General features: G+C 54.8%; 107 protein-coding genes and 3 tRNA genes (2 of these 110 only partly in view). 76 read left to right on the plus strand and 34 right to left on the minus strand.

Translation table 11 applies throughout. The annotated features are described in order from the left end of the window. The 6 genes from EYC82_RS02080 to ppk2 form a co-directional block, all read left to right on the plus strand. On the plus strand, positions 1-453 hold the 3' portion of the coding sequence (locus EYC82_RS02080; protein WP_279247898.1) for an FkbM family methyltransferase. Its footprint begins 348 nt before the window's first position; the window shows 453 of its 801 coding nt (coding positions 349-801); its start codon lies off the left edge, out of view; the stop codon is at positions 451-453. A gap of 75 nt (positions 454-528) precedes the next feature. Next, positions 529-1,086: a nitroreductase family protein gene (locus tag EYC82_RS02085; protein WP_279247899.1), complete on the plus strand. Its 558-nt coding sequence runs from the start codon at positions 529-531 to the stop codon at positions 1,084-1,086. Positions 1,087-1,125: 39 nt separating this feature from the next. Further along, positions 1,126-1,938: a crotonase/enoyl-CoA hydratase family protein gene (locus EYC82_RS02090; protein ID WP_279247900.1), complete on the plus strand. Its 813-nt coding sequence runs from the start codon at positions 1,126-1,128 to the stop codon at positions 1,936-1,938. 55 nt (positions 1,939-1,993) lie between these two features. After that, positions 1,994-2,926 carry a peptidyl-prolyl cis-trans isomerase gene (locus tag EYC82_RS02095; protein ID WP_279247901.1) on the plus strand — a complete coding sequence of 311 codons (933 nt, stop codon included), beginning with the start codon at positions 1,994-1,996 and terminating at the stop codon, positions 2,924-2,926. Beyond that, positions 2,923-3,924 (plus strand): HupE/UreJ family protein, encoded by a 1,002-nt coding sequence (locus EYC82_RS02100; protein ID WP_279247902.1) that lies wholly within the window; start codon positions 2,923-2,925, stop codon positions 3,922-3,924. Before EYC82_RS02095 ends, EYC82_RS02100 begins: the two co-directional genes overlap by 4 nt. Positions 3,925-3,936: 12 nt before the next feature. Next, complete coding sequence (gene ppk2, locus EYC82_RS02105; protein WP_279247903.1) at positions 3,937-4,761, plus strand: polyphosphate kinase 2; 825 nt, start codon at positions 3,937-3,939, stop codon at positions 4,759-4,761. 24 nt (positions 4,762-4,785) lie between these two features. On the opposite strand, the gene EYC82_RS02110 is transcribed toward ppk2, so the two are convergent. The 3 genes from EYC82_RS02110 to EYC82_RS02120 form a co-directional block, all read right to left on the minus strand. Next, on the minus strand, positions 4,786-5,697 hold the full coding sequence (locus EYC82_RS02110; protein ID WP_279247904.1) for a bile acid:sodium symporter family protein: 912 nt from the start codon (positions 5,695-5,697) through the stop codon (positions 4,786-4,788). Positions 5,698-5,862: 165 nt separating this feature from the next. Next, positions 5,863-7,695, minus strand: coding sequence for a carboxylesterase/lipase family protein (locus tag EYC82_RS02115; protein WP_279247905.1), 1,833 nt, complete (start codon positions 7,693-7,695; stop codon positions 5,863-5,865). A 42-nt stretch (positions 7,696-7,737) separates the two neighbouring features. After that, positions 7,738-8,526, minus strand: a complete 789-nt coding sequence (locus EYC82_RS02120) for a hypothetical protein (RefSeq protein WP_279247906.1) — start codon at positions 8,524-8,526, stop codon at positions 7,738-7,740. A gap of 192 nt (positions 8,527-8,718) precedes the next feature. On the opposite strand from EYC82_RS02120, the gene EYC82_RS02125 reads away from it, so the two are divergent. Further along, a complete protein-coding gene (locus EYC82_RS02125; RefSeq protein WP_279247907.1) occupies positions 8,719-9,489 on the plus strand; it encodes an alpha/beta fold hydrolase in 771 nt (256 codons plus the stop codon). A gap of 30 nt (positions 9,490-9,519) precedes the next feature. After that, positions 9,520-9,837 carry a DUF3301 domain-containing protein gene (locus tag EYC82_RS02130; protein WP_279247908.1) on the plus strand — a complete coding sequence of 106 codons (318 nt, stop codon included), beginning with the start codon at positions 9,520-9,522 and terminating at the stop codon, positions 9,835-9,837. A 494-nt stretch (positions 9,838-10,331) separates the two neighbouring features. Here the strand turns inward: EYC82_RS02130 and queD are convergent, their stop codons facing one another. Beyond that, the gene (gene queD, locus EYC82_RS02135) at positions 10,332-10,688 is read right to left on the minus strand and encodes a 6-carboxytetrahydropterin synthase QueD (RefSeq protein WP_279247909.1); all 357 of its coding nucleotides are present in this window, start codon (positions 10,686-10,688) and stop codon (positions 10,332-10,334) included. Positions 10,689-10,866: 178 nt separating this feature from the next. Here queD and EYC82_RS02140 point away from each other — a divergent pair. The 4 genes from EYC82_RS02140 (at position 10,867) to EYC82_RS02155 (ending at position 13,500) form a co-directional block, all read left to right on the plus strand. Then, positions 10,867-10,942 (plus strand) — tRNA-Val (locus tag EYC82_RS02140). 25 nt (positions 10,943-10,967) lie between these two features. Next, positions 10,968-11,044: transfer RNA gene (locus tag EYC82_RS02145), tRNA-Asp, on the plus strand. Positions 11,045-11,376: 332 nt separating this feature from the next. Beyond that, positions 11,377-11,595, plus strand: a complete 219-nt coding sequence (locus EYC82_RS02150; RefSeq protein ID WP_279247910.1) for a hypothetical protein — start codon at positions 11,377-11,379, stop codon at positions 11,593-11,595. A gap of 1,095 nt (positions 11,596-12,690) precedes the next feature. Continuing rightward, positions 12,691-13,500 carry an LOG family protein gene (locus EYC82_RS02155; RefSeq protein WP_279247911.1) on the plus strand — a complete coding sequence of 270 codons (810 nt, stop codon included), beginning with the start codon at positions 12,691-12,693 and terminating at the stop codon, positions 13,498-13,500. A gap of 236 nt (positions 13,501-13,736) precedes the next feature. Here EYC82_RS02155 and EYC82_RS02160 read toward each other — a convergent pair whose 3' ends face one another. Next, entirely contained in the window at positions 13,737-14,240 is a 504-nt protein-coding gene (locus tag EYC82_RS02160; protein ID WP_279247912.1) for a Rap1a/Tai family immunity protein, read from the minus strand. 340 nt (positions 14,241-14,580) lie between these two features. Between EYC82_RS02160 and EYC82_RS02165 the strand changes: the two genes are divergently transcribed. The 6 genes from EYC82_RS02165 (at position 14,581) to EYC82_RS02190 (ending at position 18,993) form a co-directional block, all read left to right on the plus strand. After that, positions 14,581-15,186 (plus strand): TetR/AcrR family transcriptional regulator, encoded by a 606-nt coding sequence (locus tag EYC82_RS02165; protein ID WP_279247913.1) that lies wholly within the window; start codon positions 14,581-14,583, stop codon positions 15,184-15,186. A 203-nt stretch (positions 15,187-15,389) separates the two neighbouring features. Next, a complete protein-coding gene (locus tag EYC82_RS02170) occupies positions 15,390-16,694 on the plus strand; it encodes a DUF5715 family protein (RefSeq protein WP_279247914.1) in 1,305 nt (434 codons plus the stop codon). 114 nt (positions 16,695-16,808) lie between these two features. Next, positions 16,809-17,303, plus strand: a complete 495-nt coding sequence (locus tag EYC82_RS02175) for a gamma-glutamylcyclotransferase family protein (protein WP_279247915.1) — start codon at positions 16,809-16,811, stop codon at positions 17,301-17,303. A 98-nt stretch (positions 17,304-17,401) separates the two neighbouring features. Continuing rightward, positions 17,402-17,623, plus strand: coding sequence for a DUF1653 domain-containing protein (locus EYC82_RS02180; RefSeq protein WP_279247916.1), 222 nt, complete (start codon positions 17,402-17,404; stop codon positions 17,621-17,623). Positions 17,624-17,989: 366 nt separating this feature from the next. Then, positions 17,990-18,481: a carboxymuconolactone decarboxylase family protein gene (locus EYC82_RS02185; RefSeq protein WP_279247917.1), complete on the plus strand. Its 492-nt coding sequence runs from the start codon at positions 17,990-17,992 to the stop codon at positions 18,479-18,481. Beyond that, positions 18,478-18,993 carry a carboxymuconolactone decarboxylase family protein gene (locus EYC82_RS02190; RefSeq protein ID WP_279247918.1) on the plus strand — a complete coding sequence of 172 codons (516 nt, stop codon included), beginning with the start codon at positions 18,478-18,480 and terminating at the stop codon, positions 18,991-18,993. The genes EYC82_RS02185 and EYC82_RS02190 overlap by 4 nt, the downstream gene beginning before the upstream one ends. Before the next feature lie 443 nt (positions 18,994-19,436). Here EYC82_RS02190 and EYC82_RS02195 read toward each other — a convergent pair whose 3' ends face one another. Beyond that, positions 19,437-19,691, minus strand: coding sequence for a DUF3144 domain-containing protein (locus EYC82_RS02195; protein ID WP_279247919.1), 255 nt, complete (start codon positions 19,689-19,691; stop codon positions 19,437-19,439). Between the two features lie 519 nt (positions 19,692-20,210). Between EYC82_RS02195 and EYC82_RS02200 the strand changes: the two genes are divergently transcribed. Both EYC82_RS02200 and EYC82_RS02205 read left to right on the plus strand, forming a co-directional pair. Further along, positions 20,211-21,830 carry a carotenoid oxygenase family protein gene (locus tag EYC82_RS02200; RefSeq protein WP_279247920.1) on the plus strand — a complete coding sequence of 540 codons (1,620 nt, stop codon included), beginning with the start codon at positions 20,211-20,213 and terminating at the stop codon, positions 21,828-21,830. 220 nt (positions 21,831-22,050) lie between these two features. Then, a complete protein-coding gene (locus EYC82_RS02205) occupies positions 22,051-22,581 on the plus strand; it encodes a fasciclin domain-containing protein (RefSeq protein ID WP_279247921.1) in 531 nt (176 codons plus the stop codon). A gap of 108 nt (positions 22,582-22,689) precedes the next feature. Here the strand turns inward: EYC82_RS02205 and EYC82_RS02210 are convergent, their stop codons facing one another. Both EYC82_RS02210 and EYC82_RS02215 read right to left on the minus strand, forming a co-directional pair. Continuing rightward, complete coding sequence (locus EYC82_RS02210; RefSeq protein WP_279247922.1) at positions 22,690-23,211, minus strand: hypothetical protein; 522 nt, start codon at positions 23,209-23,211, stop codon at positions 22,690-22,692. Positions 23,212-23,276: 65 nt separating this feature from the next. Then, positions 23,277-25,325, minus strand: coding sequence for a M13 family metallopeptidase (locus EYC82_RS02215; RefSeq protein ID WP_279247923.1), 2,049 nt, complete (start codon positions 25,323-25,325; stop codon positions 23,277-23,279). A gap of 120 nt (positions 25,326-25,445) precedes the next feature. On the opposite strand from EYC82_RS02215, the gene EYC82_RS02220 reads away from it, so the two are divergent. Both EYC82_RS02220 and EYC82_RS02225 read left to right on the plus strand, forming a co-directional pair. Further along, the gene (locus EYC82_RS02220; protein ID WP_279247924.1) at positions 25,446-25,601 is read left to right on the plus strand and encodes a hypothetical protein; all 156 of its coding nucleotides are present in this window, start codon (positions 25,446-25,448) and stop codon (positions 25,599-25,601) included. Between the two features lie 221 nt (positions 25,602-25,822). Further along, entirely contained in the window at positions 25,823-26,692 is an 870-nt protein-coding gene (locus EYC82_RS02225) for an SMP-30/gluconolactonase/LRE family protein (RefSeq protein ID WP_279247925.1), read from the plus strand. Positions 26,693-27,484: 792 nt separating this feature from the next. On the opposite strand, the gene EYC82_RS02230 is transcribed toward EYC82_RS02225, so the two are convergent. Then, the gene (locus EYC82_RS02230) at positions 27,485-27,997 is read right to left on the minus strand and encodes a hypothetical protein (RefSeq protein WP_279247926.1); all 513 of its coding nucleotides are present in this window, start codon (positions 27,995-27,997) and stop codon (positions 27,485-27,487) included. A 70-nt stretch (positions 27,998-28,067) separates the two neighbouring features. Further along, on the minus strand, positions 28,068-28,430 hold the full coding sequence (gene bamE / locus EYC82_RS02235; protein WP_279247927.1) for an outer membrane protein assembly factor BamE domain-containing protein: 363 nt from the start codon (positions 28,428-28,430) through the stop codon (positions 28,068-28,070). A 164-nt stretch (positions 28,431-28,594) separates the two neighbouring features. On the opposite strand from bamE, the gene lipA reads away from it, so the two are divergent. Beyond that, complete coding sequence (gene lipA, locus EYC82_RS02240) at positions 28,595-29,584, plus strand: lipoyl synthase (protein ID WP_279247928.1); 990 nt, start codon at positions 28,595-28,597, stop codon at positions 29,582-29,584. 29 nt (positions 29,585-29,613) lie between these two features. Beyond that, complete coding sequence (locus EYC82_RS02245) at positions 29,614-30,501, plus strand: 1-aminocyclopropane-1-carboxylate deaminase/D-cysteine desulfhydrase (RefSeq protein ID WP_279247929.1); 888 nt, start codon at positions 29,614-29,616, stop codon at positions 30,499-30,501. A 25-nt stretch (positions 30,502-30,526) separates the two neighbouring features. Here the strand turns inward: EYC82_RS02245 and EYC82_RS02250 are convergent, their stop codons facing one another. Beyond that, positions 30,527-32,605, minus strand: coding sequence for a TonB-dependent receptor (locus tag EYC82_RS02250; RefSeq protein ID WP_279247930.1), 2,079 nt, complete (start codon positions 32,603-32,605; stop codon positions 30,527-30,529). Positions 32,606-32,784: 179 nt separating this feature from the next. On the opposite strand from EYC82_RS02250, the gene EYC82_RS02255 reads away from it, so the two are divergent. Next, a complete protein-coding gene (locus tag EYC82_RS02255) occupies positions 32,785-33,477 on the plus strand; it encodes a DUF3313 family protein (RefSeq protein ID WP_279247931.1) in 693 nt (230 codons plus the stop codon). A 30-nt stretch (positions 33,478-33,507) separates the two neighbouring features. On the opposite strand, the gene EYC82_RS02260 is transcribed toward EYC82_RS02255, so the two are convergent. Continuing rightward, positions 33,508-33,936: a group II truncated hemoglobin gene (locus EYC82_RS02260; protein WP_279247932.1), complete on the minus strand. Its 429-nt coding sequence runs from the start codon at positions 33,934-33,936 to the stop codon at positions 33,508-33,510. A gap of 315 nt (positions 33,937-34,251) precedes the next feature. Between EYC82_RS02260 and EYC82_RS02265 the strand changes: the two genes are divergently transcribed. From EYC82_RS02265 to EYC82_RS02295, 7 genes are all read left to right on the plus strand, one after another. Further along, the gene (locus EYC82_RS02265; protein WP_279247933.1) at positions 34,252-35,355 is read left to right on the plus strand and encodes a phosphoribosylaminoimidazolesuccinocarboxamide synthase; all 1,104 of its coding nucleotides are present in this window, start codon (positions 34,252-34,254) and stop codon (positions 35,353-35,355) included. Between the two features lie 8 nt (positions 35,356-35,363). After that, positions 35,364-36,122, plus strand: a complete 759-nt coding sequence (locus tag EYC82_RS02270; protein ID WP_279247934.1) for a sulfite exporter TauE/SafE family protein — start codon at positions 35,364-35,366, stop codon at positions 36,120-36,122. Between the two features lie 150 nt (positions 36,123-36,272). Beyond that, the gene (locus tag EYC82_RS02275; RefSeq protein WP_279247935.1) at positions 36,273-37,079 is read left to right on the plus strand and encodes an enoyl-CoA hydratase-related protein; all 807 of its coding nucleotides are present in this window, start codon (positions 36,273-36,275) and stop codon (positions 37,077-37,079) included. A 56-nt stretch (positions 37,080-37,135) separates the two neighbouring features. After that, positions 37,136-37,561, plus strand: coding sequence for a protein tyrosine phosphatase family protein (locus EYC82_RS02280; protein ID WP_279247936.1), 426 nt, complete (start codon positions 37,136-37,138; stop codon positions 37,559-37,561). 31 nt (positions 37,562-37,592) lie between these two features. Further along, positions 37,593-38,303, plus strand: a complete 711-nt coding sequence (locus EYC82_RS02285) for an NUDIX hydrolase (protein WP_279247937.1) — start codon at positions 37,593-37,595, stop codon at positions 38,301-38,303. Beyond that, positions 38,300-38,980 (plus strand): cytochrome b/b6 domain-containing protein, encoded by a 681-nt coding sequence (locus EYC82_RS02290; RefSeq protein ID WP_279247938.1) that lies wholly within the window; start codon positions 38,300-38,302, stop codon positions 38,978-38,980. Before EYC82_RS02285 ends, EYC82_RS02290 begins: the two co-directional genes overlap by 4 nt. 70 nt (positions 38,981-39,050) lie before the next feature. After that, positions 39,051-39,449 (plus strand): GFA family protein, encoded by a 399-nt coding sequence (locus EYC82_RS02295; protein WP_279247939.1) that lies wholly within the window; start codon positions 39,051-39,053, stop codon positions 39,447-39,449. 31 nt (positions 39,450-39,480) lie between these two features. Here EYC82_RS02295 and EYC82_RS02300 read toward each other — a convergent pair whose 3' ends face one another. Further along, the gene (locus EYC82_RS02300; protein ID WP_279247940.1) at positions 39,481-40,155 is read right to left on the minus strand and encodes a c-type cytochrome; all 675 of its coding nucleotides are present in this window, start codon (positions 40,153-40,155) and stop codon (positions 39,481-39,483) included. Positions 40,156-40,178: 23 nt separating this feature from the next. On the opposite strand from EYC82_RS02300, the gene EYC82_RS02305 reads away from it, so the two are divergent. The 8 genes from EYC82_RS02305 to EYC82_RS02340 all read left to right on the plus strand — a co-directional run bounded on the left by EYC82_RS02305 (position 40,179) and on the right by EYC82_RS02340 (position 49,799). Then, positions 40,179-41,891 (plus strand): FAD-dependent oxidoreductase, encoded by a 1,713-nt coding sequence (locus EYC82_RS02305; protein WP_279247941.1) that lies wholly within the window; start codon positions 40,179-40,181, stop codon positions 41,889-41,891. Between the two features lie 396 nt (positions 41,892-42,287). Continuing rightward, a complete protein-coding gene (gene aptA / locus EYC82_RS02310) occupies positions 42,288-43,613 on the plus strand; it encodes an omega-aminotransferase AptA (RefSeq protein WP_279247942.1) in 1,326 nt (441 codons plus the stop codon). Positions 43,614-43,638: 25 nt separating this feature from the next. Further along, a complete protein-coding gene (locus EYC82_RS02315; RefSeq protein ID WP_279247943.1) occupies positions 43,639-44,607 on the plus strand; it encodes an AEC family transporter in 969 nt (322 codons plus the stop codon). A gap of 68 nt (positions 44,608-44,675) precedes the next feature. Beyond that, positions 44,676-45,332 carry a 2OG-Fe(II) oxygenase family protein gene (locus EYC82_RS02320; RefSeq protein WP_279247944.1) on the plus strand — a complete coding sequence of 219 codons (657 nt, stop codon included), beginning with the start codon at positions 44,676-44,678 and terminating at the stop codon, positions 45,330-45,332. A 365-nt stretch (positions 45,333-45,697) separates the two neighbouring features. Continuing rightward, the gene (locus tag EYC82_RS02325; RefSeq protein WP_279247945.1) at positions 45,698-46,543 is read left to right on the plus strand and encodes an SDR family NAD(P)-dependent oxidoreductase; all 846 of its coding nucleotides are present in this window, start codon (positions 45,698-45,700) and stop codon (positions 46,541-46,543) included. A 36-nt stretch (positions 46,544-46,579) separates the two neighbouring features. Continuing rightward, a complete protein-coding gene (locus tag EYC82_RS02330) occupies positions 46,580-48,511 on the plus strand; it encodes a flavin-containing monooxygenase (protein WP_279247946.1) in 1,932 nt (643 codons plus the stop codon). A 34-nt stretch (positions 48,512-48,545) separates the two neighbouring features. Next, positions 48,546-49,328, plus strand: a complete 783-nt coding sequence (locus EYC82_RS02335) for an SDR family NAD(P)-dependent oxidoreductase (protein ID WP_279247947.1) — start codon at positions 48,546-48,548, stop codon at positions 49,326-49,328. Between the two features lie 36 nt (positions 49,329-49,364). Then, positions 49,365-49,799 (plus strand): DUF1810 domain-containing protein, encoded by a 435-nt coding sequence (locus EYC82_RS02340; protein WP_279247948.1) that lies wholly within the window; start codon positions 49,365-49,367, stop codon positions 49,797-49,799. A gap of 56 nt (positions 49,800-49,855) precedes the next feature. Here EYC82_RS02340 and EYC82_RS02345 read toward each other — a convergent pair whose 3' ends face one another. After that, the gene (locus EYC82_RS02345) at positions 49,856-50,992 is read right to left on the minus strand and encodes an acyl-CoA dehydrogenase family protein (RefSeq protein ID WP_279247949.1); all 1,137 of its coding nucleotides are present in this window, start codon (positions 50,990-50,992) and stop codon (positions 49,856-49,858) included. Positions 50,993-51,217: 225 nt separating this feature from the next. Here EYC82_RS02345 and EYC82_RS02350 point away from each other — a divergent pair, with 225 nt between their 5' ends. The 4 genes from EYC82_RS02350 to EYC82_RS02365 all read left to right on the plus strand — a co-directional run bounded on the left by EYC82_RS02350 (position 51,218) and on the right by EYC82_RS02365 (position 56,431). Next, positions 51,218-52,645, plus strand: coding sequence for an aldehyde dehydrogenase family protein (locus tag EYC82_RS02350; RefSeq protein ID WP_279247950.1), 1,428 nt, complete (start codon positions 51,218-51,220; stop codon positions 52,643-52,645). Positions 52,646-52,656: 11 nt separating this feature from the next. Beyond that, entirely contained in the window at positions 52,657-54,150 is a 1,494-nt protein-coding gene (gene glpK, locus EYC82_RS02355) for a glycerol kinase GlpK (RefSeq protein WP_279247951.1), read from the plus strand. Between the two features lie 11 nt (positions 54,151-54,161). Beyond that, entirely contained in the window at positions 54,162-54,347 is a 186-nt protein-coding gene (locus EYC82_RS02360; RefSeq protein WP_279247952.1) for a hypothetical protein, read from the plus strand. Between the two features lie 593 nt (positions 54,348-54,940). Continuing rightward, positions 54,941-56,431 (plus strand): B12-binding domain-containing radical SAM protein, encoded by a 1,491-nt coding sequence (locus EYC82_RS02365; protein WP_279247953.1) that lies wholly within the window; start codon positions 54,941-54,943, stop codon positions 56,429-56,431. 4 nt (positions 56,432-56,435) lie between these two features. Here EYC82_RS02365 and pspF read toward each other — a convergent pair whose 3' ends face one another. Next, entirely contained in the window at positions 56,436-57,446 is a 1,011-nt protein-coding gene (gene pspF, locus EYC82_RS02370) for a phage shock protein operon transcriptional activator (RefSeq protein ID WP_279247954.1), read from the minus strand. Positions 57,447-57,644: 198 nt separating this feature from the next. On the opposite strand from pspF, the gene pspA reads away from it, so the two are divergent. From pspA to EYC82_RS02415, 9 genes are all read left to right on the plus strand, one after another. After that, a complete protein-coding gene (pspA, locus tag EYC82_RS02375; protein WP_279247955.1) occupies positions 57,645-58,328 on the plus strand; it encodes a phage shock protein PspA in 684 nt (227 codons plus the stop codon). A gap of 70 nt (positions 58,329-58,398) precedes the next feature. After that, the gene (gene pspB / locus EYC82_RS02380; protein ID WP_279247956.1) at positions 58,399-58,662 is read left to right on the plus strand and encodes an envelope stress response membrane protein PspB; all 264 of its coding nucleotides are present in this window, start codon (positions 58,399-58,401) and stop codon (positions 58,660-58,662) included. 3 nt (positions 58,663-58,665) lie between these two features. Further along, on the plus strand, positions 58,666-59,187 hold the full coding sequence (locus EYC82_RS02385) for a PspC domain-containing protein (protein ID WP_279247957.1): 522 nt from the start codon (positions 58,666-58,668) through the stop codon (positions 59,185-59,187). Between the two features lie 686 nt (positions 59,188-59,873). Continuing rightward, positions 59,874-62,021, plus strand: a complete 2,148-nt coding sequence (gene ppk1 / locus EYC82_RS02390) for a polyphosphate kinase 1 (RefSeq protein WP_279247958.1) — start codon at positions 59,874-59,876, stop codon at positions 62,019-62,021. 78 nt (positions 62,022-62,099) lie between these two features. Next, positions 62,100-62,468, plus strand: coding sequence for a VOC family protein (locus EYC82_RS02395; protein ID WP_279247959.1), 369 nt, complete (start codon positions 62,100-62,102; stop codon positions 62,466-62,468). Between the two features lie 78 nt (positions 62,469-62,546). Then, complete coding sequence (locus tag EYC82_RS02400; protein WP_279247960.1) at positions 62,547-63,497, plus strand: DUF808 domain-containing protein; 951 nt, start codon at positions 62,547-62,549, stop codon at positions 63,495-63,497. A gap of 118 nt (positions 63,498-63,615) precedes the next feature. After that, the gene (locus EYC82_RS02405) at positions 63,616-64,029 is read left to right on the plus strand and encodes a group II truncated hemoglobin (RefSeq protein ID WP_279247961.1); all 414 of its coding nucleotides are present in this window, start codon (positions 63,616-63,618) and stop codon (positions 64,027-64,029) included. 299 nt (positions 64,030-64,328) lie between these two features. Beyond that, positions 64,329-64,538: a hypothetical protein gene (locus EYC82_RS02410; RefSeq protein ID WP_279247962.1), complete on the plus strand. Its 210-nt coding sequence runs from the start codon at positions 64,329-64,331 to the stop codon at positions 64,536-64,538. Positions 64,539-64,643: 105 nt separating this feature from the next. Then, positions 64,644-65,366: an ABC transporter permease gene (locus EYC82_RS02415; RefSeq protein WP_279247963.1), complete on the plus strand. Its 723-nt coding sequence runs from the start codon at positions 64,644-64,646 to the stop codon at positions 65,364-65,366. A gap of 84 nt (positions 65,367-65,450) precedes the next feature. Here the strand turns inward: EYC82_RS02415 and EYC82_RS02420 are convergent, their stop codons facing one another. After that, the gene (locus EYC82_RS02420) at positions 65,451-66,326 is read right to left on the minus strand and encodes a helix-turn-helix transcriptional regulator (RefSeq protein ID WP_279247964.1); all 876 of its coding nucleotides are present in this window, start codon (positions 66,324-66,326) and stop codon (positions 65,451-65,453) included. A gap of 167 nt (positions 66,327-66,493) precedes the next feature. On the opposite strand from EYC82_RS02420, the gene EYC82_RS02425 reads away from it, so the two are divergent. Then, on the plus strand, positions 66,494-67,921 hold the full coding sequence (locus EYC82_RS02425; protein ID WP_279247965.1) for a M20/M25/M40 family metallo-hydrolase: 1,428 nt from the start codon (positions 66,494-66,496) through the stop codon (positions 67,919-67,921). Between the two features lie 11 nt (positions 67,922-67,932). Here EYC82_RS02425 and EYC82_RS02430 read toward each other — a convergent pair whose 3' ends face one another. Further along, a complete protein-coding gene (locus tag EYC82_RS02430) occupies positions 67,933-68,913 on the minus strand; it encodes a DUF1853 family protein (protein ID WP_279247966.1) in 981 nt (326 codons plus the stop codon). Between EYC82_RS02430 and EYC82_RS02435 the strand changes: the two genes are divergently transcribed. From EYC82_RS02435 to pepN, 5 genes are read left to right on the plus strand one after another with little or no spacing between them, the layout of a single operon-like run. After that, complete coding sequence (locus EYC82_RS02435; RefSeq protein WP_279247967.1) at positions 68,912-69,796, plus strand: NAD(+) kinase; 885 nt, start codon at positions 68,912-68,914, stop codon at positions 69,794-69,796. The genes EYC82_RS02430 and EYC82_RS02435 overlap by 2 nt on opposite strands. Continuing rightward, positions 69,796-70,656 (plus strand): rhomboid family intramembrane serine protease, encoded by an 861-nt coding sequence (locus EYC82_RS02440; RefSeq protein ID WP_279247968.1) that lies wholly within the window; start codon positions 69,796-69,798, stop codon positions 70,654-70,656. The genes EYC82_RS02435 and EYC82_RS02440 overlap by 1 nt, the downstream gene beginning before the upstream one ends. Positions 70,657-70,699: 43 nt before the next feature. Further along, positions 70,700-70,942 carry a DUF1315 family protein gene (locus tag EYC82_RS02445; RefSeq protein WP_279247969.1) on the plus strand — a complete coding sequence of 81 codons (243 nt, stop codon included), beginning with the start codon at positions 70,700-70,702 and terminating at the stop codon, positions 70,940-70,942. Between the two features lie 46 nt (positions 70,943-70,988). Further along, the gene (locus EYC82_RS02450; RefSeq protein WP_279247970.1) at positions 70,989-71,789 is read left to right on the plus strand and encodes a DUF2797 domain-containing protein; all 801 of its coding nucleotides are present in this window, start codon (positions 70,989-70,991) and stop codon (positions 71,787-71,789) included. Further along, positions 71,786-74,443, plus strand: coding sequence for an aminopeptidase N (gene pepN, locus EYC82_RS02455; RefSeq protein ID WP_341475047.1), 2,658 nt, complete (start codon positions 71,786-71,788; stop codon positions 74,441-74,443). The genes EYC82_RS02450 and pepN overlap by 4 nt, the downstream gene beginning before the upstream one ends. Positions 74,444-74,450: 7 nt before the next feature. On the opposite strand, the gene EYC82_RS02460 is transcribed toward pepN, so the two are convergent. From EYC82_RS02460 to EYC82_RS02510, 11 genes are all read right to left on the minus strand, one after another. Then, positions 74,451-76,133 (minus strand): BatD family protein, encoded by a 1,683-nt coding sequence (locus tag EYC82_RS02460; protein WP_279247971.1) that lies wholly within the window; start codon positions 76,131-76,133, stop codon positions 74,451-74,453. Next, positions 76,117-77,994, minus strand: coding sequence for a vWA domain-containing protein (locus EYC82_RS02465; RefSeq protein WP_279247972.1), 1,878 nt, complete (start codon positions 77,992-77,994; stop codon positions 76,117-76,119). The genes EYC82_RS02460 and EYC82_RS02465 overlap by 17 nt, the downstream gene beginning before the upstream one ends. Continuing rightward, entirely contained in the window at positions 77,991-79,034 is a 1,044-nt protein-coding gene (locus EYC82_RS02470; RefSeq protein ID WP_279247973.1) for a vWA domain-containing protein, read from the minus strand. Before EYC82_RS02470 ends, EYC82_RS02465 begins: the two co-directional genes overlap by 4 nt. Next, positions 79,031-79,507 carry a DUF4381 domain-containing protein gene (locus EYC82_RS02475; protein ID WP_279247974.1) on the minus strand — a complete coding sequence of 159 codons (477 nt, stop codon included), beginning with the start codon at positions 79,505-79,507 and terminating at the stop codon, positions 79,031-79,033. The genes EYC82_RS02470 and EYC82_RS02475 overlap by 4 nt, the downstream gene beginning before the upstream one ends. Then, positions 79,504-80,445: a DUF58 domain-containing protein gene (locus EYC82_RS02480; protein ID WP_279247975.1), complete on the minus strand. Its 942-nt coding sequence runs from the start codon at positions 80,443-80,445 to the stop codon at positions 79,504-79,506. The genes EYC82_RS02475 and EYC82_RS02480 overlap by 4 nt, the downstream gene beginning before the upstream one ends. Positions 80,446-80,458: 13 nt before the next feature. Further along, positions 80,459-81,427, minus strand: coding sequence for an AAA family ATPase (locus tag EYC82_RS02485; protein ID WP_279247976.1), 969 nt, complete (start codon positions 81,425-81,427; stop codon positions 80,459-80,461). A 320-nt stretch (positions 81,428-81,747) separates the two neighbouring features. Continuing rightward, the gene (rmf, locus tag EYC82_RS02490) at positions 81,748-81,951 is read right to left on the minus strand and encodes a ribosome modulation factor (RefSeq protein WP_279247977.1); all 204 of its coding nucleotides are present in this window, start codon (positions 81,949-81,951) and stop codon (positions 81,748-81,750) included. A 482-nt stretch (positions 81,952-82,433) separates the two neighbouring features. After that, the gene (locus tag EYC82_RS02495; RefSeq protein ID WP_279247978.1) at positions 82,434-84,104 is read right to left on the minus strand and encodes an AMP-binding protein; all 1,671 of its coding nucleotides are present in this window, start codon (positions 84,102-84,104) and stop codon (positions 82,434-82,436) included. 64 nt (positions 84,105-84,168) lie between these two features. Then, on the minus strand, positions 84,169-85,383 hold the full coding sequence (gene glcF, locus EYC82_RS02500) for a glycolate oxidase subunit GlcF (protein WP_279247979.1): 1,215 nt from the start codon (positions 85,381-85,383) through the stop codon (positions 84,169-84,171). A 9-nt stretch (positions 85,384-85,392) separates the two neighbouring features. Then, positions 85,393-86,469, minus strand: coding sequence for a glycolate oxidase subunit GlcE (gene glcE / locus EYC82_RS02505; protein ID WP_279247980.1), 1,077 nt, complete (start codon positions 86,467-86,469; stop codon positions 85,393-85,395). Continuing rightward, positions 86,462-87,895, minus strand: coding sequence for an FAD-linked oxidase C-terminal domain-containing protein (locus EYC82_RS02510; protein WP_279247981.1), 1,434 nt, complete (start codon positions 87,893-87,895; stop codon positions 86,462-86,464). Before EYC82_RS02510 ends, glcE begins: the two co-directional genes overlap by 8 nt. Positions 87,896-88,159: 264 nt before the next feature. On the opposite strand from EYC82_RS02510, the gene EYC82_RS02515 reads away from it, so the two are divergent. The 5 genes from EYC82_RS02515 (at position 88,160) to EYC82_RS02535 (ending at position 93,068) form a co-directional block, all read left to right on the plus strand. Next, on the plus strand, positions 88,160-88,339 hold the full coding sequence (locus EYC82_RS02515; protein WP_279247982.1) for a hypothetical protein: 180 nt from the start codon (positions 88,160-88,162) through the stop codon (positions 88,337-88,339). A gap of 78 nt (positions 88,340-88,417) precedes the next feature. After that, positions 88,418-88,681, plus strand: a complete 264-nt coding sequence (locus EYC82_RS02520) for a hypothetical protein (RefSeq protein ID WP_279247983.1) — start codon at positions 88,418-88,420, stop codon at positions 88,679-88,681. 276 nt (positions 88,682-88,957) lie between these two features. Further along, positions 88,958-89,833, plus strand: a complete 876-nt coding sequence (locus tag EYC82_RS02525) for an SDR family NAD(P)-dependent oxidoreductase (protein ID WP_279247984.1) — start codon at positions 88,958-88,960, stop codon at positions 89,831-89,833. A 113-nt stretch (positions 89,834-89,946) separates the two neighbouring features. Further along, positions 89,947-91,209: a cytochrome P450 gene (locus tag EYC82_RS02530; protein WP_279247985.1), complete on the plus strand. Its 1,263-nt coding sequence runs from the start codon at positions 89,947-89,949 to the stop codon at positions 91,207-91,209. Next, positions 91,206-93,068, plus strand: a complete 1,863-nt coding sequence (locus EYC82_RS02535) for a propionyl-CoA synthetase (protein WP_279247986.1) — start codon at positions 91,206-91,208, stop codon at positions 93,066-93,068. Before EYC82_RS02530 ends, EYC82_RS02535 begins: the two co-directional genes overlap by 4 nt. Before the next feature lie 19 nt (positions 93,069-93,087). Here the strand turns inward: EYC82_RS02535 and EYC82_RS02540 are convergent, their stop codons facing one another. Further along, a complete protein-coding gene (locus tag EYC82_RS02540; protein WP_279247987.1) occupies positions 93,088-93,729 on the minus strand; it encodes a hypothetical protein in 642 nt (213 codons plus the stop codon). A 171-nt stretch (positions 93,730-93,900) separates the two neighbouring features. On the opposite strand from EYC82_RS02540, the gene EYC82_RS02545 reads away from it, so the two are divergent. The 4 genes from EYC82_RS02545 to EYC82_RS02560 all read left to right on the plus strand — a co-directional run bounded on the left by EYC82_RS02545 (position 93,901) and on the right by EYC82_RS02560 (position 99,895). Next, on the plus strand, positions 93,901-95,349 hold the full coding sequence (locus EYC82_RS02545; RefSeq protein WP_279247988.1) for a lipopolysaccharide biosynthesis protein: 1,449 nt from the start codon (positions 93,901-93,903) through the stop codon (positions 95,347-95,349). 93 nt (positions 95,350-95,442) lie between these two features. Then, a complete protein-coding gene (locus tag EYC82_RS02550; protein ID WP_279247989.1) occupies positions 95,443-96,711 on the plus strand; it encodes a cytochrome P450 in 1,269 nt (422 codons plus the stop codon). A gap of 83 nt (positions 96,712-96,794) precedes the next feature. Then, on the plus strand, positions 96,795-97,166 hold the full coding sequence (locus tag EYC82_RS02555; protein ID WP_279247990.1) for a hypothetical protein: 372 nt from the start codon (positions 96,795-96,797) through the stop codon (positions 97,164-97,166). A gap of 212 nt (positions 97,167-97,378) precedes the next feature. Beyond that, positions 97,379-99,895, plus strand: coding sequence for a hypothetical protein (locus EYC82_RS02560; protein WP_279247991.1), 2,517 nt, complete (start codon positions 97,379-97,381; stop codon positions 99,893-99,895). Here EYC82_RS02560 and EYC82_RS02565 read toward each other — a convergent pair. Further along, entirely contained in the window at positions 99,889-100,113 is a 225-nt protein-coding gene (locus tag EYC82_RS02565) for a hypothetical protein (protein WP_279247992.1), read from the minus strand. The genes EYC82_RS02560 and EYC82_RS02565 overlap by 7 nt on opposite strands. Here EYC82_RS02565 and EYC82_RS02570 point away from each other — a divergent pair. Together EYC82_RS02570 and EYC82_RS02575 are read left to right on the plus strand one after the other, a co-directional pair. Next, complete coding sequence (locus tag EYC82_RS02570) at positions 100,113-100,274, plus strand: hypothetical protein (protein ID WP_279247993.1); 162 nt, start codon at positions 100,113-100,115, stop codon at positions 100,272-100,274. The genes EYC82_RS02565 and EYC82_RS02570 overlap by 1 nt on opposite strands. 112 nt (positions 100,275-100,386) lie before the next feature. Then, entirely contained in the window at positions 100,387-102,003 is a 1,617-nt protein-coding gene (locus EYC82_RS02575; RefSeq protein ID WP_279247994.1) for a thrombospondin type 3 repeat-containing protein, read from the plus strand. 255 nt (positions 102,004-102,258) lie between these two features. Here the strand turns inward: EYC82_RS02575 and EYC82_RS02580 are convergent, their stop codons facing one another. Continuing rightward, positions 102,259-104,436, minus strand: a complete 2,178-nt coding sequence (locus EYC82_RS02580) for a molybdopterin-containing oxidoreductase family protein (RefSeq protein WP_279247995.1) — start codon at positions 104,434-104,436, stop codon at positions 102,259-102,261. A gap of 245 nt (positions 104,437-104,681) precedes the next feature. Between EYC82_RS02580 and EYC82_RS02585 the strand changes: the two genes are divergently transcribed. Beyond that, positions 104,682-105,815 (plus strand): serine hydrolase domain-containing protein, encoded by a 1,134-nt coding sequence (locus EYC82_RS02585; RefSeq protein ID WP_279247996.1) that lies wholly within the window; start codon positions 104,682-104,684, stop codon positions 105,813-105,815. A 42-nt stretch (positions 105,816-105,857) separates the two neighbouring features. Here EYC82_RS02585 and EYC82_RS02590 read toward each other — a convergent pair whose 3' ends face one another. Further along, on the minus strand, positions 105,858-106,850 hold the full coding sequence (locus EYC82_RS02590) for an alpha/beta fold hydrolase (RefSeq protein WP_279247997.1): 993 nt from the start codon (positions 106,848-106,850) through the stop codon (positions 105,858-105,860). A 478-nt stretch (positions 106,851-107,328) separates the two neighbouring features. On the opposite strand from EYC82_RS02590, the gene EYC82_RS02595 reads away from it, so the two are divergent. The 4 genes from EYC82_RS02595 to EYC82_RS02610 all read left to right on the plus strand — a co-directional run bounded on the left by EYC82_RS02595 (position 107,329) and on the right by EYC82_RS02610 (position 113,158). Further along, on the plus strand, positions 107,329-108,327 hold the full coding sequence (locus EYC82_RS02595) for an NAD(P)-dependent alcohol dehydrogenase (protein ID WP_279247998.1): 999 nt from the start codon (positions 107,329-107,331) through the stop codon (positions 108,325-108,327). Between the two features lie 80 nt (positions 108,328-108,407). After that, the gene (locus EYC82_RS02600; RefSeq protein ID WP_279247999.1) at positions 108,408-109,925 is read left to right on the plus strand and encodes a flavin-containing monooxygenase; all 1,518 of its coding nucleotides are present in this window, start codon (positions 108,408-108,410) and stop codon (positions 109,923-109,925) included. Positions 109,926-110,409: 484 nt separating this feature from the next. Then, complete coding sequence (locus tag EYC82_RS02605; RefSeq protein WP_279248000.1) at positions 110,410-111,486, plus strand: CE1 family esterase; 1,077 nt, start codon at positions 110,410-110,412, stop codon at positions 111,484-111,486. Positions 111,487-111,838: 352 nt separating this feature from the next. Next, on the plus strand, positions 111,839-113,158 hold the full coding sequence (locus tag EYC82_RS02610) for a lipopolysaccharide biosynthesis protein (RefSeq protein ID WP_279248001.1): 1,320 nt from the start codon (positions 111,839-111,841) through the stop codon (positions 113,156-113,158). A 114-nt stretch (positions 113,159-113,272) separates the two neighbouring features. On the opposite strand, the gene EYC82_RS02615 is transcribed toward EYC82_RS02610, so the two are convergent. Both EYC82_RS02615 and EYC82_RS02620 read right to left on the minus strand, forming a co-directional pair. Continuing rightward, positions 113,273-113,349: transfer RNA gene (locus EYC82_RS02615), tRNA-Arg, on the minus strand. A gap of 84 nt (positions 113,350-113,433) precedes the next feature. Continuing rightward, positions 113,434-114,942, minus strand: coding sequence for a flavin-containing monooxygenase (locus EYC82_RS02620; RefSeq protein ID WP_279248002.1), 1,509 nt, complete (start codon positions 114,940-114,942; stop codon positions 113,434-113,436). A 202-nt stretch (positions 114,943-115,144) separates the two neighbouring features. Between EYC82_RS02620 and EYC82_RS02625 the strand changes: the two genes are divergently transcribed. Next, positions 115,145-115,343, plus strand: partial view of an Hsp20/alpha crystallin family protein gene (locus tag EYC82_RS02625; protein ID WP_279248003.1) — the beginning only. It continues 224 nt past the right edge of the window; the window shows 199 of its 423 coding nt (coding positions 1-199); it begins with the start codon at positions 115,145-115,147; its stop codon lies beyond the right edge, outside the window.

Raw genomic sequence — 115,343 nt, forward strand, 5'->3', positions numbered from 1 at the left:
GATGCGGATGGGGAAGGGCGCCTCTATCTCAGCGCAGACAATCTCGGGGACCACCAGGTATACGCCGGCGACGAAGAACGAACGTCGGTCCCGATCCGTCTTGTTCGGGGCGATGATGACCTCGCGCGTGCACTGTCCCGGCTGGATCTGGTGAAAGTTGATACTCAGGGGTCTGAGTTTCGGGTGATCTCCGGCTTGTCGCTCCTGTTGCAAAAATTCCGGCCCCGTATCCTCCTGGAACTGACGCCGCACTCCCTGCGCCAGGCAGGAAGCAGTGGCCGCGAGTTGGTTGAAATGCTGGCGACAGTGAAGCTGCCGATGTGGATTATCGACCATTTGTCTGGTGGATTGCACGCTACCTGCGCAGAGGATCTCGCACGCTGGTGCGACAATTGGGACACGGTGCCTGAGTCTCAAGGGTTCATGAATATTCTTGTCGGTTCCGCGCCCTGACACGGTCGCGGTCAGGTGCAACAGTGGGGGAGATTACTGTTATGATTGCGCCTCGTATGATGAGTAGAGTCTGCTATGAGTGACATTCTCCAGTTCTTGCAAGAGCGCAACTCAGCGCCGAAACTGACCGAGCCCGGCCCTGATTCTGAACAGATGGAGCAAATGTTTCGCGCAGCCTTGCGGGCACCAGATCACGCCCGGCTGCGTCCTTGGCGTTTTGTCACGATTAAAGGTGCGCGCCGCGAGGCTCTTGGTGCGCTGTTGGAAGAATGTTTGGTGAGGCGCACGCCCGACGCGGATGATGTGGCTCGTGAAAAGGCGCGCAAGGCACCCTTGCGAGCGCCGCAGCTCGTTGTTGTGGTTGCGCGAGTATCGGATCATCCCAAGGTGCCGGCCGTTGAGCAACGCTTGTCAGCCGGTTGTGCCGCGCAGGCCATTTTGCTTGCGGCGGAGGCGTCGGGCTTTGCGGGGGTCTGGCGCACCGGGGCAGCGGCCTTTGATCGCGCTGTTATGGACGGTTTGGGCCTCACAGACACCGAGGAGATTGTGGGCTTTTTGTATATTGGCTCACGAAACGGCTCGCCGAAAACACTACCTCAGCTTGACCCGGTCGATTTTGTGTCTGCTTGGTAATCATGAGATTCTTATGCGCCGCCATTTGGAGTTTGGAAAATGCCCCCCAGTTTTGAGACGTTAGCCCTCACTTTTGATGACAAGGTGGCAACCGTTTACTTGAATCGGCCTGACAAGGCCAACGCGATGAACGGGGCCATGTGGTCGGAGCTGCAAACCTGCTTTGAATGGCTAGATGAAGAGTCAGGTGTGCGCGCGGTTATTCTCGCGGGTAACGGCAAGCACTTCTGCGCAGGCCTCGATCTCGCCGTGTTTGGTGAGCTGGTGAGTAGCTCGCCGGACCCGGCGCGGCGGGCAGAGCAGCTACGGCGCAATGTATTGCGCCTGCAGACAAACCTGACTGCAATTGAGCAGTGTCGCGTGCCGGTACTGGCAGCGATTCACAATACCTGTATCGGCGGCGGCGTTGATATGACCTGCTGCGCGGATATGCGCTATGCAACCCAAGATGCCTACTTTTCGGTGAAGGAAATTGATATCGGGATGACGGCCGACGTCGGTACATTGCAGCGCTTGCCGCGACTGATACCGGATGGGGTGGTGCGTGAGCTAGCGTATACCGGGCGCAAAATGGACGCGGAAGAGGCGCAGAAGCTCGGCTTCCTGAATCGACTATTTGATAATCGAGAAGTGATGATGCGGGAGGTGACGAAAATCGCACACGCTATCGCCGCGAAATCACCTCTTGCGATCAGGGGCACCAAGGAAATGTTGCTCTACTCTCGTGATCACAGTGTGGCAGACGGTCTAAATTATATCGCTACCTGGAACGCGGGAATGATGAGTCAGATGGATTTGAAGGCAGGTCTTGATTCACAAACGAATCAAGCCCCGGGTGATTACGAAGATTAGCAATCGGTAATCGGCGCGATCACCTGCACAGAGATGATAGACCTGGAGACTAACGATGAGAATTTTGGCCCGTCTTAATCGGCCATGGCTGCACTTCATTTTGCTCGGCGTTCTGTTGTTTTACCTGCAGGGCGTTTTTTTTCCTGAACCAAAGCCGGTAGTGGGACCGCTCGGCGAGGCTCGGGAAGAGGCTCTCAGGCAGCAGTGGATGAGTAGCGTGCGAGTGCCTCCAACGCCTGAGCAATGGGAGCGTATCGTTGAGGCGGAGCTGGACAGGGATATGCTTTTTCAGCGTGCTATCGCACTGAAGCTACACCTTTACGATACGGTGGTTTACCAGCGCCTGCTGCGAAATATGCGCTTTCTCCAGATGGGAGAGGGCATGGACGAGGCTGAATTGTATCAAACCGCGCTGGATATGCGCTTGCACCTCGGTGACGAGGTCGTCAAGCGCCGCATGATCCAAGTGATGGAGCAGCTGCTGCTGGCGACGAATCCGCCGGCAGTGCCCTTGGAAAGCGAGATGAAAGCGGAGTTTGAGCAACGAAACGAGGAGCTGCGCCGACCCCCACGCCTCTCTATCGAGCACGTGTATTTCAACCGCGAGCGAGAAGGCGATGTGGAGGCAGTGATTGAAAAAATAGACGCAGAAAATCTGGCCCCTGAAGAAGCCCGTGAGATGAGTTCCCCGTTTCTACCTGGCTATAGCTTCCGTCGACAGACACCGGATCAGTTGGCACGGCATTTTGGTACTTCGTTTGTGCAAAACTTGTTGGACGCGGGTCCCGAGGCTGGGCAATGGGTGGGGCCGGTGCGGTCGACCTACGGTTTGCACTATGTATGGGTGAGCGAAATGGAGGCCGAGCGCGACGCGACGCTCGAGGAGGTGCGAACACAGCTGTTGCGAGACCTTGAGTCACGCGGCAAGGAAGATGCTCTGCGCGAGAGTATCGAAAATATGCGACAGAACTACGAGATTTTGCGATGAGAAACCTGCGAATTTTGACTCTGTTTATGGTGTGTTTGGGGGTAATGCAGGTGCAAGCACACCGATTCGCGCCCTCGCTTTTAAAGGTGAATGAAACGGCTCCGGGTCAGTATCACGTAGTCTTTAAAACGCCGGCCCAGAGCGTCAGTAATATTCCACTGGAGCCCCAGTGGCCTGAGGTATGCAACGTGATTAACGCCAGCCCGCCTCAGTTGGAAAATACAGGTGTAGTAACAAGTCTGCAGTTACAGTGCGAAACACTGGGTGAGGCTGGTTTGGTTGGTCAGACGCTTGGGGTCTCCGGGCTGGGTCCGAATCAGGCTTCGGCCATGGTGATGATTAGCCTGCTGGATGGTCGAAGCTACCAGGAGGTGCTGGATACCGATAATCCAGCGTTCCTTGTGCCGGCAGATTCCAGCGCCGGCGATGTTATGGGCGATTATGTCACCCTGGGCATGGAGCATATCTGGGAGGGCCTCGATCACCTGCTGTTTGTATTTGGGCTGTTGTTACTTGTCGGCGGAGGTAGACGCCTGTTTTGGACGATAACCGCGTTTACACTGGGCCACAGTATTACTCTTTCGTTGGTGACCCTGGGGTTCTTTGACTATCCGGTTGAACTAGTGGAGTTCGCCATCGCTCTGAGCATTTTTGTGTTGGCGGTAGAATTAACCCGGGTCAACCGGCGTGACGCCCTGTGGCGCAACCCTTGGTGGCTGGCGGGTGGCTTTGGCCTGCTGCACGGTATGGGGTTTGCCGGCGCACTGGCGGAGACGGGTTTGCCGCAGGATAACGTGCCACTGGCTTTGCTCTTTTTTAACATCGGTATCGAAATCGGTCAGATCACTTTTATACTGCTTGTACTGGCCGTTTGGTTTCTCATACGAAGGCCGCTGGCGCCCTGGCAGGAACGATTGCGTCCGGTTCCCGTTTATATTCTCGGCGCACTCTCTGCGATGTGGTGCATCGAGCGGGGACTGGCTACCCTCCTAGCATAGAGGATTTATCGTATGGGCGACAAACGAAAGAAGAAAAAGCGCACATCACCCTCGGCTACGGTTCGCAAGTCACTTGGTCGTAAGGCGTACGAAAAGGCGTTGGCAGAGCTGCATGTGGAGCTGGTTCACTTGCAGCGCTGGGTTGTTGAAAAAGGTCTCAAGGTCTGCATTGTTTTCGAGGGTCGCGACGGAGCGGGGAAGGGTGGCGTAATCAAGGCTATGACCGAGCGTGTCAGCCCTCGGGTCTTTCGAGTGGTCGCATTACCTGCACCCACAGAGCGCGAAAAAACCCAACTATTTATGCAGCGTTACATGGCGCATTTTCCTGCAGGCGGGGAAATCGTTATTTTTGATCGCAGCTGGTACAACCGTGCAGGTGTAGAGCGAGTAATGGGTTTCTGCTCGAAAGAGGAAACGGAGAAATTCCTTGAAGACGTGCCTATGATGGAACGTACCATGATCGACGCAGACATTATCCTCGTTAAATACTGGCTCGAGGTCAAGCCCGAAGAACAGCAGAAGCGTTTGGAAGACCGGGTAGAGGACGGACGTAAAACGTGGAAATTATCACAATTGGATATCGACTCTTACGATCGCTGGGATGACTACAGTCAGGCCCGGGACGAAATGTTCCAGGCCAGTGATACGCCATGGGCGCCATGGCATGTAGCTCGGGCGGAGGACAAGCGGCGGGTGCGTCTCAATGTTCTCAGTCACCTGCTGACACAAGTTTCCTATGAGAGGCTGCCTGTGGAGTCGGTCAAGCTAGGTGAGCGCAAAATTGGCGAGTACACGCCGGTTGGTTTTCCTTTCAAGTACATACCTGAGACGTTCTGACGTTTTGCCAGCTATCGAGGCGCATCAACTTGTTTTGGCGAGCACCTGTTGGTGGTAAAGTACCGGAAAAAGCGTCACGAATACGCTGATAACTCCGTATAGAAATGTGGTAAAAAGAACAGCATCACCAATGGGGTCGACAATGCCGCTCTGTGCCGGGAACACGATTGCCTTTACCGCGACGGCGAGGCTCAGATTTCGGAAGGTGGCTTCTACTACGATGGCCAGGCCATCTCTCGCCGGAATATTTGTCACAAGGGCCGCCGCTACCGACGCTAACTTTAGCGCGATGCAGAATAAGACCACAGCGCCTATGCTGATTGCGCCGTAGGCTTGTGGATTCAAGCGTCCGCTGCCGCTGGCGCCTATGGCCATCATCATCACAAGTAGCAGGCTAGCGCGTATTAGCCATTTGGAAAACCGCTCGCTGGTGATCTCAGGCATCTTTACTTTGATTACCATGCCTACGAGCAACGGAAAAATAAGAGTTAGTAAAATGTCTCTTGCGATGACCATTGTCGGCATCTCGAAGTCATCGGGCAGGTGCTCCGCCATCATTAGCTGTAGCAGCAGCGGTGCAGTGACTAGGGCGGCCACCGTGGTGATGGATGTTAGAGAAATGGAGAGAGCGATATTTCCGCGTCCGAAATGCGTCAGAATGTTCGACAGAGTGCCTCCTGGCACAGCCGCGATGAGCATAATACCTATCGCAACACCTGTCGGCACAGGTAGCAGTGCGGCTACTGCCAGAGCGATCAATGGGACCATGATCCACTGAAAGCCCAAACCGATAAACAGACTGCGAGGTCGTCGAACCTCGGAGACAAAATCTTTCGGGGCAAGGAGGGCGCCCATGCCGAGCATCGCGAGAAATAATTGGGAGGAGGCCAGCAGATACTCGTAGTCTGCATAGTCGGTAAAGAACGCGTTTAGCAAGGAACATCTCCGAGGTTTTATAACTCTATGGGCCCGTGTCAGGCTTCCTTCATGGGGTCACGACTAGTGACGCCCTGGGCGCGAGCTGTTATCGTTTTGGTGCGCGGGTGCAAAAACAACCGACTCGAGCGAATGACCGATTGATGCGTTTCATGTGCCGCTGGGTTAGCCGCGATTTTCGAGGGACCACGGTTCGAATAGACCGCATCCCAGTGCGGTGTAGCTTTCCTCGTCCCATGTATCATCGCCGGAATTCGGTAACAGGAACATTTCCACGTACAGCGAGCACCGCTCCCGTAAGTCGGTAATGCTTTTATCCCCTGCCACCCGTTCCTTAAGCATGGCAATCGTCATGGGTTCTTCCACCATGCGCAAGCCACCACCCGACGGTGTGTCCAGGAGCATGAGGTTTTTTTCGCTGAACCCCCAGGGTTGCCACAGGTGCAGGTCCCCTCTGCGTCCCTTTCCCGGTGCCCCCGTATGGGCGAACTGCGTCCAATAACTGCGCATCTGGGAGGCGAGAATATCCCGCCCGGGGATATTCTCTTCGGTGTACAGGCCAGGCACGCCGATGGCGCCCTCGAAGTTGCCGAAGACAAAAGGCACCTCCAAACCGTGGCTCGCACCCAGCAATGTGCTGAAATCGACCAACAAGTTTTTGCCTCCTTCATCCCAGTCCCAGCGATAGGCATAAACAGGCTTACCACCGCGATCGGTTATACGTGCTGCGGACTCGTCGACAGCAAGCGCCTTCCAGTTGTCACTGCCGTAGGCCGCAGTGCTGTTAAAGGCATCTAAATCCCGTATACGCGGTAGCAGACCAAAGCGTCGTTCTACAAACACCGGGTCCTGAGCCATAAAGAGCTTCACTTCATCCCGGTTGGTGCCGGTGATTAACGGGACGTTGTTGTAAAGCTCGGGGTTGTCGAAGAGGGTAAAAAGAGTTTCTTTTGGGAGCACGGTGCCATCGCGCAGACTGTTCGGAGCGAAATACATGCCAGCGCCGCCGGATAAACCCTGCAGTATCTGCAGGGCACTGCGAGAATACATGAACTCCTGCACGTCCTCATTCGTCATCAGGAGCTGCATTGCTTGCGCGGCCTTGGCATCCTGTGCCAGCCCTGCGTATTGTAATTGGCCGGAGAGCCACTCTCTGGAGCTAAGCGCGTGTCCGGGATTTTCGTCATCGGCAAAATTTTCTGCCCGCCACTGGGGGGTAGTGCTTACCATTCCGCTTTGAGATATTGCTTTATGAAATAATCCCTTGGCCATGGGGGAGGCTATAAGAGTGTAAACATTCAGGCCGCCGGCGGACTCGCCGAAAATCGTGACGTTGTCGGCAGCTCCGCCAAAGTGCCCGATATTATTCTTTACCCATTGCAGGGCGGCGATCATGTCGAGATTCCCATAGTTGCCGCTGGCATCCAGCAGATCTCTATCGGGCGTGCGCAGGGCCGGATGACTCATCCAGCCAAGCACGCCTAGTCGGTAATTAATCGTGACTACGACGACTTGGCCTTCTGCGGCCAGCAGTGCACCGGAGTAGGTGTTAGCGGTGCCGACTGAATTGCCTCCGCCGTGTATCCAGACCATGACGGGTAGCGCATCACTGTCGGACTCGCTGTGGGATCTGGGTGACCAGATATTGAGGTATAGACAGTCTTCGTTTCCGACCACCGGTCCCTCCTCCAGGGTGCCGTCCAGCGGGCCAGCGAGTTGAGTGCAGGGCTCACGAAAATTTATTGCCTCTCGGGGTGCACTCCACGGCCTTGGCGGGCGCGGCGCACGCCAGCGGAGACCATTGACGGGCGGCGCAGCGAACGGTACACCCAGCCAGGCGAACGTGTCGTGAATGTCCTGTCCACCCTTGACAGGACCGAAAGCCGTAGCCCGAAGTGCAGCGCTATCTGCACGTCGTTTAATGGACTCCTGCTCGGACGATGGCCACAACCAGATTCCGACGGCCACGATTATCACAACCACAACCCACTTTCTCACAATTTATTTACTCCGGTTTTACTATCGTTGTGGAAGAGCGATTCAGGGCTGCCCGGGCCAGTCCTCAAAACGGATAAAGGGATGAAAAGCCAGTTCGATACCCTCCTGTACGTGGCGTTCGTTCTCCAGAATATTGCGGCGACGAATGTAGCGACCCTTGGAAGATCGGCTGTCGATGGCCTCGGTTGCATCGAGGCCACCGCGACCCGAGAAGATGGGCTTTAATTCCATATCGTAGATTGCGACCTGCAGAGACGCTACGGCGGCCAGCATACTCCAGTCGAAATCTGTGCTCACACCGTCGCCAGGACCTTGCATGGTTGGTGTTCGTGTTACACCGTCCCACCGCGCGAGATGTTTGAGACCACCGCTGAAGGAGGCGTCGAACTCGACCACGTCCGTAAAAACAAAGGCGTCCAGATCGGTGTTGGCTGCCATCTCGTCACGGACGCGGTGCATAATCTGAGCGAAGGTCTTCGTGTTCATCTTGCCGCTGGTTGGATCCACCGGATTACCGAACGCGCGCACCGCAGTATTCCAATGCTGTTCGAAGGTGCGCTGGGGCAATACCTTATAGCCGTTTTCCTTGAGGTAACTGGCTATCTGAGAGTCGATACGTGGTGCCTCCTTGGCGAGATAATTACGAGAGGGTGCTCCGAGATTGACGTGGGCGATGACTACAGTTTTTATCGACGATTGTTCCAATCGCTCCTGGTCAATCGCATAGGGGAAGGTGGTCGGATTAAAGGTCGGTGCACCGCTGCAGCCAGCCACCATGTAAAGGAACACAAGCAAGCAGGGTTTCAGGCCGGAAAATACTGGATGATGCATTGTTGACTCCACTTCTGGTCGATCTCGGGATGGTAGCAAAATACCGGCCCCGGTTCACCGCCTTCCCCGTTCACGGGCACGGTGGCAAGTGCGCATCCGTGTTAATGTATTGTCCGAGTCGTTAACAAGCCTCGGAGTTACATTGTTGTGTCGCTATCATTGCACGTCAGGCACGCGGGTTCAGGACCTCCGGTGATTTTATTACACGGTCTGTTCGGTTCGGGCGCCAATCTGGGCGGCTTGTCCCGCGCTCTGCGCGAACATTTCAGCGTCTACAGCCTGGATCTTCCCAGTCACGGTCGCTCCCAGTGGCTTCAGCCCCTCACAATGTCCACGCTGACCGCTGCGGTGGAGGATGGGTTAGACCATGCGGCTTATGGATGTGCCCATGTTGTGGGTCACTCACTCGGTGGCAAGGTGGCCATGGAATTGGCCCTCTCCCGACCGGGTCAGGTGGCTTCCCTCACCGTGGCCGATATCGCACCCGTGGCTTACAGCGCGCGCCACGACGCCGTATTCGCTGCATTGGAAGCCGTGGCACAGGCTCGCTGCGTCAGCCGTGAGTCAGCCGCATCCCTGATGCGTGAGTATCTTGTGGAGGAGACGGTGGTGCAATTTCTGTTAACCAGCCTCGTGCGGACCGGTGATAGCGTGATGGCATGGCGTTTCGATTGGCGTGGTATTTCCGATGCCTATTCCTCATTTTTAGCGGCGCCAGTGGGTGGCCGGTCCTATGAGGGCCCCGTCCAGTTTATTCGCGGAGCTGAGTCCGACTATATTCGGGAGGAGCATCATCCGGCGATTGACGTCTTGTTCCCTAGGGCTAGCTTGCAGGTGATCCCCGGTGCCGGACACTGGTTGCATGCGGAGCAAGCCTCTGCGTTCAACGAGCTTGTGTTGCGGTTCCTTCAATCGGTTCAGGGAGAGGGAAATGGAAATCGAAATGGAGAGGGCGCATGTTGAACAACGCCTGCAGGCAGGAGATGGTTAGTCATGGGTGAGTTAGTTATCTTGCTTGTGTTTGGCGCTCTGTGTGTTTACTTTTTGTCTGCTTCGCGAGTGCGCGAGTTGGCGACACAAGCAGTGGGTCGTGCCAGCCGAGACGCTAATTTCCAGTGGCTGGATCAATCGGTGCATATACGACGCCTCTCGCTGAGCAGAGACGAGACTGGTCAGTGGCGGATGTGGCGGCAATATCGATTTGATTACAGCTACGACGGGCTGGAACGGCGGCAGGGCTTTGTGATTATGCTTGGCCGACGGATGCAATCGATCGTGGTGGCAGAACGCGAGCCGTTGGCGGACGATTGAGTCATACTGTCCGGCCAAATTGTGTTAAATGCTAGGCCGAGTAGAGAAATCGAGCTCTCTGGGAAGTCGCGATATGCGAGAGATAAGGTAACATCTCTTCTGCACATCATTTTTCCACAGATTCTGTGGATAACTCAGTGAATAAATTGTTCAGGTAGGTCTGGAGTCCCAAAAACGCTGTGTTTTTGGCGAATTGGTCAAAAACTAGTCAAATAATATATAGGTAATAAAAACAATAGCTTATAGGGATTTCATGAGTTTTTGATTGTAGAAAAAATGCTAAGCCTGTGAAAATGCGGCAAGCCGTATATCGTGTGAATAACATTTTCGGTGCTGCTACCGGGGGTAACCTTTTATGAGTTTATGGGAACACTTTTGCCCTGCTGGCGGTAACATCTTTTATGCAAAATCACATTCACACTGCATGCGTAGCTTCTTACAATTCGTCAAGTTTTTTTATACGTGTTACCGACGGGTTACTGCACGGTGCAATACTAGTCACCCCGGTAGATACATCCGCTGGTGCAGGTCTCACGAATCTCGACGGCACTTAGCTGTGAGAGGGAGGGTTTCAAGCGCTGCCAGATCCAGCGCGCAATATTTTCACTGGTAGGGTTCTCCAGGCCGGAAATATCGTTGAGGTAGTGGTGATCGAGCATATCGTGCAATGGCTTGAAGCTGGCTTTTACGTCCGCGAAGTCCATTACCCAACCAGTGGGTTCGGGAGCATCACCCGAGATCACAATGCGCACCTGGAAAGAGTGCCCGTGCAGGCGCGCACACTTGTGCCCCTCGGGAACGTTGGGCAGGCGGTGAGCTGCCTCAAAATGAAATTCCTTATAAATCTCCATGCTTCATACCTGGTCGAAGAGAAGGGGGTGGCGATCATAACCGGTTTACGGCCACGCCGTTGGCCCCCCGATTTTACTACTAAAAACAACAGCTTTTAATTGCCGATTTTCGGCTTAATTGTATTTCGGGGATTGACCGCGGAGGCAGAATCTCTATAATGCGCGGACTCGGCTTTGGGGGTGGTTAGCTCAGCTGGGAGAGCATCTGCCTTACAAGCAGAGGGTCGGCGGTTCGATCCCGTCACCACCCACCACTTATACCGAGAGTTTGTCTGCCGTGGACCGGTAGTTCAGTTGGTTAGAATGCCGGCCTGTCACGCCGGAGGTCGCGAGTTCGAGTCTCGTCCGGTCCGCCATATTCTGAAAAGCCTCATCCTTTGGATGGGGTTTTTTTTTGCTATTTCCGTGATGACCCCGGGGGTCTGCGAGCGGTTTGCCGATGCTGGAGGCGCTGCAGGTGCCGAAGACCCAGCAATCCGAGAACTGCCCCGCACAGTAGCGTCATCCACCCCGCAAGTTCTGGAATTAACGTTGGCGTATTCACTGCTGCACCTGTGCAGACCACTCGAGGCTTGTGATTGCGGCTACGGATATCGTGCCGCCGGGATTCAGTATATAGAGGTTTCAAAGCCGCGGATAATCGGTACTATGTTGATCAATCTAGCACTAACACAGAAGGTGTTGACTCATGTTATTCAAGCAATACATTTGTATTTTTACGATAGCTCTTGTCGCCGCGGGCTGCGGCAGTGCGGAACGCCAGGCCAACAAGTCGCAGGTCAGGGTGAATGATGAGCGCCTTTCCCTGATCGACGAGTATCAGAAGTGTGTCAAAAAAGCAGGGGATAATCAGGAAGAGGCTGACACTTGCGAAACCTTGCGCAAGTCGGCGGAAGCTTTGCAGTAGATTCTGAACATCGCATAGAAGTTTGGTAGAAGATCTCGAGAGACCGTGCGCCCCTGTCGCTTTTTACAGAGCGTGAATCACCCGGAGATCACACTGCGTGCTCCAGTAGCACCAGAGTCTGGCGTACCCATAACGCCTTAGCCATAAATCCACTGCCTCGTTCAAGAGTAACGGTGCCTCGCCCCAACGTTTCTTTTGCAGGCGCCATGCATTTTAGCACCGTGGTGATCGACGACGGCTGCTCACCCGGCGTTTGCTCAATCCCTTAGATGCAGATGCCATCGCGCAATCTCGCAGACACCAGCTCGAAGTTCAAATGTCAGGCGGCGCAGAGTCTGCCGAGGCAAAACATGGGGTAGAAAAGTATAAAAATAAAAACGTGTGCGTATCGGAAGTTAAGCGCCGCCGTCCGTGGCAGCACTTGAGGCGATTGTGTATAAATCCAAAGCGCGATGCAATAAACGAAAGTTTAATACAATGGCTTAGGGTGCGATGCAAAAGACTCCAGTCAGGCTGATCTACATACTCTTTGATCATTCGCCAATCGCTCGCAACAATGCGCTTGCTTCGGCGCCGTGCGAGGACGCTGAGGGCCAGTTTACCGCCGCCCTATTTTACAGCACGAATGGGTCACTGCTTCAGTGTTTTGCCCCATCCAGGTCACTCGCCCCGGCTCAAAAGGCAGGATAATTTGTGTAATCTGCGCGACTTGATCGAAACGGATGACGCCATGAACGCCAAGAACGAGCTCTCCTACGTGCTGTGCCTGATTATTCCTGCTCTATTGGCGGCAGCTGTTTATACTAACTTGGCGAGCTGATGCTGGCTCAGCTTCTCAATCCACATATTTATCCTGCCGTGTGGTCGCGCATTGGTTTATAGTTCGTCCTTATCGGACGGTGCCCTTGGGCGTGACAATAAGTATCCACAGACTTGCCCTGCTGCACTTTTCTTACAAGCGGATAGACCTTGTATGGAAGATGCAGGGAGGTGATCTGTTCCTACGTTCAGGCCAGTTGTCGTCGATAGGGAATTCCAACGGTGCTTCAGTGGGATCAATATCTGCGCCATGTTTTGAAGTGTGAAGGAGTGTGTATGGCTGATGAGGCAGATGCATATCGACTGGCTTTCGCGGACCACGAATTTCTTATGCGCGAGGAGTCGCGGGCTGCTCGGTTGGAGCTGGAGTACCTGAAGCCCGAGTTGGTGCAGCTGGATGAAGGGATCAGCTCTACCGTGGTGATTTTTGGCAGCGCGCGAACGCCACAGCCCGACGATGCTAGAAAACGCCTGGAGGACGCCCGTACGGCGCTTGCGGCGGATCCTGATAACGCCGAACTATTGCGCCAGGTTACGCTGGCAGAGAACATCGACAAAAACAGCATATATTATGAGGAAGCGCGAAAACTGGGGGCAATGATTACCCGGGATACACTGGAGAATGGACCTTGCGATATGGTGGTTATGACGGGCGGTGGCCCGGGTATCATGGAAGCGGCAAATCGGGGTGCGCAGGAGGCGGGCGGCAAGAGTATTGGACTCAACATTCAGTTGTCCTTTGAGCAGGAGCCCAACCCGTATGTAACGCCACATTTGTGCTTTCAGTTCCACTATTTCGCGATCCGTAAACTACACTTCCTGAAGCGGGCCCGAGCATTGGTCGCCTGCCCCGGCGGCTTTGGTACGCTCGATGAATTGTTCGATGCCCTGACGCTGGTGCAAACAGGGAGGATAGATCCATTGCCTATTTTATTGATGGGCCGGCACTTTTGGCGGCGTGCGATTGATTTCGATGCATTGGTCGAGGAGGGGGTCATTTCCCCTGAAGATATCCAGTTGATGGATGTGGTGGACACAGCGGAAGATGCCTGGCGAATTATCCGCGATTTTTATCGTTTGCCATAAGCAGCGCCGCGGTTTGCTCGACGGCGCCATGATCCCGCAGGCCTGAAATCTCGCACTACTTTTTTCTTATTATTAGCCTCTTTCGCTAACCGGTTGTTATGCTCCCCCGGCACGCGTACTGCCATTGTCGGGAATCCGAAGTCAGGATTCTGTCCGCTACACCCCTTCAGCAAAGATTCATACGACAGATGCTGCCTCGTGGTGCAGCAAGGCTGCGGCGAGCGCAATGCGATGTTCTAATGCGCCCCGTCGGCATTTTCTGCCGCACCTGCAGTTGATGTCACAGGTTCGCTTGCCTCTGCCGCTTGCTGCTCAGCAATAGCCCTAACGATCGCCTCCAGATAAAGTTCCTTATCGGTTTTTTGGTCATCTGAAGCGCTGCCGCCCGGCTTTTTGGGGCAGCGGTAAGTGCGTTGTAAATAGGCAAGAAGCAACCCGGCGCCGCTACTGTTCGTAAGTTCCGTCTTGTTGACTGATTGAAGGTATGTCGTTGCCACTTCAATCAGTTCAGACTGATTCATTCCCGGTGGAAGGCACGCAAGTGGCGTCTGGACTATAAGGTCGGCAACTCCCTGAACGTAGTAGTTACAGCGTAGCTGGCTGATGACATCGTCAGTATCCTCGCAGAATTCCAAAATTCTCTCGCCCGAGCTGTGCGGCATGGGCTTTTTGTAGGGCTCGTCGCCGGCAGCTCCGCCAGACAGAGTAAGGATAAGCAGTAGGTAGAAAATGGCTTTCATCGCGGTTTTCCAAGCTCTGTGAATAGGGGCAGTATCGCTGGCTATCAGCAGGCACAGTAAATGGTGCGCGGACATTGCATATACTGATGGAAAAGTAGCGCATGGATGCTTAGCTGTCTACAGGCACCGCCGCTCTTGCAATGGTGTCACCTTGCCCTAGGTGCAGCTAGTTTATATGTGAGTTGCCAGGGCTTGAGTCTGCAGCTGCTCTGGGGAGAATGCAGGGTATATTTTTTTAACACTGACGAGCATGCTCTTCCCGCTTTCTCACTGTCTTTAATCAAGCCGCGTGTCTTATAATAGCGTGTCCCTCTGGCCGAAGCGCACGCAGGTCTGTTCCATGCCTAAAATTGTTGATCATGATGAACGCCGTGAGAAAATTGTAGAGATTGTGGCAGAGATGCTCGCTACGATTGGTGTCGAGCGCACCACCATTCGCGAAATAGCGCGTCAGTCAGGATATTCGCGGGGATTCATTGAACACTACTTCAAGAATAAGGAAGAGCTAACGATCAATACGATTCGTTGGGTCAACGAGCGCTCACTGTCTCGAGTGGATGAGGCGTTATGCGGTCTGTCTGGTTTGGCTGCCTTGCAAACATTTGGCGAGCAGATGCTCCCTGTCACACATGAAATTCGCAACGAGTGGAAAATCCGCATGCAATTCTGGGGGGTAGCCGCTGTCTCCCACGAGCACCGTCGAGAGCAGGCCAGGCGCAGTGATGCGGCTGAAAAAAGTATTATCGACTATCTGGAACAGGCCCAGCAGGCAGGGGAGGTTGAAAAAACTATCGAGCTGTTGCCGATTGCGCACAGTTTCTTGCATCGACTCTATGGGCTGGCGTGTAACGCGACCCTTCGCCCGGGCTATTTCACGCGGCACAGACAGATGCTGGCCGTACAAGAGATGATGGCTGAGTTTGCGAGGCCCCGTAGCGCAGATTAACGACGGTCTCATGCAATACCGGCGCATAATGAGGCTTAAGCCATATGTAATGTAGGTGTATAAACCTGCAAAATTAAACCTAATAAATTCAACACGCTACTAGACTTTAGTAATAAATCACGGGAATATTGGAAGGTAAGTGAGCAAGTACGTCGAAAACAGTCGGTGGGCAGAATGAATCGGCGGCTAGAGGGGGACACGTCTTGAAAATCCTGCTGTTCAGTAAGCTTATTCTGGTGATAGTAACGGGCGCCGGCTCTGTGCAGGCTCAATCGCTCAAAGGTTCACCGACTTCCATAGAGCGCCAATACCAGGCTGCTCGGGCTTATGGCCTTGCCTTTGTGAGCAGCGCCCGAACCGTTAAACAACACGTCGGCCCGGGGCAGCTTGTCAGGGTTAGCCCGTCACGCCATCTCGAACTACACGACGTGTCTTACCCCTACGGTGTACCTGCAACGAAAACATTTCTTACTCGCCTGAGTGGCCAGTATCACAGTGCCTGTGGAGAGAAACTGGTTGTAACCAGCCTCCTGCGTCCGCGGGATCGGCAGCCGCGCAACTCCGTGGCGAAATCTGTTCATCCCACAGGTATGGCAATAGACCTGCGAGTGCCTCGATCCAGTAAGTGCCGTAGCTGGCTGGAACGCGTCTTGTTGTCGTTGGAGGGCGAGCGTGTATTGGACGTCACGCGAGAGCGTCGGCCCCCGCATTATCATGTTGCGCTTTTTGTCGAAAATTATGAGCGCCGGCTTGGTATTCAGCAGGGACGGCGCACACAAATGGCCGCTGTCCCGGCGGGTTCCCTCAAATATACCGTGCTCAGAGGCGATACGCTCTCGGATATCGCCTCTACGCTTGGCGTGAGCGTACCGCGACTGCGCGCGGCCAACAGTTTGCGAGCCAATCGAATCTATGCGGGTCAGACCCTCCATGTGCCCGTGCTCGCCAGTGCCGCGTCCATCAACGCGAAGCAATCCGCGGCCCCACAAAAGATTACCAGTCGCCAGTACACGGTCAGGCGTGGCGACAGTCTGTCGGAAATCGCCGCCGCCGCCGGGGTTAGTCGATCCCGACTAGCCGCTGCCAATGGTGTGCATGGCAGTCGTATTTACGCTGGCCAGACTTTGCGCATACCCGGTAGTGAAGATGCTATGGCAGACAGTGCACAGCGCGCTACCGCCGCGTTCTCAGGCGGGCGGCAATATACAGTGCAACGTGGCGACAGCCTTTCCGAAATTGCGTCTGCCTCTGGTGTGAGTAAAGGCAGACTCGCGGCGGCTAACGGCCTGCGTGGGTATCGTATTTATGCCGGCCAGACCCTGCAGATTCCTGTGAACGGTAACGCCCTGGCCGCACAAGGTGAAGTGACGCACAAAGTAAGCCGTGGCGACACTCTTTGGCGAATTGCGAATCTCTATGGCACCAGCGTGGCGCAGATCAGACGTGTTAATCGCGACGCGGGAGATTTTCTCAAGGTAGGTCAGGTGTTGCGTATTGTCAGCGGCTGATTGCGTGTAGCGGAAAATATCTGTTCGGTGCGCGTTTCAAGGCCCTGTTATACACCTTCTAGCTAGTCTTGTTGTTGTATGTTTGCCAGCGAATACTGGATCAAAGTAAAAAGAATGAACGCAATATTTTTCTATGGCACCCTCCTGGACACGGGCATTCGTCGTTGTGTTTTTGCTGAATCAACCGGCGATGACCAGATTATCCATGCCCGAGCGCAGGGATATGACACGATGTGCTATCCCGGTGAAACATACCCGGTTCTTGTGCCTGCCGCTGGCGCTGTTACGAGAGGACACGTGTTGCTTGACCCATCGGACGAGGCACTGGAGCGCATGGTCTTCTTTGAGGGAGGTGAGTACGAGTTGGCTGATTTACCTGTTATCAGTGCCGATGGGGAAACGATACAGGCCCGCTACAACCGGGCCAGCGATTCTGGACTGGATTTCAGCAAGCCGTGGGAGTATGAAGAGTGGCGGTTAGCAGAAAGAGATAACTTTTTTGAGGCAACCCGGCTCTACATGGAGCGCTGCTGGGGGAAGATGACGCTTGCCGAGGCCGGGGCAGTTTGGCAGGAGTTGCAGTTGCTTCGTCACGGCGTCAACGGTTAGGCGTTGAAAGCCTAGGCGAAGCCATTAAGCGGTATCGGTCGCCTGATTTTTCGCTGGCGAGAGAGCTCATCAATATTCACTGAAGCGAGCCTTACCACATGAATGACGTGAAACAGGGTGTGTACAAGCACTATAAAGGCAAGCGCTATAAGGTTTTATTTGAGGCAACGCACTCGGAGACAGGTGAGCGCGTGGTTGTTTATCAGTGTCTCTACGGAGACTATAGCCATTGGGTGAGGCCGACAGCAATGTTCATGGAGTCCGTGGATGTCGGAGGTAAATCGGTCGCTCGCTTCGAGCTTATACACCAGGAAGATTAGTGCGGGCGGTCGCAATCAGACTCGCAGTCTGCCTGCCCATTCGCTAAACGCCCTCGACCGTGGGTGAACATGCCGTAACAAAACGAAGCACCGGATTATGCACTCCTATTGTACCGCATGCCTTGTGGTTAGATCCCACGTGCAAGTAATTCGTTTCTTTCGGAATGTCAGTAATACTCAGGCTGCAGAGGCCGGCGGAGCTATCTATTAGCGACAACGTGGTTATGGGGTTACAGCAGCGCCTGAGCAACATAGGCTAAAACGTTAGGCGCGAAAACGCATGTGTAAAGTCAATAAGCCCAACAGGGTATACTGTCAAAATGCAGTGGATTGATGAGTCAGAAATAAACGGGGAGTTGGTAGAGTATGAGTTGGTTAGCCGGCGGCGACCGCCAGAGTATCATTGGACAGTTGCCGGCGCTTGCAGCGCCCGTTGGCAATCTTTATCAGGCCCTATGGTCCCAGCCTCATCTACCACCAGCAGTCCTGGAGCTATGCCGGCTTCGCTTGGCGCAATTGCACGGCAGTGAGGTCGAGTGGCGGCGTCGGGAAGTGACTCTGGCTTTCGGTGAGGCGCAGGCACTTGATCAGTGGGAAAGCAGCGAGCTGTTTGGTGGCAATTTGCGTGCGTGTCTGGCCTTCACGGAGGTGTACGCCATGGACGCTCAGGCACTGACTGATGCTCATGCAGATCTCGTCAAATCGTATTATGGAGAGGCGGGTCTGGTATTGCTCGTGGAGGCGCTGGGTATTCTGGACGGAATGACTCGGCTTTCGTTGCTATGGCAATTGCCGGTGCAGGAAAAGGAAAAGGAAAAGGAGAAGGAGAAGGAGAAGGAGAAGGAGAAGGGTTTATGAGTGGTTCCCCAAGGGCGGTTAACAGTGCAAAACGTACCGGAGATATGATGAGGGATTCTGCTCTGGGTCTGGTGCCTGAAACTTTGGACGCCTACATGGATTTAAACCGATGCATATGGGAAGCGGGCCCCCTGCGTCCTGCGGAGCTAGAAATTGCTCGTCTGCGCAACGCGCGCACCGTCAATTGCGTATTTTGTAAAAGCGTACGCTATGATCTCGCCCGCTTAGACGGACTCGATGAATCGCGGGTAGACATGATTGACGATGACTATGCGGGCAGTGATCTTAGCGAGCGCGAAAAACTTATCCTTGCGTACACGGACCAGTATCTATTCAACCCTGCCGCTATCGACGAGGCTTTAAAATCCTCACTGCTTGAGTTATTTTCGCCCGCTGAGCTTGTTCATTTGTCTTTGGCCGTTGCGCACTTCAATGGGTTTTCCCGCTGCGCGGTAGCGCTCGGCGGCATGCCTGATAAATTGCCGATTATGGAAATATCTCTACCTGACTAGGGCGACTGCGCGATGTCTCTGGTAAGGTGTTTGCAACCGCAATAGATAGCTTGGCGTGTGCTGCGCTCCTCTCGCTGAATGAAAGAGATGAAGGCGGTGTGTTGATGAGACTCCCGCATGACGCATGCATCAGCGTACTGTTATGTCGCCATCACGTCGCACATCTAGCGGTGCAGATGCCGGGCTTACGGCGCCAAATCGAACTTTCAGCGATACGCGAGGCTAGCACGCGCGTCTTTATCGAGGCACTGCGACCGCCAGCCTGTGCCGACAGTGGCACCCGGCTTAGCCTGGCGACGTTGCCTAAGGTGATTATTCTCAAGTTGGTTTAAACCCCTGCATTGCTGGGTCGATCGATATCGATGAAAACCACAGCAGCGGCCTGGATCACAGGCGCAATAAAGTGCCTCTTGTATCGAAGCAGGGGTTCATGGCGTTAAGCGTTAGGCCTGATTACGTTTCTTTATGGCTTGTATTTGCTGCAGTTCCTTTTTGTAAACGTCCACGACCCTATCCTGGTCCGCATCGGCAAGATAGCCGTCGTTGCCGGCAAGGGCGTAGGTGATGTAGACAGTAGAGGCGCACATCATGGCATGTGAGACGAGCTTTGGTTTGATGCCATCGTCTTTCAGGGTGTTGGCACATTCAATGAACTTATCAAGACATTCCTGTATCACTTCATTTTCGGTTTTGGTCATCGCGGGTATCTATCTCATCATCAGTAGGATCAGGGACAAATGCTAACACTGTTACTGGCGTGAATTCGAGTCTTTGCTGGCTAAAAACCGCTCTTCGCGGTTGTAAAGATTGGGCCTCGCATGAAGCTTATTTTCTGCCGTTCTGCCGTTCTGCCGTTCTGCCGTTCTGCCGTTCTGCCGTTCTGCCGTTCTGCCGTTCTGCCGTTCTGCCGTTCTGCCGTTCTGCGGAATCGTTCGGAGTTGAAATCCGCTGGCACTATGAGCGTAGGTCAAATGCGGCTAATCGGTAGAGCAGACTAATGCGGTCGGGCGGATTTAATGCGATAAAAACACGACGTTTCAACATGCGGCATTGACAGTGCTGTCGTCTCTGCGGCTGAAAAGCCGCTGGATCGATGCCATTGCCATTGCATTGGACCGTGGTGCTGCGGCGACATAATCGGGCGGTTAGCGTTGCACGCCTGCTCAGAGTGCGTACCATAGCGGCTCCGCTGAGAGTGGGCTGTTGGAGGCCGCATCATGTCAAATTTCCTGTTATTCATCGGCATACTTTTTTTGGGGATGCCTTTGGCACTGTTTTTGGCTGTGCGGTTGATGCCGCGGACCACTTTGGGTCTTGCGGACAGGCTGGCCTATAAATCTCTGAATGTTGAACAGTACAATCGGTCCAGTGCCTATAACAAACCAGGATTCAAGCCCGTGCACACCCAGTGCACCGATGTAGAGCTCGTGCCAACGTCGACTATTCCTGAGGACATTGACGGTGTTTTTCTGCGTAATGGCACGAATTTGCAGTTCCCGGAAACCCGTGGGCGATACCATATGTTTAACGGGGCGGGTATGTTGCACCAGGTTCAGGTGCGCAACGGCAAGGCCAGCTATACCAATGTTTATGTCAAAACCCCGCGTTACTGTGTGGAAGAATCCGCTGGGGAGGATGTTTACCTTCACTTCGGCGATATAGCGGGCGGAGGAAAGGCCGGTTTCCTGCGAATGATGATCGCGGCATTAAAGCAGCGTTTCGGTGTTATTCCAAAGCTGGACGTATTGGAAAGCGGAAACAACACGACAGCGATACAATTCCACCACAACAAGCTCTACTGTCTCCAGGAAACGGGTTATCCCTTTGCTTTGGAGGCTGAGGTAGAGCAGGGCCGCCTGCGCCTCACCGGTGCTGGAGATTTCGATACGTTCAATAGCAAGCTGGATGCGCCGTTTACGGCCCACCCAAAAATCGATCCGATGACAGGTGACTGGTTTGCTTTCAGTACAGAGTTTCGCAGCGGGAATATTTACCATTCAGTTTTGCAAAAAGGCAAGCTGGCACACCATAGTATTATTGACGTGCAAAAACCGGCGCCTGCCTTCGTTCACGATTATTTTCTCACTGAGAATTATCTGGTATTCCCCGACTTGTCGCTTCGCTTTAATCCTAAAGAGATGTTCGGACCGCAGCAGAGCCCGATGGTATTTGATCCTGCCTACAAGATGCGCTGGGGCGTGATTCGCCGTGATCACGCAGCGGGTGATCCCGTGCGATGGTTTACCACGCAACAAGCGGGACACCTTTGGCATGTAGTAAATGGATGGGAGGAGAGCCGCGACGATGGTGGTACCGATATCGTGCTGTTCGCGCCTGTTTTCAGGGCCTATCCCTCTAACATTCCCATCCACAATCCGGAGGAACCGCATGCCACGTTCAACAAGTGGCGTTTGAACCTGGAATCAGGAGAAGTCACCGAAGACAGAGAGCTGCTGCATCATTTCTACGAGCGCCCTAGTTTTAATACCGCCTACCTTGGGCGTCCGGCACGCTATGCTTACCTGCTCGATGAGGAAAAGGAGGGGATGATGGCGAAAGGAGTGCTTAAATACGATGTGATAGCGGAGGCTGAGGTCGCATACTTTGATTACGGCGAGTATTACGGCGGCGAAGCGTTGTTTGTGCCTCGAAAAAATAGCTCGTCGGAGGATGATGGCTATCTGTTGGAGCTCATTATGGCAGACGACAAGGCTGCACTTCTGATTCTGGATGCTGCGACTATGACGGAGGTGACCCGGCTGCCGCTTCCGCAGCGCGTGCCCTTCGGCGTACATTCGTGCTGGCTTAACGCGGAGCAGATCGCCACTCTGGCTTAGCGTCTTGCCATATTCTTCTCATCATGAAAAGCCGCCTGCAAAGTCTCTTTTTTGTGTATCAGCGCCGGTGCGTCGACGAGACACGGCGTATTATTTTAAAAAAAGTTGATCCAAAGCCAACCTGCTTCGTAAATGTTACTAATGCTGTGCAATCAACTGGCAGCTGGGTGCGTTCATCCCGTTATGAGACGCCAACATTTTTATTCGTGAGGAGGTTGTGATGAAGGTAGGTAGCTTAATAGTAGCAGTGTCAGCGGTTGTGTTTTCAGCGTCTCTGAGCGCGCAGGTAGCTCCCAAGACGATGGCAAGTTGCCTGTCCACTGAGATCGTAGAGTTCGACGGTAACATCGTCGAAGCGGCCGTGGCGACCCCATCATTGTCGACACTGGTGACAGCAGTCGAAGTAGCGGGACTTGTGGACACGCTTGCGACAGCGGAAGGGATAACAGTCTATGCGCCCACCAACGCCGCCTTTGACGCCCTGCCCGGTGATCTGGTTGATACCTTGCTCGGCAACACTGATCTTCTCTCCGCCGTACTGACATTTCATGTCTCGCCAATGATGGTAGACGCACGGCGTTTCGTCGACGGTTATCGCCGCTCAACATTGTTGGACGGTCAGTTCGTGTTTATCGACCGGACACAGGGGTATTCACGCGTCAACAATGCACGCGTGTCCTGCCAAGGCGTTCAGGCAAGTAATGGCTTGGTATGGATTATAGACAGTGTACTGATTCCTGCTGTGCAGTAACGCATTCCATTCCGCAATGGTCTGGGTTGGAATTGTTGATTGATAGGAAAGAAAAAGGGCGCCTTAGGGCGTCCTTTTTTTGGTAAAACCGCGCGCCTCCTAGAGGGGTCACCGGTGCGGCAATGTGAGGGCGCGAAATACAGTCGGCGCGAGTGTTCGGGCGGTTTGCTCAAATGCGAGGCGATTGGGATGGCCATCCCCGATAACTTGCAAGGTACGTCTGTCGCTGCCGGTTATCCGGGGAAGCATGTCGACGTAGGTAACCTTTTTTTGCGTAGCCCACCTCGCAACCTCCTCGTGCGCAGGGGTGTAAGGATAGCGGGAGTCCAGATGTTGTGCATAAGCAGGGTGTATGACTAGTATCAGAGGGACGTTCTCCTTACGGCAGAGAGCGGCGATTCTGGAAAATGCCAGGCGTGTTTCCATCCAACTGCGGCTCCCGAAGTCCATAGTGAGCTTGGCTTTTGGATCAACAATGCCCGAGTTGTAAATCGGTTCTCCATCGAAAAGATAGCGATTAAGTAGCGCCAGAGTTTCAGCCAGTAGCCACGACGCGGCGATATCCTCCGGTTCTTCCGGTGGAGGGCTGTTTGATACTTCCGCTAACCTGGTGGGTATTACCACTTTCAAGGTGTCTTCGGGTGAGAGCCTGAATTTCGCAATCGCAACCGATGAATTCGGTCGATGACCCAGTGTTACCAAATACGGACACGGTCTTCCGGGGGCAGGTACAGTGCGTTTCCCTCGTTCACGTCAAAGGCGTCATACCAGGCATCAATATTGCGCAGTGGAGCTTCACCTCGAACGCTTTCCGGAGAATGGGGGTCAGTTAAAAGCATATTGAGCAGGGCATCATCCCTGGTCTTGCCGCGCCAAACCTGTGCCCATGACATGAAGAATCGCTGGTCACCGGTGAACCCATCTATCACTGGCGCCTCCTCGCCGTTCAGTGACATGCGATAGGCAGTGTAGGCCATCTCAAGTCCACCCAGGTCGCCGATATTTTCTCCCATGGTGAGCTGGCCGTTCACGCAAACGGTTTCGTTGTCCGGAATGGGGCAGTAAGCCGAGTACAGTGCCCCCAGTTCGGCGGTGATGTCCTCGAAGTTTTCCGCGGTTTCATCGGTCCACCAGTTTCTAATCCTGCCCTGCTCGTCAAACTCGCGCCCCATGTCATCGAAACCGTGACCGATCTCGTGTCCGATCACCGCGCCAATGCCTCCGTAATTGACCGCTGCATCAGCGTTCACGTCGAAAAAAGGCGGTTGCAGAATGGCGGCGGGAAATGTGATCTGGTTTTTCAACGGATCGTAGTAGGCATTGACGGTCGGCGGGCTCATAAACCATTCTTCCCGGTCGACCGGTTGATCCAGTCTCTGAATCCGACGGTTCCATTCAAAGCGGTAGGCATTTTGCACGCTTTCAAACAGTTTTCCCGGCTCTATTTGTAGCGCAGTATAGTCGCGCCAGCGAGAGGGGTAGCCAATACGGGGTTCAAAAGTGGAAAGCTTCTTCAATGCCTCAGCACGGGTTGACTCGTCCATCCACTCGAGCTCTGATAACCGGCGTTCCATGGCGGCGAGCAGGTTGCTGACCAGCGCATCCATTTTGGCCTTGTGCTCAGGCGGAAAGTGCTTGGCGACGTAAGCCTGCCCCAGGCCTTCCCCAAGGTGATGGTCTACCAGCGAGACGCCCCGCTTCCAGCGCTCCTGTTGTTCCTCCACGCCACGCAGGGTGCGACTGTAGAAGTCAAAGCGTGCATTGTCGAAATCCTGAGGTAGCAGGTGCGCAGTCTCACTGGCGCGATGATAGGCCATGTAGCTCTTCCAGGTTGACAGGGGCTCGGAGGCGAGTAGAGCGGTGCCTCCGCTAATGGCGGTGGTTTCCCCGACTACGAAATGGTCTGCCTCGCCGAGGCCTGAGCCCGCAAGTATTGTGTTCCAGTCTACGTCCGGTGCCAGTGTTTTTAGATCTTCACGGTTCATCGGGTTGTAGGTGGCCTGAACGTTGCGGCGTTCCGCGGGTGTCCAGTGCAGCTGGGCGAGAGCCGTCTCAAGTGCAAATACTTTTTCCGCGTTAATGGCGGGTTCCGGGTTGTCCAGTAATGACAAGATCGTCGCTATATACTGCAGATAAGCATTGCGATAGTTATCGTACTCGGGGCCCTCGTTAATATAGTAGTCACGGCCCATGCCCAGCCCCGCCTGGCTGATAAATACAATGTAGCGGCTGGTATCTGCGGGGTCGGGTCGGATGCCAAAGCCAATAGGACTCGCCATGCTGATGTCGCCAACCAGGACCATGAGGTCGTCAAAGTCCTGCGCTGCCGCAATACGTTCGAGGTCCGGTTGCAATGGGCTGAGCCCTCTGTTTTCTATTGTCGATACAGCCATCCATGTGGCGAATAGTTCGGCCACCTTTCGCTGTGTTGGGTCGTCGGCCCCAGTGTTTGCCAGTTCATTCAATAGAGCGTGAACGTCTCGTTCAGATTGGTCTCGCAACAGGTAAAACGAGCCATAGCGGGATTTGTCTTCGGGTATCTCGGTGTTGTTCAGCCATGTGCCGTTAACATAGCGGTAGAACGCATCTCCAGGGCTTTCCCGTGTATCCATCTGCGCCATGTCTATACCGAAGTCGCCTAAAACTGGACTAATAGGCGATTTTTCCGACGTTTGGGAGCAGGCGGACAGAGCCACCGCTAACAGAAGGGTAATGGATGCAACGCGTGAGCTGGGATGGGGCACTTTTGTGGTCTCCGTGGCCTCATGGGCGATGGCTGTGTCATGTCGTGCGCAGAGTATAGCCGCTCGTGCACCGCAGACGAAGTGGCTGTGAGCCGACTGCCGAGGCGCTGAGAATACGCGATGCAGCGCTCTAGCGGCGAGGAAATAGAAACCAATGCCGTGTGGCAGCGCTGCGCGACCAAGTCGCTGGTAGCCAGTGGGTTAAACACGTACAACGGTATCTTACAGACCTTTGACCCGGCCGGTATGATGGCGGTCGTTACGATCAGGTTTTAGACTATCGAATTTCTACTGTCGACCCATGCGCGGGCTTGGTAAGAGCGGCCCGAGGCCTCCCAGGGGAACTGCCGCATGTGTCTGTTCGAAAGGAAGCTCATATTGCTCGGTAGTGGTACTCTGACGGTCACTTCCCCGCATATGTGACAACGCGGGCTTCATTCGATATGCGGGTGTGAGGATATACCTGCTGGTCGATTTCACTATGGAGCGAGGTGAGCATGGCCGATACAGATGTACTGACGGATGGACTCTTTTTCGGTGAGGGTCCGCGCTGGCGAGACGGACGGCTTTGGTTCAGTGATTTCTACGACCACGCGGTCAAATCGGTTGATCTGTCCGGGAGCATTCGGACAGAGCTAAAGCTGGAGGATCAGCCCTCTGGCCTCGGTTGGCTGCCCGACGGACGGCTGCTGGTGGTGTCTATGCGCGCCCGTTCAGTGCTTCGCTTGGAGAAAAATGGATTGGCCGTGCACGCAGATATCCGTCATCTGACGGCGCATCTTTGCAATGATATGGTTGTAGATCGAGAGGGTTTTGCCTGGGTCGGTAATTTCGGTTTTGATCTTGATGCAGAGATTGAGGATCGGGGTGGCGAGGTATTCAAAACGCACCCAACCGCCAATCTCGTGCGCGTCGATCCGGATGGAGCCGTGTGCGTTGCCGCTCCCGATCTACATTTCCCGAACGGCACGGTGATTACAGCGGACGGAGCCACATTAATCGTTGCAGAAACTCTGGCGGGTCGGCTGACGGCGTTTACGATTAACGCCGACAAATCTCTGTCGGATCGACGTACATGGGCAGAGATCGAGCGCGCTGCACCGGATGGTATTTGCCTGAACAGCCAGAACGAGATCTGGGTCGCCAATGCGGCGGCTCCCGAAATTCTTCGAGTGGCGCAGGGTGGTGAAATACGGCAACGCGTCACAACGCATCAGCCTTGTTATGCGTGCATGCTCGGCGGTATTGATGGCAAAACTCTCTTCGCGCTTACGGCAGCCTCCTCAGATCACAGGCTGGCATCCGCTGGTCGCACTGGCAGGGTAGAAACGTTAAGGGTAAGTACGCCTGCAGCAGGTTGGCCATGAGGTAAAGAGCATGCCGCTTACGACGCAGACGTCATGGGGGGTGGTCCGCAGAGAGCAGGGGTGACTGCTTTCGAATTTTCCTGACGGTTTTGTGGGCTAGTAGAGGCTGGCTGCAGATATGACAAGCGTCGCTAACGGGAGTGCAGGGATCTTTGTGTGGAGAGCCTGTGTCACGGTGAACCGCGCTGGATCAGTGACAAAAATCCAACTGAAGATCGCTGAAGGTGTGTAAAGAAAACGGTAAACCTTCGACGAATTCCTATTGAATGCAGTTTTTCTTTTGAGCCGGGTGGGAAGTGCCCGGAAGCAGTTAGTGTGACTTAGGCCAGGTTGACGTACGCTGCGGAGGCAACCAACAGGGGTATGAGAAGGCACATAATATAGATAAGTTCATTTTTCGCATTCATTGAGATCTCCGCTTGTGTTGTGCGCGCCTGTGAGGGGCGAGTGCGCTAGAAGCAAAATGCATACCAATTGAGTTACTTCGGGGTTTGCGGGCGCACCTTCCCTCGTTGACATGGACATATGTAAATTTTTCTGACAGCCGGCGGAGGGCGCGTGTGAGGCGGTGGTACTGTTGGTCTCTGAGGCGAGTGGGTTGTTAGAGAGGTTGCATCGACCAGGCTATGAAGTGTACATGGCGTTTATGCGGGCACTGCTAATGGCCGGCTACCCCTGCTGATTGCGCAGCGTTAAGCCTATAGCCCTTGTTGCAGTGAGCGTTAGTGTCTCACGAGCTAGCATGGAGATGAGCAATGCCGGTAATTCGAGGGCGCCACGCTGTTAAAAACGCTAGTGCATCTCGAGGGCGCGCTGTCCCGCAGCACCTGGAGTGCCGCGCTGCTGTAGACCGGCTTGTCCCATATCCGGATTGGAGTTTCGGTTGAGGGCAACCGGAAGTCGTCGTTGCAGCAGGCCCGCTCCCCATTCGTGCTGTGGCATGGGTGCCGTCAGGTCGTCTGCATCAACGACGGAAACAAAACCGAACAGCGGCTGAATGCCCTTGCCGCCGCCGCCGTAGTTGTCCCACTCTGACTGAGCCGCAGCGCTCAGCCGGTGCTGTTCATCGAAAGACAGCAACAAGAAGTTGCCCTTTACCCGCATCTCGCCCCAGTCTGCGGTTAGAAACTCTGCGCCCAGTGCGCCCAGGCTGATACCGACAGAATCTTCGCGAATGTGCCAGTACTCCCACGCCATTAAGTAGCCGTTGTCACTGGAAGACAAGCGCATCGGCGGGCCCAGTTTAAGCAGTACGGCCCCTAATGGGGTGCCTTTTTCCGGAACCTCAGCTTCTGCCAGCGACATCCCCATGTCCCAACGCCACTGGGTACATGCACTAAGGAGGACGCCGGCAATCAGAATGATCGCAGTGAGACTAGCCCTCATCGGCAGGCTGTATATGCGTCGAGTACTCCATCAGTATGTCATCCTCATCGAAGAAAAATACCGCTCTGTCATAGCGAGTATCAATTTTCATACGGTTGTAGAGTATGAGAATCATTCCCTCGCCATCGGAATGTTCGAACAGGTAATACAGAACCGACTCATCGTCCAAAGCGATAACCTGCGATGGTGGGCCCAGTATCGCCAGCACGTCCTGACGCGTGCTCTTACCCCTTTCCAGCGTTTCAGTGGCCGTGTCTTTCCAGCTCACTTCGACGCCGCGTTTGCTTTCAAATTGGACACATCCGCTGAGTAGCGCGATGCTCAAAGCGGTGATCAGACTGAGTGTTTTCATGGCAGTTGCACTTGGTTATTTGGCCTTGGGATGCACAGGATAGGGTATTTGTCGCTTTGTGGCTATTCTGGCTCCGATAACGCTAGGTTCGACAAAGCGTTAGCAAGGGCGCTGCACTTCGCTATAATAGCGGACAAGAGGGCAACCGTTGGTGTATTCAAGAAATGTCTGAGAAAAACCGCATTCCGGCCGTTCAGGTGGGTAGCGGCGAAAAGTTTGTCAGTGAGCGTGGAGTTTCAGCCATCAAGGATGGTATCAAGGCCACCGGTGCTGACGCCGCAAGGCTGGCAAAGCCGGATTGGTTGCGAGTGCGATTGCGCGGTGGCGCAACCTTTGAAAAAGTTCGCGGCATTGTGCACGAGCACAACCTGGCGACCGTTTGTGAGGAGGCCAAGTGCCCTAATATGAGCGAGTGCTGGAGTGCGGGCACCGCCACCATAATGCTAATGGGTGACGTGTGCACCCGCGCGTGTCGATTTTGCGCGGTTAATACGGGTAACCCTGGCGGTTGGCTGGACCCGGAGGAACCCGCGAATGCGGCCCGCTCGGTGAGTTTGATGAAGCTGAACTATGTGGTTCTCACCTCCGTTAATCGCGATGATCTTCCCGACGGGGGAGCGGAACACTACGCCGCCTGTGTGAAGCGGGTGCGCGAAGAAAATCCTGATACAGCGGTAGAAGTTCTCACCCCGGATTTTCTGGGAAACTTCGCCGATGTCGGGACGGTCGTTGATTCAGGCATTGCTGTATTCGCGCAAAATATTGAGACTGTAGAGCGACTCACGCACCCCGTAAGAGATCCGCGGGCAGGGTATCGCCAGACGCTGGACGTGCTGGCCTATGCGAAGCAACATGCTCCAGACGTATTGACCAAGACCAGTCTTATGCTGGGCCTCGGTGAGACCGAGCAAGAGATTCGTGACTGCATGGATGACTTGCGCGCAGCCTCTGTCGATATATTAACGCTCGGTCAGTACCTTCAGCCTACGCGCAACCACTCGCCGATCGACCGCTATGTGACGCCTGAGCAATTTGAAACGTATCGTAGTTGGGGCCTTGGCAAGGGTTTTCTTGAGGTCGTTTCCGGTGTGTTGGTGCGCTCCAGCTATCGTGCAGAACAGGTGCTTGCCAAGAACAACGTGGGCCTGTCGTAGTCCGCTTCGCACAGCCCCCGGTGCAGGGCTTGCGACCGGAGCCTGTATCAGGCGTCTCACTGGAAGGTATTTCGTTGCTGCGACTCGACCAGTCGGCTGATCTGGCGCCGGGCAACAAACGTTACAAACTGGAAGGTTACCTGACGCAAGCGCGTCATCAAGGCGTTAAACGATTACTGAGTTTCGGCGGAGCCTGGTCAAACCACCTGCACGCACTGGCCGCGTTGGGTGCAGACCAGGGGTTTGAAACGGTCGGCCTGGTGCGCGGTGAAGCCCACGAACTGAATTCGCCGACGCTTCGGGATGCTCGCGAATGGGGTATGCGCATCGTGGCGCTTGATCGAACTCAGTTTCGGTTGCGTAACGATCTGCTGTTCCAGCAGCAGCTGGTGACTCAATACTCTCCGTGTCTTTTGATCCCTGAAGGTGGCGCAGGCGCTGCCGGTGTGCGTGGCTGTGTTGCCATCGCCGACACAATCCGTAGGCACGGACGCGGTGCACGACATATCGTGGTGCCCGTGGGCACTGGCACCACTATGGCAGGAGTGGTGGCAGGTCTGGATGATACTTTCGAGGTGCTTGGGATTGCTTGCATGAAGGGCGCGCTTGATCTTGAAGACCGTGTAGCGGCCCTGCTTGATGTGATGGGGGCCCGTGATCATGCTCGCTGGCGAATTGACCACCGGTATCACTGCGGCGGCTTTGCTCGGGTAAACCCGTCGCTCAGGGCATTCATGCTGGATTTTGAGGCTGTGCAGGGTGTGCCTTTAGATCCGGTGTACACGGGCAAAATGATGTTGGCACTGCACGCGGCATGTAAGGATGGTGAGCATCGCGGGAGATTCACTACATTGGCTATTCATACCGGTGGCCTGCAGGGTCGTCGCGGGTATGAGTGGCTGGGCTGTAGAGATTAGGCCTGCACCTCCGGGCATGGTTTTTTCAGATGTCACCGAACTGATAATTCAGTTGTACATAGGCACCTCGAGGTTGACCGACGAAATAGCGGTAGTTACCAAAACCGAAATCTGCCCGTTCTGCGTAGTCTTCGTCCAGCAAGTTAGTGATTCTAAGGCCGGCTGAAAGACGCGTCGTCAAGTCGGCAGTGATGCGCAGGTTGAATAGGGAGTGGCCATTGTAGCGATGCTCGTTTTGGGGTTCCAGATAGTAAGAATCCATATACACCCATTCCAGTTCTGCTTTGGATGGGCGCCCGGCAATCGCAGAAAAATCCCAGCCGAGTCTGGCGCTACCGAAGATATTGGGTGAGGTGTCGATATCGTTGCCCTTGATATCCCTGCTGCCGCCGCCCAGCAGCAGCACGCGGCTGTCGTAGGTGTGGCTGGCTGTATTGGCGTCAACAGCCGCCGACCAGTGTTCACTGATCTGGTAGTCGAGTCCCAGTTCGACGCCATAATGACGTGTTTTGGCACCGCTGACGTTCTGCCGATCTGCATCCTGAAAGATGACGTCGTCCTTGTTCATATAATAAACAGCGAGGTCATAGTGGAAGCGATCCTGCAAGTAACCCCTGAAACCGAGTTCGATGTTATCGAGTTTTTCGGGGTCGAGATCAGCGCTTTGCTGGCCAGATTGCAAGCGATAAAGCTCAGCTGCTTGGGGGGCGCGATAACCCCGCGCGACGCGAAAGTAAGTAACGTGATCTTCATGCAGGTTGTAGCTCACGCCAGCGTTAAGAGACCATTCGGTAAAATTGTCGTCTCGGTCAGCTGGGCGGTAGAACCGGCAGTTATCTGCGTCGGGGCCACAGGCGCTGCCGTCTGTTGCGTGATTATCGTAGTCATACTTCGTGTATTCAACTCGAACGCCGCCATCCAGCTCCCAATTCGAGTCGAACTGTGTGCGCAACTGGGTATAAGCTGCCGCGACAGTCGCGTCTACTGTGTAATCGTAGTGGATGCCTACTGGCATATTAGGGCTGAACGGTTCTTGTTGGGTCTCTCTCAGGGAGGCATCAGTGTATTCCAGATCGACACCGTTGATCCATCGCAGGCTGTCTGCATCGGTATTGATATGAGCCCTCAATCCGATGCTGCTGTGATCGTTCTTTTCGGTGGGTTGCCATGGCAGGAAATGCATCAAAAACTTCATTTCGTTGGCGCGCAAGTAAGGCGTAACAACCAGCGTGTTCCTCTCATCAAGTGATGTGCTGGCCGCAGTGTAAAATCGCAGGGACCAGGGTTTTCGGTATGCCTCGGGGTTCGGGTTTTCTTTCTTGATATCGCCATCTTTGTAGGCGTTGAAACCCTGAATATACCCCGCGGTGTTCTGGTCCAGATTGGCGCCGTCGAGCACCGAACGAATATTCCAGTCATTACCATCATAGTCGTGTCGCAGAGTGACTTTTTGCTGGTCGTAACCTGAGCTCTTTTTGTATCCGCCATCGTGCGTGACGTTGGCATTGAAACTAATGCCGTGGCGTCCGACGGTATCGCTATAGCGGTATTTGCCGCGGATGTACTCGTAGGGGCCGCCCTCTACTGACAGGCGGTTATCCAGTTGTGTGGAGGGCGGTGCGCTGATCACGTTGATCACGCCATGCATGGCGTTAGAACCAAACAGTGCAGTCGAGGGGCCGCGTAACACCTCTATACGTCCTGCTTGTTCGAAATTAGCGTCAAATAATTGGTTGATATTGCAGAAACCCGGCGCTCTTAAACTGATGCCATCGGCCGCGGTGAGAAAAGCACCACAGCCGCCGGCGCCGGTTAATACCGGAGAGCGCAGTGAGATAAGGCTCTCCTGTCCATTGCCCCGACTTATCCAGGCGCCCGGCACGCGCTGCATAATCTCGTTGATGTGGATCGCATCAACCAACGCAAGCGCCTCGCGATCTACGATGGACCAGGCCAGTGGCAGTGCCAGTGCGTTTTCAGTCAACCGGTTGGCGGTGACCAAAACATCTTCCGGCACGGGTGTGTTGCTCAGTGCAGGCCCGTGACAGGCAAGCAGGGGCAGCAAGGTGAACCACAGGGTCAGCCGGGTGCGTGATGTTCGCATGCTACAGTCTCTGTCTATTTTCGAGGCTGGATTGTATCGGATATCACTGTTTATCCCAAAGTCGAGTAGCGGTCGGCGTGACAGCTGCGCTAGCAGAGGCCGGATAATTCGGTATACTCGAAAGATTCACGGGATATTCTCCGAAATTCCGTGCGACTTATCTCAGGAAGGAAGCGTCCATGTTTAGACTGTGTTCATTGCCGGTAATATTTGTCGTGGTTGCACTCGGTGGTTGTGCTCAGGTTGAGCAGCGTAAGGCCACGGCACCGGAGCGTGGCGATGCCGCTTATTTAAAAGGCGTGGATACCCGGTCTGACGAGCTGTATGTAAAAGCTGATACACCGGGGGAGGCCATGCACTATCGCAAGGTGTATATTGCTCAGGCCGATCTTGACGACGTGAACGTTATCCCCGCCGAGGGCAATAATCTTAATGACGATTGGATAATCGAGGATTCAGAAGTGGTGGTCATGCAGGACGCCATTAACAGGGAGTTCACTGCTACTCTGAGCTTCCAGTCCGCCTACACCGTCGTTGACAGCCCTGAGGATGCAGAGATTATTCTGAACACCACGGTGGTTGCTATTCATCCAAATGAAACATTCGAGCAAGTGGCGGCGGGTGCTCGTCCCAGTGGTTCGATCACCGCCAGCGTGGCTCTGGTGGATTCTAGTACAGGGAAAGTGCTGGTTCGTTCCGTAGATACCCGTTCGACCGACAATATATGGGCGTTTAATCAGTTGGATAATCAGGATGCTGCTGTGGACGCAATTTTTCGCGGCTGGGGCAATAGTATTCGCCGTGGGATGCTGGCGATGCAGGGTCGCAGCAGCGATCCTTTGGCGCCTGTGCTGCAGCTCAAGCAGCAGTAGAGCGATACACGCTGCGTCTCTGCCGCGGGGTCAGCTGGCGGCGATGACGTTTGGATCGTTTGCCGCGCTGCTGGGGCCCTCCTTGTTGCGCACCGCATCGGCGATCCTGAAAAGCGGCACTCTCAGCATCTCGATCACATCTTTACTGGCACTGGTTTCCTCGAGGGCCTTGTTCATGCATGCCAGCCACTGATCTCGCTCCTCCGGCCCGATATGATAGGGCTCATGGGGCTCCGTCATACAAACGGTGCCGTGCTTGTCAGCGTAAAGAGGCGGGCCACCCATCCAGCCTATCAGGTACTCGGCGAGCTTATCCTTCATGGGGTCCAGGTCGGGCGCATGCATCGCACGCAGAGCCGCGGCTTCCGGCCAGGAGTCCATGATGTCGTAAAAAACGCTGACGAGGCGCCTGATGCCCTCTTCGCCGAGAATCTGGTATGGGGTCTGGGGTGATGCCATGACGCTACGCTACTCGCAGTGGTGTGCCCGTTTTCGGACGTGTTTGGTCATTATACCGAGGTATGAAAGCACATTACAGGCTTTGCCGCCTGGGCGACATTGTCGCAAAGAGGCGGACCCCGGAAATAGTGTTTGCCGTCGGTAGTTTGTTGGATACAGCGCTACCTTGGCCACGACTCCCGAAAATGGTTGACCACGGGGGCATAGCCCTTCGGGCGTATCCTCTGCTAAAATCCTAGCCGTTTCCGATCCGGTGCTTTGCAGTCTAGGCAAGGTTTGCCGGGCTTCTTATCAGACACCCTACAGGACAACAGCATGAGTCTCGCCGACAAGGTATTGGCGGTCAACAATGACCTGCCCATTCGAACTGACTCCCCGGTACACAGCGGCAAAGTTCGCTCGGTTTACTGGTTGAGCGCCCAGGACAGTGCGCGATTGATCGCCGAGCGTGGCTATGATGTTGCCTCGGATGCGCCCTTGGCAATCATGGTGATCTCCGATCGAATTTCTGCCTTTGAATGCATCTGGCATGGAGAGGGCGGTATGCAGGGAGTCCCTGGCAAGGGAGCAGCCCTGAACGCGATATCCAACCACTGGTTTGACCTTTTCCGAACGCGGGGGCTGGCGGACAGTCATATACTGGAGGTGCCACACCCGTTGGTATGGATCGTGCAAAAAGCGCGGCCGGTAATGATTGAGGCGATTGCGCGACAATACATTACTGGCTCCATGTGGAGAGCCTATGACAAGGGCGAGCGTGATTTCTGCGGGATTATTCTGCCGGATGGCCTGCATCGGGATCAGCGTTTGCCGGAGTTGCTCATTACGCCGTCAAGCAAGGGTATTCTCACAGGTATACCGGGTGTGCCTGAGGTTGATGATGTCAACATCACACGCAGTGATATCGAAAATAATGTTGCGGCTTTCAAATTTCAGGCTGCGGCCGACATAGATCTGTATGAACGTCTGCTGCGTGAAGGTTTTGAGGTCATCGGCGGTGAGTTAGAAAAGCTCGACCAGGTGTTTGTCGATACTAAATTCGAATTCGGCTATGTCACAGATAAAGCCGGCAGCGAAAAGTTGATTTATATGGATGAGGTCGGAACACCGGATTCATCGCGGATCTGGGATGGCCCATCCCTGCGCGACGGAAAAGTGGTAGAAAACTCCAAGGAGGTTTTCCGCCAGTTGCTGCTCAATCATTTCCCGGAGCCCGATATTCTACTCAACAAAGCGCGTATGGAGGAGCGAACAGCGTTGGCGCGCGACAATGCGCTGCCCACTGATATGCTTATAAAAGTATCGGAAACCTACGTGGGGATAGCGCAGAAAATTACTGGCCGCAGCCTACAACAATCCGATAACCCCAAGGCCGAGATTCTCGACATTCTGCGTGATGAGTACGCGCTGGTCGACTGAGGCCGCCTTTGCTTGATGATCCGGCTTTTTACTTTGTCAGTGTGCCAGCGGTACTAATTTTCGGTATCGTAAAGGGTGGATTCGGTGGTGCTATTGCGATCATTGCCGTCCCGCTAATGGCGCTGGTAATGCCGCCCACCCAGGCGGCAGGAATTTTGCTTCCGATTCTTGTTTTGATGGATATGCTGGTGGTCAAAGCCTACTGGGGTGTTTTTGATCGTAGGGCGCTAACGCTGCTCATACCGGGGGCAATCCTTGGCGTAGGACTTGGCTACCTGACCGCCGAGGTGATGAACGAGCACTATATGCGTATTTTGATTGGCGCCTTGTCTGCGGCGTTTGGTTTGCAGAGTTTGCTCGGTCTGGGGTCCTTTTCAGGCAAGCAGCACGGTGTGGCTGCGGGCAGTTTTTATGGTGCGCTCGCGGGGTACACCAGTTTCAGTATTCATGCGGGGGGACCTCCGTTCACGATGTACCTTATGCCAAAGCAACTATCTCCCCTGTTGTTCGCGGGGACGGCGGGTATCTTTTTCGCTGTGGTAAACGTTGTTAAATTGATCCCGTACTACGCCCTTGGTCAGTTCAATGCCGATAATCTGGTCTACTCACTTGTACTTGCACCGCTGGCTCCCGTCGGCGTGACAATTGGACGCTATCTCGTGCGCCGTTCCACCCCTTCTTTTTATTACGCGGTGGTCAGTGCTGCCCTAGTGCTGGTCGGGGTGAAACTGTTATGGGATGGCTTTTTCGGCATGGCACCTGCATGAGGCATGTCGCGAGAAAATGGGATCGCTGCGGGTGCGATCGCGTTGCAGATGGGTCGGGTCTACGCCTTATTTCAGCGAGGGGATAAAGAGCGTCCCAGTGCAAAAATAGGCCAAGACTGCGGTTAACAAAGAGAGGAAGGTAGCGCAAACATGAGTGCCATAGTATTTGACAAGCGCGGCCAGCAGGCCTGGATTACGCTAAACAGGCCGCAGGCGAAAAATATGATTAACGGTGAGATGTTTCTCGATCTTGCAGATGCCTGGCAGGAAGTGAGGGAGGATGACGATATTCGCGTCGCTGTTCTCACTGCGGCGGGTGACGAGGATTTCTGCTGTGGCGGCGATCTCGCCGAGGTGATCCCTCTTTGGACTGGAGCGAAACAGCCGCAAACGCAGGCTGAAGAGCGGCTTCTCGCAGACCCTCTGATTACCGATAAGATCATGCTCAAAGCCCCGCCGTTGTATAAGCCGGTCATCGCGGCGATCAACGGTCGGGCACTTGGCGGTGGCACGGAGTTGTTGCAGGCAACTGATATCCGCATCGCCGCAGAGCACGCACAGTTTTCCCTACCCGAGCCGAAAGTAGGCGTCGTACCCGGAGCGGGTTCGATGGTGCGCTTGGCACGGCAGTTGCCTTGGGCGCACGCTATGAAGATACTGCTGGGAGGCGAATTGGTGGGTGCTTCCGAGGCGTTGATAATGGGCCTGGTGTCGGAGGTTGTTACGCAGGGCGAGTTGCTGGCAAGGGCAGAGCATTACGCGGATAACGTGTGCCGACAGGCGCCACTGGCACTGCAGGCGGTCAAGCGGACAGCGCTGGAGACGCATACGTTGCCGTGGGCCGACGCCTTTCAGTTCGAAATGGAGCAGGCGGCACATGTAATGATGAGCAAGGATGCACGAGAAGGTCCGCGGGCTTTTAAGGAAAAGCGTGAACCGCAGTTCCGGGGAGAGTAGTCCGATAGCGCGTTGTGGTAAACCGGTTGGAAAGTAAAACCTAGTGGAGGGACGTAATGAAGATAGTAAAGTTGACTGGCACACTGGGGGTATCGGCGCAAATAACACCGGAGGATGTCGCTGAAATTGCTGCGCGGGGCTATCGCGTATTGATTAACAATCGGCCCGAGGGTGAGGAAGAGGCTCAGCCAGCCGAATCGTCCATTGCAGCCGCTGCGCGCGATGCGGGTATTGAATATCATTTCATGCCAGTCACACACTCAACATTCCCCGGCTCGCATTTCGATGCTATGAGCGACTTGTTGGATGATCAGGAGCGACCAGTTCTGGCGTTTTGCCGCTCGGGTACACGCTGTGCGAATCTCTGGGTTGCCAGCGTAGATGCTATGGAGCGTGAATCAGCAGTAGACGTTGCCGAACAGCGGGGTTTCGACCTTGGCATGGTTTCACGCTTCCTCGCAGAGGGCGGGACACAGTGCTGATCCATCGTCCGATAAAGAGTGAGTATGCGGTATGACAGCAGAGCCCGAAGTGCGTCCCGCCAGTACGGTTGTCCTGTTGCGCAACTCCACGGGAGGGCTGCAAACATTGATGCTCAGGCGAAATAAGGCGTTGATATTTGCCGGTGGAGCATGGGTATTCCCGGGAGGGTCTCTGGAAGCAGAGGACCTTGCCGCTGCCAACAACAATATCGAAATGGCGTCCCGTTTTGCGGCGGCACGTGAAGCTCAGGAGGAGTCTGGCCTGACAGCAAGGGTAGATGAGATGGTGTTGCTCAGCCATTGGACGACGCCTGTTGGAGAGCCTCGTCGTTTTTCAACCTGGATTTATGCGGCCCCGGTGGCAGACGATGTCGATGTTGTTATTGATGGTAGTGAAATTCATGATTCGAAATGGCTGGACGTTAGCGAAGCAATTGCCGCCCATAAAGAGGGCGATCTCAACATGCTGCCGCCAACTTACTTCACACTGTTGCGACTTGCGGATTATGGAACGGTCGAACACATGACGGCCGTCGAACGGGATTCGCCGGCGCCCGAAGTGTTCCCGGTCTTCAGCGTTGATGGGGATGACCTTATGGTGATGTTCAGGGGTGATGCCGGTTACGACGCCAGGGATGGTTCCATTGCGGGGCCGCGTCATCGAGCGGTGCTTATTGGCGGCTATTGGCGCTATCACTATACTGATGTCGATCCTGCCTATCCGCCGCTGGTGCAGCAGTGAACTCTCTACCGGGCAAGACCGCGCGGCGAAGGCCGCTGTGGGATATCCCGACAAGGGTCTTTCATTGGGCCGTGGTGTGTTTGTTGCCTTTGTCCTGGTGGAGCGCAGAGCAGCAGCGTTTTGAAGTCCATCAGTGGCTCGGCTATACCCTCCTGGTGCTGGTGTTGAGCCGTATCCTGTGGGGTATTGTAGGCAGTCGTCACTCGCGGTTTGCTGATTTTCTTGTGGGTCCGGCCGAGGTCAAGCGGTATCTCCAAGGGGGTGGCGCTCGCAGTCGAGGACATAATCCACTTGGGGGGTGGTCCGTGATGTTGTTGCTGACATTGTTGTTGGCTCAGGCAGTGAGCGGATTATTTAACAGCGATGATATCCTGTTTTCCGGGCCGCTTTACTACTGGGTGAATAGCGACGTTCAGAGCGCCATGGGAGTGATTCATGAGGTTGTTTTTAACATTCTTCTCGCGCTGGTAAGTCTGCATATTTGTGTGGTTTGCTTTTACCAGCTGCATCGACGTGAAAAACTGATTCAAGCCATGATTGCAGGTTCCGCGTCGGGAAAGGAGGGGCTTGCTCCCGTTGTGTCCAAATGGCGGCTAGTGCCGATTGTATTACTTGTTTCTTGTGGCCTTTGGCTTCTCATTGCGCAGGCCCCGGGCCCGGTTTACCTGGGTTTTTAACGACTGTGAGCGCGGCTTTTTTGCGTTTGCGTGCGCGACGGTCTCAACGATGAATAGCGGAGGGAATGCTGTGACAGAAGGTGGGTGTCTGTGTGGCGAGGTTCGGTTCTCGGTGGAGCGTTTCGATTCCTCGGTCTTCAAGTGCCATTGTTCAAAGTGTAGAAAAGCGTTTGGGGGCGCATCGAGCGCGGCGGCCCTCGCCGCCGAGACGTCGTTTCGCTGGCTAAAAGGAAGTGAAGAGGTGCGCGAATACCGTTGTGAGAGCGGATTCCTTCGGCGCTTCTGCCCGCAATGCGGCTCTGTGGTGCCGCAGTTTTTGCCCGACTATCAACTCCAATGGATTCCCATGGGCTTGCTTGATACAAACCCGGGCCTCACCCTTGGGCACCATATTCACGTGGCATCCAAGGCGGCATGGGAAATTCTCGACAATGAAACGCATCCGCATGCTCAAGGGTTTGATTCCTGACGGTGAGTGCTGCGTAGTTGTTACTTTGACGCTAGTAAAGGTAGTTTTTAGACTTGTACTCGTCGTGACAGGCCTTGCAGGCTTTACCCGTCGCAGCGATGTTGCCCGCGATGGCCTTGCGGTTGCCTGAGTTTACCGCTTCTTGCAGGGCTTGGACTGCCATTGCCATGTCATCCATTTTTGCCTTAAAGTCTTCCTTGTTTTCCCAAATGCCAGGCTTGGCCCTAGTTGTACCCTTGTCAGAGCCATCGGCGAAACCGCGCATGCCATCCATTGAGGTCAGTATGACCAGCTCGTCGGCATACACCGCCATCTGGTCATCGTTCCAGGGGATTTCACCCTTGAGCATGGCGACCATGGGGCCGAAATTCAAAGCGATCATAGTGAACCAGGACTGCCGGTAGGATTGCGATACCTCCTGGTCGTTCAGGTGAGAAATAGCAGCAGGTGACAGAGTGATGACGGCTACGGCTGTTACCGCCAGTAGAATCTTTCTCGGGTATTTTCGCATGGTGGCCCCTGTTGGTGTGAGTAGTTTGTCGTCGTAGGCGATGATGTCACAGTGTATTGATCGGGTAACAGCCCTGACAAGCATAAATTGCACAGAGAGCGCGCGCAGCCGGCGTGTCACGACCAATTTTTTAAACCTGTCGCCATTTACATGGGCTAGTGGCAGGTATTCCCTCGGTATTGCGCTACCATGCACGCTGTTTCCTGGGGAATGGCTCAATGAGTAAAGAACAGCAGTGGGATTACAGTTTTGATGTTGTGGTTGTCGGCTCCGGTAACGGCGGCATGACCGCGGCTCTGTGCAGCTATGAGATGGGTGCCAAGGATGTTCTGGTGGTCGAAAAATCGGACCTGTACGGCGGTACCAGTTCCATCTCGGGCGGGGGGGTATGGGTACCCTGCAACCGCTATGCGAAAGCGGCCGGAGCCGATGATTCTCTTGAGAATGCCAAGAAATACTTGCGTCAGTTGATTACCGAGGAAGAGGTTCCCGAGTACCAGCTTGATGCCTATTTGGAAAACGCCCCTAAAATGGTTGACTTCATGCACGAGCGGACCCAAATGCGTTACGTGACGCTGGAGCACTATCCTGACTATTACACTAATCTCGAAGGCTCCATGGCGGGTCATCGTTCTATGGAGCCCGAAACATTTAATGCCGACCGACTCGGCGATGAGTGGCAGCGTTTGCGTCGCACGCATCCGATGATGCACCTGATGGGCTTGATCGGGTTTACTCAGGTCGAGGCGGCGCTGCTTATCGGCCAACAGCCGGGGTGGTGGAAAACAGCACTTAAGCTGGTGGCAGATTACGTTGTTGATATTCCCTGGCGCCTGAAAGATAAATACGCGCGGAGATTGGCAACCGGGTGTGCCGGTGTCGCGCGCTTGCGTGCGTCCATGCAGGACCGGGACATTCCCCTATGGTTGAACACACCGATGACCCGCGTGGTAGATGAGGATGGCAAGGTGCTCGGTATCGAGGTAACGCGAAATGGTAAGCCCTTGCGAATACAGGCGCGCAGGGGTGTCGTACTGGCAGCAGGCGGCTTTGAGCACAACCAGGAAATGCGGGAAAAGTACCTGCCCAAACCCACCGATCATCGCTGGAGCGCGGGCACGCTGGACAACACCGGGGACGCGATCAATGAGGGTTTGCGCATTGGAGCGAAGATGCACCGGCTCGATGAAGCATGGTGGTGTAATACGATCTCCGTTCCTGGTGAAGATATACCTCGGCTGAGTATTATGGAAAAGTCATATCCGGGTTCTATCATGGTCAACCCGGCCGGTGAGCGTTTTAGTAACGAATCGCAAAACTATATGGCTTTTCAACAGGAAACATTTGCCAAGCACAGTGATGAAAACCCCCTCAATCCCACCTGGCAGATTTTCGACGCGACGTTTCGCGCTACCTATTTTGTCGGGCCGCTTTACAACAGTAAATTCATGCCGGACTGGGCGCTACCCAAGCGCTATGAGGAGCAGGGCTTTTTCGCCAAGGCAGACACCATTGAGGAGCTTGCTCGCAAGATCCATGTCGACGCATCAGGGCTGGAGGAGAGTGTCCGCAAGATGAACGAGTTTGCGCGATCAGGCGAGGACACTGACCTGCATCGGGGCGAATCTGCCTATGACCGTTATTACGGTGATCCGCGAGTCACGCCTAACCCTTGCCTGGCATCGATCGATAAGCCTCCGTACTATGCGATCAAGGTTGACCCAGGTGATTTCGGGACTCAGGGGGGTATGGTGGTGAACGCCGATGCGCAGGTACTCCACGAAAACGGGCATGTGATTGAGGGTCTTTATGCGATTGGCAACTGCAGTGCACCGACGCTTCCCTGTTACCCCGGTCCCGGCGCAACCCTTGGGCCGGCCATGACCTTCGGCTACCAAGCGGCCAAGGCTATTACCGGCTACCGCGGTTGATCTGCTCTGACGGATGAACAGCATCGCCGGTGTGCCGTACACGTGGTCTTTGTGGTAAAAAAAACTCTGCAAATTAAACTTTCGTTTATTGTGCTGCATCAGTCGTTCGAGCAGTATTGGGGTTGTGCGGCCAAGGATGGCTGCCGCTAAAAAAGGAGATCCTGGCTCCCGCTTCAGTAAAACCGGACTCACACCCCAAGGAAGGGGAGTGCAACAAGAAAAAGCAACGAAGTCCGTTTATTAGCCCGCCTTGTGCGGGTTTTTTCTTGCCTGCGATTCCTCACCGGTGTGCCCGTTTCGTGCAAACCATGCGTACACGGTGGTCTCGGATTTTGTCGATACCGCGGTCGTCAAATTAGTCGTACCATGTGGCCTTTGGTGTTGGAAATGATACGGATGGATAGGCCCCACCTGACACGTGAAGAACTCGAACCCTACTGGATGCCTTTTACAGGCAATCGGCAGTTCAAGGCTGACCCTCGCATGATTGTGGCCTCCGAGGGAGTATTTTTGGTAGACGACAGTGGTCGCAGGGTGCTCGACGGGTTGTCGGGCCTATGGTGTTGTGGCGTGGGCCACAACCGCCGCGAAATTGCTGAGGCCGTCAACGCACAACTGCAAACCCTCGATTACGCCCCCGCATTCCAGTTCGGTCACCCCGGCGCCTTTGCTCTGGCCAGTCGACTAAAGGCCATTACACCGGTAGGTCTGGACTACGCTTTTTTTACCAACTCCGGTTCTGAGGCCGTGGATACCGCCCTCAAGATGGCCCGTGCTTACTGGCGCCTGAGGGGAAAGTCCGGGAAAACGCGGTTTATTGGTCGAGCCAGGGGATATCACGGGGTGAATTACGGAGGCGTTTCCGTGGGAGGGATTCCCGCCAATGTTGAGCCTTTTGGCCCCGTTCTCGAGACTGCGCTGCTGTCAAGCACGCTGTTGCCTGAGAACGCGTTTAGTCGCGGTATACCCGCAGCAGGGCTGGAACTTGCTGAAGAGCTGATTGCTCTCATCGCCCGCTTCGGGGCTGACCAAATTGCAGCAGTTATTGTCGAACCGGTTGTTGGCTCCGGGGGTGTCGTGCCGCCACCACTCGGTTACCTGGAGCGTCTGCGCGCCATTTGCGATGAAAACGAGATTCTGCTGATCTTCGATGAGGTGATTACTGGCCTGGGTCGCTGCGGCGCGATGACCGCAGCGGAAGTGTTTGGAGTAGTGCCGGATATCATGACCCTCGCCAAGCAGTTGACTAATGGCGCGATTCCCATGGGTGCTGTTATGGCTTCGGCGCCGATTTATGAGGCGTTCATGAACGCTGGCGCGCCTCAACACCTGCTGGAGTTCAATCACGGCTACACTTACTCGGGTCACCCTGTGGGCTGTGCTGCTGCACTGGCGGTGCTGGATATACTCGAGCAGGAGGCGCTGCCTCAGAGAGTAGCGAAAGAGGCGATGTATTTCGAAGACGTATTGCACGAGCTCAAAGGCGCGCCCCACTTACGGGATATTCGTAATTTCGGATTCGCTGGTGGCTTGCAGCTGGCGCCAATGGAGGGAGATCCCACACGTCGGCCTTTTGAAGTCGCTATGCGAATGTGGCACAAGGGCTTTTACGTGCGCTACGGCGGCGATATTATCGCGCTGGGCCTACCTTTCATCATGGAGCGAAACGAGATCGACAGTCTGGTAACGGCTCTGGGTGAAGTGCTGGACGAGTTGGATTGAGCGCGCGCATGACCTGGTCGCTGTTATGAGCCTGGCCGGCACCTTGAACCTGTTTTATGCCTCGCTGGCAGTTTCACTGCCCACCTTCGCCTGGGTTGCCCTGGGCGTTGCACTCAATGCGTTTGGTATTCTGCCCCAGTGGCTGAATGACAGGATTTCCCTGTTGGCCTTCAGGTTTGGATTGCCACTGATGTTGTTCGCTGGAGCGGCTCAAGTGGACTATAGCGCTCTGGGAGCAGCGCGGTACCTGCTCGCGGGGGTGATCGCGACCTTGTTGGTATTTGCGGCCAGCTGGCTCTACACCCGCTGGCGCGGTCACCCAAAAAGGGAGCAAGGAATATTCGTGCAAGCCGCTTTTCGCTCCAATCTGGCGATTGTCGGTATGGCGCTTACGCTCTCTGCCTACGGTGAGCGCGGGCCTGAACTGGCGGCGTTGCCGGTTGCGCTAATGACCGTGCTTTACAATATTCTTGCGGTGTGGGTGCTTGACAGTACTCTTGGCAATAGCACAAAGCTGGCCAACGTGTTCAGGGGTGTCGTGCTAAACCCACTGGTTATCGGTGTAATGGCCGGTGTTTGTCTGGCAGTCTCTCCGATGTCCGTGCCTGCGGCAATGCGACCTGCCGGGGTTATTTTGTCGGGTTTTTTTCTGCCTCTGGTATTGATTTGTATTGGTGGGTCCATGCGTTTTTCACGCTTGTACAGGGCCGGTCCCCTCACCTGGGAGGCCAGTGCATGGAGGCTTATTCTGGCACCTATGGCGGGCGTTTTAGTGGCCTTGTCCCTGGGCGTGCGCGATGAACATCTGGGGGTTTTATTCCTGTTGCTGGCAACACCCGTGGCTGCCTCCAGTCATGTCATGGTTGCGGCTGCCCGTGGAGACAGTACGTTGGCGGCAAACATTATTGTGTTGACCACGCTACTGTCCCTCGTGACGATTACCGCGGGTTTTTTTACGCTGGCTTATTTTTCCATGGTTGGCAAACTACAGTAGCGACAGTGCGTTATCAGAGAGTAGCCGTGTACTGTATGCCCGACTAACCCGATTGAGGATGACACAACATGAAGCCTGTGTTGGATATGCCGAACCCCTCGCGTCTCGAGGACTGGCGTTGCCTGGCGCCCGGTGCTTTTGCGGCACGCCCTTTCAGTAGCGCCCAATGCCAGGACTTGCTTGCGCAAATAGTTGCGGGGAAAGCGTTCTCATCGGTGCCTCGGGAGCAGCCCAATTCCATGCATAACTATGGAATGGTAGTGAATAATACGGAGCTGTCTGCACAGCTTGCCTGTCTACCAGACACGTGGCTCGCGACGGTCATTCCAGCGCTTTTTCCGCACTTGCCCGGTGGTCGCTTTGGCGATCAGCATGCTTTTATGGTGTTATATGGTGAAGATGCAGAGCGGGAGCTGGCACTGCACGTCGACGCCAGCCATATCACCCTGAACATCTGTCTCGAAAACGACGCTCAGGGTGGCGAGATCAATTTCACCGGGGCTCGCTGTGCACGACATGTGAACGAGCCGCCTGATCGAACCATTGTGAGCCATCGCTTTGAACCCGGTGATGTGTTGTTACATGTGGGTAACCAGCGGCATCACGTGTCCCCGCTGCGCGGGGGACGGCGCAGAAATTTACTGGTCTGGTACCGTTTGGAGACTGAGGTTTTTGACCACAGCAACAGCTGGGTACAGTCGATTTGTGCTACCTGCTCTGCGTGATCAAGTAAAATTCACCGAAGGTTGGTCCCTGCAGGCGCGAAAGGTTGCTGGCAGTATCGCGCATGATCTGTACGGAGGCTTTGTGTTAGTCAGTCATTATCACCTATCGATGACACGTAAAACTCAGCGAGGCGGACCAATTTGCAGATCTGGCGTGACGCCTCATGCGGATCGCGGCTCGGGCTCTGGTAGTATCACGCAGTCGCAAAACACAGGTCATACAGGGGGCAGCCGGCTGGGATACAGTTGTGTTCGTTAGCGAAATATTGGCACGAAGACAGGCAATTTGATGCCCGGGCGGGGGGCAGATAGTCCTGCGCTCTGGAGCAAGCCGCAGATTCAATAGTTATTTGCCAGGAGAACGGATGAAAGATTTTAAGGGAAAAACGGCGGTTATAACCGGCGGCGCGAGTGGTATCGGGCGAGCCATGGGAGAGTTGTTTCTTTCCAACGGTATGCAGGTAGTGTTAGCAGACATAGAGCAGGACGCGCTGGATCGCACAGTGTCGGAGTTGTCTGCCATTGGGCCGTGTATCGGAGTAGTGACGGACGTGTCTAAAGCTCTGGATGTGCAGGCACTCGCCGATACAACGATCGATACTTATGGTGGTATTCATATCGCCTGTAATAACGCAGGTGTCTTCGCAGGTGGACTGCTATGGGAAGAGAGTCTCGCTGATTTCCGCTGGCAGCTGGACGTGAATGTGTGGGGTGTTATCCATGGTATCCGTACCTTTGTACCTATCATGAAAGCGCAGGACACGGAGTGTCACGTGGTAAATACCGCTTCCATGGCGGCGGTTACAGCCATGCCGTATTCAGGAATCTACCACATGACAAAGCATGCGGTGCTGGCCGTGAGCGAGTCGCTTTATCACGAGCTTTCTTTTCACGCCCCGCATGTAAAGGTCTCTGTGCTGTGCCCGGAGGCGATCAATACCGGTATCTCTAATTCCGAGCGCAATCGTCCCGAGGTTTATAGCGGTGACGGAAACATTGTCGAGACAGACGAGCGGCTCATGGTTTCGCAGGCGCTAAACGACAGTGTCAGTGCCGGCATCGGACCAGAAGTTATGGCGCAGCGCGTGCTCGACGGTATTATTGAAGAGCGTTTCTATTTGTTTTCGGACGAAGCCTGGCGAAAAGCAGCTAATATACGACTGGACGATGTACGTGAGGCGCGCAACCCCACCTTCGCGCCTCCAATCTAGCCCCCGAAGACACTCAAAACAACTGGAGTTTTAACCATGCCAGACACTAACTTTGGTATCCCGGACGACGATGCGGTGATTGAGAAAGCCCTCGAGGATGCCAGCATACCCACGCTCATGATGAGTATGATCCACATGAGCGGTGACGCCCGCCTGCTCGACGGAGAGGTACGTCCCGCTGGCGTATTTATCAATGAGTACCAGGGGTACATGAGCGAGGAGGCGAAAGCCACCGTCCGTGCGCAGGCGCTGGAGGTGATCAAGGCCTTTCGCGACGGAGGGTGCAAGCTGCCGCCGCCGCCTGACGCAAAAACGGTGCATCGCATGATGAATTTTCTGGTCGCCGCGGAGGTAGCTGAAGATTATGTTCCCATGATGCTGGAAGAAATGGAGTTGGACGGCGTAGACCAGCGCAGTGACGCGTGGAATGACGACCTAACAGTAAAGGTGCGTAGGGAGCACAAAGTGCTGGTTATCGGTGGTGGCATGTCGGGTGTGCTCGCGGCCTATCGCTTGCAAGAGGCAGGAATCCCCTTTGTTCTCATCGAGAAAAATGCATCTGTCGGGGGGACATGGTTCGAGAATCGATATCCCGGTGCCAGAGTGGATGTTGGAAACCATCTTTATTGCTATTCCTTCGAGCCCGCTCATCACTGGTCAGAGTATTTCTCACAACAAGGTGAGCTGCAGCAGTATTTTGAAGGCGTAGTGAATAACCATCGCTTGCAGGACCATATCCGCTTCGGTACAGAAGTTACGCGGGTTGTTTTCGAGGAGGACAGTAAACTTTGGGCGGTTGACACCGTGGACAAGGACGGTAGAAAAGAGCAATACGTGGTGAACTCGGTGATCAGTGCTGTAGGCCAGTTAAACCGCCCCACATATCCCAATATACCTGGCATAGAGTCTTTCAATGGTCAGTGGTGCCACTCAGCGAACTGGGATAACTCTATCGATTGCACTGACAAAACGGTGGTTGTCATTGGTTCGGGTGCCAGCGCCTTCCAGATGGTCCCTACAATTGCAAAACGTGTGGCTCACATGACCGTATTCCAGCGCTCGGCACCATGGATGTTCGAGAATCCGATTTATCATGACAAGGTACCGCAAGGTAAGAAATGGTGTCTTCAACATTTGCCATTTTATACGCGCTGGTTCCGCTTTCTTATCTTCTGGCCGGCCTGCGATGGCGCCTATGACACAGTGTTTGTTGATCAGGACTGGCCCCACCAAGATCGCTCGATCAACGCGATGAACGATATGGTGTACGACATGTTCGCGGAGTATATAAAGGGGCAGGTGGGAGATGATGAAGACTTACTCGCAAAGGTGATCCCGGATTACGCCCCGATGGGAAAGCGCACACTGCAGGATAATGGCAGCTGGTTGTCGGCACTCAAGCGTAACAATATCGATCTCGTCACTTCGGGTGTTGTCAGTGTTAGTGAGGAGGGCGTTACTGCCGAGGATGGTATATTTTATCCGGCGGATATCATTCTATATGCCACGGGGTTCGAAACCGATCAGTTCCTGTGGCCGATGGAGATTCGGGGCAGGGGGGGTGTTACCTTGGCAGATCAATGGGGGTTGGAACCGGCGGCCTACCTTGGAATCACCGTGCCGAATTTTCCGAATTTCTACTGCATGTATGGCCCAGGCACTAATTTAGCTTTTGGCGGTAGCCTTATTTTCAATGGCGAGTGTCAGATTCGTTATATCATGGAGTGTCTAAAAGCCCATATTCAGTCTGGCGAGCAGACCATGGAATGCAAAGAGGACGTATTTGCCGACTACAACAGTCGATTTCGCGCGCTGCATGCGCAGTTAGTCTGGGAGCACGATTCTATCAAAACGAGTTTTTACCAGAACGCGGAGGGCAAGGTGACTCTGTTGTGGCCATGGAAAATACTTGATATGTGGCGTTGGACCAAGCAGGTCAATCAAGACGATTACTATCTTGGCGGTTAGCGGGTTCTTACTAATGACAGTGTGAGGGAATTGTATGTCCAACCTGAAAAATAAAGTGGCTATTGTCACAGGCGCTGCCTCCGGTATTGGCCTGGCCTGTGCCCAACGGTACGCTCGAGAGGGGGCCGTTGTCATCGGTTTGGACCGTAACCGGACAGATGCTTGGAATAGTTTTGAGGCAGCGATAGATGCCTGTCGTTTTCATCAGGTAGATGTCACCGATGCCGATGTTACCAATACTGCAGTGGCCAGAACGGTAGAGGAGTTTGGGCGCATCGACATCCTGCTTACAGCCGCGGGCATTGGAGAGGCGGGTCCAGTCAATATGCTGGATGAAGACACGTGGGATCGGGTCATCAATGTGAATCTCAAGGGTACTTTCCTCTCCATCAAGGCAGTTTTGGACACCATGATGGCACAGCGCTCTGGCAGTATTGTTACGGTTGCAAGCGTAGAGGGACTCAATGGCACCGAGGGCGGGAGTGTTTACAATGCCTCGAAAGGCGGCGTAGTTATGTTGACCAAAAATATTGCTATCGATTACGGACGTTTGGGGATTCGTTGTAATACCATTTGCCCCGGCTTTATTAACACACCATTGCTGCATGAGGTCATGGATGCCATGCCCGACTTTAAAAAAGATGTCGAACGGGAAACCAAAATTGGACGTTTTGGCAAGCCAGAGGAAATTGCGGGTGCGGCCTATTTTCTGGCATCAGATGATGCTTCTTTCGTGACGGGACATAGCTTGGTGGTCGATGGCGGCTACACGGCGGGGCACAGTCACGGTATCGTCGAGTTGATGGGGCTGGTGTAACCAGTTCGGCTGCAGTGCACGCGGAGTTTATTTACTATGTCTGAGCAGTTCGACTTTCGGCGATTTGTGGATGCGCAGGATACGGTAATCGACGCCGTATTTGCCGAGTTGGCTGTCGGCCGAAAGCAAACCGACTGGATGTGGTTCATATTCCCGCCGTTGGCTGGCGTGTTTGAGAGTGATGCGGCGAGGCGGTATGCGATGTCGGGACTCGATGAGGCCAGAGCCTACCTCGCGCACCCTCTGTTGGGCGCGAGGCTCGAGAAATGCTGTGGTTTGCTGCTCGACACCGGGGATGCGACCGCTGAATCTATGCTGGGCTCGGACGATGCGCTTGTACTCCGCGCCTGCATGACGCTGTTTGGACAGTTTCATTACGAGGGTATTTTTGATGAGGTGTTGGCGGCCTACTTCGAGGGCCTCCAGCATGCGACTACGCTGGAACTTCTGGCAGGTGCAATGCAGGAGTGACGAGGCTAGCTGCGCACGCGCCGAGAGAGTGCGCGCCTGCCTCCACCCGTGTCTTGCTACCGGCCAAGAATAGAGCGCGCTACCAGCTCTCGCATGATCTCCGACGTGCCACCGTAAATCCGTTGTATCCGCGCGTCGGCATAGTAGCGCGAAATCGGGTACTCAATGGTATAGCCATAACCACCGAATAACTGCAGGCACTGGTCAATTGTCTTGCACTGCATTTCGGTGCTCGCATATTTCAACATGGCGGCATCCTCAGATGTGAGTTCTTCGCGAGTATAGGCGTCTGCGCATTTTTCATAGAAAGCGCGGTTTACTGCAATGTCGGTTTTTACATCAGCCAGCGTGAAACGGGTGTTCTGAAAGCTCGCTACTGTTTGCCCGAAGGCCTTGCGCTCTTTTACGTAGTCGATAGTGATTTCCATTGCCCCTTCCGCTGCTGCAATGGCCTGTGCGGCGATGCCAAGGCGCTCCCGCGGAAGCTCCTTCATCATGATGACAAAGCCCTTGTTCAGTTCGCCCAGCAGCGCGTTGGCGGGGAGGCGCATATCCTGAAAGAACAGCTCGGCGGTATCCGAAGTATGCTGTCCCAGTTTCTCGATTTTCTTGCCCCGGTCAAACCCGGGTAGGGTGGTGTCCACCAGGAACAGCGAGGTTCCCTTAGCGCCTTTGCCGGGATCGGTAATTGCGGCAACGATGACAAGATCAGCGAGCATGCCATTGGTGATGAATATCTTTGAGCCATTGAGTATCCACTCGTCGCCATCCTGAACAGCGTTAGTACGAATAGACTGCACGTCTGAGCCTGCACCGGGTTCTGTCATGGCTAATGCCCCCAGCGCTTCGCCGGCGACCATTTTGTGCAACCACTGCTGCTTTTGCTCCTCTGTACCGAAGTGCTCGATGTAGGGCGCTACGATATTGCTGTGTATGCTATAGCCGGTAGCGATTCCGCCAAAGCCCATATGCGACAGCTCCTCGATGACGGAAAACGTCACCTGGGGAGATGTCTCCGCAGCACCGTAAGCCTCGGGCAGGTCAGGACAAAGCAGGCCCGCTTCGCCGAGTTTGTTCCAGAGAGATCTTGGAACAATGTGTTGCTCTTCCCACGTTTCGATATGCGGTGCGATTTCGTGTTCGAGGGCCCGTCGCGTCATATCGCGAAACAGGGTCATTTCTTCGTTATCCATGCAGGTGCTCCGACTGCGCTTCAGGGTGCGCTATTTTGCGCGATTGTCCCGACCGAAACAATGCGATTAGAGTCCGGGAACGCTCGCCCGGGCGCGCAGCACAATGTAGCCCGGTCGTCCGATGAATGCAAATAACTGCATAGTATGCTTTGAGGCACTGGCCAGTTCGCCTGCGAGTGCTTACACTGTCGAGTCTTTGCCAATTAAGTTAGCGGGAGAATGTTCATGCGCGAGTACAAGCAGTTTTATATCAACGGTCAGTGGGTGGATCCGGTTACCCCCAACGACTGTGACGTCATTAACCCCGCCAATGAGGAGGTGTGTGGTCAAATCTCGCTGGGGTCTGAGGAGGATGTCAATCGGGCCGTTGCAGCTGCCAAAACTGCTTTTGAGAGTTACAGCCGCACCAGCAGGCAGGAGCGCATTGAATTGCTTGAGTCCTGTGTAGAGACCTATAAAAAATACTATGCGGATATCGCTAATGCGATTCGCGAGGAAATGGGTGCACCCGCCAGCCTGGCGATGACAGCACAGGCCTATACCGGGCAGGGCCACCTGGAGGAAGCGCTGCGAGTGCTCAGGGACTTCGAGTTCGAGGAGGATTTGGGCGACCACCGACTATTCAAGGAGCCCATTGGTGTGTGCGGGCTCATAACGCCCTGGAATTGGCCGGTAAATCAGATTTCCTGCAAGGTTGCTCCCGCTCTCGCGGTCGGCTGCACGATGGTGCTCAAACCCAGTGAAGTTGCGCCTCTGTCGGCCTATCTGTTTTCGCAGGTTATGCATGAGGCGGGCGTGCCCGCAGGCGTATTCAATATGGTCAACGGCGATGGCAAAGCGGTTGGCACCGCGTTGTCGAAGCATCCCGATGTAGCGATGATGTCTTTCACGGGTTCTACACGGGCAGGCTCGCTGGTGGCTCAGAACGCCGCTCCAACCGTCAAGCGTGTAACGCAGGAACTGGGCGGCAAATCGCCCAATATTATTCTCGATGATGCGGACCTCGAAGCTGCGGTTACCCGCGGCCTGGTGCACATGTACAACAACACCGGCCAATCCTGTAACGCACCCTCTCGCATGCTGGTGCCACGTCATAAGCTGGCCGAGGCTGAAAAGATTGCGGCCAAGGTGTCGGCGTCGGTTGTAGTGGGTGACCCCGCTGATGAGAAGACTACGATGGGCCCGGTAGTATCCGAGGTACAGTTCAAAAAAATTCGCAAGTTAATCAACGCAGGCAAAAAAGAAGGTGCGAAGGTGGTTTGCGGCAGCACGCGCCGACCGAAGGGAATGGACAAGGGCTATTACATACGGCCTACCGTGTTTTCCGAGGTGACGAACGACATGGTTATCGCCCGCGAGGAGATTTTCGGACCTGTGCTGGCGATGATTCCCTATGATACGGAAGAAGAAGCTATTCGCATCGCTAATGATACGCCCTACGGTTTGGCGGGTTATGTGCAAAGCGGAGATGTCGGGCATGCTCGCGATGTCGCCTCCAGGATTCGTGCCGGCAACGTGCATATCAACGGTGCTTCAGGCGGCTTCGATGTCCCATTCGGTGGCTTCAAACAGTCCGGCAATGGACGTGAGTGGGGTAGTCACGGTTTTACTGACTACCTCGAAATCAAAGCCGTCGAGGGCTTTGGTCGATAGGTAGCGCTGCCATGGGCCGCTTTATCCTCGCCATCGATCAGGGAACAACGGGCAGTACCGTTGCCCTGATGGATGCGCGCGGCAAAGTGCGGGCCAGCGTCAACTATGAGTTTCCACAGATTTACCCAAAGCCCGGCTGGGTAGAGCACTGTCCAGCGGATATCTGGGCGTCTATCGCCAAGGGCATACGCGCAATATTGAGGCGTAAAGTATGCAAAGCAGCGGATATCGCGGCCATTGGTATCGCCAACCAGCGTGAAACAGCGTTGGTGTGGGATCGCAGGACTGGGGAGCCCCTCAATAATGCCATTGTATGGCAATGTCGGCGCACCACGGATTTTTGTCAGTCCCTGAAGCAACGCGGACATGAAGGCCTTGTCAAGCGTCGCTCTGGTCTGGTGCTCGACCCGTATTTTTCCGCCAGTAAGTATCGCTGGTTGCTGGGCAATACGACAGGCATCAAAGCCGCACTGCGCCGCGGTGAGGTCGCTGCCGGTACGATCGACAGTTTTCTGTTGTGGCAGCTTAGCGGGGGCGAAGTGCATGCCACCGATATTTCCAATGCCTCTCGCACGTCACTAATGAATCTCAAAACGGGGCAGTGGGACGATCAATTGCTGGACTTGTTTCAGGTGCCTCGGGAGATACTCCCTGCGATCTGCCCCTCCAGTGGGATTCTGGGACACACTCGTGGCGTGCCCGGATTACCGGATGGCATCCCCATCGCCGGTGTGGCCGGCGATCAGCAAGCAGCCTTGTTTGGGCAGGCTGGCTTCGACGCGGGTGACGCCAAATGTACTTTTGGCACGGGCTCTTTTATCTTGATGAATACAGGCAGTGAGACGTTGCATTCCAAGGCCGGATTGCTCACGACTGTGGCCTGGCAGCTGGGTGAGGAGGGGCGTCGTGTCTATGCCCTCGAAGGAGGTGCTTTCGTTTGTGGCGCTGCGGTGCAGTGGTTGCGGGACGGGTTAAAAATTATAAAAAGTGCGCCAGATATTGAGGCGCTGGCCGCCGAAGTGTCTGATCACGGCGGTGTCGAATTTGTGCCTGCGCTCACGGGTCTGGGGGCGCCCCATTGGGCACCCGATGCGAGAGGGACGCTGACGGGTCTTACCCGGGGAACAGAGCGAGGGCATATCGCCAGAGCAACGCTGGATGCAATGGCTCTGCAGAATGCAGATATCCTCAGAGTGATGGAAGGGGAGTTAGGCAGGCGTATGCGACCTTTACGCGTTGATGGAGGTGCTGCGGCCAACAACTTGCTGATGCAAATTCAGGCGAATGTTCTGGGTCGTCGATTGGTGCGCCCAAGGGTGATCGAGACAACCGTAGCTGGCGCCAGCTACCTGGCCGGGCTCGGCGTTGGGCTCTGGGAAAGCCCGGCAGATATTCGCAAGATCTGGCGGGCAGACCGGGAGTTTGAAGTCAAAACGAGTGCGGCGGCCAGGCGCAAGCGATATGAATCGTGGGACGATGCGCTGCGGCGCACTTTGCTGTCCTAGACGCGTGCCGAATGGCTGACATACTTTCTTTTCGCAAGCCTTCTTTGAAACAAAAACACAAAGGCAACACCTTGTGCCGCCATGGCCATCACAAGTGGCAGGTTGATACCGAAAAGCAGTTTGACGTAAAGAGAGGTCGACTGGTTACCGTCTACCGTTGTGTTCGCTGTAACAACCAAAAGGTGGTGAGTCACTGAGCAATTTCAAAACTGCGGATGCAATTTGACGCGGTTCGCCTGCCGCCTCGCGAGAGGCGCGTTATTCGCCTACATAGACGATATCGATGCAAAGCTCGCGCATCGGACCAAGATTTGTTGGAGTGAATCGCTACTGAGCATGTCTGTAGCGAATAACACTGCGGTACAAGTGGATGGCGCCGCCATGCTCGCATCTTAATCAAAGCAGCGAAGATTTCTTTAAACAGCGCTAGTTACCGGGCACCTGGTGTTCACACCGTTTACGTTAACTGAATGTCAGGTGCTGCTGCACTGGCGGTTGGTCAGCGTCTGCTGTCCGATATTCAGATGCATGTCGACGGCGTTCTCTGATCTATGTGCTTGAGTGACTTCCTATGCCGGCTAACGTCTGTGATGTATGTCACGTTTCTTGATAGTACGTTTAAGAACCGTGTTAGTGCTGCACTGCGTTCTACCCCGCAGTGACCAGCGAAAGAGGCTAAAAACCACAGCACTATTGTGGGATTTGCCCATATAGACAATTGTCAATGGTGTGATTAGACTCACCATTGACTGTAAAGCTTTGTTATTTAAAACAGCTATTTGAGAACGCAATGGCAAGAATCGCAATAGTGAAATTGTTCAATGGCCTTAATCTGGCGCCGGCACAACTCGCCGGGCAGTTGTTGGCCGCGGGTCATGAGGTAAAAATAATTTACTTCAAGGAAACGCTTGCCCTACCCACTGCCGAGGCAGGCGACTACCTCGAGTTAGATTATCCCGGTACAGGCTTTGTCGCTAATGGCGAGGAGTACTCAGTAGATCTCTACAGGCCCGTCAGTGAAAGCGAAGAGCAATTACTGGTGGAGGAATTGCGCGACTTCAATCCGGACTGCATCGGCTTTACTGTGTTCTCGGGCATGATTGGCCTGTGCGGAGAGATAAGTGACTCTCTCCGAAAGTTTTTCGATATCCCCATCATATGGGGAGGCTCGGGCCCGACACTTGAACCCGAAAAGTGTATCGACTACGCGGATCTTTTGTGTATCAACGAAGGCGAGGCGGTAATCGTAGAGCTGGCTGATCGACTTGATGCCAATACTGGCTTCACGGATATCGAGGGTACCTGGTGCAAGGACAACACTGAGGTCATTCGCAATCCGGATCGTTCTCTCATGGCTTTGGATGATCTGGCGATGCCTGATTGGTCCCTGGACCGTTACGTCTATATTAATGAAGACAAAGTGGAGCGTAACTACTATCCGGAGGTAACACGGGCCTACTCCATTATGACCCAACGTGGGTGCCCGTTCTCGTGTCATTTCTGCATAGAAAGTAAGTACCAGGATATGTTTGGGCGCAAAAACTCGCTGCGCCGGAAATCCATGGATCTTATCCTTGAAGAGCTCAAGTGGGCGAAAGAGAACCTCCCAATCAAGAAAGTCATGTTTTATGATGATGTCTTCACAGTACATCCACGCTGGCTTGGTGAATTCCTGCCACGCTACCGTGAGGAGATAGGGCTGCCGTTCTGGTGTTATTCCTACCCTACTACCCATGATCGGGAGTTGCTTGGCAAGCTTAAGGATGCAGGCTGCGTCGCGATTACAATGGGCGTGCAATCCGGAAGCGAGCGAATTTTGCGAGACTACTTCAATCGGCCAACCAAAACGGAACGTGTGATAGAAGCGGCACAGGAAATAGTCGATACCGGAATTACCGGCTTTTATGATTTGATTACCCGGGTCGATTTTGAAACGGTTGATGACATGGAAGAAACGTTTGAGTTTTTGCTGAAGTTCCCCATCCAGATGAACACGTTCATGCTGCCTAACATGACGAGCTACCCCAACTACCAGTACAGTGAAGACGTGATTGCTGCAGAGAATGCCGGTACCTTAAACCGGCCATCGGAAGATGAGTATGAGTATTACCATCACCTTTACCTACTCTCTCGTTCAACGCTGCCACTGAGCAAGATCCGTGAGATCAGGGGCGACCCGCGCTACCGCGAGAACCCGACACTGATGAAAGAGTATTTTGATCACCAGCCGGTTATGAATTTCACAGATCCGGTCGCGCATCGGGAGCGGCAAGCCGTCTGAGGGTTTACGTGCTGACGGTGCGCCTGCGCCGTCTGCTGGACAGCTTGTATTTTCTTACCAAGCTGCGCATTTGGTTATAGCTCAGTCCTAATGTTTCTGCTGCCGCTCGCTGTATACCCCCGTTCTCCTCAAGTGCACGCTGCAGCAACGTCTGCTCAAGGGTACTTATCTGGCTATGAAAATCTACAATAGCGCCGTCAGTCTCCCGCGTATCCTGCGTTTGTGTGGGTAATTCCTCAGCGTAGGGCGACCGAAACGGGTCGAGGACTAGTTTATCGACCGGGGTTTCAGGGTCTCCCCAGCGAAACAAGGATCGTTCCACAGTACTCCTCAACTCTCTCACATTGCCCGGCCAGGGCTGGCTCTGCAGCAGTGCCAGTGCTTCTGGACTAAATCCGGGGAACAGCTTCCAGCCTAGCTCGGCGCATAATTGCACTGCGAAGTGTTCAGCCAGTTCCTCGATATCGTCTGCCCGGTGGCGCAGGGGTGGAAGGTGCACGACGTCGAAACTCAATCGGTCCAGGAGGTCTGCCCGAAATCGTTGCTCTAATACCAGCTGGTGCAGGTCGACGTTACTAGCGCCTATAATGCGCACATCGACCTGAAGTGTCTCCTGCCCGCCGAGACGTTCAAACTCCCCATATTCAACCAGTCGCAGGATTTTTTCCTGCACACCGGACGATAGCGAGGCGATCTCATCAAGGAATAATGTGCCTCCATCCGCTCTCTCAAAGCGTCCTTTGCGACGCTGTTTGGCGCCCGTGAAGGCGCCTGCTTCATGCCCAAAAAGTTCCGAGTCCAGTAAGGCATCGGATAAGGCGGCACAGTTTATCCTGATTAGCGGCGCCTCCCAGCGGGCGGACAGAAAGTGCAGTCGCTCGGCGGCCAGTTCTTTGCCGGTTCCTCGTTCGCCCATCAACAACACCGGACGTTCGATACCCGCGAGCAGGGAGAGCTGGTCCAGGGCGCCGGCCAGAGCCGTTGAGCGGCCGATCATGCGATTAGGCTTTCTCATAGGTTAAATATACCTTCTAATAGAAAGAAAAACTGTCTGTTATAGGAGTAAAAAACCTTATATGGAAATAATTTTTTTACACAACGACCGAGAATCGGATAAAACACAATAAAAACAATGTGATGAGAACTATGGCACGATCCCTGATAAGTAATTGGGTAATACGAAACACAGCAAAGCCATAACAGGAGCCTCCCGATGAGCATCTTTTCACGTATGTCGGACATCATAAATTCCAACATCAATGCCATGCTGGACCAGGCGGAAGATCCGGCGAAGATGGTGCGCCTGATTATTCAGGAAATGGAGGACACCCTGGTGGAAGTTCGCACATCGTCTGCACGGGTTCTGGCAGAGCGCAAGCAGGCGACACGACGACTCGAGCAGGCCAGAGCTGACGCGGAGAGCTGGGAGGAGAAGGCCCGGCTGGCCATCTCGAGGCAGCGGGAGGATCTCGCTCGGGGTGCGCTGCAGGAGAAGCGCGCAATCGACGAGGAGGTTGCGCTGGTAGAGGCTGAACTCACCGCCGCCGACGAGCACATCGAGCACTTGAGTACTGAGGTATTGCAGTTACAACAGAAACTGGATGATGCACGGGCGCGGCAAAAGGCCCTGAGTTTGCGCACTCAGACCGTGCAGTCGCGTATCAAGGTTAAGCGTCAGATTCAACGAGACGCGCTGGATGATGCTTTTTTTCGCTTTGAGCGCTTTGAACGCAGGATGGATACACTGGAAAGCCAGTTGGAGGCCATGGATATTGGGCGCGATGTATCTCCGGGTCTCGCTGCGCAAATTAACGTGCTCACTGACGATGAGCGAATCAGTGATGACCTGGAGCGACTTAAAAAGGCAATGGCTGGAAGCGTCGATGGCGCGAAATGACGCTTGGAAGCGTTCGCGAACTATAATGCGGTTACCTTTTTTGAAGTAGTCTCATCCAAGGATATAAGCAATGGAATTCTGGAAATTCATGTTTGTTCCCACTATTTTGTTTTTGACAGTGGTGGCACCGATCTGGATAACGATGCACTACCGCAGCGTAAACCGGTCTTCTCGCAGTCTCAGTCAGGAAGACCGGGGGTCGATAGAACATATGTTAGAAACGGTGGACAAGTTGACGGAACGAATCGTGTCGCTGGAGGCGATTCTTGACGAGGATCATGCCCGCTGGCGGCAGCAGGTAAGCCGAGAACAGCAGGGTGAAAGTAAGGAGTAGATGATGACCGGTAAAAAACGACGGGCAGGGTGGCGTAAAGACCTCGCGCACGGCGAGGCTGGCAATTTTTACAGTCGCAGGCGTGAAGGCTGGGGACTTAATCTCTACCGCAACTCACAGGAGCGTGTGCTTTCCGGCGTGGCCGCTGGGCTGGCAGATTACTGGGATGTGGCTCCCTGGGTGGTGCGCCTTCTGTGGGTTGGTGCATTTTTATTTACCGGGACACTGGCATTGTGGGTATACCTCGTTGCCTGGTTTCTGATGGCGCGTCGACCCGCTCGCGCTTCATCCAGCGGACACGGTGAAGATGAACTGGAGTACGAGGATGGTCCGGTAGACATGGAATATGATGAGCGTCATCAGGGCTACAGGCCCCGCAAAGTTTTTCGCTACAGTGATAGCAGCAGTGTCCGCCTGCGACGAGCAAGGGAGCGATTGGACGCCGCGCTGCGTCGAGTTGAGGATATGGAGTCTTATGTGACATCTCGTCAGTATCGACTGAACCGGGAGTTCTCAAAATTATAGTCCACAAACGGCACGGGTGAAGCAATGCAAAGGCTGCTGGCAATCAGTTTTCCGGCGCGTTTATCTGTCGATAGCGCTGATCAAGCGAACGCGTGCAAAAAGGACGTAACCAGGCCGCGAGGCATTGGCCCCTAAAAAAGTACGTGAATGTTGAGGGCGTCTGTTTCCTGCGGCAGTCGTAGACGGCTCAGAAGAAGCGGGCTAAACAGGCAGTGTATGGAGTAATCCATGAGTCTCATGTAGTGCATTTTTACTCCACCGGGTCACAGGCTGTACTCGTCCAAATATTTTTCATGGTTGGCTTGCTATCTCATTATTAGAGGCTACTTTGTATACAGCGCGTTGCTCCCCAGCGCGCGTTGAACACGTCCCCTAGCCGATGTTTCTGCCCCGAAACATACGGCTATTTCGCCCGCAATCATTTTTTGATCAGCGGGCTTTTTTATTTTTTTCAGTGTGATAACTTTATTTCTTGATGTAATTTATCGTTGTCCCAGTGTGATCTGGTTCTGTTTGACGCGCAGAGGGTCTCGGCCCTGTTGGGCGGGTCGGCACCCGTATCCCTGGGGCGGAATGCAGTGTCGCCGTTAGCGACTGTCCGATAACGCCATAACAACGCTAATCCCGCGCCGAAAAGCAGGCTAGACAGTGGCCTCGTGCGGCTGCAGGCCATGCCAGGAGAGAGTATGCCTAATCCGATCAAGGTACGCCTTGCGGACCTGCTAGATCATGATTTATTCATGCCTCGGGAGCTTAGCTGGCTGTCTTTTAACGCGAGAGTGTTGCAAGAGGCAGCCGATACGTCTGTTCCTTTGATCGAAAGGCTGCGATTCCTTGGAATTTACTCCAAGAATGTCGATGAGTTTTTTCGGGTGAGAGTGGCAGAGGTGCGCAGATTGATTGCGGTCTCCTCGGGAGACAACAGGCAGCAGGCAAAGGAACTCCTTGTTGCTATCCAGAAGCGAGTAGCGGAGTTGCAAAAAGAGTTTGACCGGATATACGCAGATTTACTGCGTAGTCTGCAGAAACGCGGTATTTACCTCATTACAGAAGAGCAGTTAGAAGAGGGACAGGCGCGTTTTGTACAGGAGTATTTTACCCAGACGGTGCTGCCGCAATTGGAGCCCATACTGTTAACCGAAGGCACGGCGATCCCGCCGCTGAATGAGGAATCGCTATATCTGGCGATAGATATAAAAAGTCGAAGCGAACGCCATCTTGCGGTGGTCGACGTGCCCACAGACAGGTTGGATCGATTTGTAGAGATACCTCGAAAAAAAGCCAAGCGTGGACGAGTTTTTATTGTGCTGGAAGACATTATTAGAGCCTGTTTACCGCAAGTGTTTCGGGGCGTTTTACCGATAGACATCGCGAAAGCCTACTGTTTCAAGTTTACCCGAGATGCGGAGTTGGAGATCGATGCAGGCATTACGCAGAGTCTCATTGATAAAATGGCGTCAAGTCTGAAGCGTCGGCGCATGGCCGAGACGGTGCGCATGGTGTATGACGTCAAAATGCCACAGAGGATCCTGGACCAGCTCACCGGGCGGTTTGGTTTCGGCAAGTATGACAGCATGATTGCTGGCGGACGCTACCACAACTCCAAGGATTTTATCGATTTCCCCAACGTGGGCGCCAAGCATCTCTTCGCGAAGCCGATGCCGCCGATACGTCTGCCACAACTTGACGCAAGGGACTGCATTTTTGACGCGGTGCGTGAGAAGGATGTTTTCCTCTACTATCCCTACCATCCCTTTGATTATGTAGTAGACCTTCTCAAGACAGCGGCCCTGGACCCCCACGTGAGTAAGATAAGTATTTGTCTTTATCGAGTAGCGCGAGATTCTCGCGTTATTGATGCACTTGTAAACGCCGTTCAGAATGGAAAAAAAGTGCTGGCAGTGGTTGAGTTGGCGGCACGTTTCGATGAAGAAGCTAACATCAACTGGGCGCAGAGCCTCACGGAAAATGGAATCCAGGTTCTGTTTGGTATTCCTGGTTTAAAAGTTCATAGCAAGCTCCTGCTGATAGAGCGTAAAGAAGGCAATTCGGCTCGTTACTACAGCTATGTGGGAACAGGAAACTTTAATGAAAAGACCGCGCGCAGGTATACCGATTTCGGTTTAATGACGCACGACCAGAATATGGGCAAGGACGTACAGGGCGTCTTCGATTTTCTCCAATACACGTATAAACAACCGCAATATCGTTTATTGATGGTCTCTCCGTACAGTGTTCGCAGCGGATTACTGGAACTTATCGAGCAGGAAATTTCAAATGCCCGTTCAGGGTACCGGGCATCCATGACGCTTAAATGCAACAGCCTTGTCGATAAGCAGATCGTAACAAAGCTGTACGAAGCCAGTCAGGCCGGCGTGGAGGTTCGATTGATTGTGCGAGGCATGTGCTCTCTTTTGCCGGGCGTGAAGGGTATTTCTGAAAATATTCAAGCTGTGAGCATAGTGGACCGCTTTCTCGAACACCCGCGCGCCTATATTTTTTATAACAGGGGCTCACCGAAATACCTGATAGGTTCAGCGGATTTAATGACGCGCAACCTCGACTACCGAGTGGAAGTCTTGTGCCCCATTTTTGATGAGGATGCGCAGCGTGTGATTCAGGATACGCTCGATCAGCAGTGGCATGACAACGAAAAAGCGCGCGTGTTGGACCAGAGTCAGCGCAACAGATATATCAAGCGCAGAAAAAAAGCGGCGAGAATTCGTTCGCAAAATACAATTTATCGCTATCTTTCTACAGGAAAGCTGCCACGTTACCCTAAGTCGCGGATGAATGACCCGGCGAGACGAAGGCGTAAGCCACGCAACCCATAGCGTCATTCGCGCAACAAGGTGTAAACTCACGTCGGGCAAGAACGCAGCCCTGCGAATATTATTTTTGGGAGAACGAATGTGATTGCATATACGACTATCGGTACAGCTAACATTGAAAGTGCCAAGGCTTTTTATTTGGAGCTGCTCGCGGAGCTTAAAGCTAATATTGTGATGGACACCGGCCGTCTCGCGGTTATTGGTACTCCAGCAGGTGGAGGAATGTTAGCGGTGTGTACTCCCTATGACGAAGGAGAGCCGAATCCCGGTAACGGTAATATGATTGCGATTACGCCGGGTTCGACAGAGCTGGTGGATCAGTTGTACAACAAGGCTATTGCGTTGGGCGCCGCGGATGAAGGTGAGCCCGGAGAACGCATGGAAGGTTTTTATGGCGCCTATTGTCGTGATGCGGACGGTAACAAAGTGTGTTTCTGTCATTTTGGTTGAACGACGGTCCAGCACGCGCGGGGTGATTGGGGGCAGCATGCTCGAGCGGGAATCCACGTTGCACAGGCGTATAAACTAATGGCCGGCTCCAGTTTGTTGCTCCTGATTGATGATATCGCGGCGGTATTGGACGATGTCGCGTTGATGACCAAAGTCGCCGCACGCAAGACCGCCGGTGTGCTGGGCGATGATCTCGCGGTGAATGCCGAAAAGGTCAGCGGTGTGCGAGCCGATCGCGAATTGCCGGTTGTGTGGGCGGTTGCAAAAGGGTCTTTTCGGAACAAATGCATTCTGATACCTGCAGCTCTTGGCATCTCTGCGGTGGCTCCCTGGCTTATTACACCGGCGTTGATTCTCGGTGGGCTCTACTTGTGTTTTGAAGGGTTTGAGAAGGTGGCGCATTCCCTGGGCCACTCGGCGCATCAGGATAACGAACAGTCTGCAGAGCGCATGGAGCATCTGCTCGACGAGTCTGTGGATCTTGTAGAATACGAGAAAGACAAAATTAAGGGCGCAGTGCGCACTGACTTTATCCTCTCTGCGGAAATTATCGTGTTGACGCTTGGTGTGTCGTCGGAAATGACGTTTCTCGGACAGGCGCTTGTTTTGTCAGGTATCGGCTTGCTGATGACAGTGGGTGTCTATGGACTGGTGGCGGCAATCGTTAAGCTGGACGACGCAGGTCTCTTTCTAACGCGGCGCGAGGGTGAAGGCGCATTCCTGACATTTCAGCGATGGTTTGGTGAGCGTCTTCTGGATTTTGCGCCCTGGTTGATGAAAGCACTGGGCGTGGTCGGCACGTTGGCGATGTTTATGGTCGGGGGCGGTATTCTTGTGCATGGTTTTCACCAGCTGACGGAGATGGTGCAGGTCTTTGGTCAACATCTGAGCACGGTGCCTGTTGCCGGCGCGCTGTTGGCTGCTCTGGCGCCGACCCTGATTGCAATGATTGTCGGCGTGATAGCGGGGGCTTTGGTGCTGGGTGCAGTCACTTTTGGCCGGCGCGTGCTGGGCGGAAGCTCCGCTTGATGCGAGTGACGGAGTGATTGGCTGCCCGGCATCCTCGGTGACCGCCCGGTACAGTGTGTCATGAGAGCGCGCGTGATGAGTGTGGCACAACGATGTTTTACAGTAGGGAGAGAGATGCGTGTCGGATAAACCGAGCTTCGGAGAGGGAGACTCCACCTTTCAGGCGGCTGGTCGGGAAGAGGGCATTTTTAATCTGGTTGATACGTTTTACGATCTCATGCGCGATCGCGCTCCGTACCGGGAAATATGGGATATGCACCCCGGAAAAACCTCGGAATCCCGGGACAGACTCGCGCGCTTTCTTTGTGCGTGGACCGGAGGGCCGCGTTTGTACCGGGAGAAATATGGCCCGATCAGTATTCCCTCGGCGCATGCGCACCTGCACATTGACGCTCGCCTGCGGGACGCTTGGTTGGCCTGTATGGCGGAGGCGCTCGATACCTGCGAGTATCCCGCAACATTCAAAACTTACCTGCTCGATCAGTTGGCTGTGCCTGCTGAGCGGATTCGAGTCGCTTGCGCCAATCACTAAGCCTGTGGGCATTGCGATAACGCTCCCGCGCTAATCCAGTTCCTGTTGAAAGCCCGGTAGCGATATTCCCAAAATGACGCAAAGAACGCTGTGAGAAACAGCCGGTCTGCTTTTATTCGGATAAGGCCAGCAACGCCCAACATAATGCCTCGCACCACCCCAATTAGTGGCTCACTGCAAGCGACTCTGCCTAAGTTTGGAACTGTCGCTTTTTCGAACACATCGAAAAATAGACAGATGGCCGTTTGCACTCTGGTGGCTGATGATATCGGCTCATGCAGGACAAGAGGGCGAGAGACATGACGGGCACACAGGCGATAGAGAGGCAGATTGTTCGACGCATCGTTGGTTACGATGCACAGGTTGTAACCCTGAATGATAGCGGCCAATGGGCTGAGCGCCTGATATCGGTTCTCACGCTGACAGCAGGCCTGCTGGTGGTGGGCGCAGTATTTGAGGAGTTGCTTTGGGTTGTTTTGGGAGCCGGAACACTACTGACCCTGCGTTAGCGGCATTGGCGGTTGTATCACGAGCCTTTAGCGCAGGCGTTGGCAGTGGCCTCCGTATGATTGGTGATACACTGCTGTGATGCACAGTCATTTCCGGATGCCTCAATGGAGCACGCCGTTATACAGCTGTCGCCGGTTCAGCTAGCGCTCGCATTCCTGCCGGTTGTCATTACATTGGCGATCCTGTTCAAGTGGTCCTTTGGTGTTGGGCGTTCTCTTTACGCATTGGGACGCATGCTGTTACAGCTGCTGTTGATCGGCTACGTGCTGGCGTGGATCTTTGGTGCAGGAGACGGTTGGCTGGTGCTCATCGTGTTATTGGTGATGCTCTTGGCCTCGAGCTGGATCGCCCTCGGGACGGTGGGGCAGCACCGCCGTCATTTACTTGTCGCCTCTCTGGTGTCGATTGCCGTTGGTGGCGGATTGACGCTCGCCCTGGTTACGCAAGCTGTGCTGCAGTTGGATCCCTGGTTTTTACCCCGCTATATGGTCCCGCTGGCGGGTATGGTTTTTGCTAATGCGATGACTGCCGTGAGTCTGTGTGCTGAGCGACTGTACGCGGAGATAAAGCATGGGGAGGCGTGGGACGAGGCGCGTCAGGCCGCTTACTCCGCTGCCATGATACCCGTGATCAATTCGCTGTTTGCCGTTGGCCTGGTATCGCTGCCCGGTATGATGACGGGGCAGATATTGTCGGGCGTATCGCCTTTAGTGGCGGCGCGCTACCAGATCATGGTGATGTGTATGATTTTTGCCAGCGCAGGGATATCCACTGCACTGTTTCTGGCGATCGTGCGGCGTCATCTAAAGGCTGCTGATGAAAGTTGACGGTAGACTGGAGTGCAAGGTGACGCGGACTCCAGTGCTTTTGCTATGGCGCGCGTCCCGACGTGTCGCCTGGCGGTTTCGCGACTAACCGAAAAGCCAGGGCGCCAGTTCCTCCCTGTTTTGCACCACGATCTGTTGTGCCGTTGGGTCGTCCGCTATCGCGGTAGGTTTTATGTTAAGTAGTTGCAGTACATAGGTGACCAGGCGGGCGCGGGTAGGGATTTCAAGAACGCCGTCTTGCATGCCGTAGTCCACTTCTACCACTTCTCGCTGTGCAGCGGTCAGTCGCTGATCGGCGGCGATACGAATAGTGACCTTCAGGTTCCATTCTGTATCCCCCGCTATGCCGTGCTCGGATTCGTTCATAATTTCCGGTTCCCCTCGGAAGCGGCTCAGCACAAAATCGCGGTAGGCCTGATTTTTTTCGCACCAGCCTCTCACATGCCAGCGCAGACCTGTGTAGACCACCGTATGGGGCACGATGATGCGTCCCTCCCGATCAGGGTGATTGACGGAAACGTAATCTACGTCGAGGCGTTTTTGTTGTCGTGCTGCTTGCATCAGGGGGCGTAAGACCTCAGGTCTGACTTGCCGAACCGGATGGGTTAGAACCTCCGCGTTGGCAACGTCCAGCGCCAGAGACTCAAATACATTCAGCAATTCATTGTTGCGTGCCATCAAGTGCAGGTATTCGTCTGCCAGGCCCCGAGTCACGACCGGGGTAAACTGCCCTGTTGGCTTGTAGCCTTTGAGATATTTGTCGTATTCAAGATTATGCGGGCCGACCGCACGATTGTAATTATTGATGTCTTTGCTGGCCTGTTGACGGCCAATGCCGAAAGTATCGCACAGGTGCCGGGTTGTCAGTCGTCCCTCCCAGAGGGCAATCGTCTCGATAAAACGGTAGCGCAAAAGCAAATCCCAGCGAAAGGGCCATTTCGGACTGGGCTTGCTCGGCATACTAAACTCCGGATAGGTTCAGGACGGACAGTATAAGCTTAAGGGGCTGGCAAGTGTAGCGTGCCCGGGTAACAGTGCTGTCTGGCGAGCGCTGATGCCGCTATACTTTTATCGATGTGCAGTGTGTGTATCACGCGAGACCCGTTCTCGGGCTAAAGGTTGTAGCTATGAACAAATGTTGTTCGATCTTTTTCATACAGTTGTGCCTTGCGTCTGGCGCACATGCGGAATCTGCGGTGACAGCGGAAATGGCGCGCACCGCGGAGCACTTAATCGAGCAAGCGCAGAAAGACAATATGGCGTATGAGTTGGTGCAATCCCTGACAACTGAGATTGGCCCTCGATTGGCGGGTACTTCCGCGGAGGCGCGAGCGCGAAATTGGGCGATCAATAAGTTGGAGCTGCTGGGTTTTGAAAATGTACACGTTGAATCATTCGAGGTGCCTGTGTGGCTGCGGGGCCGCGAGCGGGCCCGCATAGTCTCGCCCTTTCCGCAGCCTCTGCGGATCACTGCACTTGGCGGTAGTACATCCACTGGTGAGCACGGAGTGGAGGGAGAAGTGGTAGGTTTTCCCTCGCTGGACAGCCTGATCGAGGCCGATCCGGCCCGCGTCGAAGGAAAAATTGTATTCGTTGACGAGGTAATGGCTCGCAAGCGGGATGGCTCTGGTTACGGAGTGGCGGTGCAGAAACGCCTGCGCACGGCCTACGTTGCGCAGCAGTTGGGTGCCATTGCGGCACTCATTCGGTCTGTAGGCACCAGTAGCCACCGTTTCCCACATACCGGGCAAATGCGTCCGCTGAGTGATAGCGCCGGCAAGCGGGGCGTACCCATGGCAGCTCTCTCGGCACCGGACGCGGATCAGCTCAGTCGCGTGTTGAGTTACGGTGGACCGGTAGTGGTTCATCTGCTCGTCACATCGGAGGTGCGTGCGCCTGCGCAATCGGGGAATGTGATTGCGGAGATTCGTGGCCGGGACTCGCCCGAAGAAATTGTATTGGCGGGGGCGCATCTGGATTCATGGGATCTTGGCACAGGAGCGGTGGATGATGGGGCCGGAGTGGGTATCGTCATTGCCGCGTCGAGACTGTTGCTAGAGCATTTGCCCGAGGCGCCCCGTCGCACCATACGCCTGGTTCTGTTCGGCTCGGAGGAGGTAGGCTTCGTGGGTGCACGGGACTATAGTGAGCGCTATTCGGCGGAACTACCACAGCATATCGTGGCGGCTGAATCCGATTTTGGTGCCGGCGATATTTGGCGTTTCGATACTCGTTTTCCCGCCGAGCAGCTGCCCTATGCCACCGAAATTGCCAGAATCCTGTCACCGCTGGACATCGTCCGGGGCAACAACACCGCTTATGGCGGTCCGGACCTGAGATACATGCGAGAGTCGGGAGTGCCCGTTATCACGCTGCTGCAGGATGGAACGGACTACTTTGATTTGCACCACACACCCGATGATACCCTCGACAAGATCGGACCTGATGATCTGCACCAGAATGTCGCAGCATGGGCTGCTTTTCTTTACCTTGCGGCAGAGACTGAGGTGTATTTTCGTGATGCCGAAGCGGCGAGTGTCACCGGCACGCCATAGAGTGAGGGTATTCAGTCCACCCATGGCCAGGAAGGCGGCACCACAAAGAAACGTGCCTGCTCTCGATTATTCGCATCCAGCTTCGCGACCAGGGGCGGGTATTGTTCACGTTGAAACGCTTCGGCTAAAATGTCCACCAGTTGTTTTGAACTCCAGGAATCTTCAGTCGTGCGTGCCGGGCTCAGCCACTCTGAACGGTGCAAACAGCGATAGCGGCTTGCCGTTCCTGAATGGATGCCCGCCACAAGGTCGTCGGGTCGGAGCCAGTTGTTGATTGGCTTGCCCGGGTTGTAGTCAGGTGGGGGTGTTTCACCGTCAGTCGGGTGCCTGAAAAGATAGCCCTTCAGCGCGATCTCTTTTAGTGGTTTTACGATACCCAACGCGCCCAGCGCCTGCTCACCTGCCGGGGTGTCGCCCAGGCGAATCTGCCGAGTCAACATTTGTGACAATTTCAAGTCCATGCGATCCCTGCAGTCCGGGCCAATCCAGGCCTGCCAGTCGCGCGAGGGAGCGGGCCCGGGGGCGCAGAGATAGAATTTAACGGCGAGTTCCAGGTGCACAAAACGGTTTCTCCGCCGGCAGAAGTACAGGCAGTCGAACTCACCCAGCGTTTTGCCAGACTGCTGAACAGGCAGGTTATGAGCGAGAAGCTCTGTCTCCGGATCCTCTTGCAGGAAAAAAGACCAGAGTCGCTCGAAGTAAAGACCCAGCCGCCGGGTCGGTTTTTGTTGTAAGTAGTGCTGCAGTCTGCAGGGGTCCCTGTCGAGGGCTCGTAACCATTGCTGCCGAGGGGAAGACAGTTCAGGCTGGCACAGTCCGGTGTCGGCTCTGGCCGCATCGCAATGCCTGATATTGACGAGATTTGGCGAAAAGCAGGACCAGGCTAGATCCCTGACTTCCTGGTTCTTATAGGGATAAATGATAATCTGTACGCTACATTCAGAATTCAACGGTATAATAGCAGCCTCGTTCAATACGAAAGCAATAGACATGCGCGGATCTTTCAAAAAAATTGGCCTGGTGGGCCGCAATCGCCAGCGAGGACTTACCGGAGTGCTGCGCCAGCTGCTGCCGCTTCTGCAAGAGCGGCAGCTGAACGTTGTCCTGCAGGAATCGCTTGGGGACAAACTGCCAGATGTTGATTTGCCAAGGGCCTCGCTGGAAGAGATTGGCGAACAGGTAGATCTGGTGATCGTACTTGGCGGCGACGGTAGTCTGCTCAGCGCAGCCCGCACACTGGCCCGCTATTCAGTGCCTGTGCTGGGTATTAATCGCGGCCGACTGGGGTTCCTCACTGATATTACCCCGGATGATATTGCGCAACAAATTCCCAGAGTACTGGACGGCGAATACGAGGAGGATAGCCGCTTTCTGCTGAGTGCAGAGGTGCACCGGGACGGCGCAGTTATCGGCAGCGGTGATGCGCTGAACGACGTGGTCGTCAACTCGGGTTCGTCCGCCCAGATGATTGAGTTTGAATTATATATCAACGATATTTTCGTCTACCGTCAACGGGCGGACGGCCTGATCCTCTCCACGCCGACTGGCTCAACAGCCTACTCCCTGTCCGGAGGAGGCCCTATTATGCATCCTTCGCTCGATGCGATTGTGCTCGTACCTATGTTCCCCCACGCCCTGAGCAGCAGGCCCATCGTAGTAGACGGCAACTCAGAGATTCGACTGGACGTGTTGGCCAGAAACCGAATTCATCCTCCCGTGACCTGCGACGGGCAGACCAATCTCAAGGCGCGACCCGGCGATTCCGTATTCGTACGCAAGACCCCGCACCAACTCAGTCTACTGCATCCGCGGGGACGGGATTTCTATACCAGTTGCAGGGATAAGCTGCGCTGGAGCAACCAGTTGGTTAACTGATGTCTGATTATTGTCAGGCACTCACTGTGCCACTCGATGAAGACCTGGCGCCGCTGGCAGTCTTGTTACAGCAACATGGAGTGGTGCACCGCATATTTGAACGTGAAGGGCGCCAGGTCGTAATGGTGCTCGATACCGTGCAGGCGGAGCAGGTAAAAACACTCTATGAGCATTGGCGCGGCGGCAGGGTAAGGATTGAAAAAGAACCTCTCTCTGAGAGTCGCCCCAGGACAGGTGCAGGTCTAGAGTGGCTCTCTCGCGGTGTAACTTTACTGCTCATAGGTTTTTGTGTTTTGGGATTTTTGCTGGTGTACCTGCAGGCGCCGATGGACTGGATTGCAGCACTGACCTACGCCCCGTTTGAAATGAGCGGAGAGCAGATTCGTTTTGGTGAAATGCATGGCCAGTATTGGCGGCTGGTAACGCCGGTATTCCTTCACTTCGGATGGTTGCACATCGTATTTAACAGCCTCTGGCTCTGGGAGTTGGGCGGGCGTATTGAGCAGGCGATGGGCCATTTCAACCTGTTAATGCTATTTCTCGTGATCGCTGTAGTGTCTAACACAGCACAACATGCTTTTGGTGGGCCATCCCTGTTTGGAGGAATGTCAGGGGTTGTCTATGGTTTGCTTGGCTTCTCCTGGGTGGCACCCCTGTTGCAGCCCAGATGGCAGATTCAGCCCTCGAAGGCAATTATAGTGCTCATGGTGGGCTGGCTGGTTCTGTGTATGGTGGGTGTGATCGAGGTGCTCGGCTTCGGTGCTATCGCCAACGCAGCTCACCTCGGCGGGCTTCTTAGCGGCATGGTGCTCGGCGTTGCCTTTGGCGCTCTGTCACGTGTCGACAGCGACAAGACGTGATCCGCGCGTCTATAATATAAGCTCCTCGACGCAAGCGATGCCTATGGATTACCTCGAACTCATTGAAACCATGTCGCCAGAAATCTACCAGAACTTGCTGCAGTCTATTGAGCGCGGCAAATGGCCTGATGGCAGAGTACTGACGGCAGAGCAAAGGGAAAATGCCATGCAGGCGATTATCGCCTGGGGCGAGAAATATTTGCCTGAAAACGAGCGGGTGGGTTACGTCAAGCCAAAACCACAGCCTGGGGATGCGTGTGACGAAGCTCCCCTGAACTGGAAATAGGGGAGCCTCAATGGGCAACGTTTTGGCCTCAGGGGCCGTCCGCAAGATGAAAACAACGCTGAATGAAACGGTGAGCTACAGTCTGCCGGTAGGGGATAGCGATATCGCTATGAACGGTTTCATTGGCAAACAGCTAAGGATTGAGTACCAGGGAAGCATTAACTGTATTCATTGCGCCCGCAAGACTAACAAAAGTTTTAGTCAAGGGTATTGTTATCCCTGCTTCAAGCGTCTGGCGCAATGTGATACCTGTATCGTCAGTCCAGAGAAGTGTCATTATGATGCTGGGTCATGTCGCGAGCCTGAATGGGGTGAACAGAACTGCATGATCGACCATTTCGTTTACTTGGCGAACACCTCGGGTCTGAAAGTGGGTATAACGCGAGGCACGCAAGTTCCCACTCGCTGGATGGATCAGGGGGCAACCCAGGCAAGGCCTGTTTTTCGCGTTGCTACGCGCCTTGATTCAGGCTTGGTCGAGACTGTCTTTAAAAATCATATCGCGGACAAGACCAATTGGCGGACCATGCTGAAGGGCGCGGCCGACCCTGTCGACCTTGAAAAGGCCCGGCAAGCCCTCATGGTGGATTGCGCGGATGACATCAATACCCTGATCAGCGAGCGCGGCGTCGATGCGGTCACCGAACTGCCAGATGAGCCGGAGACTCTGATCCAATACCCTGTTATCGAGTATCCAGTAAAGGTATCGTCCTTTAATCTGGATAAGACCCCCGTCGCAGAGGGAACTCTAATGGGTATAAAAGGGCAATATCTCATTTTCGATGCCGGCGTGATCAATATGCGCAAATACGCCGGGTATCACATTACGCTGGTGCACGCGGGATGAGGATGCGTGACGGCAGTCCCGGGACGGTTTATTTGAAGGACTATCGTCCGTCCGATTTTATGATTACCCGGACGGAATTATATTTTGATCTGCATGACGAGAGCGTGGTGGTTTCCTCACGTCTACATCTGCAGCGCAGCCATAGCTCGCAGCGTGATGCTCCCCTGAGATTACATGGAGAAGAGCTGGAGTTAGTGAATCTCGCGCTGGATGGTACGCAATTACACGAGGGAGATTATTGGTTCGAGGGAGATGTGCTGGTAGTCGAGCGCTTGCCCGATGAATGCGTGCTTGATTGCACGACACAAATCAAACCGCAGGAAAATACCAGCTTGTCCGGGCTTTATCGTTCGCGAGGTCTTTACTGTACACAGTGTGAAGCGGAAGGCTTTAGGCGTATTACGTATTACCTTGATCGCCCCGATGTCATGTCGGTATTTTGCGTTACGGTGGAAGCTGATAGCGATTCTTACCCGGTACTGCTGAGCAATGGTAATCCGGGTGAAACTGAGATGCTGGATGGCGGCAGGCATAGGGTGGTATGGAATGATCCTCACCCAAAGCCCTCTTATCTTTTCGCGCTGGTAGCGGGCGACCTGCGTTGCGTGCAGGATACTTTCACTACCGCCGGGGGGCGCGCGGTTATCCTGAATATCCACGTTGAGGAGAAAGATCTCGACAAGTGCGAGCACGCCATGCGTTCGCTGCAGGAGGCAATGCGCTGGGACGAGGTTGCGTATGGCTGTGAGTATGATCTCGATGTCTTCAATATTGTGGCGGTTGATGACTTCAATATGGGCGCTATGGAGAATAAAGGGCTGAATATATTCAATACGGCCTGTGTGTTGTGCAATCCCGAAATCACTACCGACCTCGGTTTTCAGCGTGTCGAGGCCATCGTTGCGCACGAGTATTTTCACAACTGGAGCGGCAACCGGGTCACTTGTCGAGACTGGTTTCAACTGAGCTTGAAGGAAGGATTTACGGTATTTCGGGATGGGCAGTTTTCTTCTGATATGGGATCGTCGACGGTGAAGCGTGTTGCCGATGCGAATCTCATGCGGACAGCCCAGTTCGCTGAGGATGCAGGCCCTATGTCGCATCCCATACGCCCGGAATCTTTCATGGAAATTAATAACTTTTATACCCTGACGGTATACGAGAAGGGCGCAGAAGTTGTGCGCATGATTCATACGTTGTTGGGAGCAGAGCGTTTTCGGGCCGGGTCAGATCTCTACTTCCAGCGGTATGATGGCCAGGCGGCAACCTGTGAAAATTTTATTGGTGCAATGGAAGAGGGCGGGGGTATCGATTTAGCCCAGTTTCGTAACTGGTACTCGCAGGCAGGAACGCCTGAGGTCACCGTCAGCGACGCATTTGATGAGCAAACAGGTTGTTATACGCTTACCGTGGAGCAGTCTTGTCCCGCCACTCCAGGCCAGCGAGAAAAAGCGCCCTTTGTTATACCTCTCGCCATGGGGCTGCTGGGCGAGCAAGGCAACCTGCCGCTGCGACTGCAGGGTGCGGTTGACGAGAATGATGCACCCTGCCACAGGGTGCTGGTTGTCGATCAGCCGAAGCAGAGTTATGTTTTTGAAGGCATAAAGCGCCGTCCCGTTCCCTCTCTACTGCGCGGTTTCTCCGCTCCGGTTCGTCTGCATTATAATTACAGTCAAGACGACCTTTGCGCACTGATGCGGCGCGATGGTGACGGATTTGCACGCTGGGATGCGGCGCAGGCGCTCTCGATCGACACCATTGTGCGGGCGGAGCAGGCGATGCTCGCCGGGCACAGCCCCACAGTCGACGACTGTGTCGCAGATGCGTGGAGATATCTGCTGGATGACCCTGCGCTTGATCCGGCAATGGTGGCCGAAATGATGCACCTGCCTGCCGAGGATTATCTCGCAGAATTGGCTAGTCAGGCAGCGGGTGCAAATGTCGATGCTATTCATCAGGCCCGGGAGGTCGTGCAAAAGGTACTGGGCGAGCGGTTACAAACGTCCTTTAGGTTGGCCTATGACAGGTTAGAAATAAAGCAATCTTATGCGCCGGACGCAAGCCAGATTGCGCGTCGTAGTTTACGCAATACCTGCCTGTCTTACCTGGTGAGCAGTGATCGAAAGAACATGCAGCTAGCGACTCTGCAGTATCAGGTGGCGGGCAATATGACAGACCGTCTCGCCGCGCTGAAGAGCGTAGCGTTCTATGGTGAGGACGGACTGCGAGATACTATGCTGGACGATTTCTACGAGAACTGGCGGGAAGAATCGCTCGTGGTGAATCAGTGGTTGCAGGTGCAGGCAATGATTCCCGATGATCGTGCATTGGCGCGGGTGCAAAGGCTCATGTCGCATGAGGCCTTCGACCTGCGGAACCCCAACAAAGTCCGTGCACTGGTTGGCGCATTCACGACGCTCAACCCGGTTAATTTTCATCGTGTCGATGCGTCCGGATATCGATTGCTGGCAGACACTGTGCTGGAGCTAAACACGGTTAACCCGCAGATTGCTGCGCGCCTTCTAGCACCGCTGACGCGCTGGCGTAACTATGCTGGTCGACAGGACTTGATGCGCTCTGAATTAGAGCGTCTTGCTGCCGCCAAGACGCTCTCTCCGGATGTATACGAGGTAGTGACCAAGTCACTGGAGTAGTGTGCGGCTAGCCGGGTGACGGATACAGTGCTAGCACACGATTGGTGGTTGGTTTCTTTTTATATTGATTGCGCAGCTGCTTGGCACGCGTAGCCAAGGCAGGGCCGGACCAGGTCGTTTGGTTTGAGCCGAAAAGCCCTGAATCCAGAGCGTCGAGTTGCGCTGCCAGTTCTCCGTCTGCAAACCGAAGGCTTACCTGCTCCAGTGAGCGCGGCGGCGCATCGGGGAAAAGGGTGGCGCTCCAGGCTATCATGGCGCCGCGCGCGGCGAGCGCGTCCTCCTGCCGACAAGCGGCCAGCAGTGCTTTGAAAGTCTGTTTTTCAGATACGCTATCGTGCTCTTCTGAGTTGGGAGTCTGAATCGTGCGTCGTGAGCGCCACAGGTAGAAAAGCGTCAGGAGCCACCCCGTGGTGGTGACCGCCGCTATAGTAGGCCATAGCGGGTTTGATTCACGGCCCGACGATAGCGCCTCAGGTAAGGTCGATGTTGAAGGCTCGGCCACGGGAAGGGGTATTGTGGTGGCCGGGGCGGCGCTTCCGGCGGGCAATGCCGCAACAATCTCTCGAGCCGGCACCACTGCATAGTTCAGCGTCCGGTTCTGGGTATCCCACCACGGAATCCTGAGCTCCGGTATCGTGTAGGTGCCTGCGCGGGTGGGAACCACTGCTGCATTGTCTTCTCGAGTACCCAGCAGCCCGCTCGGCAATTCTTCTTCGCCGATGCTCGGCTGGTCAGGGTAGTACTTCAGTCCGTCAACCGGATTGAACCGTATTGGTGGCAGTTGTGCGCCCTGAGCGCCTTCAGCAGTAATGCGAATAGTGCGGGTGGCAGACTCGCCTACGCCCAGTTGCTCGGGTGGGCTCGACCAGGATTCTTCTACCGTTACATTGCGGGCAGGCAGCCAGTTGTCCCCCACAAACGCAGCGGGGATAGGGAGCACCTCGATGCTGATAGGTCCAGCGATACGTCTCACCCGCTGACCGCTGCCTCCCATGTCAAACAGGCTGCGGCGTCGCTGGGTCACCCGTCCGGAAAATACCTGTTGTGGTATCTCGAGTGTGCCGCTTTGTTCCGGAAAAATTGCGTAGCGAATCTCATCTACGCGCCACTGACGTCCGTCGATTCTGGTCTGGAACGAGCGCTGTTCCAGCGGCTTTACGAACGCATTGTTCAATGTAAATTCAGAAATATTGCGCCGCTCAAGGTTAATGGCCTGTAACACGCGCAGTGTGAGTATCACCTGGCTCTGCACATAGACCTGCTTGTGGTCTAATTCCATTTCGAACACGACGGTTTCATCGCTGCCGCCCATGCTGGCAGGTGGGCCAACGGTAACCGGTATTGCGGCTGTGGTGCTGTTGCCTACGTCGAGAGACGGTATGATGAGATCGCCCTGGCGTTTAGGCGTCATTTCGATAATTAACTGTCGACTTCGCGAAATACGTCCATTGACGATATTGGTATTACTGCTGGAGGACCGCTGCAGCACTTCAAAATCTGCGAACAGCGGATCGAGGCTGGCCTCAGACAGATCGTCGTTATTTGTAGCGGTTATTGTAAGTGTGAGCGTATCGCCCAGCGCAATCCTGTCCCGGTCGAGTGTCGCCTGGGCGGCGGCAAGAGCACAGGTTGCGCCAAGCGACAGCAGCATGGCGATCGCTGCGCAAACAATTCTACCAATAAATGTCATCGTTCCTCCGGGCCCCTTCTTGTTGCCGTTGCTGGCTCTCGTAACGGAATTTCTCGCGCAACAGGCCGGACGGATCGTCGGGCACTCGACGCAACCATTGTTCCATGGCCTGATCCAGTTCCTCGTCACCACCGCTCAACGTCGATTCGCTGCCATCCGGCGGTGAACCCTGTGGGTCCTGCTCGGCGGCTGACGACTCGGCGCGTTCGGCTGGTTCTTCGTTATTCTCGCTCTCGGTGCTGGTTTCCGCTGATTGAGGGCTGGCTTCAGACTCCCGGTCTTGATCGGACTGCTGGTTTTGGTCGGACTGCTGGTTTTGGTCGGACTGCTGGTTTTGGTCGGACTGCTGGTTTTGGTCGGACTGCTGGTTTTGGTCGGACTGCTGGTTTTGGTCGGACTGCTGGTTTTGGTCGGACTGCTGATTCTGGTCCGACTGCTGATTTTGGTCGGACTGCTGATTCTGGTCGGACTGCTGATTCTGGTCGGACTGCTCATCCTGCTGCTGGTCTTGCAGTTTTTTCAGCAATTCGATGTTATCGAGAGCGTCCTGTTGATCAGGCGCGAGTTCCAGGGACTCCTCGTACGCGGCAATCGCCTCCTCAAGATTCCCTTCTTTGGCCAACGCATTACCCCGGTTGTAGAGGTTGTCAGCGCTCCCATTATCGCTGAAGCGCTCGATAGCCGTCGGGAAGTCCCCGCTGCGGTAGGAGGCGGTTCCTGCCCACGCGGGATCAGTGAACAGAGAGGCGGCCCGTTCGGGGTCCCCCTCCGTCAGGGCTCTTTCACCTTGCTGGTCATTGGTCAGCCACAGGTCGTCCCAGACGGAGGCGCTGGCGGGCTGTGGTTCGGCAAGGAACAGCACAGGCAGGAACGCAACAACCCAGCCGCGTCGAAATAAGCTGAGTACCAACGGCAGTAACAGTAGCGTAAATAAATAACCCTGGTCTTCCCAGGCGTCTGCTGTTCGATCAAGCGCCAGGGTCTCCTCTGGTACACCTAGCATGGACCTGGAAAAGGTCGCCTCCAGGTCGCTGTCATCGATTTTCATCAGTTGATATTGGCCATTCGTGCTGCGCGCGATAGCCGCTAAATTTCGATCTTGCAGCCCCGGCATGACAATTGCTCCCTCCCTGTCTTTCAGGAAGCCACCGTTTGGCAATGGAATAGGCGCGCCGGTCGGGGTGCCGACACCGAGAATGTCCAGGGTGCCATCGAACCGGGCTAACGCCTCTTCGACTGACTGTTCGGCCTGCGCGGGGATGCCGTCAGTCATCAACAGCAGTTTGCCCTGGCGAATGCCTGCAGAATGCAGCAGCTCGCTCGCCAGCGTGATGGCGCTGGCCGGATCGCTGCCCGGTACAGGCATCATGTCCGGGTTGAGTGCGGGTATCAGGTTTGCGATAGTCGAGGTGTCATCTGTGAGTGGTGTCACGATGTGGGCGTCGCCCGCATAGACCACGAGGCCAGTTTGTCCCTCTGTGCGTGAGACCAGTAGATCGATGATTTTTTGTCGCGCTCGATCCAGTCGTGAGGGGGGAAGGTCTGCGGATTTCATCGAGTAGCTCAGGTCCAGCAATACCACCAGACCATCTTGTTTTTGGTGTATGGGCTGCGGCAGTTTTTGCCAACTGGGGCCACTGGCTGCCGCGGCGGCGACGATCCAGCCGAGAAAAAGCAGGGGCAGCAGATTGCGAGCATTAGTGATCGCGGCATCACCCGCCAGGTGCCGTAATAGTTCCGGGTCGATAACCGACTGCCAACTGCCGTTGCGACGCCGCATGCGCCATAAAAGCGCCAACAATATGGCCGCGGGTAGAAGGGCCCACAGCCACTCAGGGCGCATAAAGTGAATACCAGTCACTGTCTTGCTCCTGCTGGCATCACGCGGGGTCGTCTCAGGCTAAGGAGGGGCGAGCACTGACGCAATGCCAGCAGAAAACTGAGTGCGATAGCTGCGAGTAGGGGCAGATACCCGAGAGATTGGCGAGGGCGATACACCGCAGCATCTTGTTCCACCGGCTCGAGCTGATCCAGCGTCTGGTAAATATTGACCAGTTCCTGGGGATTACGCGCTCGAAAATACTCGCCGCCGGTGAGCCGCGCAATTTCCTGTAGTCCCGCTTCGTCCAATTCGGCCGAGGGATTTACCTGACGCTGACCAAAACTTGATCCAAACAGGCCCGGCAGCGTCATGGAGTCTGCACCGACCCCGATCGTGTAGATGCGGATGCCCAAACGGGCGGCAAGCTGGGCCGCTTCCAGGGGCTTAACGGCGCTGGCAGTATCCTGACCGTCAGTGAGAAGAATGAGCACGCGGCTCTCGGCGGGTCGGTCCCGCAGGCGTTTCACTGCGAGGCCAATGGCGTCGCCAATGGCCGTTTCCTGTCCGGCAAAACCGATTTGTGCCTCCGACAGGAATTGTTCGACGGTGGCAGTATCAAACGTAAGAGGCGACTGCACGTAGGCTTTGCTGCCAAACAGGATGAGTCCAAGGCGGTCACCGCTGCGCTGACTGATGAATTGTGCGCCTACCTGCCTTACGGCGGCGACACGGGTCACCATGGATTGTCCTACTTGCATGTCTTCGATCCGCATGGAGCCAGAGATATCTACGGCCATCATCAGGTCACGGCCACTGTTAGGCAGCTCAATCGCATCGCCGATCCAGGTCGGACGCGCAATGGCTGCGAGTAGCAATAGCCAGATCAACCATAAACCCAACAGTGCGAGCGTACCGCTGCCGCGGCGACCATCGCTCTGACCCGCACTGAGCTGTTGCCACTCCGCGAAGAATGGCGCCCTCACGGCGGCCTGCTGACTCGTCGCGGGCGTTGCCAGCTTGCGCGCTAGCCACGGCAACGGTGCTAACAGAAAAACCCACGGCCAGATCCACTCAATCATGGAGTCACCTTGTGGTGGCATATCCAGTAGCGTGCGGCAGGCAAGATACGTGTTATATCAAGATTCTCCGGGGTTTTACGATAAACGGCATCGTTAAATTCCGCTCCCAGTCGCTGGCCCTCCGGTAAATCGCGATTGATTATCTGCAGCCAGGTTGCGCCGAAGCGCGATGCCACATCGGCCCGCGGATACGCTTGCAGCGCAACGCTTTTTAACAGTGCGTTGACGCTGGCCAGGTAGCGTGAAGCGTCGCCCCCGGATTGATAGTCCTGGTGCAGGTTCTGAAGTTGTCTGAGTGCCTCGCGTCGATAGGCGTTTCTGCGATAACGGCGCCGCAGCACTACGATCACGAAAGCGACGACAAGCAGCACGAGCAGCAGTAAAGCCCACCATCCCGGCGCCGGTGGCCACCAGCCAATCATCATTGGCTCGCGCAAGGGATTCAGCCCTGCGAGGGGATCCTCGGGATTCATCCTCGGGAACCCCCGTAATACGTGTGCAGTAACACGAAAGGCGATTCCTGTGTGCTGGCGTTCAGTAACGGCACGCCAAGGCTCATCAGCTGGTGCGCAAGCTCGTCACGGTAGGCTCGGTGCTGCACGGCGTAATCTTGCCGCAGTTGCTTATCAGCGGTGTGCAGTTCGCTGCGTCTCTCTCCGTCGGTGACCGTGTAACTGCCGGCACGTGGCAGCTCTGATTCCAGTGGATCCTCGCAGGCTATTGCTGTCAATTCGGTATGCTTGGCCAGCTCGAAAAGGTGCTCACTGGCGCGCGACGAGCCTGCTCCACGAAAGTCACTGATCAAAAAAAGACTGCTGCCCGGTCTAGCGATACGGCGCAGATTGCCAAGCATGGTGGCGAAGCTGGATTCGGTGCCCGCGCCATCGCAGGGGAGGGCGGCGTTGTAGCGTGTGATTTCAGAGAGCAGAGTCAGCACGTTTTTACGGCTGCGACGCGGTCTGAGCTCGCGATGGGAATTGTCGTTGAAGACGAGCCCTCCGACCCGGTCCCCCCTATCCAGAGCGCTCCAAGCCAGCAGGCTTGCAAGTTGTCCTGCCAATACAGACTTGAAGCAATATCGAGAGCCAAAGAACATGCTGTTGCGCTGGTCAACCACAAGCAGCACGGGGCGCTCTCGTTCCTCCCGGAATAATTTGGTGTGGGCTGCACCGGTTCTGGCGGTGACCCGCCAGTCGATGGTGCGAATGTCATCGCCGGGCTGGTAGCTGCGCACCTCCTCGAAATCGATGCCGCGCCCGCGGAAGTTCGATTTATTCGGACCTGCGAGGGCACTCAGTGCGCGGCTGCGGTACCCCAGGTTTAATTTGCGCGCGGGGTAGCGCAGCGCAATCAGCCCGTTCAAGTCTTGGTGGGCGCCCTTTGCAGGAGCTTTGATGTCGGCAAGCTGCATGATCTTTGCAGCCTCAACCGACCGGCACGATAGCGAGCAGTTCCTCGATCACCCGGTCAGGGGTAATGCCGTTCGCCTCGGCTTCGAAGCTGAGAATCAGCCGATGGCGGAGAATGTCGGCTGCGACCGCCTGCACGTCGTCAGGGCTGACGAAATCGCGCCCCTTGATCCACGCGTGGGCCCGTGCGCAGCGATCCAGTGCGATCGTGGCCCTCGGGCTCCCACCATATTCGAGCCAGCTGGCCAAAGTATCGCTGTAGCGTGTCGGCGTCCGTGTGGCGATGACCAGTTGCACGAGGTACTGTTCTACCGCGTCGGACATGTGCAGCGCCAGTATGTCCTGCCGCGCGCTGAATACGCTGGCTTGCGACAGTTTGGGCGGCACCTTCGGAGCGTCTCGGCCCGCTTCAGCGCGGGTCAGTCTTAGGATATCGGTCTCTGCGGCAGTGTCCGGATAATCGACCCGCACGTGCATCAGAAAGCGGTCCAACTGTGCCTCGGGCAGTGGGTAGGTGCCCTCTTGCTCGATAGGGTTTTGGGTCGCCATGACCAGAAACAGGTCGGGCAAGTCATAGGTCTGGCTACCGGCACTGACCTGTCGCTCTGCCATGGCCTCGAGCAGGGCTGACTGCACTTTTGCTGGCGCCCGGTTGACCTCATCGGCCAATACAAGGTTATGAAATATAGGGCCTTTTTGAAAGTGGAAGCTGGCTTCTTGTGGTCGATAGATCTCGGTACCGGTGACATCGCCGGGTAACAGGTCAGGGGTGAACTGAATTCGCTGAAATTCCCCCTCAAGGCCGTCTGCGAGTGACTTGATTGCGCGCGTCTTGGCCAGTCCTGGAGCACCCTCTACCAGCAGGTGGCCGTCTGCCAGTAGCGCGATAATCAGCCGCTGAACGAGATGGGCTTGCCCAATAATCTGCCCGCTGAGCCACTGCTCAAGAGCTAGAATATCGCTATTGCGAGTTGATGGATTCAATTGTTTTGCCCTGTTGTCGGTATCACGAAGGAGGCATTTTAGCCGAACCGGGCTGACTGTACAGTCTGTCCCGCACTCATATGTCAAATAGTATGAACCGGCAGTGGTCAGAAAGTTCCGCAGCTGCGCCCTGTGCCCGGGCGAAAACGGTTACTTCACTGGGTAAGGGTAGATGACGAGCGTCGCCCCGGGACCGGTGCGGCCCCGATGCGGTAGCGATTCGCGTCTTGCGCGCGTGTGCGAATGATGTGCGAAAAATCCAGTCGGCGCTATTACCGCAGCGTCTAGAACTCCGCAAAGAGGTTCGGAGCGATAGCGCTTTAGAGCGCCCGGATCTTATGTACACCGGACACGCCGGTGTATCCGTCCCACTCGTCGTAGCGTCCTTCGCGCCAACCCGAAATCCAGTTAAGTCGATGCGCTTCTTCAACATGCGGACAAAAATCGATACTGCGTCTCGAAAGTCCAGCCTGATAGCCTCTATCGTAGGCCCTGGTTTTCATATCGCGTTTTTGTCTTCTCATAGATCAAGGTCCTGTGGCAGGTGCGCCGACCGGCCGCAGGTGCCTGGTTTATGCGGCGGTTGGCAACGTTGTTGACAGCTTGTAGTGACGTGTGGAGGCTGACTGGGAGGCCAGCTAACACGGCGTCCGTGTCCGAAAAGCACCGTCTTCATGAAAACAAAGAATCGTAACCAAGTCGACAACAGATTTGTTCTGACCAGGCCTCTCCAATATAACCTGATTGAAAAATTTGATGCAGGGCAATGGCCTGTAGCGCTGTTTGAAGGTGGTTAGAGAGACACGGAAATACGCGGTGTTTGATGGCTGCGGCTACGACAGGCAGCGGCTAACATGCGGTCGCCTTACCGTGGGGCACATCGGGAGCTCATGTGCGCCGACAACCGGTGCCTACGGGCGAAAAACAGCCTGTTGAGACAGCGAGGCGCCGCGATGAGCCGGCCACTCGTCACCGTTGCCCGGTTGGGTCGGCCAATCGATGGGGCTCACTGCCAAACGACGCGGTCCCCCGAGGCGTACCAGGCGTCCAGCTCGGGTTCATAGGCCGCTTCCACCGCATTGCGCTTGATTTTTAATGTCGGCGTAAGAAAGCCATTCTCTGTATCCCATGTCTCTGCGGCGATTGCTAGAAATTGCATCCGCTCGTATTCCTCGACCTCGCGGTTTACCGCATCGAGAAGCGCCTCAAGGCGCGTCGACAGCGCGTCGCGCTTCTCGGGTGACGCCAGTGAACTCCGCAACTCTTCTGCAATCTGTACAATGCCATAGCAAGCCGGCCGACCTGCACCAGAGACGCAGGATAGTTCGATTGAGCTGTCTGAGTTGAGCAGGTTTTCGATCGGTGCGGGCGATACGTATTTCCCTTTGCTGGTCTTGAACAGCTCTTTTAGCCTGCCGGTAATCTTGAGCAACCCGTCCGCTGAATACTCGCCGCGGTCTCCCGTTCGAAAAAAACCATCATCAGTGTAGGCCTCGGAGGTAATGTCAGGCGCCTTGTAGTACCCCAACATGTTGCCCGGCGACTTGATCTGAATCTCCCCCTCCTCAGTGATGCGGGTTTCGACATTTTTGCCCGGCACGCCGACGTAGCCCGCTCGACGCTGGTCGGGTGTAGACATGTGGGAATAGGCGAAATCTTCGCTCATGCCGTAGCCTTCGAGCAGTTGCAACCCCAGTGACTCGTACCACAGAATAAGTTCTTCGGGAATAGGCGCAGAGCCGCTGCCTGCAAGGCGCACGTGCGCGAGACCTAGACCGTCGAGAATTTTGCGCCGCATAAGGCGACCGACCAGTGGAAGCCTGAGCAGTCGCGCCAGTTTCCGCTCAGGCATTTTCTGGAAAACGCCTAGCTGGAATTTGAGCCACAGTCGCGGCACGGAGATAAACAGCGTGGGTCGAGCTCGATGCAGATCCTTGACAAACGTCTCCAGTGTCTCCGCAAAATAGATTCGGTTGCCTGCGAAGAAAGAGCCGCATTCCACTGTGGCCCGCTCGAATACATGGGCCAAAGGCAGGTAAGAGAGAATTCTGTCATCGGAGGTGATGTTGAGATCGTTGACGACCAGTTGGGTGGGTACTGCCGTCGATTCGAAGGAATGCATAACGCCTTTGGGCGTGCCCGTACTGCCCGAGGTGTAGCACATCAGGGCGAGTTGGTCTCCAGCTGGTGATGGGCTATCACTTATCGGCTCGTGGGCCGCGATAATGTCCTCCCATGTGGGATAGCTGGTCGCCGGCGCAAGCGGCAGTGCGATACCCGGCAGATCATCGGGGACGCCCTCGCGCAAACTGTCCCAGTCATCGAGTTTTCCTATAATGACCAGCTGAGAATCGGAGTGATCAAGAATCTGTTTAACCGTGTCCGCATTCAGTGTCGGGTAGAGCGCGATCGACACATGTCCCGCCATCCAGATGGCAAGGTCTGCGATTATGAAGTGCGCACAGTTTTTTGAGATCATTGCAATGTGACTGCCCGGAGCCAGGTCGAGGCCGCGCAGATAGGCCGCCATTCTTCGAGCCTCGTTCATTGCGCCGGCCCAGGTGTAGTCGACCACTTGACCATTGCCCAGCGGTTGCGTCATGTAGATGCGATCAGGTGTGGAGCGCTCCCACTCGTAAACCGCATCCAGCAGAAGTTTGGGCTTTGAATCTGACATAGCTTTACTCGGGTCGTTTTGCACGACGCAACTTTATAGCAAAAGTCGCTTGTTGCAACCCTCTCTATGGCGTTGAATCGAGTAATTCTATCCAGTGGACCACCCGGATGTTGGCTCCGGACTGCAGATGCAGCTGGCATCCGATATTGGCCGTGACAATGACGTCCGGATGGTCGCCAGTGAGCGCGCTGAGAGTCGACTGACGCAGACGGTCGCTGGTATCGGGTTGCAGCAGGGAATAAGTCCCCGCTGAGCCACAGCAGCCCTGATCCGGCAGGTTCTTTACCACCTCGAACCCAAGGCGCGTTAATACCCTGTGTATCAACGCCGGTTGTTGCATGGCGTTGCGCAGGGTGCAGGGGGTGTGAACCGCCACTCGTCCAATACGTGTATCGACCGTCAGTTGTTCCAGCGGCTCGGCCTCCAGCACCTGGCCTACGTCTTTTGCGAGAGCGGTGATCCGGGCAGCCTTGGCGCTGTAAAGGGGGTCATTGACCAGCAGTCGGCCGTAATCGTTTAGTTGCGCCCCGCAACCGCTGGCACTGCTGACGATAGCTTCTGCGCCCTGCTCGATGTAGGGCCACCATTGATCAATGTTGTGGCGAGCCCGCTCTGCCGCGCTATCCGGTGCCGAGAGATGTTGGTCCAAGGCGCCGCAGCAACCGGCGCGGGGCGCGCTCTGCAGGGTGACCCCGAGTTTGTCCAGCAGGCGCCGAGCGACGGCATGTGTGGCCGGTGTGGCCGCGGATTGTACGCATCCTTCGAGTGCCAGCATGGTGCGCTCGTGACGTGCCGTGGGCGCCACTCCGACAGACTGTGGTGGCGGCACTTTGCTGCGCAGACGTGGCGGCAAGACAGGCAGCGCCCATCGGGCAAAAGCCAACCCCGTCGATAGCAGCCGCGGTCTGACCAGAAGCGTACGCAGGGCACGCCGCCTCAGACTGTCCCAGCGACGGCGGGGAGCCTCTTGCTCCAGAAGGTCGCGGCCAATGTCCAGCAGCTCCCCATAGCGCACACCCGAAGGGCACGTGGTCTCGCAATTACGGCAGGTAAGACAGCGATCGAGGTGCGTAACCGTTGCGGCACTGGCCTCACCGGATTCCAGCATGTTCTTAATCAGGTAAATCCGACCCCGCGGACTGTCCCGTTCATCCCTGGTATCGAGGTAAGTGGGGCAGGTGGCCAGACAGATGCCACAGTGGACGCAGGCGCCCGTGAGTTGGCGCGCGGCGATGCCTTGGGGTGTCTCGCTATAACGTGGGTGAAGTTCTACGTGCATCGTGATCCTTTACATCCAGCTGTAGAGACGGCCGGGATTGAGCGTGCCCCCGGGGTCAAAGACTTGCTTCAAGCGCAGGTGCAGGCGGCGTTCTGCGTCAGACAAGGCGGGTTTTACCTCACCGTGTCGGTCACCGCCGCGGTGGAGACTGACGTGTCCGCCCTGTCGCACGGCATGAGATTGCAATGTTTGCTGCGGCTGTTCTCCCCTGGACCAGCGCAGGGCACCACCCCAGTCGATCAGCATGTCCTCGCAGTGCGTTGCGGGCAGCGTCGGTGACACAGAATAACGCCACAGTGGACTGTCGCCGTCAAAAAACGGTAGGGTCATCTCGCGTAGGTCCTGCCATGGCGTCGCAGCTTCCGCCAGCGCGTCGCCGCCCCAGAGTCGGGCGGTGTGCTCGACTGCGCGGCGGGCGCCGGACAGCCGCAGGTACAAGCGACCCGCCCACCAGGCGGCTGCCGACAGAGGCTTCGGTTGAGTCCCCCGTCGGTTCATTTCCTGCACCGCCTCATGTGCATTCATATCGAACGCCAGTGTCAGGGTTTTTTCGGCCCTTGGAACCACCTTGACGCTAATCTCACTGAGAACACCCAGCGTTCCGAGTGCTCCTGCCTGCAGCCGTGACACGTCGTAGCCGGCAACATTTTTCATTACTCGACCGCCAAACTGCATGACCCGGCCATCCCCGGCGATAATAGCTACACCCAGCACCCTGTCTCTGGCAGCGCCGCCCCAGGGGCGGCCGGGGCCTGATTGATTACACGCAATCGTGCCTCCCAATGTGGCGTTTCCCCCGAACACCGGCGGCTCGAACGACAGAGTTTGCCCGTTAGCTTCCAGCAGCGTGAGGATCTCGCTGATGGAGGTGCCGCAACGCGCGGTGAGCACGAGCTCGCCGGGCTGGTAATCTACGATGCCGCGGTGACGGGAAACATCCAGTGACGCGCAGTCGCATGCGCGTCCCCCGGTATGACGCTTGCTGTCGCCGCCCTTGATATACAGCGCACGATTTTCTCCGGCGGCAGTTTTTATGGTGGCCGCCAGTTCTTCGCCAAGATCAAGAGAGACAGCGGCGTCAATCATGCGTGTGCTGCCGGGGTAGCGCCCGGTATTCCTGACAACGTTTCAGGATAGGAACTCCCTTGCCGGGATTGAGCCTTAAGCCGGGATCGAAGGCGTGCTTGATGTCCTCCAGCAGGTTCAGCTCCTCTTGAGAGAATTGTTCCGACATCATGCCCAGTTTTTCAATACCGACGCCGTGCTCCCCGCTAATACACCCGCCCACCTTGACTGACAGCGTCAGGATCGACTCGCCAAAGTGTTTTGCGTTGCTCACCTGCTCCGGTTTGCTGGCGTCGAACAGGATCAGGGGATGCAGATTGCCGTCTCCCGCGTGAAAGACGTTGGCCACACCGAGCCCATACTGCTCACCGAGGCGATGAATTTCCGTCAGCACATGGGAGAGCTGGTGTCGCGGAATGGTGCCGTCCATACAGTAGTAGTCAGGTGCAAGGCGTCCCACAGCGGGGAAAGCTGACTTGCGCCCCCTCCAGAGCAGCTGACGGTGCGTTTCATCAACCGATATGACCACGCTTGCGGCCCCTTGCTGCCTGAAAAGGTCCGCCACCTGTGAAATATGCTGATCCACTTCCTCCGCGGTGCCATCGACCTCGCACAACAGTATGGCGGCTGCCTCGCGGGGATAGCCTGCCTGACTGAAATCTTCCGCGGCGCTCACTGCCAGACGATCCATCATTTCAAGGCCCGCCGGAATAATACCTGCGCTGATAACGGCGCTCACAGCGTCGCCTGCTTCGGTAATGCTGTCAAAACCCGCCATGACGACCTTTGCGATTTCCGGAGAAGGGAGTAACTGTACGGTGATCTCGGTAACGATGCCCAGCAGTCCTTCGGAGCCTGTCATCAGGGCCATAAGATCCAGCGCAGGGCTGTCGAGCCCCGCACCGCCGACCACTAGTTTCTCGCCCTCAGAGGTGTAAAGCGTTAGCGAGAGAATATTATTCACGGTCAGGCCGTATTTCAGGCAGTGAACCCCGCCAGAGTTTTCCGCCACGTTACCGCCAATAGTGCAGGCGATTTGGGAAGAGGGGTCCGGAGCATAATAAAGACCGTGCGGCGCCGCCGCTTCCGAGATGGAAAGGTTGGCGACGCCCGGCTGCACCCGTGCTGTGCGAGCCAGCGGATCTATGTCGATAATGCCATCAAGCCGAGAAAGCACCAGTAATACCCCCTCGGGGTGAGGCATGGCGCCACCGCATAGTCCAGTACCTGCGCCGCGTGCGACAACCGGAATATTCAGCGTGTGACACAGGCGAAGGACCTGTTGCACCTCTGTGTCTGAACCGGGCAATGCTACTGCCAGTGGGAGTTCCCGGTACAGGGGGAGTGCATCGCATTCATAGGGTCGTTGCAATTCCCGCTCGACAATCACGTGATCGTCACCCAGGCATTCCCGGAGACGGCTGACCAGTACCTCGTTTGATGTCACGTTGTAATCCTTGTCAGTATGGTGATGGAGGCGAGTGTTGTCTGCCGAGGCGTCTCACTAACCGCCATGTCCCGCTGCTTCTCCGTAATCACACTGTACAATTTTTGGCGCTGTTTCGCAGTGATTGATTATGCAGTGTACGTATCGCCAGCCGCACGGAATGCGGTGTGGCACACAGCGCCGGCATTGTAATGTTAATTCGCTCGAACCCCTGTGTATTTTTCTAATATTTAGCGTGCGCGAACCGCTCGCAGGAAAACTATCGTGACGTTAGAAAACGTGTCTCAACTAGGTGAATTTATTGGTGGCTTCGGCGTTATTTTCACCTTGATCTACCTCGCGATTCAGGTGCGAAGTAATACAGGGTCACAGCGAGCCGATATGACTGCGCGTGTGCTGGAGGGTTTGGCAGCACAACAACATACTCTCGGCTTCAACGTATAAGCTAATCAATTTTTTATGCGATGGGTAACCGACGTGTCGCATCTCCCGCTCGAAGAGAGGGGTCGGTTTTAATGGGTAATGACAGAATTTGTGAGTTCCATGGAGTTGTTAATGCAGCAATACGAGGTGGGCAACGTGGGCCAGCAAGTATCGCAGCGGTGGGGCGATACATTGGACTTTTGGCTCAGTTTTGATGGAGTAAAGACGTACTGGTCAGGCAGAGCGACGCCCTGCACGAACAGCTTTACCCGTTACATTGACGATCGGCTCGCGGCAAATGATTACGCCTTTAACGCTAAAAATTACAAAGAATTCATAACAGCGGATATACTGGGACACTGAGCTTTCGAGTGCGCGTGGTTGGTTATATTTTTCTCGGCGCATGAGGCCGTTGTAACGATTTGGCCTGCGCAATCGAGATGGATAGCCACTCACTAGAGAGACCCCTCTATATCGCGGTGGGTTGTGCCGCCGCAGGGTTCGATAAATTATCCTATGCGATCCTTCTTCCCAGGAAAAGCGCATGCGGGTGGCGGTGATTTCAAGAGCGCTGGAGTCGTCACGGAAATTGTGGCATAACAATGCTCTTTTTCTTATAACATTCGGAGTGAGTCGAAGATGGATGATTTCGCAGGTAAGGTTGCCGTGGTCACAGGTGGCGCCAGTGGTATTGGTCGCTCGATCGTTAAAGAGCTGTTGGCATCAGGGGCCAAGGTGGTTGTTGCCGATGTTGAGCAGAAGGCGCTGGACAAGCTGCTGGCAGAGTTCGACGGCGCAGGCGAAATCATGGGTGTCGTCACCGACGTGTCCGATGGCGATTCCGTTGCTGCATTGGCTGACAAAGTATACGGCGAACACGGCGCTTGCCACCTGTTATTCAACAACGCAGGTGTGGCAGCCCCGTCGGCGAACGTATGGGAGACAACCGTCAACGACTGGAAGTGGGTGCACGGAGTAAATGTACTCGGTGTGATCCATGGTATTCAGGCGTTTGTTCCGCGTATGATTGCCGGGGGAGAAAAGGGGCATATTATTAATACGTCTTCGGGCGACGGCGGCATCTCTCCATTGCCTTACCAATCGGTATACGCCTCGAGCAAGGCAGCTGTGAGTTGCATCAGTGAATGCCTGTCGGCTCAGTTGCAAAGTGAGGGCACCAATTTGAGTGCTTCTGTTTTTTACCCGTCTGGTGGCCTTCTCGATACCGGTATCTGGACCACAGATCGAAACCGCCCGAAAGACCTGGCGCGTGAAAAGCCTTATGATCCCGTGCCCACTGTTCAGGATTTTAAGGTCGCTGCCGAGCAGGCCGGTTGGGACCTTGAGTTTCAGGACCTGGATGAGCTAGCGCGCTACTGCCTGCAGGGCATTCGTGATAATCGTTTTGTGATTATGATACGGGTCGAAGAAGCCGAGGCCACATTGCAGGAACGAGCCGCAAGAATTGGACGCGCCGAACTGCCGATAGACCAGGCGGAAATACCTCAGCTGTAGCAGGGGTTTCGCTTGCTGCGGCTGCGAGACAGCGGCCGCATGGATTCTCAGGGTAGAGAAAATTCTGCTCCTTGCTTAGAGTCCGCACTAATCATTAGACAAGGTGGTGCAACATGGAAATAAGCGATCTTCTGGCCGATGCTATGGCGCGGGCAGAACAGGACCCCTATGAAATTCCCTTGGAACGTATCAATATTGCCAATCCATTCCTGTTTCAGCAGGATGTCCATCATGCCTGGTTCAAGCGACTGCGGGACGAGGCGCCGGTTCACTATTGCGCGGAGAGTTTCTTTGGTCCCTATTGGTCGGTAACCCGATATGACCATATTATGACCGTGGACACGTCTCACGACGTATTTTCGTCTGAGCCTGCGATAACCATTGGTGATACTCAGGACTCGTTTCCGCTACCTATGTTTATCGCCATGGATCGCCCCAAGCATGACGAGCAGCGCAGCGTCGTATCGCCGGTAACGGGGGCAGATAACCTGCGCCATTTCGAACCGATCATTCGCGAGCGAACCATTGATGTGCTTGAGAATCTGCCGGTTGGAGAGACGTTTGACTGGGTAGATCAGGTCTCGGTTGAATTGACCACGCGCATGCTCGCCACTCTGTTTGACTTTCCGTTTGAAGATCGGCGTCAGCTCACTCGCTGGTCCGATGTTGCTACGGCGGTGCCCGGGCTGGGGGTGATTGACTCTGATCAGCAGCGCGAGGACGAGCTGATGGAATGCCTTGAGTATTTTACGCGTCTGTGGAACGAACGCGTGAAACAGGCGCCTGGCAATGATCTGATATCAATGCTCGCACACGGCGAAGCGACTCGTAATATGCCGCCAATGGAGTACCTGGGGAATCTTGTTCTTTTAATCGTTGGAGGAAACGACACCACACGCTCGACCATGACCGCCAGTGTATTGGCTCTGCATGAAAATCCTGAGGAGTACGCCAAGGTGGTGGCCTGCCCGGAGTTAATCGACAATATGGTCGCCGAGACGGTGCGCTGGCAGACTCCCTTAGCCCACATGCGTCGCATCTGTAAAGTCGACACGGAGCTGGGTGGCCAAACGATCAAGGCTGGCGACAAGGTCATCATGTGGTATATCTCCGGAAATCGTGATGAGCGTTTCACAGAGCAGCCGGATGAGTTCATGATTGAACGCCCCAATGTGCGTAAGCATCTCTCCTTTGGTTTTGGTATTCATCGTTGTATGGGCAACAGACTCGCAGAGTTGCAGCTGCGCATTCTGTGGGAGGAAATCCTGAAGCGGTATGAGCGCATCGAGGTCGTTGGTGAGCCCACTCGAACCGCCTCGTCTTTCGTGCACGGTTTCACTGCCATGCCAGTGAAGCTACACCCACGCTTGCCATGATTGATAGTCGGCGCATGTGGCAGGACGCGGCAAAAGACGTGTCCTGGCACCGGCAGCCCTCTGTCTTGCTGGATGATTCAACCCCGCCCTTTTACCGTTGGTTTCCCGACGGCGAGATCAACGCGTGCTATAACGCGCTCGACCTGCACGTAGAGCAGGGTAGGGGTGCGCAGGCTGCCCTTATTTACGATAGTCCTGTTACGGAGACTCGGCGTCGCTACACTTACTTGGAGCTGCTGGACAAGGTGGCCCGTTGCGCTGGTTTATTGCAACAACTGGGTGTCGATAAAGGCGATCGGGTGCTGCTGTATATGCCGATGGTGCCTGAGGCTGTCATCGGTATGTTGGCCTGCGCTCGTATTGGTGCCATTCATTCGGTTGTGTTTGGAGGCTTTGCTAGCAAAGAGCTGGCTGTGCGCATTGACGATGCCACACCTCGGGTGATTCTTTCGGCCAGCTGCGGTGTTGAGCCTGCCCGGGTAGTGCCCTACAAACCGCTACTGGACGAGGCTATCGCACTGGCCGAGCATCGTCCGGAACATTGCTTAATTCTACAGCGTCCATTACAACAGGCGTCTCTTTTGCCTGGGCGCGATCTCGATTGGCTTTCTGCCACGGAGTCGACCGCGCCTGTCCCCTGTGTTCCGATGAGAGCCAACGATCCGCTGTATATCCTTTACACCTCAGGGACCACGGGGCAGCCGAAAGGGGTGGTGCGCGATACCGGTGGTGGAATCGTGGCGCTGAAATGGAGTATGAAGCATATCTACAATGTAGGACCCGGCGATGTGTACTGGGCGGCCTCGGATGTTGGCTGGGTTGTGGGTCACTCCTATATCGTTTATGCGCCGCTGTTTGCGGGTTGCACGACGCTGCTTTACGAGGGGAAGCCGACGGGAACGCCTGACCCCGGAGCATTCTGGCGGGTGATCTCAGAGTACCGAGTGAAGGTCATGTTTACTGCACCAACGGCGTTTCGCGCGATCAAGAAAGAGGACCCGGTCGGGGAGTATATCGACCGGTATGATTTGTCGAGTCTGCAGTCGTTGTTTCTTGCGGGCGAGCGCTGTGATCCCTACACGCTCCGGTGGGCACTGGAAAAATTTGGCGTACCGGTAATAGATCACTGGTGGCAGACAGAAACCGGCTGGCCAATTTGCGCCAACTGCCTCGGAATCGAGCAATTGCCCATCGTGCCCGGGTCACCTGCGCGGCCCGTGCCAGGATACAAAGTTGACGTGCTCGACGAGGCTGGCAGGCCGGTAGCAAGAGGCGATATTGGCGCATTGGTGCTTCGGTCCCCCCTCCCTCCGGGGACTTTCACTACATTGTGGAATGCGCCGGATCGATATCAGTCGGCCTACTTTGAGCGTTATCCGGGGTATTACGAAACGGGTGACGCCGGTTACATCGATGACAACGGCTATGTGTTCGTTATGGCCCGAACCGATGATGTGATCAACGTTGCAGGCCATCGCCTTTCGACCGGGGCAATGGAAGAAGTGCTGGCTGATGATGAGGATGTGGCCGAGTGTGCTGTTATTGGCGTAGCGGATGCGATCAAGGGGCAGCTGCCCCTCGGGTTTCTGGTACCCAATACCGCTACAAAGACCTCGGCAGAAGAGTTGGCTGCCCGAGGTATCTCGCGTATACGTGAAGCGATTGGCCCGGTAGCTGCTTTCAGGTTGTGTGTTGTGGTGCAGCGCCTGCCCAAGACTCGCTCGGGGAAAATTCTTCGCGGTACCTTGCGCAAGATCGCGAATAATGAGCCTTGGGTTATGCCGGCCACTGTCGATGAACCTCAGGTATTCGAGGAGATTGCGCAAACGTTGAGCAGGCTGGGCTATCCTCCTGAATAGGAGAAAGCGCTGTGCCCTCTCAGTTAATGAGCCCCTGTTCCCTGAGATTGCCGATGAGTCCCTGGATGGCATCGTCCCGGACTTGCTCGGTGCTGCCAGCCTGTAATGTTTCTGAAACCGCTTGCCATAAGTGCTCACGGGTACTGGTTACGTAAAGGTCTGAAATCAATGTGTGGGTTACATTGGCAGTCCATACGGGCTGTTGGTAAGCCACCTCGTAAGCATGTGCGTAATAGCCCCCGAAACGATTGTAATGTGATCCACCGTAAACTGGCGCGACACCGTAATAAACCGCGCCCGGATGATAGATCTCTTCGGCGGACTTGCCGATATAGCGGGTCACTAGAATGGTGTCCAGGTCGGCACTGGTGGCGGCGGCAATAATATCGTCTGCCACTGCGTCATCCCGCGGCACGAGCGTATGGCTGGCCACAGCACGAACGCCATAACGTGCCAGCGATCGGATAAAATCGTCTTCAAACTTAACTCGCGCTTTCTGTTGTTGCGTCACCGCTACTACGAGCACGCCGCTGAGGTCTTGGCCGGCAAGATCAGGGTGTACATAACTGTAAGTAATCTCGGTGTTGTTGCAGCCGGACAGCACGAGGGCGCCAACAATAACGAGGAACAGTTGAAGTGATAGCTGCTTTGCGCGGGACATGACTGGTACCTTGAGATTGAGGTGAAAGTATCGTAGACCGGTCGCGGGAACACAAGTGGCGCCGCCCATTTTCTGTCGTCGCGTTTCTGTTTTGCGCTGCGGGTGCAATTGTTGTGCAAATCGTTGACAATCATTTGTCCTGGTGGCGTTCGCCAGACTGAGAGTAAAAGCATGACAATTCGCAGCAAGGTGATGTCAGCATTGCGATGGAGCGCAGCCTCACGACTGCTTGGGCAGATGACGTCGTGGGCGATAACGATTTTTGTAATTCGCCTGCTGTCACCCGGCGATTACGGCTTGATGGCGATGGCCATGGTGCTGGTGTCATTTTTGGTGATACTCAACACGCTGGGTTTCGATGCTGTGCTTGTGCAGCATAAGCGATTGGACTCGCAGACCCGGCGTCAGGTGTTCGGCGTGATCATTATTATCAATACCAGCTTTTTTCTTCTGCTATGGAACGGTGCGAGTGCGATTGCCAATTTTTATGGTGAGGCTGACCTCGAGCTAATTCTTAAGGTATTGTCTCTGCAATTTTTGCTGCTGATTTTTGAAACTTTGCCGCAATCGGAACTGGAGCGGAATATACAGTTCGCCGGGCGCTCAGTCGTGGATTTTGCCTCTTTGGTGGCGGGTAGCCTGACAACCCTCGCGCTGGCTCTGGCGGGATTCGGTGTTTGGGCTTTGGTATGGGGGACGTTGGCCAGTACAGCGACTCGTACGGTTGGGCTGAATCTTATTTGCCCCTGCCCGGTGATCCCCAGTTTTGCCTTGAGAGGTCTTGGAGCTAACCTGTCCTTCGGTCTGTTTGTAACCACTGACCGCGGATTGTGGTACCTATTCAGCGAATCAGACAAGTTTATCGGGGGTAAGCTCCTCGGCAATCAACTACTGGGTTATTACGCGGTAGCGAGTCACCTCGCATCCTTACCGATTACCAAGATAACCGGTCTTCTGAACTCGGTGGCCTTTCCTGCATTTTCACGCACTCATCAAGGTGAAGGCGAGGAGGCAGTGCGTCGTTACCTGTTGAAGGCGACGCGATTAATGGCGGTGTTGGCCTTTCCTGTGTTTTTTGGAATGAGTGCCACTGCAGAGCCTCTGATTGGCGTTTTATTCGGAGACAAGTGGTTGCCGGCAGCTCCACTGCTGCAGTTGCTTGGTCTGGTCATGCCTTTCCGGCTGCTGAGCAATGTGTTCTCTCCGCTTTTATGGGGGGTGGGGGCGCCGCGCACCAGTGCGATGAACTATGCGATTGCGGCCGTGTTAATGCCTTTCGCTTTCCTGTTCGGGGCACAATGGGGAGTGTTCGGGATAGCCTGCGCTTGGCTGGTCATGTACCCGGTCGTGTTCCTGGTGACCGCCTGGCGCACCTGCCAGCAGGTGCATTTGCCCTTGTCTGCTTACCTCGCGGCCCTGTGGCGCCCACTGTTTGCTGGCATTGCGCTGTATATGACGGTGTTGGCTCTGCAAGACGGGTTGGCTGGTGCGCCCGGAGACTGGTTATATCTGGGGCAACTGGTCATCGCTGGCGGCTTGGCATGGTGTCTCTCGATTGTGGTGCTTGATCGGGCGAGCATCAAAGAAATAGTGCAGCTTGCCAGTGGTGCAGGCGGCTAGACGCGGGCAAGCCGAGCCGAGCAAGGGTTTGACAACGTAACTAATGCCTAGTAGTTTATAGCTCAACATGAAAACCGCCCAGGAGTCTGCACCATGAGCGAATGTCCTTTTGCCAAATTCCCCAACATGATCGATCCCAAGACCTACGAGAACGGTATGCCCTACGAGACTCTCAGGGAGATTCGCGACGCCGGCCCTATACACTGGATGGAGGGTACCTATATGGAGGTGCCCTACTGGCTGGTTACCGGGAGGGATGAAATGGATTTTATCTCCAAAAATCCCGCGCTGTTTTCCAGTGAATCCAACACGGCTCTGTCGGAGGAGTTCACCGAAGAAGAGATCAGTGGTATCCACAACCACATGATCATCAATATGGACCCGCCTCGACAGCTTAAGTACCGCAAGATTGTGCGTGCGGCGTTCACACCCCGCGCGGTTGGCTCCTACGAGGCCCGTTTCCGTCAGCACGCGCGCAACATCGTAGATCGTGTCGCCGATCGTGGTGAATGTGAATTTGTTGAGGAAGTCGCGGCAGAATTGCCGTTGCTTGCCATTCTCGAGCTCTGCGGCGTCCCGCCGGAAGACCGTAAGGACTTTTTCGCATGGACTAACGCCATGATGTTTAATCAGGACGAAGAAATGTCGGGAAGCCGCGAGGTCGCAGAAACGGCTTCAGCCAACGTTATCGCCTATGCCATGAATCTAGCGGAGAAATTTCGCGACAACCCTCAGGACAATATTCTCGGCGCTCTGGTAAACGGCCACGGTGGAGTCGACGGGCTGACCGAAGAGGAGTTCACCTGGTTTTTTCTTTTGTTGATTGTTGCCGGTAACGAATCGACACGCACCATTACCAGTCACGGTATGCGTTTGTTGATGGAGAATCCGGAACAGTTACAGTACCTGGTAGACAACCCGGATAAGATCGCAGGCGCCACTGAAGAAATGATCCGTTACAATACAGCGTTCATCGTGATGCGTCGGCAGTGTTTGCAGGATACAGAGGTCGGTGGTCAATTAATCAAGAAGGGCGAGAAAATAATTCTTCATTACCACACGGTCAACCACAGTGAAGACGTGTTCGGTGAAGATGCCATGAAGTTCGATGTGCGTCGACCGGAGCGCATGCCCAATATGTACAATGAGCACCGTGCGTTTGGGGTCGGTCAGCATTTCTGCCTCGGGACTCACCTGGCGCGGCTTGAAGTGCAGATCATGTTCGAAGAAATCATTCCTCGCATGCGTAATCCCAAGCTGCAGGGCGAGGTGAGTTACACCAAGTCGAATTTGGTAAACGGCATCAAAAACATGCGTATCACATTTGATCCGGAGGTGAAGTCGACGACCGAAGCGGCTTAATTTAACCATCCCGAAGCCCTGGTAGTGACTCCTGTTGGGGCTGTTAGGTTGACTGCCTTTGATTTGTCTTTGGAGCCCGTTACATGACTGACGCTGAGCTGTGGGAACTCATCCTTATTTCACAAGCCAACGCAGCGACGTGCTTTGCAATATTCCTGACGCTCGTGTCCGGCTACCTGGTCGTGGCCTACAGTGTTGGATCGAGGTTGCTGGGCTCTCAAATCAGTATTGTGAATGTGGTGTTCATAGTGAGTGCGCTCACTGTGGGTTTCGCGACCTATGCGGCGCTTAGTCGGGCGAGCTTTTTACTGGGTTTCGTTGCGTCCGAATACGCCTCGCCATTGTCTGCGGGCATCATTTACGCTGCACCGGTGGCTGCCCTCGCCATGCTTGCGATGAAACTGATGTGTCTGGTATTCATGTGGCAGATTCGACACCCAAAACGTAAGTCATAACGCGCAAGGCCATCAATCGTTAAACGCCTATTGAGCCGTGCTTGAGTCGATTTGGTTGGGTCTGCTGCCGTTCGACAATACACGTGATCCCTAGCCTTTCCTGGCCACAATGTCAGCCCGCTTCGCCGCGTTGGGCCGCGCTGTTGGGCGGGTAAGAGGGGTGGTGTTATGTGTTCCTGCGTCATCTGAGCTAGATCGCAGCAGCAGGCGCAATGACACCTGCCCCGGCACGACGCTACTACCGGTCCGGTAAAAATGACAATACAAATGGGAGTTGGGACAATGATTTCGGTGCCTTTTTATGTGATTTTCTAGCCTGGGGGTCGTTATCCCGGCTGCGGGGCAGCCTGCCCCGTTGGCGTTTGTTGAGTGAGCCACCCCTAAGGCTTAATATCGACGTTGAAATGTTAGTGAACAATGTCAAGAGGGATACGCTAGTGACATCACGTGTGCAGCACAACAACCTGTTCAAATGGCTGTTGGTAACAGCACTGGTCGCTTTGGGCGCATCGAAAGCGTTGGCCCAGTGTGGTGTTTTTCCGGACGGCAATATCGTACTGACGGTTCCCGAAGGAGGCAGCGTGACTTCCGCCTCTGGCGACTTCGATTGCGCCGAGGGGCAGGCGTGTGACTATACGGTGTCAGGACAAGCCTTCGACGAGACCTTCACCGTCACCGCGGCGCCGGGATACTTCTTTCTGGGCTGGAAGGGCGACAGTGCCGCCTCCCTGTGCCAGAACGGCGGCAGCCCCTGTGCGGTCAGCCTGCCCACCGCCTGGCCGGATGTGGAGCCGGTGTATACCCTGGAGCCTATCTTCGAGGCGGATTACACCTGGGCGCCGGTGAGCCGGTCGACCGATAATATTCAGCTCGCTGATTCCGACACTTTGCCGGTGAACGCGAACGTCTCTATTGAGCTTGAGCATTTCGATAATCTTGACTATAGCTGCGGCCTCTCCGGCAACCACAGCTTCACGGTGGTGGGACCCTATAACGGCCAGAATATCAATGCGCCCTTGTGGGTCTACCTGCACAGCGGCGGTGCCGGCTACTTTGATGCCGGACAGGTCTATCGGACGCAGGTTGGCCTCGACGCCAATTCCTTCAACCACGAGGAGAGCCTGGCAACACTGCGACTGGCAGATCCGGATCATCCTCTAGCGGGTAACGGCAGCCAGGACAACACGTTTACACGCAGGGTCCAGCAACGCTACCGCATGTTGGTGGTGGGCTACTGTGACCACGACAACTATTCCGGCATGGGCACCCCGTACCCGAATAATCCGGCAGGTGGCACCGTTGACGGGCTGCAGGCCGCGATGGCGGCCATTGAGTACGTGGCGACCACCTACAGCACCACGGACATTTTTGTGCACGGCACCGATGCGGGTTCCTTCGGCGCTTGGTCCGTGGGGCAGGCCTTTCACCAGTCGGGTACCACACTGACCGGCCTGATCATGGATTCGGGCATCGTGACGCCCCGTTATGACCAGATACTCTCCGAATTTACCGGTGACGCGGGCTTCCCCTACGGCGCAGGGTCCGATCAGCAGGGCTTGATCGACAAGATTGGCATCTTTGCCAACCCGGACATGCCTTACCACCCGGAAGCCACTGTGAGCGCAGGCTTCGACGCCGTGCCCATGCTGGTGGTGGCCGGCAAGCTCGACCCGGAGGCGGGCGGCAACCAGCCGGCGATTCCTGCGGCATCGGGCGCGGGACAGGGCAACGTGGAATGGCTCTACGACGGTTTGCAGCAGGCGGTTAATGCCCAGGCGAATTCACCCCACCAGGTGGTGTTGGTAGATGGCGTAGCGGATGCGCCCACCATGCGGGCCGTGGATGACACCGCACACGACGCGGTGGATGCCTTTGTCAGCGGCGTGCTGGCCGGTAACCCGCCCCATCCTTCGTTTGCAGTGACGCCGCCCAGCGGGATCGTCGGTCAGAGGATGATGCTGATGGGCCACAGTTTCTTCAGGCCGTTTATAGACAGATTGCCTTTCCACGTCGAGCAAGCCGGTATCGTCGGCCACAGCCAGGAAAAGGAAACCTCCGGTGGTGCCAGCGGTACGCCCCTGGCCCTGTGGAACGATGCGGAACATCGCGCCAATATCCAGGCGGTACTGGACGCAGGTGATGTCGATTTGTTTGGTATGACCTGTTGCAACCTGGAGCAAACGCCCGAAGGGGAACTTGTTCTGACTCCCGAAGGGAACCCGATCCTGATCCTCGGCGCCTACACGATCTGGTTCGACTACGCACTGGCGCAAAACCCGGATACCGCTTTCTTCATCAGTATGCCATGGATCGACTTCCCCACCGACTACGCTGATGCCACAGAATACGGAGACCTCTGGACCCTGTTTTATACCAACGTTATGCACCCCGCGGTGGACGATCTGCGTGCGCAGTACCCGGGTGTCACCATATACTCCATCCCTTATGGCCAAGCGTCCCATGAATTATTCGCGCTGTTTGAAGCGGGCAACCTGCCGGATGTGAGCAATCTTCAGGGGCCTGGTGCAACGTCCTTGTATACTGACTACAAGGGACATGCCGGCGACGTTCTCAAGGCGCTCATAGAACTGATCTGGATCGATGCCATCTATGGCGTGGACCTCGATACCTACGCCTACGATCCCGGTTACCAGACCGACCTGAAAGCGCTGGCCAAGTCCATCATGGACGCGCACGATCCGGCCTATAACGGGCCTTATCGTCAATAAACGAGTAGTGCAAAAGGGGACGGAATTAATTCCGTCTCCTGATCCTTGAAAAAGGAAAAAGTGAAACGACTCACAAGAAACTTGCTTTGCGCCACCATCGTATCACTCAGTGTCGGTGCCAATTCCAGCACCTTGCGCATCAAGAATGCCGTGGAGGGTGGCGTGACCACCGTGTCGGCGGGTATAAACCGTCCGGCCGGGCAGATGTGCGATGTCAATGTTAGCGACGTCTTCCTCGACGAGATGGATCGATGCCATCTTTGGTGTAGATCTCGATAGCTGCGCCTATGACTGCGGTTACCAGCCAGCGCGTGCAGCCCTGGCTAATTCCATTATGGATGCGCATGATCCGACCTATAACGGGCCCGACCGTGAGTGACAGAGCGCCCGATAACATTTAGTTATTGAAAAATGACTATTATCAATTATCAATTATTATTAGTGCAGGTTACGCTGTGTCGTAAATCACAGCGTCACATCGGTATAAAACAATGCAAACGAAATCCGGGTCCGTCTTCCGTCTTTTGCTGTCTCTACAGCGAGCGGCGCAAAAAAAACTGCTTTGCGCCGCCATTTTCTCACTCAGCGTGGCCGCCAGCGCCAGCACCCTGCGCATCGAGTCACCTGTAGAGGGTGGCGTTACCACCCTGTCGGCGGCCCTGGACTGCGCAGCGGGGCAGGAGTGCGATATTAGCATCAGCGATGTCTTCTTCGACGAGACCTTTGTCGCCGAGCCGGCACCCGGTTGGCAGTTTGACGGATGGAAGGCGAGACAATCAGGGTTTTGTGTTGGCGAGACGGGAAACTGCAGGGTCGATTCCTCTGCGTTTGAGGATCTGACCCTACTGGACGACCCCGGCGTTATGCAATACCTCGAGCCGATGTTTGTCGTAGATCGAACTACAACAGGCATAGTGCTCGTAGCCGAACAAAGCCAGGTCTACTTCGGCATCGATTTTGATTTTGATTTCTATCGCAACACTGCCTATGACTGTGGTCTAAGCGGAAATTACACGTTCATGATCGTCAATCCACCGAACGGTGACGAGACGACTGAAGCGCCACTATGGGTCTACCTGCACGGCGGCGGCGCCGGTTTTTATGACGATAATGGTGATTACCAAGCGGTCGGCAATCAAACCGAAGACACCTGGAACCGCGAAGAAACCTTCGATGACTTTCTGGTCGAACAACTTCAAGCACGCACCCTTGAGAACGGACAGTTGAAAGATATCACCCTCACAAGGCGCATTCAGGAGGGTTATCGTGTGGTCATCGTATCGATGTGCGACCACGACCAGTACTCCGGCCTTGGCACGTCTTACCTCAACAACCCCAACCCCGGTGCCGAGGTGAACGGCATGCAGGCCACTATGTCGGCGGTTGAATATACCGCCGCGAATTACCCGACTACCGAGGTATTCGCCCACGGCACCAGCGCCGGTTCGGTCGGTGTTTACAATCTGGCAATGAGCTTTGCAGCGCAAGACATACATCTCACCGGTGTGGTGGGGGATTCTATTTTGAGTCCAAGGGCTTTCGACTTATTCGACGTTTACCCGGGACAGGCCCCGCGTCAACCGGGCTGGACCTACGAGGGCGTTGGCGAAAAACAAGGCTTTTATGGTGATATCAACCGCAGTGATGTCATCACCCCCGAGGCCCGGATCGATGCGGGTTTTGATGAGGTGCCCCTGCTGTTTGTCGGCGGCACATCAGATCCCTTCTGTTTTTGGAACCTCCCACCCATCCCCGAGGCTGCCAGCGCGGGCCAGAACAATTGCGAATGGGCGGCCCAGTCGCTCATCGATTCTATTGCCGCCCAGTCAGGCAGCCCGCACCAGGTTTACAATCTGCCTGGCCTCGGCCATGTGCCAACCAACAACGTGACAGTTGCGAACGACCTCGTCGATAGCTTTATCAGCGGTGTGCTGGCAAATAATCCACCGGCCCCTTTCGCGGATGATGATGGTGATGGCGTGCTGGACTCGGTGGACAACTGCCGCGCAGTGGCTAATCCGGACCAGACCCCCTCGGCGGGCGATCCAGAGTGCGGGGCGGCCTGCGTTACCACGGTATGCGGGCCAGCGATCTGCTCAAACCCGTGATCGGATAAATGGGACGATAGCGGTTCTTAGCTAGGCGCGCGTCGTTGTGTATTTTTAATGCTGAACGCTGATGTTGGCAGTGAGTGCTCCTTGGCATCGCGCCGATAGCATCCTGTCCATCCTGCTCACTGCCGGGCATCGACACTGACCATGCAGGGGGCTTTATCGGTGTGCGCACCGCCCGAAGTTCGGTGTCACTCGATAATGTGTCAGTGGTGCAGCCTGCGGGTTGTTGACGGATGCCGTTGAAAGCGGTCAGGCTACCGTAACAATTCGATTGGATCGGACAATGTCTACAGGAATGCCGGAAAGGTGAGACATGCCGGAAAGTAACTCGATACTGTCTCGACCATCGCCCGCCAGAAAGTTGGAATTGACGCCAGGATGGGCCTTGGCATGAGGCAGGCCATCGGCCTTCTGATGCCCCCAGCACTGGGGTATCGCCACGGTACCGGGCATCATTTCATCGGTAATACGCACCGGGATTGTGATAGCGCCATAGTCGGAGGCCACATCAATAGCATCGTTATCAATGACCCCGATGCGCTCGGCGTCCTGCGGGTTTAGGTATGCATAGTTGGTGATCTCCCGCACCAGGCGGTCGGAGTTGGCGCAGGAGCTGTTCATGCGTTTCACTTCGCGTTTGCCGATTAATTTCATGCGGTCCTTGTTGTCCAGTTCCTGCTGGTAATACCTCTCGATAGTGCGTGCGAAGGTTGCGACAAAGTCGGGTGGCGCCAGATCAACCAGGCCATCTTCTGTCAGTACCCGGTCCGTGCCCAGAAAGTTCTCTCCCGCGTTATCGGGCAGGCGCAAGCCATTGGGGAAATCGCGCAGCATTTTTTTCAGGCCGGGCTGCCCCGCTTTTTTCAGCATGCCGCTGATCATCAGTTCTGGAATTTTTATCCAGCGACCGTAAGCGGTATGGGCGAGACGTGCAGACAGTTTTAAAGCGGCGCTAATAGCCCGGTTGCCCATCAATGTAACGCCAAGCTTGTCCGCCAGCCTGGTGTAAATCCACCACTCGTGGCGTACGTCTGGCGGCGGCGCCAGCACCGGCCCCGCGGCATAAAGATAAGGAGTGGGTGTGCAGGCAGCAAACGATTGCAAGGCATAGGGCATGCCTGAGCGTTCCAGCCAACTGGTAGCGGGCAGAATATAGTCTGCCAGGTTACCCGTTTCATTACGGAACAGGTCAACACTGACTAACAGCTCGAGCTTGGACAGTGATTTCTCCATCCTGCCGTTGGGATTGCCGCAGGCCAGTAGCGGATTAGATGCCTCGACGATCAGTGCCTGCACATCCCCATTTTCAATATCGTCTGCCAGCATGCCCGCAGGTTGTTGTCCGCTCACGGTCAACAAGCCGTCCTCCCGGTGACTTGTACACTGCATCTGGGGGTCATCCTTGGCCAGCGTGGCGAAGTCCAGAATACCCTCGCCAATCAGGTTGCCTCCCGGTCTGTCGAAATTGCCGCTGATGGCGCTGATAGATTCCAGCAGCCAGTAACACAGCGTGCCACTGCGTCCCTGGTTGACACCCGTTGCCATGTTCAGACATGCCGCGTTGGCTGCGAGATAGTCTGCAACCAATTCGCTGAGGGTGGCGGCGCTGATGCCGGTAACCTCGGCTTGACGCTCGGGTGTCCAGGGCGCGACCACGGCAGCCAGTTGCTCGAAATTTTTCATTGAACTGTTAACGCGCGGTTTATCGACACCGCCCCGCCGTATCACTTCGTTACAGAATGCAGCCAGAAAATACACATCGGTATCTGGACGGATAAACAGATGTTCTCCGGCACGTGCCGTCTCTATGCGGCGCGGATTAATAAACACCACGCGGCCCCCGCGTTTAACAATCGCGCCGAGGCGCTGACGTGAGCGGGGTAAATGATAGAGTGTGGTTCCGGAGACCGCGGGGTTGGCGCCCAGCACCAGCATAAACTCGGTATGGTCCACATCGGGATAGGCGAGGCGCATGGGTGACCCATACATATCGCCGTTGACGCGAAATTTATTCATGGTGTCGCAGGTGCCCGTGCCATACATTCGGTTCGAACCGAGGCCACCAAACAGTGCACCACGAAAGATAGGCGCCATCAGGTTCGCCCCTCCCGGCGCACCGACAAAGTGGCCGATCGCCTGGGGGTTACCACGGCGATGTATTGCGCCCAGCTTTTCGGTAATTTCGTCCAGTGCCTGCTCCCAGCTTATGGTCTGCCAGGTATTACCGATCCGCTTTTGGGGCGCGGTAATACGGTCGGGGCTGTGCTGGATGGAATCGTAACGGGTGCCTTTTACGCAGGCATAGCCATCGCTTACCACGTGGTTCGGATTCGGTCGAATCTCTCGGATACGGTTGTCCTCAACATCCACTTCCAGCCCACAAAAGGCTTCGCAAATTGAGCAAAAGGTCTGTTTAGTTTCGATCATGGGGCGTCAGTCCACTGCAATATAGCTGGCATTGCCCTACACCATTAAAGGACTCTTACGGGAAGTTCAACCTTTATTTGAACAGGACCAGCGATAAGTATTGCTCAGGGCGTCTTTGACCTCGATGCCGGATTTGCAGTCGCTCGGACCTGCTCTGCCGGCTCGCTGTACTCGGGCAATACAGCCGCATATACTCACGGCACGGCGCGATATTCGTCGCACCAATACAGATGAATGGACAGACTATGAAACAGTTATTGCTGGCCGGCATAGGCCTGATTTTGATCACCGCCTGCAGCGACTCAAACAATAATAATTCCTCGCCAGCCCCCCAGTCACCTGACTTTACCGCGGCTGACGCGTGGATGGCAGAGTTCGTTGCCTCCGAGGAGGCTTTTCCGGGTGGAGGGTATATTGTGGTTGACCAGGCTATGGGTGTTATCCACAAGGCGGTATTCGGTAATCAGACGGAGGACAGCCTGGTGCTGCTTGCCTCAACCAGTAAAGTGCCCACAGTGACGTTGCTGATGGCACTGCATGATGACGAGAACATAGACTTTGATATCAACGCACCGATTGCCTCCTATCTGCCGTGGCGGGGCGTGTGGGACGAGAGCATTACGACGCAACAACTGGTCTCGAACCGCTCTGGTATACCGGGTTTGGGGCAAATACTGGGCAATCTTGATTCGGCCAGTTCACATCTGTGTCAATTCCTGCCTGAGGGCACGCTGTATGCCTGTGCCGAGACTTTGTACACGAGTCCATTGCCGCAGTTGCAAAGCACGCCGGCGGGGACTGCGTTCGATTACGGCGGCAGCCAGTGGCAACTGTCCGGGGGTGTAGCAGAAGCGGTCGGCGGTGCATCGTGGAATCAGTTGTGGGATCAATACATTGCCCAGCCCTGTGAGATGACGATATCGACCTACGGCAACAATCTGGCCAGTGCGGCAGACTGGGACGGCAACCCTGAAAGCCTGAACGGTCAAACCAACCCCAACATGGAAGGTGGCATGATGGCCACCCTGGACGATTATGCCAAGCTACTGTCATTGCACCTGAATGAGGGCGTTTGCGGCGATAACCGTGTGATGTCCTCCGATAGCCTGGCCTTCATGCGCAGACTGACAACGCAATTCGACGAGGGACGTGGCTACGGGATGGGATGGTGGTCAGAGGCGCCTGCAAGCGGTGAAGAAGTCACCTTGTTTACCGACGGCGGTGCCTGGGGCTCGTTGTCATGGATTGACACCGAGCGCAATTACGCAGGCGTGGTTTTCTTTGAGGAATACACGATGACGGAAGCGTCCAAGGGCAGTGCGGGCGCCCGCGATCAACTCATCCCGATCATCCAGGGTGCCATCGACGCGCAGCGCTAGCATCCCAGCGTCAGGCGTCTGGGTCGCGCCTTGCGGCTGCTGCTATTCCCGATGCCGCTGAGGCGAGGCTTCCTGCAGTCGCGACATTTTTAGTACCGTGTTGAGCACGCTGGAAAACGCGACAGGCTGATCAAGCATCAGATGGTGCCTCGCGTTTGCGATCCCAATCATGGGGATATGCTCGCCGCCGCACTCGCGGATGTAGTCGGCAGAATCGTCATCGAACAGGGCGCTTTGCTGACCATAAACGATAACTACACAGCCTGGCGCGTTGGCAATGCGCTTGCCCTGCGCTAATAGCCGCTCGTGGATATCCACGCTGCGCTCAAAGACGCTGGGGTGGAACTTCCAGGACCAGCCGTCCTGTACCCGCTTGAGAGAATGGAAGGCCATATAGTCGAACAAATAGGGCTCATTCACCCTCTGAGGGGGAGATAAAACGAAGCGAGCCTTGGCAGTGTCATAATCAGGGTAAATGCGGTTTTCCCGCTTTGGGTTCTGGGAACCGGGCGGCCCGCTCTCTTTTGCATGCGCGGCCAGGCGCTCCGGTCGCAAGGTCATCAAATCGCAGATGACGAGGCGTGCGAATCGCTCATGGCATTGCTCCATGGCCACCAGGCCAATGCTGCCACCGTATGAATGCGCAACAATGGTCGGTTTGTGGTCATTGTCGAGCAGGCCGGTTGCCGCGGCCACGTCCATCAGCTCCTGCAGCCGAATCTCATCGGGGTACGATTCGCGTACGCCTGAATCTCCCATGCCGGAGTGGTCATACGCCACGAGGTAATAATCGTTGGCCAACAGCGGTGCGATGAAAGCAAAGCAGCGCGCGTGTGCGAGAAACCCATGCAGCAGCAATACGCCGGGGTTGGACGGGTCGCCCCAGCTGAAATAATGAATTGCGCAACCGCCTGAATCGACGAAGCCTTCCCGTCGCGGCATTGCGAGGGCTTCTTCAAACCACGCAGGGGTCCCCGCTGAATCAACAGGAATCTCAACTGAAAGATCGCAGGGTAGGGCGTTTGGAGCATTCATAAGACATAACTCAGAAGCACAAATGCGGCAGTTTACAGGAAAATCGGTGGACGATGATTGTGAGTGCGGGAACCTCTCTATCGCCTGAAAAGCCCTACAGACCGTGTCTCTGTCTGCAGTAAAACTGAGGCGCATCGGACAAATACTGAATTGACACGGATGCGGGGCCGTTATCCGCCGCTGTCGTCCGGTTGCGTTGTGTAAGCTCAGGTGCTTACGCATCGTTGGTGTTTTCCCGCGCCAGCCGATCTAGCTTGGCGCAGGCGCTGTTCATACTGCTTACAAGCTACTCAATCTTGGCCGTCAACTGGCAATGGCTCGGAACTTATATGAGCAGAGGATGAGTGCGCTTGATGAGCGGAGGAGGGGCGCCGCCTGACCCCGGCACTGGATTATCATCTGTCGAGAGCGGTAAACTTGGTTATACCTCACAGGGCAGTGAGCTGTTTGGAAAAAACGCGAGGAGAGGGCAGAGTTCGTGGCGGAAAAATTACAGAATAACTTTATGAAAGCGGCAACTGTCAAAGGCTACGGCTCTATTGCGAAAGTTGTGGTAAAGGAAAAGAAAAGGCCGTCTCCGGGTAAGAACGATGTGCTGGTTGAGGTCCATTGTTCCTCGGTTAACCCCAAGGATTGGAAGCTCAACAAGGCGATTACCGCTCTAATACCTGATGTGGGGTTTCGTCCCTTTATTATCGGTGACGACCTCTCTGGCGTAGTTGTTGAGAAAGGTAGTGAGGTAACTGAGTTTGACGTTGGGGATGAGGTGTATGGGATGGACATGCGGCTGCGCACAAGCGCATGTGCTGACTACGCTAGTATCGCCACCAGTAGAATTGCCAGAAAACCCGCGAATATTTCACACCGTGAAGCCGGTGTGGCGCCTCTCGCGGCGCTGACTGCACTGCAAGGCTTTAAGATTGCAGAGCTTAAGAGAGGGCAGAGGATTCTGATTATTGGTGCGTCCGGCGGTGTTGGGACGTATGCGGTACAAATCGCCAAGGCCTTGGGGGCAGAGGTCACGGCCGTATGCAGTTATCGCAATATTGATCTGGTTAAGTCTTTGGGTGCCGATCATGTCATCGATTACACTGAAAATGATTTTACCAATAATGAAGACAGTTTTGACGTGATATTTGATGCGACATCCTACGAATCCGCTAAAACTTGTGCGTCGCTTATGCAACAGGGCGGGCTATTCGTTACCACCTTTGGCCAGTCTAAAGGGTTCTCATCTGCAATCATTTCAAGACTCTTTCCTGTGCAACATCGAACCCTCGCGGTGACGGTGGAGAGTAATACGGATGATCTAAACGAGCTCACCGAATTGTTCGAGAAGCGAGCGCTTAAGACTGTTCTGGATAGTGAATTCTCTTTTGGAGATATCGATGAGGCCTATCAGCGCAGCATGACTGGAAGGGCGAAAGGCAAGATAGCGATTAAGGTTCTGGAAAGTAATCAGGTCACCAGGAAATAAGTATGAAGGCGGCTCCGCGGTTTTCCTGTTACAAAGTAGCCGCCTGCTTATAGAAAAATAACCAAATCGGAAAGATCGTGATGAAAGCAGAGTCCGAAAGTAAGCCCAGCGTGGCGGATGTAATTCAGGTGGATGTCATTATCGTTGGCGCAGGCCTGTCGGGAATTTCTGCCGCCTATCATCTGAACAAGCACTGCCCAGAAAAGACCTATTTAATTGTGGAGGCTAGGGATAGCCTTGGTGGAACATGGGATTTTTTTCGATATCCTGGCGTTCGCTCTGATTCTGATATGTACACGTTGGGCTATTCGTTTGAGCCATGGACCGGTGGGAAAATGTTTTCCGATGGCCCGTCGATCCGAGAGTATATAAGGAGGACCGCCGACAAATACGACATCACAAAAAATATCCTATTTGGTAGAAAAGTTCAGCGAGCGAGTTGGTCAAGTACAGACGCTAGATGGACGATTGAAGTCGAATCTCAAGAATCGAAAAAACCTGCCTATTATAGCTGTAATTTTATTTTCAGCTGCAGTGGCTATTATGATTACGAGCAGGCGTACCAGCCCGCATTTGAAAGCAGCGATGACTTCGAAGGTGAATTCTTTCATTCCCAATTCTGGCCGAAAGGCCTTGATTACAAAGACAAAGAAGTCGTTGTTATTGGAAGTGGCGCAACCGCAGTGACAATCGTTCCCGCTATAGCAGAGTCGACCAAGCACATCACAATGCTGCAGCGCTCTCCGACCTATATTCTGCCGGCGCCTGATACTGACATCGTAGCCAGATATTTGGGGCCATTGCTACCCGAGAAAGTTCTGCATGCGATAAATCGTTGGAAATATATTGTTCTTGTCACTTGGGTTCTGAAGATCAGCAAGTGGCGGCCTGAGTTTGTAAAAAAGGCGCTACGGCGAGCGGCCCGTCAAGTTCTGGGTAGTCACTACGATGTTGATACGCACTTCAAGCCAAACTATCAGCCCTGGGATCAGCGGCTTTGCGCAGATCCGGATGGCCTGTTTTATCGAGCGATTGCAGATGGAGAGGCTTCCGTGGTGACAGACCATATTGATAAATTCATCAGTACGGGAATAAAGCTTAAGTCTGGCGAGACGCTTAATGCGGATATCATTGTGTCGGCAACAGGCCTGAAATTGGTTGCATTAGGCGGAATCGATATCAGCGTTGATCAAGCGCCGTTCACAACAGGTGAATCCTTTAGCTATAAAGGCATGATGTTTAGCGGACTGCCAAATTTCGTGCAATGTTTCGGCTATGCTCAGGCAGGGTCCTATACTCTGAAAGTAGATTTAACCTGCCAGTATGCCTGCCGATTGATCAACTTGATGGACAGCAAGCGATACAATTACTGTGTTCCAGAAAACGAAGACCCGAATATGGAGGTAGAAGATATGCTTTCGGTTCTATCTTCTGGATATGTTAGAAGGTCCGTGCATCTTTTTCCGAAAGTTGGGAAGAGGGCACCTTGGAAGCGCAACGAAAACTACTTCCTGGACTTGCTCGAAACGCGCTTTAGTCCCGTTGAAGAAGAGGGTCTGGTTTTCCATCGAGCAAGCGACGCAAGCGCAGGGAGTTGACCTTCGTCATTCATGGCCCGCCCTTCAGGATTCGAAGCTGAGACCTTTCCTTTAGGGTGGACACAAAGACTCTCCTGTGCCAGTTCTGTAGATTCAACTGGAAACGCACAATATGCATGTATCTGCGTGTATCCAATGCGTACAGCATGTGCGTAATTGTGCAGCGTGGTGCGCGACTGTATGGTGTTTTTGGACTCTTTATAGACTCTTTGCGCGCACCACGTTTTTGGCCTTTAAAGGATTCTGGCAAAAAGCGATTATTCGTAGGCCACCCTTGATCAGTGAGTAAACCTACTTCCAGCAGCCCGAATGTTGATGGAACTTCAAGGAACTTTGTTTGTCCCATACATATCAGTCTACCCTCAAGGCACCGCAGGCGCTTCAAGGGCTTCGTATTTCTTGAGGAGTAACCTAAACGGACCTCTGAACCACACAGCTGAACGCCAGATAGATCAATAATTATTCAAGCAGAGGGGCTTAGATTATGAGGCAATGCAGTTTTGGCTTAGTGGCTATTTTAGGGATAATGGCAGTATCTCTGCCTTGTTCGGCTGTCGATTTTTCGCCTGTATATACCAATATAAATGTTGATGGAACTTCAAGGAATTTTGGCTACTATGTGCCGGAGTCGTATGATCCATCGAAGCAGACGCCGCTTCTTTTTATGTTTCACGGCTTCGGCGGCAATAACAGCGAAGCAAGCGGGGGCTCTGCGGAAAATGGCTATTACGGGTGGCAGACCTCTGCTCACGAAAATGGATTTATTGTCATCTTCCCTCTGGGTACAGGTTTTTTACCTTGGGGCTTTGGTCAAAATTCGGATGATCTAGATTTCATTGATGAGATGGTTGTCTGGGCGAAGGCTAATTACAATATTCGGGAGACACACATTTTTACAACGGGGCATTCGTACGGCGCAATGTTCAGCTATGCCGCAGCAAGATGGCGTGGTGATGTTATAGCGGCTTTTGGAGAGCATTCTGGTAATCGCAGTACAGCGGTGCCCCCCGGGCCGAATCCGACACCCAAACTGAATGGAATTCTGCTACACGCTGTTGATGACGGCCTTGTTAACTATTCGGGTAGCCAAACTCTCTATGATGAACTCGTGGCGAACGGACACAACGTATATGAAGATGGCATCGGCATCGATGGCATTATAGAGGTCAATGGCTGGGGGCCAGACAATCATCGCTACCGCAAGGTTCATAATCAAACGCAGTGGGACTTTTTCATGGCAAGTGCGCCGCCGATAATTGATGACGACATTGATGATGATGGTGTGTCTGACGGAGAGGATAATTGTCCTTATGATGCTAACACCGATCAGCTCGATACCAATGGTGATCTAGAGGGAGATGCTTGCGACATAGATGACGACGGCGATGGTTGGGCCGATGTTGATGACAATTGTTCGTTGGTTGCCAACCCTCAACAGAAGGATGCTGATAGCGACAGCGTCGGCGACGTGTGTGACAACTGTGTCATCACGCCCAACACTGATCAGCTCGATGCCGATGAAGATGGTGTTGGCGATCTCTGTGGTGCTTTCGGTTGCTAGGCGGGCTTGAGGAAGCTTTTGATGCTGGATCCGTTCATGGCGAGTCCTCTTTTTTCTAAATCTGCGCGTCTCAGTGCGGATAATACAGGCTCCGCAGCCCGTCTTAAATGGTGCAGAACAATTACAGCGCTAGCGGGGGTCGAGCATTACTGTTTTCAGGCCTGATGACTTGTATCCATGAGGAGATCTGCTCACGATAGTTGTTTTTATTGTCCGATACTTGGACTTGATAATATTTTTTCTTGCTCCACGAGATTTTTGTCTGCATTGCATCGTCTTTACTAGTTTAGTAGTAACATTAGCATTTATCCGATGTAAACTTATGGCTGTTACATTTGTATAGGCGCAATGCATGAAAAAACCGTCTTCCATCGTGCTGCCAGCGCGTCAGGAAATTTTTTTTGGCCTGTGCTTAGGAGTAGCTCGCGGTGGTCTGGCTATTGTTGCGAGCATCTTACTGGCTCGCACCCTGAGCGTTACCGAATTTGGAGAATTCGCTTCCGGAATCAACCTGACAGTTATCGTGCTGATGTTCGCATCGTTGGGTACGGAGCGGCTGACGATGCAAGTTTTTCGTCGTGCCAAGCGCTCTGGTGATTTTGAAGCGGCGCGCGGTTTAAGAAGAATTGGGCCTATGGTGATCATTGGAACTTGCCTGGCTTGCATTGTGATACTTGTGCCAGCACACGTTGTTTTTCAAGATGACCCCTTTCACGAGCACATGAATTTCGCGCTGGTTCTGGCGCTTCTGCCCCTGCTTGCCCTGTCTCGCTTTTTTGTCGGTTCAGCGGCCGCACACGGAAGATATCTTCTAGGAAATTCGGTCCATAGTTTGGCCCCGTTTACCATTATTATTCTTCTAACGCTTTTGGTAACAGCCTTGGGCTGGGAGGAACTCGACGTAATCCATGCGGTAGTCATCTACGGGTTGGCTTATGGCGCAGTCCTTCTTGCTCTTTATCGAATTCGACAAGTGGCCGAACCAGAAGAATTTCGAAGGGGCTCGCATCGGCTCGAATCGATAGATTGGTTGCGTGCTGGTGCGTTGTTTTCCCTCGCGATGTTCTGCATGACAGTGTTGGACAGGGGGGGTGTAGTGGCCGTTAGTTGGTTTGCAGATGACGACACGGGAGCGGCTTTTCTGGGCGCGGCTGGAGAACTTGCTGGTTTTCTGCTGTTCCTGGCAATGGGGGCAAGTGCGGTTTTTTCACCTATCATGACCGATGCCGTCAACGATCAGAACACCGTCGCTTTGCGAAAAATTAACTTTGCGTGGTTTCGCTGGGTCGGCGGAACTGCGGTAGTCATCGGGGTGCTTCAGTTGCTTTATGCCAAGCAATTACTTGCTTTGTATGGTGAGGAATACGAAGTCGCGACGAGCGCATTTATAATTTACTTGGCCGGATTTACGATCAGTGCGTTCCTTCTTCTACCCATGATGGCTAGTCAATACCTCGTCGGTCTAGGGCAGTCCGTTTTTATTCTCGGTGGTTGGGTGGTTGCGGGGGTGATCGGAATGGCGTACTTGGGGAGGCACTTAGGCATCCAAGGCGTCGCAATCGCGCAGATCGGCGCGACGATAGGGGCCAATCTCGGCTGCATTTTAGCGGGTCACCGCGTCGTGGCAAAATGGAAACCAGAACATACGGGTGGCAAGGCTACTGACAAATAAACTCGCATTAGACGGTGATACGCTATTGCCGGTACCGCCATAGACTCTTTGCGCGCACCGCGTTTTTAGGCTTTGCAGGATTCTGTAAAAAAGCGATACAAAACAGAGGTCTAGTGGCCCGCCCTTCAGGATTCGAACCTGAGACCTTCCCCTTAGGAGGGGGACGCTCTATCCAGCTGAGCTAAGGGCGGCAAAATTGCGAAAGTGGATTATTCCGTGCTGCCTCGGCCATGGCAAGCTTTCGCCAGGCTCTGGTGGCAACTAATTGACTGCAGTCACTGGTGAATCAGTCTGTACTCAGAAAAATCGGGGTTGCGCATGTCCTTGAGATAGCGCAGAGGGCTCCAGGGATACAGGTTGGGAATACCACTGTCATCAATGTACCAGCTGTCACAGCCACCGGTATACCAGGTGGTGTGCTTGATTGCTTCGCCCATCGATTGATTATACGCCTCAAAAGAGGCCCGCTTGGGAGCAATTGCGGCGAGGTGGTCAGATTTCATCTTGTCCAGCATGCTGATGATGTAATCGACCTGATGTTCAGTGATGGTAATCAGGGAAAAATTGCCCACCGGCCCTGTCGGCCCCTCCAGCATCCAGAAATTGGGAAAATCCGGAATGGCTACGGCTCGGTGTGCTCGGGGTGAACCCTGCCAGCGTTGTTCCAGATCCGCGCCATTTTCTCCTGTCACGGTCGTGGGCAGAATGAAGGCGCTGGCGTCGAATCCGGTCGCCAGCACCAGCACATCCAACTTGTGCAGTGCCCCGTCAACTGTGCGAACGCCTTCGCTCTCGATGCTGCGGATATTGTCTGTGATGAGGTGGGTATCCGGTCGACTGACAGCGGGGTAGTAATCCGAGCAAACGATCAGGCGCTTGCACGTGGCGGCATAATCAGGCGTCAGTTTCTCGCGCAATTGCGCGTCGGGCACCGCGTCCTGTAGGTGCTTCAGGCAGGCACGCGTGATTAATTTCTGCATACGCGCATTGCCTATCGTCGCTTCGCTAAAGGTATGCAGGATAATACGCTTGTAAAAATGATAGGCCATGCGCCGCAGTGGTGGAAGCAGGGCCATCAACCGGTTCCAGGTCTTGCGATACTCGATCTGCGGCATCGGAATCATCCAGTGCGGGGTCCGTTGGAAGACAAGCAGTTCTTCTGTTTCCTCGGCGATAGCGCCGACAATCTGGCAGGCTGTCGATCCGGTTCCAATGACGCCAACACGCTTTCCGGCCAGATCAATATCGTGGTTCCAGCGCGCCGAGTGAAAGCGTGCCCCCGCGAAACTCTCCAAACCATCAATTGCGGGATACGCGGGGTGATGCAGCACGCCTGTTGCGGAGATGACAATATCGAATTCGAATTCCTCACCACTGTGGGTCGTTAATCGCCAGTGTGGTTTTTCGTAAACCAGAGCGCGTACGGGTGTGTTGAAGCGGATGTGCCGGTTGACATCAAAGTCCTGCGCGACGCTCTCAAGGTAGGCCTGTATATCGTGTCCATAGGAATACCGGTGTGACCAATCCGCTTTCAGCGCGAAACTGAAGCTATACCATCGGGAAGGAATGTCGCAGGACAAGCCTGGATAGGTATTTTCACGCCAGGTGCCACCTACGCGGCTGGATTTTTCATAGACGGTGATGTCGGTGTACCCCGCCTGATTTAGTTTTACGATCGCGGCAATGCCGGACATGCCGGCCCCGATAATGGCGATACGCGGTTGTTGCTGAGATGCTGCCCAGTGCGCTGCGCCCTGTGTGTCATGTTGATTCGATGTTTGCATAGGCAACTATTATGGCCGCTAGCGACAGAAACCCCAAGTTTGCTCTTCTGTCTTTTGGTCTTTTTATTCCTCAAGCGCAAAATCCCTTTTGATCTGCATCAACTTCTTGGATGAACGCTGTTGTGTTGCACTTGAAAAAGCGATTTCAGCACCCATTAAGTGAGACAGAGGCGATGATGCCTGAGTAAATAGGAGATACATTATGTCGTTAATTTCGCGAAACAACCTGTTTGATTTCGACGGTTTCTTTAGTGATTCCTTCCAGGCACAGGCGCATTCAGGTGCCAGTGCATTCCTTGCGCCTCGCGTGGATATACAGGAGCAGGGTGATCACTACGAGATTACAGCAGAGCTGCCTGGTATCGACAAGGATGATATTCATGTGCACGTTAAGGAAGGCG

Origin of the sequence: Candidatus Marimicrobium litorale (assembly GCF_026262645.1) — a bacterium.
In the GTDB taxonomy this organism is placed as follows: domain Bacteria; phylum Pseudomonadota; class Gammaproteobacteria; order Pseudomonadales; family Halieaceae; genus Marimicrobium; species Marimicrobium litorale.

What these genes read in the sequence shown, in the direction of transcription:
- EYC82_RS02085 (WP_279247899.1), top strand. Translation starts at nt 529, where the DNA reads ATGAGTGACATTCTCCAGTTCTTGCAAGAGCGCAACTCAGCGCCGAAA.
- EYC82_RS02090 (WP_279247900.1), top strand. Translation starts at nt 1,126, where the DNA reads ATGCCCCCCAGTTTTGAGACGTTAGCCCTCACTTTTGATGACAAGGTG.
- EYC82_RS02095 (WP_279247901.1), top strand. Translation starts at nt 1,994, where the DNA reads ATGAGAATTTTGGCCCGTCTTAATCGGCCATGGCTGCACTTCATTTTG.
- EYC82_RS02100 (WP_279247902.1), top strand. Translation starts at nt 2,923, where the DNA reads ATGAGAAACCTGCGAATTTTGACTCTGTTTATGGTGTGTTTGGGGGTA.
- ppk2 (WP_279247903.1), top strand. Translation starts at nt 3,937, where the DNA reads ATGGGCGACAAACGAAAGAAGAAAAAGCGCACATCACCCTCGGCTACG.
- EYC82_RS02120 (WP_279247906.1), bottom strand. Translation starts at nt 8,526, where the DNA reads ATGCATCATCCAGTATTTTCCGGCCTGAAACCCTGCTTGCTTGTGTTC.
- EYC82_RS02130 (WP_279247908.1), top strand. Translation starts at nt 9,520, where the DNA reads ATGGGTGAGTTAGTTATCTTGCTTGTGTTTGGCGCTCTGTGTGTTTAC.
- queD (WP_279247909.1), bottom strand. Translation starts at nt 10,688, where the DNA reads ATGGAGATTTATAAGGAATTTCATTTTGAGGCAGCTCACCGCCTGCCC.
- EYC82_RS02150 (WP_279247910.1), top strand. Translation starts at nt 11,377, where the DNA reads ATGTTATTCAAGCAATACATTTGTATTTTTACGATAGCTCTTGTCGCC.
- EYC82_RS02155 (WP_279247911.1), top strand. Translation starts at nt 12,691, where the DNA reads ATGGCTGATGAGGCAGATGCATATCGACTGGCTTTCGCGGACCACGAA.
- EYC82_RS02160 (WP_279247912.1), bottom strand. Translation starts at nt 14,240, where the DNA reads ATGAAAGCCATTTTCTACCTACTGCTTATCCTTACTCTGTCTGGCGGA.
- EYC82_RS02165 (WP_279247913.1), top strand. Translation starts at nt 14,581, where the DNA reads ATGCCTAAAATTGTTGATCATGATGAACGCCGTGAGAAAATTGTAGAG.
- EYC82_RS02175 (WP_279247915.1), top strand. Translation starts at nt 16,809, where the DNA reads ATGAACGCAATATTTTTCTATGGCACCCTCCTGGACACGGGCATTCGT.
- EYC82_RS02180 (WP_279247916.1), top strand. Translation starts at nt 17,402, where the DNA reads ATGAATGACGTGAAACAGGGTGTGTACAAGCACTATAAAGGCAAGCGC.
- EYC82_RS02185 (WP_279247917.1), top strand. Translation starts at nt 17,990, where the DNA reads ATGAGTTGGTTAGCCGGCGGCGACCGCCAGAGTATCATTGGACAGTTG.
- EYC82_RS02190 (WP_279247918.1), top strand. Translation starts at nt 18,478, where the DNA reads ATGAGTGGTTCCCCAAGGGCGGTTAACAGTGCAAAACGTACCGGAGAT.
- EYC82_RS02195 (WP_279247919.1), bottom strand. Translation starts at nt 19,691, where the DNA reads ATGACCAAAACCGAAAATGAAGTGATACAGGAATGTCTTGATAAGTTC.
- EYC82_RS02200 (WP_279247920.1), top strand. Translation starts at nt 20,211, where the DNA reads ATGTCAAATTTCCTGTTATTCATCGGCATACTTTTTTTGGGGATGCCT.
- EYC82_RS02205 (WP_279247921.1), top strand. Translation starts at nt 22,051, where the DNA reads ATGAAGGTAGGTAGCTTAATAGTAGCAGTGTCAGCGGTTGTGTTTTCA.
- EYC82_RS02220 (WP_279247924.1), top strand. Translation starts at nt 25,446, where the DNA reads ATGCAGCGCTCTAGCGGCGAGGAAATAGAAACCAATGCCGTGTGGCAG.
- EYC82_RS02225 (WP_279247925.1), top strand. Translation starts at nt 25,823, where the DNA reads ATGGCCGATACAGATGTACTGACGGATGGACTCTTTTTCGGTGAGGGT.
- EYC82_RS02230 (WP_279247926.1), bottom strand. Translation starts at nt 27,997, where the DNA reads ATGTCGCTGGCAGAAGCTGAGGTTCCGGAAAAAGGCACCCCATTAGGG.
- bamE (WP_279247927.1), bottom strand. Translation starts at nt 28,430, where the DNA reads ATGAAAACACTCAGTCTGATCACCGCTTTGAGCATCGCGCTACTCAGC.
- lipA (WP_279247928.1), top strand. Translation starts at nt 28,595, where the DNA reads ATGTCTGAGAAAAACCGCATTCCGGCCGTTCAGGTGGGTAGCGGCGAA.
- EYC82_RS02250 (WP_279247930.1), bottom strand. Translation starts at nt 32,605, where the DNA reads ATGCGAACATCACGCACCCGGCTGACCCTGTGGTTCACCTTGCTGCCC.
- EYC82_RS02255 (WP_279247931.1), top strand. Translation starts at nt 32,785, where the DNA reads ATGTTTAGACTGTGTTCATTGCCGGTAATATTTGTCGTGGTTGCACTC.
- EYC82_RS02260 (WP_279247932.1), bottom strand. Translation starts at nt 33,936, where the DNA reads ATGGCATCACCCCAGACCCCATACCAGATTCTCGGCGAAGAGGGCATC.
- EYC82_RS02265 (WP_279247933.1), top strand. Translation starts at nt 34,252, where the DNA reads ATGAGTCTCGCCGACAAGGTATTGGCGGTCAACAATGACCTGCCCATT.
- EYC82_RS02275 (WP_279247935.1), top strand. Translation starts at nt 36,273, where the DNA reads ATGAGTGCCATAGTATTTGACAAGCGCGGCCAGCAGGCCTGGATTACG.
- EYC82_RS02280 (WP_279247936.1), top strand. Translation starts at nt 37,136, where the DNA reads ATGAAGATAGTAAAGTTGACTGGCACACTGGGGGTATCGGCGCAAATA.
- EYC82_RS02285 (WP_279247937.1), top strand. Translation starts at nt 37,593, where the DNA reads ATGACAGCAGAGCCCGAAGTGCGTCCCGCCAGTACGGTTGTCCTGTTG.
- EYC82_RS02305 (WP_279247941.1), top strand. Translation starts at nt 40,179, where the DNA reads ATGAGTAAAGAACAGCAGTGGGATTACAGTTTTGATGTTGTGGTTGTC.
- aptA (WP_279247942.1), top strand. Translation starts at nt 42,288, where the DNA reads ATGGATAGGCCCCACCTGACACGTGAAGAACTCGAACCCTACTGGATG.
- EYC82_RS02315 (WP_279247943.1), top strand. Translation starts at nt 43,639, where the DNA reads ATGAGCCTGGCCGGCACCTTGAACCTGTTTTATGCCTCGCTGGCAGTT.
- EYC82_RS02320 (WP_279247944.1), top strand. Translation starts at nt 44,676, where the DNA reads ATGAAGCCTGTGTTGGATATGCCGAACCCCTCGCGTCTCGAGGACTGG.
- EYC82_RS02325 (WP_279247945.1), top strand. Translation starts at nt 45,698, where the DNA reads ATGAAAGATTTTAAGGGAAAAACGGCGGTTATAACCGGCGGCGCGAGT.
- EYC82_RS02330 (WP_279247946.1), top strand. Translation starts at nt 46,580, where the DNA reads ATGCCAGACACTAACTTTGGTATCCCGGACGACGATGCGGTGATTGAG.
- EYC82_RS02335 (WP_279247947.1), top strand. Translation starts at nt 48,546, where the DNA reads ATGTCCAACCTGAAAAATAAAGTGGCTATTGTCACAGGCGCTGCCTCC.
- EYC82_RS02340 (WP_279247948.1), top strand. Translation starts at nt 49,365, where the DNA reads ATGTCTGAGCAGTTCGACTTTCGGCGATTTGTGGATGCGCAGGATACG.
- EYC82_RS02345 (WP_279247949.1), bottom strand. Translation starts at nt 50,992, where the DNA reads ATGGATAACGAAGAAATGACCCTGTTTCGCGATATGACGCGACGGGCC.
- EYC82_RS02350 (WP_279247950.1), top strand. Translation starts at nt 51,218, where the DNA reads ATGCGCGAGTACAAGCAGTTTTATATCAACGGTCAGTGGGTGGATCCG.
- glpK (WP_279247951.1), top strand. Translation starts at nt 52,657, where the DNA reads ATGGGCCGCTTTATCCTCGCCATCGATCAGGGAACAACGGGCAGTACC.
- EYC82_RS02360 (WP_279247952.1), top strand. Translation starts at nt 54,162, where the DNA reads ATGGCTGACATACTTTCTTTTCGCAAGCCTTCTTTGAAACAAAAACAC.
- EYC82_RS02365 (WP_279247953.1), top strand. Translation starts at nt 54,941, where the DNA reads ATGGCAAGAATCGCAATAGTGAAATTGTTCAATGGCCTTAATCTGGCG.
- pspF (WP_279247954.1), bottom strand. Translation starts at nt 57,446, where the DNA reads ATGAGAAAGCCTAATCGCATGATCGGCCGCTCAACGGCTCTGGCCGGC.
- pspA (WP_279247955.1), top strand. Translation starts at nt 57,645, where the DNA reads ATGAGCATCTTTTCACGTATGTCGGACATCATAAATTCCAACATCAAT.
- pspB (WP_279247956.1), top strand. Translation starts at nt 58,399, where the DNA reads ATGGAATTCTGGAAATTCATGTTTGTTCCCACTATTTTGTTTTTGACA.
- EYC82_RS02385 (WP_279247957.1), top strand. Translation starts at nt 58,666, where the DNA reads ATGACCGGTAAAAAACGACGGGCAGGGTGGCGTAAAGACCTCGCGCAC.
- ppk1 (WP_279247958.1), top strand. Translation starts at nt 59,874, where the DNA reads ATGCCTAATCCGATCAAGGTACGCCTTGCGGACCTGCTAGATCATGAT.
- EYC82_RS02400 (WP_279247960.1), top strand. Translation starts at nt 62,547, where the DNA reads ATGGCCGGCTCCAGTTTGTTGCTCCTGATTGATGATATCGCGGCGGTA.
- EYC82_RS02410 (WP_279247962.1), top strand. Translation starts at nt 64,329, where the DNA reads ATGACGGGCACACAGGCGATAGAGAGGCAGATTGTTCGACGCATCGTT.
- EYC82_RS02415 (WP_279247963.1), top strand. Translation starts at nt 64,644, where the DNA reads ATGGAGCACGCCGTTATACAGCTGTCGCCGGTTCAGCTAGCGCTCGCA.
- EYC82_RS02420 (WP_279247964.1), bottom strand. Translation starts at nt 66,326, where the DNA reads ATGCCGAGCAAGCCCAGTCCGAAATGGCCCTTTCGCTGGGATTTGCTT.
- EYC82_RS02425 (WP_279247965.1), top strand. Translation starts at nt 66,494, where the DNA reads ATGAACAAATGTTGTTCGATCTTTTTCATACAGTTGTGCCTTGCGTCT.
- EYC82_RS02435 (WP_279247967.1), top strand. Translation starts at nt 68,912, where the DNA reads ATGCGCGGATCTTTCAAAAAAATTGGCCTGGTGGGCCGCAATCGCCAG.
- EYC82_RS02430 (WP_279247966.1), bottom strand. Translation starts at nt 68,913, where the DNA reads ATGTCTATTGCTTTCGTATTGAACGAGGCTGCTATTATACCGTTGAAT.
- EYC82_RS02440 (WP_279247968.1), top strand. Translation starts at nt 69,796, where the DNA reads ATGTCTGATTATTGTCAGGCACTCACTGTGCCACTCGATGAAGACCTG.
- EYC82_RS02445 (WP_279247969.1), top strand. Translation starts at nt 70,700, where the DNA reads ATGGATTACCTCGAACTCATTGAAACCATGTCGCCAGAAATCTACCAG.
- EYC82_RS02450 (WP_279247970.1), top strand. Translation starts at nt 70,989, where the DNA reads ATGAAAACAACGCTGAATGAAACGGTGAGCTACAGTCTGCCGGTAGGG.
- pepN (WP_341475047.1), top strand. Translation starts at nt 71,786, where the DNA reads ATGAGGATGCGTGACGGCAGTCCCGGGACGGTTTATTTGAAGGACTAT.
- EYC82_RS02460 (WP_279247971.1), bottom strand. Translation starts at nt 76,133, where the DNA reads ATGACATTTATTGGTAGAATTGTTTGCGCAGCGATCGCCATGCTGCTG.
- EYC82_RS02470 (WP_279247973.1), bottom strand. Translation starts at nt 79,034, where the DNA reads ATGATTGAGTGGATCTGGCCGTGGGTTTTTCTGTTAGCACCGTTGCCG.
- EYC82_RS02475 (WP_279247974.1), bottom strand. Translation starts at nt 79,507, where the DNA reads ATGAATCCCGAGGATCCCCTCGCAGGGCTGAATCCCTTGCGCGAGCCA.
- EYC82_RS02480 (WP_279247975.1), bottom strand. Translation starts at nt 80,445, where the DNA reads ATGCAGCTTGCCGACATCAAAGCTCCTGCAAAGGGCGCCCACCAAGAC.
- rmf (WP_279247977.1), bottom strand. Translation starts at nt 81,951, where the DNA reads ATGAGAAGACAAAAACGCGATATGAAAACCAGGGCCTACGATAGAGGC.
- EYC82_RS02495 (WP_279247978.1), bottom strand. Translation starts at nt 84,104, where the DNA reads ATGTCAGATTCAAAGCCCAAACTTCTGCTGGATGCGGTTTACGAGTGG.
- glcF (WP_279247979.1), bottom strand. Translation starts at nt 85,383, where the DNA reads ATGCACGTAGAACTTCACCCACGTTATAGCGAGACACCCCAAGGCATC.
- glcE (WP_279247980.1), bottom strand. Translation starts at nt 86,469, where the DNA reads ATGATTGACGCCGCTGTCTCTCTTGATCTTGGCGAAGAACTGGCGGCC.
- EYC82_RS02520 (WP_279247983.1), top strand. Translation starts at nt 88,418, where the DNA reads ATGACAGAATTTGTGAGTTCCATGGAGTTGTTAATGCAGCAATACGAG.
- EYC82_RS02525 (WP_279247984.1), top strand. Translation starts at nt 88,958, where the DNA reads ATGGATGATTTCGCAGGTAAGGTTGCCGTGGTCACAGGTGGCGCCAGT.
- EYC82_RS02530 (WP_279247985.1), top strand. Translation starts at nt 89,947, where the DNA reads ATGGAAATAAGCGATCTTCTGGCCGATGCTATGGCGCGGGCAGAACAG.
- EYC82_RS02535 (WP_279247986.1), top strand. Translation starts at nt 91,206, where the DNA reads ATGATTGATAGTCGGCGCATGTGGCAGGACGCGGCAAAAGACGTGTCC.
- EYC82_RS02540 (WP_279247987.1), bottom strand. Translation starts at nt 93,729, where the DNA reads ATGTCCCGCGCAAAGCAGCTATCACTTCAACTGTTCCTCGTTATTGTT.
- EYC82_RS02545 (WP_279247988.1), top strand. Translation starts at nt 93,901, where the DNA reads ATGACAATTCGCAGCAAGGTGATGTCAGCATTGCGATGGAGCGCAGCC.
- EYC82_RS02550 (WP_279247989.1), top strand. Translation starts at nt 95,443, where the DNA reads ATGAGCGAATGTCCTTTTGCCAAATTCCCCAACATGATCGATCCCAAG.
- EYC82_RS02555 (WP_279247990.1), top strand. Translation starts at nt 96,795, where the DNA reads ATGACTGACGCTGAGCTGTGGGAACTCATCCTTATTTCACAAGCCAAC.
- EYC82_RS02560 (WP_279247991.1), top strand. Translation starts at nt 97,379, where the DNA reads ATGACACCTGCCCCGGCACGACGCTACTACCGGTCCGGTAAAAATGAC.
- EYC82_RS02570 (WP_279247993.1), top strand. Translation starts at nt 100,113, where the DNA reads ATGTTAGCGACGTCTTCCTCGACGAGATGGATCGATGCCATCTTTGGT.
- EYC82_RS02575 (WP_279247994.1), top strand. Translation starts at nt 100,387, where the DNA reads ATGCAAACGAAATCCGGGTCCGTCTTCCGTCTTTTGCTGTCTCTACAG.
- EYC82_RS02580 (WP_279247995.1), bottom strand. Translation starts at nt 104,436, where the DNA reads ATGATCGAAACTAAACAGACCTTTTGCTCAATTTGCGAAGCCTTTTGT.
- EYC82_RS02585 (WP_279247996.1), top strand. Translation starts at nt 104,682, where the DNA reads ATGAAACAGTTATTGCTGGCCGGCATAGGCCTGATTTTGATCACCGCC.
- EYC82_RS02590 (WP_279247997.1), bottom strand. Translation starts at nt 106,850, where the DNA reads ATGAATGCTCCAAACGCCCTACCCTGCGATCTTTCAGTTGAGATTCCT.
- EYC82_RS02600 (WP_279247999.1), top strand. Translation starts at nt 108,408, where the DNA reads ATGAAAGCAGAGTCCGAAAGTAAGCCCAGCGTGGCGGATGTAATTCAG.
- EYC82_RS02605 (WP_279248000.1), top strand. Translation starts at nt 110,410, where the DNA reads ATGAGGCAATGCAGTTTTGGCTTAGTGGCTATTTTAGGGATAATGGCA.
- EYC82_RS02610 (WP_279248001.1), top strand. Translation starts at nt 111,839, where the DNA reads ATGAAAAAACCGTCTTCCATCGTGCTGCCAGCGCGTCAGGAAATTTTT.
- EYC82_RS02620 (WP_279248002.1), bottom strand. Translation starts at nt 114,942, where the DNA reads ATGCAAACATCGAATCAACATGACACACAGGGCGCAGCGCACTGGGCA.